Origin of the sequence: Streptomyces longwoodensis (assembly GCF_001514125.1) — a bacterium.
Classification (GTDB): Bacteria; Actinomycetota; Actinomycetes; order Streptomycetales; family Streptomycetaceae; genus Streptomyces; species Streptomyces longwoodensis.
Genome location: NZ_KQ948550.1, coordinates 722,447 through 835,010 on the forward strand (window position 1 = coordinate 722,447; position 112,564 = coordinate 835,010).

The window sequence follows — 112,564 nt, forward strand, 5'->3', positions numbered from 1 at the left end:
TGGCCCAGCAGGTAGCGGGTGAAGAGCCGCTCGTAGCGGGCCACCGACGCGATCTCCGCCTCGCGCAGGGTGGGGACCTCACGGGTGAGCTTGTAGCGGGCGACCGAGATGTCCGGCCGGGCCGCGTACATCCGCATGACCTCCTTGATGCCGCGGCACACCGTGTCCAGCGGGTGCTCGTGCGCGGGAGCGGCGTTGAGCACCGCCTCAGCGCGGATCAGGGTGTCGTCGTGGTCGGGGAAGATCGCCTCTTCCTTGGAGCGGAAGTGGCGGAAGAACGTGCGGCGGGCGACCCCGGCCGCGGCCGCGATCTCGTCGACGGTGGTCGCCTCGTACCCCTTGGTCGCGAACAACTCCATGGCCGCGGCCGCCAGTTCCCGGCGCATCTTGAGCCGCTGGGCGGCCGCGCGGCTGCCCGCGGCGCTCTCCGGGGCGTCGGGCGTGGCGGGGGTACGTGAGGACTTGGCGGGCTGGGACATGACCCGAACGTACTGCATGTCCGCAGCTCGGTGCGCCGGTCCGGCGGTTCCCCCGCCCGGCGGGGCCGGGACGGGGGCGGCCGGGCCCAGCAGGCCGCCCCAGTCCGTGTCCGCCGGGAACCGGCCGCGGGGGCGGTCAGCGCCGGGCATATTCGCGGAAGCCCCGGCCGGTCTTGCGGCCGAGGCAGCCCGCGGCCACCAGGTGCTCGAGCAGCGGGGCCGGGGCCAGCCCGGGGTCGCGGAACTCGCGGTGCAGCACCCGCTCGATGGCCAGCGAGACGTCGAGCCCGACCACGTCCAGCAGCTCGAACGGGCCCATCGGGTAGCCGCCGCCCAGCTTCATCGCCGCGTCGATGTCGTCGAGCGAGGCGTAGTGCTCCTGGACCATCTTGACCGCGTTGTTGAGGTAGGGGAACAGCAGCGCGTTCACGATGAACCCGGCCCGGTCGCCGCAGTCCACGGCGTGCTTGCGGATCGTCCCGCACACCTCGCGCACCGTCGCGTGGACGTCGTCGGCGGTCAGCACCGTGCGGACCACCTCGACCAGTTTCATGGCCGGCGCCGGGTTGAAGAAGTGCATGCCGATCACGTCCTGGGGACGCGAGGTGGCCCGGGCGCAGGCGACGACCGGCAGCGAGGAGGTGGTGGTGGCCAGGATCGCGCCCGGCTTGCACACCTTGTCCAGCGCCTCGAACAACTGCCGCTTCACGTCCAGGTCCTCGGCGACCGCCTCGACCGCGAGGTCCACGTCGGCGAAGGCGTCGTAGGAGCCCGCCGGGGTGATCCGGTCCAGGGTCTTCGCGGCCGTCTCGGCCGTCATCCGGCCCTTGTCGACGGAGCGCGCCAGGGACTTCCCGATGCGGGCCCGCGCCGCCTCGGCCTTCTCCTCGCTGCGGGCGGCCAGGACGACGTCGTAGCCCGCCTTGGCGAACACCTCCGCGATGCCGGAGGCCATGGTGCCCGAGCCCGCGACGCCGACCGAGCGCACCGGGCGGCCCGGCGCGGACGCGGCGCCCTCCTGCGGGGTCAGCGCGTCGGGCACGACGGTGGCGCTGCCCGGGGCCTCGTAGGTGTAGAAGCCGCGGCCCGCCTTGCGGCCGGTCAGGCCCGCCTCGCTGAGCTGCTTCAGGATCGGCGCGGGGGCGTGCAGCCGGTCGTGGGACTCGGCGTACATGGCGTCCAGGACCGTGCGGGCGGTGTCGACGCCGATCAGGTCCAGGAGGGCCAGCGGGCCCATCGGCAGGCCGCAGCCCAGCCGCATCGCGGCGTCGATGTCCTCGCGGGAGGCGTACTTGGACTCGTACATCGCGGCGGCCTGGTTGAGGTACCCGAACAGCAGCCCGTCCGCGACGAACCCGGGGCGGTCGCCCACCGCGACGGGCTCCTTGCCCAGTTCGAGGGCGAGGTCGGTGACCGCGGCGACGGCCTGCGGCGCGGTCAGCACGGAGGAGACGACCTCGACCAGTTTCATGGCCGGCGCCGGGTTGAAGAAGTGCAGGCCCAGCACCCGCTCCGGGCGGGCCGAGTCGGCGGCCAGCCGGGTCACGGACAGGGCGTTGGTGCCGGTCGCCAGGACGGCCGTGGGACGCACGATCGCGTCGAGCTCGCGGAAGACCTGCTGCTTGACCTCGTACGACTCCGGCGTCACCTCGATGACCAGGTCGGCTTCGGCCGCCGCCCGCAGGTCGGTGGAGGTGGTCACCCGGGCGAGAACGCCGGCGCGCTCCTGCTCGGTGAGCCGGCCGCGCTCGACGGCGCGGGCGGTGGAGGACTCCAGGGCGGCGACGGACCGCGCGGCCTGGGCCCCGCTGATGTCGATGCCGATCACCTGGCGGCCGGCCTTGGCCAGCACCTCGATGATGCCGGTGCCCATGGTGCCGAGGCCGACCACGGCGACGGTACCGAGCGGGGACAGGGACGAGTCGGACTGGGGAGTGGCCATCGCGGGACTCCAGGATGAGGGTGACGACTGGGAACGCCCCCCGGTGCGCCGAGGCGGCGCACCGGGTGCGTGAGGGATGCGGGTGTCTTCGGGCTGCGAGCGCACACGCCCGGTCCCTGCCGTCACCGCGGGCGCGCACACGCCCGGCCGATGCACGGAAGGGGATTCCGACCGGCCCTGTCCCGAGGCCTGGTCGTACTGCGGTACCTGAGGCACCGAACCGACTGCTGCTCCCGACGGCTGCGTCACCAGGCCGTCGTGAGGCGTTGCTGCGAGTGGGTGACTCGCTCGTCTGAGCTTAACCGGTGGGTAACGAGCGCGCCAGACCCCAGCCGGATCCGAGCCGGACCCAAGTGTGTGATCTGCCTCCTGTGCTCCGGCCGGGCCGCCTACGCTCGGCGTCATGGACGAAGAGTTGCGATCACTCACGGAGCGCTTACGGCAGGAGTCGGGCGGTACGGCGGACTTCGAGCGGCTCGCCGCCACCGACGACGCCGAGGTGCTGGCCGGGGTGCTCACCGCGCCGGCGCAGCCGCTGTGGGCCCGGGAACTGGCCGCGTTCCGCCTGGGGTCGGCCGGGGACCGGCGGGCCTTCGAGACCCTCGTCCTGCTGCTCAACCACCGCGACCCGCCGCGCTGCGCCTCCGCCGCCCACGCCCTGGCCCGCCTCGGCGACCCGCGCACCGCCCGCGCCGCGGCCGCGCTCGCCACCAACGAACTGCGCGTGGCCTACGCCCTGCACCCGGTGCGGCTGCTGGTCGACCTGCGGGCCCCGGAGGCCGTGCCCGCCCTGATCACCACCCTGCGCCGGCGCCTGCGCCCGCACGACCCCTACCGGCGGGTGGCCCTGGCCTGCGTGGAGGGGCTCGGCGCCCTGGCCGACACCCGGGCCCGCCCGGTCCTCACCGAGGCCCTCGCCCACCCGCCCCTCGCCGAGGCGGCCGTGCACGCGCTGGCGCGCATCCCGCGGCAGCGGTAGGCACACACCCTGCCAGGGTCCGGCCGGTCGCGTCAGGCGGCCACCACCGCCAGGGCCTCCACCTCCAGCAGGAACTCCGGCCGGACCAGGGCCGCGACCTGGACGGCCGAGGAGGCGGGCAGGCGCTCGTCGGGCACGTGCGCGGCGCGGGCCTCGCGCACGGCCGGCAGGTGGGCCACGTCCGTGACGAAGTAGGTGAGTTTGACGACGTCGTCGAACGTCGCACCGGCGGCGGCCAGGCAGCGGCGGAGGTTCTCGAAGACCTGCCGGGCCTGGGCCGCCGGGTCGCCCTCGCCGACGAGCGCGCCGTGCTCGTCCAGCGGGAGCTGCCCGGAGACCGCGACGAGCCGGCCCGTGGCCGTCACGACGTGGGCGTACTGGGCGGCGGGGGCGACCCCTTCGGGGGCGGGGATCCTCGTCGGTCGGCTCATGCCTCCCATGATGGATCACGCGCCCGACGGACGGCCCCCGCCCCCGGCGTCCGTCAGCCGCGGAAGCCCAGCAGCCCGTGCAGCGTGGAGCCGCGGGCCGTACCCGAGGCCGCTGCCTCGGTGCTCAGCGGCTGCGGATCGGGCAGCGCCGCACAGACCGCATCGGCCCCGCCCGAGCCGCGCGGCACCGTGCCGTCGGCGAGGTACCTGGCCAAGTGGTCGTCCAGGCAGGCGTTCCCGCTCAGGGTGATGCCGTGGTTGCCGCCGCCCTGCTCGACCACCAGGCTCGAGCCGCGCAGCATCCGGTGGACCAGCGCGCCGCCCTCGTACGGGGTGGCCGCGTCGTTCGTCGCCTGGAACAACAGCACCGGCGGCAGCTTGCGGTTGGTGACGTCGACCGGGCGCAGCGAGGAGACCGGCCAGAACGCGCAGGGCGCGTTGTACCAGGCGTTGTTCCAGGTCATGAACGGCGCCTTGCCGTACACCGCCCAGTTGTCCGCCCGCCAGCGCGACCAGGCGCGCGGCCAGACGGCGTCCCGGCACTGCACCGCGGAGTAGACGCTGTAGCCGTTGTCGCCGGAGGCGTCCACCGCCGCGAAGCTCCGGTAGGCCTCCAGCAGCGGCCCGGTGCTCCCGTCGTTGGCGTACGCCGCGAACGCCTCGGCGAGGTACGGCCAGTAGCCGTTGTAGTAGCCGCCCGGCAGGAACGTGTCCTCCAGTTCCGAGGCGCCCACGGTGCCGCCCGCCGGCTCCTTCGCCAGCGCCGTCCGCATCGCGTACCACCGGGACTCGATCCGCGCGGGGTCGGTGCCTAGGTGGTACGTGGCGTCGTGCCGCGCGATCCACGCCATCAGGGCGCGGTGGCGGTCGTCGAAGGCGCGGTCCTGGGCGAGGTTGTCCTCGTACCAGACGCCGCTGGGGTCGACGATCGAGTCCAGCACCAGGCGCCGCACCCGCTGCGGGTACAGCTTGGCGTACACGGCGCCCAGGTAGGTCCCGTAGGAGTAGCCGAAGTAGTTCAGCCGGCGCGCGCCCAGGGCCTGGCGGATCGCGTCCATGTCCCGTGCGGTGTCCGGGGTGTCGAGGTACGGCAGCACGCTCGCGTACTTGCTGCCGCAGGCCGCGGCGAAGGCCTTGGCGCGCCGTACGTTCGCCCGCTCGACGGGCGCGGTCAACGGGAGCGAGTCCGGGCGGACCGGGTCGAAGTGGCCGGGCCGGCAGTCCAGGGCGGGCGTGCTCCCGCCCACCCCGCGCGGGTCGAAGCCGATGACGTCGTACTGGGACGCCACCGCCTTCGGCAGCGCGGAGGCGACGAACCCGGCGAGGGACAGGCCGCTGCCGCCGGGCCCGCCGGGGTTGACCAGCAGGGGCCCCTGGTAGGTGGCGGAGGTGTGCGGCACCCGGGACAGCGCCAGGGTGATCTGCCGGCCCTTCGGACGCGCGTGGTCCAGCGGCACCTTCAGGGACGCGCACTGCAGGGTCGGGTAGTCGTCGGTGCCGCACTTCTTCCAGCTGAGCTGTGCCGCTCGGGCGGTCTGCGGCGGGTGCGACGGGCTGGCGTCGGCGGGCACGGCGGTGAGGGTCCCGGCCACGACGGCGGCGGCACCGCACAGCACGGCTGCGCGTTTTCTCATCCGGTCCTCCCAGGACGGAGGGTGAGCGGACCGCGCGGGTCACGGCCCTCGCCGCATCGTTCCGGACGGCGCCCGCGGACGAACCCGTTCCGCCGATTGTTGACCCGATCGGGCCGCCGGAAGCCCTCGAACGCACGGCCGATGACGGACCGTCACCGCGCCACCCCGGCGGGGCCGGGTCGCGTAGGCCGCGCCCGGCGGGGCATAGGCCGCGTACGGCGGGACAACGGGAACGGGAGCGTCCGGCCGTGATCGGAGGACTGGCATGGCGACACCGCTCAGCGCGGACCGGCTGGTGGCCGCGCTCAAGGCCGAGGGCTGCACCGTCCACGAGGTGGCCGGCTGGCGCACCAACAACCGCAACCGGAAGGGCGCCTGGGGCCCGGTCCAGGGCGTGATCGTCCACCACACGGTGACCGGTCCGGGCACCGACGTGGTGGGCATGATCTTCCGCGGGCGGTCGGACCTGCCCGGCCCGCTCGCCACCGGCTGCATCACCAAGAACGGCACGGTCCACCTGGTCGGCAACGGCCGCGCCAACCACGCCGGCGGCGGCGACCCGGCCGTGCTCAGGGCCGTCGCCGACGAGTCCTACGGCGCCCGGCCGCCCGCCCCGCACGAGCACGAGGGCAGCGCGGGCGCGGTCGACGGCAACTCCCGCTTCTACGGGTGGGAGTGCGAGAACCGGGGCGACGGCAGGGACCCGTGGCCCCCGGTGCAGTACACCGCGATGGTCAAGGCCACCGCGGCGATCTGCCGCGCGCACGGCTGGGGCGAGAAGTCCTGCATCGGCCACCTGGAGTGGTCCGACCAGAAGCCGGACCCGCGCGGCTTCTCGATGACGACGTTCCGCGCCGACCTGAAGGCGTGCCTGGCACAACCGGCGGGCCGCTGGCCCCACGTGGAGGAGGACGAAGTGCCCAAGAGCCTGTACGAGGCCAATGCCGTCGACGTCGACCTGCCCAGCGGCGAGTGGACCGCGCTCGCCTTCCGGACGGACGGCGTCCTGCACACCGGGCCGGTCGTCCACGACACCCTGGTCCACCTCTCCGTCGACGAGGCCACCGACCCGGGGACGAGGATCCAGGGCCGGTTCTACGTGACCGACCTGAACAACCGCAACGCCTCCGCCTACCTGGCCGTCGACCGGCGGGGCGGGGGAGGCCACCAGTTCGCGCACTCGGTGCCGGTCCCCGCCGGCAAGCGGCTGTGGTTCGAGGTGCGGCCCACCACCCCGGACGGCCGCCCGGTGCGGCTGCTGCACCGGGTGGTCTCCGGGCCCTACTGGACCGCGTGACGGCCCCGCACGGGGGGTCTCAGCCCTCCTGGTAGCCGAGCGCGCTGTCGGGCCGACAGTGCGGGCAGGCCCTCACCCCCTCGGCGAGGGCCCGCAACGCCTGCTCCCTGCTGATGCCCCGGCTGCGGCGGGCCGCGTTCCAGCAGTCACCGACGTGGACGTACGCCGCCGGTGCGTCCCGGTTCAGCCCCAGCTCCAGCACCCACTCCGGTGCGGACGGGCGGGCCTCGACGCCCCGCTGCTTCTCGGCCTCCCGGCGCTCCTCCAGCGCGATCCACCAGCGCGTGCGCTCGAGATCGCGCAGCTGCACGCGCTCCAGGAAGCGCAGCAGCGCGAGGCGCGAGGGACCGGGATCGTTCACACGTTCGATTTTAGGGCAGAGGGGGCCGGGTCGGCCCGGCGGGGCTCAGGGGAGGGGGAGCCGGGTCGGCCCGGCGGGGCTCAGGGGAGGGGGAGCCGGGTCGGCCCGGCGGGGCTCAGAGCAGGGTGAGCTGGGTCGGCCCGGAGGGCTCCGGCTGCTCGGCCGGCTCCGGTCGCGTGACGCGGCGGGGCATCCCCGCGCGCGTGGGGCCGATGCCGTACTCCCGGGCGAGGTCGTGGACCTGGCGGGTGATCCGGCGCTGGTACCAGGTCGGGGCGTAGGCGCCGTCCGCGTACAGACGCTCGTAGCGCCGCACCAGGTGCGGGTGGTGCTGCCCCAGCCACGCCATGAACCACTCGCGGGCCCCCGGGCGCAGGTGCAGCACCAGCGGGGTGACCGAGGTGGCCCCGGCGGCCGCGATCGTCCGCACGGTCGCGCGCAGCTGGGCCGGCTCGTCGCCGAGGAAGGGGATCACCGGCGCCATCAGGACACCGCAGCCCAGCCCGTGGTCCGCGAGGGTGCGCACCACCTCCAGGCGCCGCTCGGGCGCCGGGGTGCCGGGCTCCACGGTGCGCCACAGCTCGCGGTCGGTGAAGCCGACCGAGACGGAGACGCCCACGTCGGTGACGTCCGCGGCCTGGCGCAGCAGGTCGAGGTCGCGCAGGATCAGCGTGCCCTTGGTGAGGATGGAGAACGGGTTCGCCCGGTCGCGCAGGGCCGCCAGGATGCCCGGCATCAGCCGGTAGCGGCCCTCGGCGCGCTGGTAGCAGTCGACGTTGGTGCCCATCGCCACGTGGTCGCCGTGCCAGCGGGGCGAGGCCAGCTGGCGGCGCAGCACCTCGGCGGCGTTGACCTTGACCACGATCTGGGTGTCGAAGCCGATCCCGGTGTCGAGGTCCAGGTAGCTGTGCGTCTTGCGGGCGAAGCAGTACACGCACGCGTGCGTGCAGCCGCGGTAGGGGTTGACCGTCCACTCGAAGGGCATGCGCGAGGCGCCCGGCACCCGGTTCAGGATCGAGCGGGCCCGGATCTCGTGGAAGGTGATGCCGCGGAACTCCGGCGTGTCGAAGGTGCGGGTGGTGACCGCGTCCGCGCCGAACAGCGCGGCGTCGGCCCGGCCGTGACCGGACCCCCCGGAGTCCGCGGACCCCGCCGGCTCCCCGGGTGCCGCGTGCTCTTCGGGTTCCCCCGGGTTCACGGTGAGGTTTTCCCAGCGCATGACGCCTCCTCGGTAGCGCAGACCCCACAATAGAACATCTGTTCCCATGATCGTGCGAGTGCTGTCGCCGAGTGTTCTCAGCAGGTGCTCCGCGAGGGATCCCGCCGGCGCTTGCCGGACCCCGATTTGGGCGGCCGACGGCCGGGGTGGTTGGCTTGCCCCAGCCCCGAGAAACCAGGACCTGGAGGAACTCAATGGCGCAGGTCGAGGCCACGACGGAACGGGTCGTCGCGGCGGACCCGGAGACGGTGTTCGACGCGATCGCCGACTACAGCGGCACGCGCGGCAAGCTGCTGCCCGAGCAGTTCAGCGAGTACGAGGTGCGCGAGGGGGGCGACGGCGAGGGCACCCTGGTGCACTGGAAGCTCCAGGCCACCAGCAAGCGGGTGCGCGACTGCCTCCTGGAGGTCAGCGAGCCGACCGACGGCGAGCTCGTCGAGAAGGACCGCAACTCCTCGATGGTCACCACCTGGCGCGTCACGCCCGCGGGCGAGGGCCGCTCCCGGGTCGTGGTGACCACCACCTGGCAGGGCGCCGGCGGCATCGGCGGCTTCTTCGAGAGGACCTTCGCGCCCAAGGGGCTCGGCCGGATCTACGACGCGATCCTGGCCCGGCTCGCCACCGAGGTCGAGAAGCCGGCGTAACCGCCGCCCGCTCCTTGGGCGTTGGGATCCGCTGATCCCCGTCACCGGTTCGAGTGGTTCTCCTTTCGGACCGGTTCGACGCCGTAACTCGTCGTGCTTGCTCGGAGTTGGCGCTTCACGCGGCAATTGTGCGGCAGGTGCGACGAGGGGAGCGGCAGGTGCGCGGGAGCACGCTGGAGCGGGACGCGGGGGCCACCGGGACGGCTGAGCCGGCCCAGCCGGCCGGGGCGGCGGCCGCACCGGTCGGGGTGGCCGCGGTGGACCTCCCGCCCGACACGGCGCCCCCGGCGCCCGAACCCGGGACGCGCCGGGTGCGGTTGGTCTTCTTCGCGCTGATGCTCGCGCTGCTGCTGGCGGCGCTGGAGCAGATGATCGTCGCGACCGCCCTGCCCAGGATCGTCGGTGAACTCCACGGCCTGGACAAGATGTCCTGGGCGATCACCGCCTACCTGCTCACCGCCACCGTCGGCCTCCCGGTCTACGGCAAGCTCGGTGACCTCCTCGGCCGCAAGGGCGTCTTCCAGTTCGCCATCGTCGTGTTCGTCATCGGCTCCGGGCTCGCCGGCCGGGCGCAGACCATGGACCAGCTCATCGCGTTCCGCGCCGTCCAGGGCGTCGGCGCGGGCGGACTGATGATCGGCGTCCAGGCGATCATCGCGGACATCGTGCCGCCCCGGCAGCGCGGCCGCTTCATGGGCCTCATCGGGGCCGCGTTCGGCCTGGCCTCGGTGGCCGGCCCGCTGCTCGGCGGCTACTTCACCGACCACCTGTCCTGGCGCTGGTGCTTCTACGTCAACGTCCCCTTCGGGCTGGTGACGCTCGCCGTCGTCGCCACCGTGCTGAAGCTGCCCAAGCCGCGCACCCGGCCGCGGTTCGACGTCGTCGGCACCCTGCTGCTCGCCGCGGCCTCCACCTGCCTGGTCCTGCTGACCAGTTGGGGCGGCACCGAATACGCCTGGGACTCGCGGGTCATCCTCGGCCTCGGCGCCGGCGCGGTCCTCGCCACCGCGCTGTTCCTCGTCGCCGAGCGCTTCGCCGCCGAACCCCTCATGCCGCTGCGGCTGTTCCGCGACTCCGTCTTCACCCTCACCGGCCTGGTGGGCCTCGTCATCGGCGTCGCGCTGTTCGGCGCCGCGAGCTACCTGCCGACCTTCCTGCAGATGGTCGACGGCGCCACCGCCACCGAGTCCGGGCTGCTGATGCTGCCGATGATGGGCGGCATCGTCGTCGCCTCCATCGTCTCCGGGCAGCTGATCAGCCACACCGGCCGCTACCGGCCCTACCCGATCCTCGGCTCGGCGCTCGCCGCGACCGGCATGTGGCTGCTCTCGCGCCTGGAGGTCGACACCCCCCGGCTCCAGTACAGCCTGTCGATGGCCGTGCTCGGCGCCGGCATCGGCATGGTGATGCCCGTCCTGATCCTCGCCGTGCAGAACTCCGTGGGCCCCACCGACCTCGGCACCGCCACCAGCGCCAACAACTACTTCCGCCAGATCGGCGGCAGCGTGGGCGCCGCCGTCTTCGGCACCCTCTTCGCCGACCGGCTCGCCGACGCCCTCGCCGACCGGCTGCCCGCCCGCGCGGGGGCCGCGCTGCCCGACGCCGAGTCGATCACCCCGCAGCTCGTGCACACGCTGCCCCCGGCCCTGCGCGACGCCTACATCCACGCCTACGCCGACGCCATGCCGAGGATCTTCCTCTACCTGGTGCCGGTCCTCCTCCTCGGCCTGCTCCTCGCCTTCTTCCTCAAGGAGACCCCCCTGGTGAACACCGCCGCCGCGACCGCCCACACACCCCCCACCGGGACGGAGACCGAGCCCGTGACCACCCCGTACCCGCAGACCGTCCCCCACCCCGCGGGCGGCGGCAGCCCCGTCGCGTCCCGTGCGGCGCAGACGCCCGGCGTCGCCGTCTGCGGCACGGTCCAGCACTCCGACGGGACCGTGGTGCCCCGCGCGGCCCTCACCCTCATCGACGTCGCCGGACAGCAGGTCGGACGCGGCGCGAGCGGCGAGGACGGACGGTACGCGCTGGCCGCGCCCGGCTCCGGGTCGTACGTCCTGATCGCCGCCGCCGGCGGGCACCAGCCGCAGGCCGTCTCCGTCACCGTCGGCGAGCGCCCGGTCGAGCTGGACGTCGTCCTCGGCGGCGCCGGACGCCTCGCCGGCAGCGTGGTCACCGCCGACGGCACCCCGGTGCGCGACGCCACCGTCACCCTCACCAACGTCCACGGTGAGGTCGTCGCGAGCACCCGCAGCGCGCGCGAGGGCGGCTACGTCATCACCGAGCTGGTCGCCGGTGAGTACACTCTCGCGGCCAGCGCGCCCGCGTTCCGCCCGGCCGCGCTGCCGGTCAGCGTGCAGGCCTCCCGCGAGACCCGCCAGGACATCGAACTGGCCGGCGGCGCCGTGCTGCGCGGCACCGTCCGCGCGAGCGGCGGCCGGCCGGTCGAGGACGCGCGCGTGACGCTGCTGGACGCGGCGGGCAACGTGGTCGACACCCTCACCACGGGACCCGACGGCACGTTCCGCTTCGTCGACCTGTCGTCCGGCGAGTACACCGTGATCGCCGCCGGCTACCCGCCGGTCGCCACCGTGCTCCAGGTCGCCGGCGGCGGCCGCACGGAGCGTGACCTGCAACTGGGCCACGAGGACTGACGCCGGCGGGCGGCGGGAGCGCTCCCGCCGCCCGGCCCGGGAGGCGCCCGAACGGCACGGCCTACCCCGCCCGACCGCGGGCGAAACAATTCCGGGATTGACACACGCACGCCACACCCGCGCCGTACGGTGGGCCCAGCGGAACAGATCTTGCACAGCTCTGGGGAGAGAGGGCCTGGGCCATGGACCGTGGCACCGAGAGGGAAACACCTCCCCGCCGCGGAACGGACCCCGCGGGGCCGCGGGACGCGGGGCGCGTCCCGCTGGCCGTGGTCGTGGTGGACCGCGACGGCCTGGTGTCGCACTGGAGCAGCGGCGCCCGACGGCTGTTCGGCGTGCCCAAGGAGGAGGCCGTCGGACAGCCCGCGGTCGACCTGCTGCCCGTCTCCGGCGCGCTGCCCGACGTGGACGACGACCTGCCGTACGACGACTACGCCGCCCTCGACGGGCTCGGTCCCGGCCTCGGCAGCTCCCTCGACCACGGCCTGTCCTACCCGGCGGCCGGCCGCGCCCGGCTGAGCGTGCCCGCGCACGCCACCCGGGACCGGCCGGACCCCGGCGCCCGCGTCGACGTGCTGTGGTGGGCCTACCCGCTCGTCGGACCCGGCCGGGAACGGCTGCTGGTGCTCGCCGCCGACGCGGCCGGACTGCACGAGCAGGACGGCGGGGGCGGCGCCGACGGCCACGGCGGTCACGGCACGGGCGGCGCGGAAGGCCCCCGCGACCCCTTCGCGGTGGAGCGCATCGCGCCCGGCTTCGCCCTGCACACCGACTTCCCCGGCGCCGAGGACCTCGCCGGGCGGCTCCCCGAGATCCTGCCCAGCATGAGCGTGGGGGAGAGCGCCCGCATCGTCTCGCAGGTCCTCGAACTGGGGTACCCGATCCTGGAGTTCAGCCAGAACGCGCGCGTCCCGGTCACCCCGGACTGGGGCGTCTCGCGCCGGGTGGAGCGCCGGGCCCGCCGCGAGCGGGCGGCCCGGGCCGCCGCCGGGGGGCTGCCGATACCGGACGACCTCGCGGACGAGGCCGAGGACCTGGAGTACGCCGCCGTCCGCGAGCGCCTGGAGTTCCTCAACGAGGTCAGCGGCCGGATCGGCACCTCGCTCGACCTCGCCCGCACCATCGTCGAGGTCAGCAAGGCCGTCGTGCCCCGCTTCACCGACGTCGCCGGCACCTACCTGCGCGAACAGGTCGTCGCCGGCGAGGGGTTCGCGGAGGGCGTGCCCGACACGACCACCCTGTGGCACCGGGTGGCCCTGGAGCACACCGACGAACCCGGCCGCTGGGACGACGTGGTGCCCGTCGGCGAGGCGATGCCGTTCCCCGCGCACACCCCGTTCTTCCAGTGCATGACGACCGGCGAGCCCGTCCTGGTGCCGCGGATCAGCGAGCAGCTGGGCCACGCCATCGCCTCGCAGTTCGAGAAGCGCGACATCCGGCCCCTGATCACGGGCCGCTCGATGCTGGTGGTGCCGCTCAAGGCCCGCAACGTCGTCCTCGGCTTCATGATCCTGCTGCGCCACCCCGAGCGCGCCGAGTTCAACGACATGGACAAGGTCACCGGCGCCGAACTCGCCGCCCGCGCGGGCCTCGTCCTCGACAACGCGCGCATGTACACGTACCAGGAGAGCGTCGCCGAGACCCTCCAGGACAGCATGCTGCCGCACATCCCGCCGCACCGGACGGGCTGCGACATCGCCACCCGCTACCTGCCCGGCACGCTCCTCGGCCGGGTCGGCGGCGACTGGTTCGACTCGGTGAAGCTCCCCGGGGCGCGCACCGCCCTGGTCGTCGGCGACGTGATGGGCCACGGCCTCAACTCGGCGGCGATGATGGGCCAGTTGCGTACGGCCGTGCAGACCATGGCCGCCCTCGACCTGCCGCCCGCCCAGCTGCTGCGCAACCTGGACGACCTCGCCCAGCGCCTCGGCGACGGCTACCTCGCGACCTGCCTGTACGCCGTGTACGACCCGATCGCGAGCGTGCTGCACCTCGCCAACGCCGGACACATCCCGCCCGTGCTGGTGCGCGCCCGGGACGGCCGCAGCGAGCTGCTGGAGCTGCCCACCGGCGCCCCCGTCGGCGTCGGCGGGGTGCCCTTCGAGGCGGTCCGGGTGCCCGTCGAGCCCGGCGACCGGCTGGTGATGTGCACCGACGGGCTGGTGGAGATGCGCGGCGAGGACATCGGGGTGGGCCTGGCGACCCTGTGCGCGTCGGCCGCCCACCCGGCGGCCTCCATGGACGACGCCTGCGACACCATCATTCGCGCCCTCAACACCCGCGGCGGCCGCAAGGACGACGTGGCCCTGCTGATGGCCCGCCTCAACGGCATCGCCCCGCAGGACGTCGCCGAGTGGCGCTTCCCGCCCCGGCCCGCCGAGGTCGGCCGCGCCCGCGCGGTCGTGCGCGAGCAGCTGCACGACTGGGGACTGCCCCGGCTCGCGGACCCGGCGGAGCTGATGGTCAGCGAACTGGTCACCAACGCCGTCCGGCACACCCGGGCCCGCCCGGTCGAGGTCCGGCTGGTGCGCGGCGACACGCTGCTGTGCGAGGTGGACGACGACGACCACGAGCTGCCCACCCTGCGGAACGCCGGGCCCGAGGCGGAGGCCGGACGCGGACTGCGCGTGGTCAGCGCCCTGGCCCGCGAATGGGGCACCAGCCGCACCGCGGCCGGCAAGACGGTCTGGTTCGAGCTGACCCTGCCGCGCCGCTGAGGCCGCGGGCACTCATGGCGCCCGCCGGTCCGAACGGAGCGTGGAAGACGTGAAGTTGTGCGCCGGGCGCTTGTCCGCGCGCCCCCGGGGCGATAGACCGTACGGGGCCGTCAACCGCGACGGATCGGCCGTGCACCCTGGGGAGTCGGGCATGAGCGTGACCAGTCGGTACCGGGAGGCCTGGGAGGGCTTCTGGCGCGAGGCGCCCGGCGCGCCGGGGGAGGTGTTCTGGGACGCGGACCCGGCGCTCACCGCGGAACTCCACCTGCCCCTGCTGACACCCCATCTGCGTGACGCCGGGCTGCCGTTGGTCGACCTCGGCTGCGGCAACGGCACCCAGACCCGCTTCCTCGCAGGGCGTTTCCCGCACGTGGTCGGCGTCGACCTGGCCGCCGCCGCCCTGGACCACGCCCGCCGCGCCGACCCGGCCGGACGGGCGGCGTACCGGCAGCTGAACGCCGCCGACAAGGGCGAGACGGAGGCCCTGCACGCCGAACTCGGCGACGCCAACGTGTACCTGCGGGGCGTGCTGCACCAGTGCGACCCCGACGACCGGCAGCCCCTGGCCGACGGGATCGCCACGCTGGTGGGACGGCGCGGGCGCGCGCTCCTCGTCGAACTGTCCGAGGCCGCACGGCCCGTGCTCGGGGGACTGGCCCAGGGCCCGTCGGGCCCCCCGCCGAAACTGGCGCCCGTATTCCGCCACGGCATAGCGCCCGGCGAGGTCGCCGACGACGCGGTGCCGCGCCACCTGAGCGACGCGGGCTTGACCGTCCTCGCCTCGGGAAGGGCACCGCTCACCACGACCGAGACCGGCCCCGACGGCACCCCGGTCCGCCTGCCGTCCCTGTGGCTCGTCGCCGGACGCGAGGACTGAGCCGGGGGCGGGGCCGCGGGGCGCGGTCGCCGGCACCCGTCAGGCCCGTCACCTGCCCCCTTCGTGACGTGCCCCCGTCCCCCCGCGTAACGTGCGCAGCATGAAACTCCTCATCAGCGCCGACATGGAGGGCGCCACCGGCGTGACCTGGCCCGCCGACGTGTTGCCGGGGACACCCCAGTGGGAACGGTGCCGGGCGATGTTCACCTCCGACGTGAACGCCGCGGTGCTCGGCTTCTACGACGGCGGCGCCGACGAGGTGCTGATCAACGAGGCGCACTGGACGATGCGCAACCTGCTCCTGGAGCGCCTCGACGACCGGGCGCAGATGCTCACCGGCCGGCACAAGGCGCTGTCCATGGTGGAGGGCGTGCAGCACGGCGACGTGGACGGCATCGCGTTCATCGGCTACCACGCGGGCGCCGGCATGGAAGGCGTCCTCGCCCACACCTACCTCGCCAACCAGATCACCGGCGTGTGGCTGAACGACGTGCGCGCCAGCGAGGGCCTGCTCAACGCGCACGTCGTCGCCGAGTACGGCGTGCCCGTCGTGCTGGTCACCGGTGACGACCTGGCCTGCGAGGACGCCCTCGGCTACGCGCCCGAGGCGCTGAAGGTGGCCGTGAAGGACCACGTGTCGCGGTACGCGGCCGTGTGCCGGACCCCGGCCCGCACCGCCGCCGACATCCGGGCCGCGGCGAAGCAGGCCGTGGCGCTGGCGGGCCGCCGGGATCCGGTCCGCGGCGGACCGTATACAGTCGCCGTCGAGTTCGACGCCGAACACCTGGCGACGGCCGTCACGGTCGTCCCCGGCGTCGGCCGCACCGGCGAGCGCAAGGTCGCCTACACGCACGAAACGATGTACGAGGCGATCCGCACCTTCAAGGCGGTCACCACGATCGCCTCGGCCGCGGTGGAGGAGCAGTATGGCTGACGGGCAGGCGCTGGACGAGGTGGTGCGGTTCACCTCGGACCTGATCCGGATCGACACGACCAACCGGGGCGGCGGGGACTGCCGGGAGCGGCCGGCCGCCGAGTACGCGGCCGAACAGCTGGCGGGCGCCGGTCTCGAACCCGTCCTCCTGGAGAACACCCCGGGCCGCACCAACGTGGTGGCCCGCCTGGAGGGCAGCGACCCGTCCGCCGACGCGCTGCTGCTCCACGGCCACCTGGACGTGGTGCCCGCCGAGGCCGCCGACTGGCGCGTGCACCCCTTCTCCGGCGAGGTCCGCGACGGCGTCGTGTGGGGGCGCGGCGCGGTCGACATGAAGAACATGGACGCGATGATCCTGGCGGTCGTGCGCTCCTGGGCCCGGCAGGGCGTGCGGCCCCGGCGGGACGTCGTCATCGCCTTCACCGCCGACGAGGAGGCCAGCGCCGAGGACGGCTCCGGCTTCCTCGCCGACCGGCACCCCGGCCTGTTCGAGGGCTGCACCGAGGGCGTCAGCGAGTCCGGCGCGTTCACCTTCCACGACGGGTCCGGCCGGCAGATCTACCCGATCGCGGCGGGGGAGCGCGGCACCGGCTGGCTGAAGCTCACCGCGCGCGGCCGCGCCGGACACGGCTCCAAGGTGAACCGGGAGAACGCGGTCACCCGGCTCGCCGCGGCGATCACCCGGATCGGCGAGCACGAGTGGCCGCTGCGGCTCACCCCGACCGTGCGGGCCGCGCTCACCGAACTGGCCGCGTTGTACGGCATCGAGACCGACCTGAGCGATGTCGACGGCCTGCTGGAGAAGCTCGGCCCGGCCGCCGACCTGGTGGCGTCGACCGTGCGCAACAGCGCCAACCCGACGATGCTGTCCGCCGGTTACAAGGTGAACGTGGTCCCCGGCCAGGCGGTCGCCCACGTCGACGGACGCCACCTCGCGGGCCACGAGGAGGAGTTCCGCGCCACCCTCGACGAGCTGACCGGCCCGTACGTCGACTGGGAGTTCGACCACCGCGAGGTCGCCCTCCAGGCGCCGGTGGACTCGCCGACCTACGCCCGGATGGCCGAGGCGGTACGGGAGTTCGCGCCCGAGGGGCACGTGGTGCCGTACTGCATGTCCGGCGGCACCGACGCCAAGCAGTTCTCCCGGCTCGGCATCACCGGCTACGGGTTCACCCCGCTGAAGCTGCCGGAGGGCTACGACTACCAGGCCATGTTCCACGGGGTCGACGAGCGCGTTCCGGTCGACGCGCTGCACTTCGGCGTCCGCGTCCTCGACCGGTTCCTGCGGACGGCCTAGGCGAGTGGGGGAGAACGTGCGCATCCTGCCGTACGGCGCGTGGCCGTCGCCCGTCGACGCCGCGACCGCCGCCGCCCACGACGGGCGGCCCGAGTACGTGGGCTTCGTCGGCGACGAGGTGTGGTGGACCGCGCCCCGGCCCGCCGAGGGCGGCCGCCGCACCCTGGTGCGACGGCGCGCGGACGGCACCGAGGAGTCGGTGCTGGCCGCCCCGTGGAACGTGCGCAGCCGGGTCATGGAGTACGGCGGCCGCCCCTGGGACGGCACCGTGCGCGAGGGACGGCCCGTGGTGGTCTTCGCGCACTTCGCCGACCAGCGGCTGTACCGGTACGAGCCCGGCGGCGGCGAGCCCACGCCGCTCACCCCGCTCTCGCCGGTGGGCGGCGGACTGCGCTGGGCCGACCTGGTGGTGCGGCCCGAGCGGGACGAAGTGTGGTGCGTGCTGGAGGAGTTCACCGGCGACGGCCCCACCGACGTACGACGCGTCCTGGCCGCCGTACCGCTGGACGGGTCGGCCGCCGAGGACCGCTCGGCCGTCCGTGAACTGACCGGCGACGCCCACCGGTTCGTGACCGGGGCGCGGCTGTCGCCGGACGGGCGCCGGGCCGCGTGGCTCGCCTGGGACCACCCGCGGATGCCGTGGGACGGCACCGAGCTGCTGGTCGCCGACGTGCGCCCCGACGGCACCCTGGGCGCCCCGCGCACGGTGGCCGGCGGGCCCGAGGAGTCGCTGGCGCAGGTCGAGTGGGCGCCGGACGGCGGTCTGCTGTGGACCAGCGACCGCAGCGGCTGGTGGAACCTGTACCGCGACGGCCGTCCCCTGTGCCGGCGCGAGGAGGAGTTCGGCGGCGCCCTGTGGAAGCTCGGGGAGCGCTGGTTCGCCCCGCTGGAGAGCGGGCTGATCGCCGTCGTGCACGGCAGCGGCACCACCGCCCTCGGCGTGCTCGACCCCGAGACCGGCGACCTCGTGGACGCGGCCGGCCCGTGGACCGAGTTCGCCTCCACCCTCGCGGTGCACGGCGAGCGCATCGCCACCGTCGCGGCCAGCCCGCGCAGCGCCTACGAGGTCGTCGAGCTGGACACCCGCACCGGCCGGGCCCGGGTGATCGGCTCCGCCCACCGGGACGCGGTGGACCCCGCCCACTACCCCGAGCCGCAGATCCGCACCTTCGCCGGACCCGACGGCCGCGAGATCCACGCCCACGTCTACCCGCCGCACCACCCCGGCTGCGCCGCCCCCGACGCCGAGCGGCCGCCCTACGTGGTGTGGGCGCACGGCGGACCCACCGGCCGCTTCCCCCTCGTCCTCGACCTGGAGATCGCCTACTTCACCACCCGGGGCATCGGCGTCGTCGAGGTCGACTACGGCGGCTCCACCGGGTACGGGCGTGCCTACCGCGACCGGCTGCGCGAGCAGTGGGGCGTCGTCGACGTCGAGGACTGCGCCGCGGTCGCCCTCGCGCTCGCCGAGGAGGGCACCGCCGACCGCGACCGGCTCGCGATCCGCGGCGGCAGCGCGGGCGGCTGGACCACGGCCGTCTCCCTCACCACCACCGACGTCTACGCCTGCGGCACGATCATCTACCCCGTGCTGGACCTGACCGGCTGGGCGACCGGGGAGACCCACGACTTCGAGTCCCGCTACCTGGACAGCCTGGTCGGACCGCTCGACGAGGTGCCCGGACGCTACGCCGAGCGCTCGCCCGTCGAGCACGCCGACCGGATCGACGTGCCGTTCCTGCTGCTGCAGGGCCTGGACGACGTGATCTGCCCGCCCGCCCAGTGCGAGCGGCTGCTGGCCCGGCTGGAGGGCCGGGGCGTCCCGCACGCCTACCTCGCCTTCGAGGGCGAGGGCCACGGCTTCCGCCGGGCGGAGACCGTACGGCGGGCCCTGGAGGCCGAACTCTCGCTGTACGCGCAGGTGTTCGGCCTGCGGCCGCCCGGCGTGCCGACCCTGGAGCTCGCCCCGTGACGGACCGCGCGCCCCACCCGCAGGCCCCCCTGCGCCGCCCGCCCCGGCTCGCCCCCGGCGCCCGGGTGGCGGTCGTGGCGCCCAGCGGCCCGGTGCCCGAGGAGCGGCTGGAGGCCGGCCTCGACGTGCTGCGCGGCTGGGACCTCGACCCGGTGGCCGCGCCCCACGTCCTGGACCGGCACCCGCGCTTCCCGTACCTGGCGGGCACCGACGCCGACCGCGCGGCCGACCTCCAGCGCGCGTGGTGCGACCCGTCCGTGGCCGCCGTGATCTGCGCCCGGGGCGGCTACGGCGCCCAGCGCGTCGTCGACCTGCTCGACTGGGAGGCGATGCGGGCCGCCGGGCCCAAGGTGCTCGTCGGGTTCAGCGACGTCACCGCGCTGCACGAGGCGTTCGCGGCCCGGCTCGGCCTGGTCACCCTGCACGGGCCGATGGCGGCGGGCGTCGACTTCCTGAAGAATGCCCGCGCCCAGGACCACCTGCGGGCCACGCTCTTCGCCCCGGAGACCGCCCGCGTGATCGCCGGGACCTCCGGCGGCGGCGCCCTGGTCCCCGGCCGCGCCCGCGGCGTCCTCCTCGGTGGCTGCCTCAGCCTGCTCTCGGCCGACCTGGGCACCCCGTACGCCCGGCCGTCGGCGCGGGGCGGGCTGCTGTGCCTGGAGGACGTGGGGGAGCAGCCGTACCGGCTGGACCGGAGCCTGACCCAACTCCTGCGCGCCGGTTGGCTCGACGGGGTGCGCGGGGTGCTGCTCGGCTCCTGGGAGGAGTGCGGGCCCTACGAGCGGGTGCGCGACGTGCTGGCCGACCGGCTCGGCGGGCTCGGGGTGCCGGTCGCCGAGGAGTTCGGCTTCGGGCACGGGGCGGGCGCACTGACCGTGCCGTTCGGCGTCGGCGCGGAACTCGACGCGGACGCGGGCACCTTGACCCTGGACGAGCCGGCCCTGCTCTGAGACGCGGGCCCCTGGTGCGGCCCGTCACCGCCCGGGGGGGGACCCGGCCCGGCGTGCGGGCGGCGCCCGGCGGGCGCACCCTGGTTGCATGAGCACGAAGACCTCCGAGCGGCGCACCGGGGAGTCACGCACCCGTGCGCTGACCCCTGCCCGGATCGCCGTCCTGGTCCTCGCCGTCCTCGGCCTCGTCTTCATCTTCGAGAACACGGCCGACACCGAGATCAGGCTGCTGGTGCCCGTGGTGACCATGCCGCTGTGGGTGGCCCTGCTCGCCACCGGCCTCATCGGCGCGCTCTGCGGGTCCTACCTCACCCTCGCGAGGCGGCGCCGCTGACCGCGCCGTACCCTGGCCCGATGCCGCACACACCGTCCCGTTTCCTCGCCGAGGGCCCCCGGGTGGGCATACGCCACTTCACCTACCAGGACGCCGCCGAGTTCACCGCGCGGGCCCGGGAGAGCAAGGACCTGCACCACCCCTGGCTGTTCCCGCCCACCACGCCCCAGGCGTACGCCGCCTATGCCGCGCGGCTGATCGAGGACCCGTCCAAGGCAGGGTTCCTGGTGTGCACCCGGGACGACGGGGCCATCGCGGGCTTCGTCAACATCAACAACATCGTCGAGGGCGGCTTCCAGTGCGGCGCGCTCGGCTACGGCGCCTTCGCCCACGCCGCCGGGCGCGGTCTGATGCGCGAGGGGCTGGACCTGGTCGTCGGGCACGCCTTCGGACCGATGCGGCTGCACCGCCTGGAGATCAACGTGCAGCCGCTGAACACCGCCTCCGTCGCGCTCGCCCGGGCCGCGGGCTTCCGGCTGGAGGGCTTCTCCCCGAAGATGATCTACATCGACGGGGACTGGCGCGACCACGAACGCTGGGCGCTCACCGTCGAGATGCGGACTTCCGGTTGACCTTCATGGTGTCCAGGTCGGTCACGGTCGAACGCAGCGCCGTCCAGCCGTACCCCAGCGCCCGCAGCGCCGCCTCGGCGCGCTCCTCGGCGAGCGCGCCCGCCATCTCCTCGCCGTCGGCCGCGTCCGACACCACCACGTAGCGCATCGAGAAGTGCTTCAGCGGGCGCGGCTCGTAGGTCAGCGTCCCCTCCTCGGTGAACCGCATGCTCGCCAGCCCGTGCCGGTCCGCCTCCGCGAGCAGCCGGGCGCGGGCCTCCTCGGTCAGGCCGTCCCAGGTGCCCCGGACGATCACCCGGTAGGTGTGCTGCTCGGTCATCGTGTGCGCTCCTCGCTCGTGCCGTGACCGGCCCGACTCTACGGCGGCGGGGGCGCAGCGCCCACGGGATTTTCCCGCGCGGCCGGCCCTCGCGACGGTGCCCGGATCCGCCCCTTTGCGCAATCCTGACCTGCGGCGGCCCTGGTCAGCGCCGCCCGCGGAGGTTTCCATGGGGGGCGTGACGAGCATCCGACGTGCCGTAGTGACCCTGCCCGCCGCCGAGTTGGGACCCGACAACCCGCTGCCCCCGCTGAGCCCGCTCGACGAGGTCCACCACGTCGAGGACCGGGACCTCCACGACCTGCCGCGGGACATGGCCCGGCAGATCAGGTACGAGCCGTTGCGCAGCCTGCTGCCCGTGCGGGCGCGCGACGGCTACGGCAGACGGCGCGCACCGCGCGACCTGGACGCCCTGGTCCTGGAGAACGACCGCCTGGCCGTGACCGTCCTGCCGTCGCTCGGCGGCCGGATCGCGTCGCTGCTGCACAAGCCGACGGGCCGTGAACTCCTTTACCGCAACCCGGTGTTCCAGCCGGCCAACTTCGCCCTCAACGGCGCCTGGTACTCCGGTGGCGTCGAGTGGAACATCGGCGCCACCGGCCACACCACCCTGTCCTGCTCGCCCCTGCACGCCGCCCGCGTCCCGGCCCCCGACGGCGGTGAGATGCTGCGCCTGTGGGAGTGGGAGCGGCTGCGCGACCTGCCCTTCCAGGTCGACCTGTGGCTGCCGGACGGCTCCGACTTCCTGTACGTCGGCGTCCGTGTGCGCAACCCGCACGAGAGGCCCCGCCCGCTGTACTGGTGGTCCAACACCGCGGTGCCCGAGGAGTGCCGCGTCCTCGCCCCGGCCGACGCGGCGTACCACTTCGGGTACGAGCGCCGGCTGCGCCGGGTCCCCGTCCCCCTGCACGACGGCGCCGACCGCAGCCACCCGCTCGACAGCCGTCACGCCGCGGACTACTTCTACGACGTCCCGGCCGGCCGGCGCCGCTGGATCGCCGCGCTGGACGCCGACGGGCACGGTCTGGTGCAGACGTCGACCGACGCGCTGTGCGGGCGCAAGCTGTTCGTGTGGGGCACCGGACCGGGCGGCCGGCGCTGGCAGGAGTGGCTCACCGAGCCCGGCACCGGCGGCTACTGCGAGATCCAGGCCGGCCTCGCCCGCACCCAGCTGGAGCACGTCCGGCTGGACGCGGAGGGCGAGGTGTCCTGGCTGGAGGCGTACGGCCCGCTGGACGCCCCGCGCGACGGCGCCTGGCCCGACGTGGTCCGGGAGGCCGAGGCCCGCCTGGCCGCCGTGCTGCCCCGGGCCTCCGTCGACGCGGCGTACGCCGCCTGGCGGACCCGCGCCGACACCGACCCCGGCGAGGTGCTGGCCACCGGGTCCGGCTGGGGAGCCCTCGAAGTGCTGCGCACCGGCTGGAAGCTGCCCGGCACCCCCTTCCCCGAGGAGACGCTCGGCGAGGAGCAGCAACCGTGGCGGGAACTGCTGCGCACCGGGTCCTACCCCGAGCCCCGCCGGGTACGTCCTCCCGGCCCGAGCCTGGTCGCCCCGCACTGGCGGGACATGCTGGAGACCGCTCCCGCCACCCCGTCCGCCGAGTACCACCTCGGCGTCGCCCAGTGGCACGCCGGGGACCACGCCCAGGCCGTCCGCAGCTGGGAGCGGGGGCTCGAACTGGCCCCCTCCCTCTGGCCGTTGCTGCGCTGCCTGGCCGTCGCCGACCGGCTCGACGGGCACCGGGAGCGGGCCGCCGACCGGTATGCCGAGGCGTTCGACGACCTGTGCCGCGAACGCCGCGACGACGGCGAGGCCTGGACGGCGGCGAGCGCCGCGCTCGGCCGCGAGGCGATCGAGGCGCTGCTCGCCGCGGGCCGCCCCGCCGCCGCCCGCGCGGTGTGGGAGCGGCTGGGGCCCGACATCCGCGCCCGCGGCCGGTTCCGGCTGGCCGAGGCCGCGCTGCTGCTTGCCGAGGGGCGGCGGGAGGCGGCGCGGGCCGTGCTCGACGACGACCTGGAGCCCGCCGACCTGCGCGAGGGCGCCGACGACATCGACCGGCTGTGGGCCCGCGCCGGGGACGGCCCGCTGCCGGCCCGGCTCGACTTCCGGATGCGCCCGGAGGGGACGTGACGGGGTGAGCCGCCCGCCCGGTCCCCCCGGTCAGGCCTGCTTGCGGTCGACGTACTCGTAGACCGCGCCGTCCGGGTGGCGGGCGATGAGGTTGCGGCCCACCGGGGTCGGCACCGGACCCGCCACGATGTCCGCGCCGAGCCCGGTGAGGGTCTTGTGCGCCTCGTCGACGTCGGTGACCGCGATGGTCGCCGCGACCTTCCGCAGCACCTCCAGCTCGGCCTGCGGCCCGCTCATCAGCAGGAAGCAGCCCACCGCCGCCACCTCGACGCCACCGCGCGCGAAGCGCAGCGCCGGAGTGCCGGTGAGGCGTTCGTAGAAGGAGACCGCGGCCTCCAGGTCGTCGACGCAGACGCGCAGGGTCGCTCCCAGAATCTCCATGCGCCCGAGCCTAGTTGGGGCATCGCCCGCGTGTCCCGGCCCCCGCCCGGCCGGCCCGCCGGGGCGTTACGGGCCGGTGACCGCGGGTACTCGCTGCGTATGGACCGCATCGATCACCTGGAGCATCTGGACAGACACCTGGTCGACGAGCTCGCCCAGGTGGCGCGGGAGACCATCCGCGAGGAGCTGCGCGAGCAGACCCGGCGGCAGCGCCGCACCGCCCTGCTGTACGCGGCGTCCGGCGCGGTCGCCCTCTACGCCGGTGCCGCCGTCGCGCTCGCCGTCGGGCTGGCCCTGGACATCGGCCTGCCGGACTGGGCGGCCGCCCTGATCACCGCGGTGATCCTCGGTGCCGTCGCCTTCTTCCTGCGCAACGTCGCCCGGCCCGCCGGGTCCCACCCGACCGCCGAGCACGGGCTCGACCCCGCGGGCCACGGCGGCCCGGTCGCCGGCGGCACTCCCTCGGCCACGCCCCCCGCGGCGCCGCCCATGCCGCCGGTCGCCCCGAGCAACGCGGCCGGCGCGACCGGTTTCCCCGCGGCCGGCGGACCGGCCGTGCCCGGCACCACGCCCGCCGCACCCGGCCGGGACGACGTCGACCCCGAGGGCCCGCACCACCGGGCCTGAGGCACCGTGCAAGGACCCCGAAGGACATCACCGATACTCCTGGCGGACGGCGTGGGCGCCGTGCTGACCGCGGGCCTGCGCCGTGGCGGACGCCCGCGGTGACACGATTCCCCGCACGCCCGGCTCACGGCAGCCGGGGGAGCACCTTCGTGCGGTAGAAGTCGAAGAAGCCCTGCTGGTCGGGGCCGATCTGGTTGACGTAGATCCGGTCGAACCCGGCGTCCGCGAACTCGGTCAGCGCCGCCACGTGCTGGTCCACGTCGTCCCCGCAGACGGTGCCGTCGGCTACCATCTGCTCGGTCACCAGCGGCTCCAGCTGCTCGAAGTGGCTCGGGGTGGGCAGGATCTGGCCCATCTCGCCGGGCAGGAACTGGTTCGGCCAGAGCTCGTGCACCGTGCGGACCGCCGCGTCGCGGTCGGTGCCGTAGCAGACCTTCATGCCGCCGCTCACCGGCTTGCTGCCGCCGCCGCCCTTGCGGTACTGCTCCACCATCGACGCGTCGGGCATCATCGTGATGTAGCCGTCGCCGACGCGCGCCGCGAGGGAGGTGGCCTTCGGGCCGAAGCCGGAGACGTCGATCGGGACCGGCTCGTCCGGCACCGTGTACAGCCGGGCGTTCTCCACCGTGTAGTGCTTGCCGTAGTGGGTGACCTCCTCGCCGGTGAACAGCCGGCGCATCACCTGGACCGCCTCCTCCAGCATCTCCAGGCGCACGGTCGCGGGCGGCCAGGCGTCGCCGAGGATGTGTTCGTTGAGCGCCTCGCCGCTGCCGACCCCGAGCCGGAACCGGCCCCGGGTCATCACGGCGCTGGTCGCCGCGGCCTGCGCCACCACCGCCGGGTGCATCCGCACCGTCGGACAGGTCACCGCCGTCTCGACCGGCAGCGACACCGCCTGCGACAGCGCCCCGATCACCGACCACACGAACGGGCTCTGGCCCTGCGCGTCGTTCCACGGGTGGTAGTGGTCGGAGATCCACAGCGCCTGGAACCCGGCCTGCTCGGCCATCCGCGCCTGCTCCACCAGCTCCGCGGGGCCGAACTCCTCGCAGGACAGGAAGTAGCCGTACTCGGGCATGGGGGGTACCTCCGCGGGGTGTGGGGGTGATCGGGCCGGTCGCCGCCCGGGTACCCGGGGCCCGGCGCGGAAACCGGCGTGCCCCGCCGCGCCTCCCGGCCCGGGTTTGGCCCCGGCGCCCAGGGGGACGCGGAACCCCTGGACCGTCGCACGGCCGAGGAGCACCACGACCGCCACACCGCCGGAGGCCCACCCGTGAGTCGACCCCGCATCGTGATCGTCGGCGCCGGCTTCGCCGGTTACCGCGCGGCCCGCACCCTGAGCCGTGCGGCGCGGGGCCGCGCCGACATCACCGTGCTGAACCCGACCGACTACTTCCTCTACCTGCCCCTCCTGCCCCAGGTGGCCGCCGGCATCCTCGAGCCCCGCCGGGTGACCGTCTCCCTCAGTGGCTCCCTGCGCGACGTCCGCCTCGTCCTCGGCGAGGCCGACCACGTCGACCTCGCCGCGCGCAGCGTGCACTACACCGATCCCGAGGGCGGGACCGGCACCCTCGCCTACGACCGGCTCGTGCTGGCCGCCGGCAGCGTCAACAAGCTGCTGCCCATCCCGGGGGTGGCCGAACACGCCCACGGGTTCCGCGGTCTGCCCGAGGCCCTGTACCTGCGCGACCACGTCACCCGCCAGATCGAGCTCGCGGCCTCCGGCGACGACCCCGCGACCTGCGCCGCCCGCTGCACCTTCGTGGTGGTGGGCGCCGGCTACACCGGTACCGAGGTCGCCGCCCAGGGGCAGCTGCTGACCGACGCGCTGGTGCGCAAGCACCCCCCGCGCCGGGGTGTCCGCCCCCGCTGGATGCTGCTGGACCTGGCCGGGCGCGTGCTGCCCGAGCTGGACCGGCGGCTGTCGGACACCGCGGACCGCGTGCTGCGCGGGCGGGGCGTCGAGGTGCGCACGGGGACCTCCGTGAAGGAGGCCACCCGTGACGGGGTGCTGCTGACCGACGGGGAGTTCGTCGGCACCCGCACCCTGGTGTGGTGCGTGGGCGTACGGCCCGACCCGCTCGCCGAGTCGCTGGGTCTGCCCATGGAGCGCGGCCGGCTGCTCGTCGAGCCCACGCTGCGGGTCCCGGGCCGGCCCGAGGTGTTCGCCTGCGGCGACGCCGCCGCGGTCCCCGACCTCGACGAGCCCGGCCAGTACACGCCGATGACCGCCCAGCACGCCTGGCGGCAGGGCAGGGTCGCCGGGCAGAACGTGGCCGCCTCGCTGACCGGAGGCGAGCTGCGGTCCTACCGGCACAGGGACCTGGGGTTCGTGGTGGACCTCGGCGGTGTCCAGGCCGCCGCCAACCCGCTCGGCGTGCCGCTGTCCGGCCCGCTGGCCGGCGCGGTCACCCGTGGCTACCACCTGGCGGCCATGCCCGGGAACCGGGTCCGCGTCGCCGCCGACTGGCTGCTGGACGCCGTACTGCCGCGCCAGGGCGTGCAGTTGGGCCTCGTCCGGTCCTGGTCCGTGCCCCTGGACACGGCATCCCCGGAGCAGCTGCGGATGCCGGACGAACCCGTCAGGAACCGGCCGGGTGGCGACCCCGCCCACCAGCACCCCGGCACCGCGCCGGGCGCGCACCCCGCCCCCGGCCCGGTCGAACGTCCCGACATCCCCGCCGAAGGAGATCAGTAGATCCATGGACAGCGCCGAACTCGCCGATCTCGGGCAGCAGTTGCGCGTCGACGGCATCCGGGCCTCGGCCGCCGCGGGCTCCGGGCACCCGACCTCCTCGATGTCCGCCGCCGACCTGATGGCGGTCCTGCTCGCGCACCACCTCCACTACGACTTCGACCGCCCCGCCCACCCCGCCAACGACCGCTTCGTGCTGTCCAAGGGACACGCCTCGCCGCTGCTGTACGCGGCCTACAAGGCGGCCGGCGCCATCGACGACGACGAACTGCTGACCTTCCGCACGCTGGGCAGCCGCCTGGAGGGCCACTCCACCCCGCGGCGGCTGCCGTGGGTCGAGACGGCCACCGGCTCCCTCGGCCAGGGCCTTCCCGTCGGGGTCGGCATCGCGCTGTCCGGGAAGCGGCTGGAGAGCTCCGCCTACCGGGTGTGGGTGCTGTGCGGCGACAGCGAGCTGGCCGAGGGGTCGGTCTGGGAGGCCGCCGAGCACGCGTCGTACGAGAACCTCGACAACCTCACCGCGATCGTGGACGTCAATCGGCTCGGGCAGCGCGGTCCGACCCGGCACGGCCACGACCTCGACGCCTACGCCCGGCGCTTCCGGGCCTTCGGGTGGCACACCATCGAGATCGACGGGCACGACGTCGACGCGATCGACCGCGCCTACGGGGAGGCCCGCTCCACCCTCGGCCAGCCCAGCGTGATCCTCGCCCGCACCCTCAAGGGCAAGGGCGTCGCCGACGTCGAGGACCGCGAGGGCCTGCACGGCAAGCCGCTGGAGAACGCCGACGACGCGATCGAGGAGCTGGGCGGCGTGCGCGACCTGCGCGTGCAGGTCCACACCCCGGACGTCGACCGGGTGCTGCACTCCGTCCCGGGCGGCCCGCTCGACCTGCCGCGCTGGGAGCAGGGCGAGAAGGCCGCCACGCGGGACGCGTTCGGCAAGGCGCTGGCCGCGCTCGGCACCGCCCGCGGCGACGTGGTCGCCCTCGACGGCGAGGTCGGCGACTCCACCCGGACCGAGCTCTTCGCCAAGGAGCACCCCGAGCGCTACGTCGAGTGCTACATCGCCGAGCAGCAGCTGGTCGCGGCCGCCGTCGGGCTTGCCGCGCGGGGCTGGGTGCCGTACGCCGCCACCTTCGCCGCGTTCCTCACCCGCGCCCACGACGTCATCCGCATGGCGGCCGTCAGCGGCTCCGGGATCAACCTCGTCGGCTCCCACGCGGGCGTGGCGATCGGCCGGGACGGGCCCTCCCAGATGGGCCTGGAGGACCTGGCGATGATGCGGTCCGTGCACGGCTCGACCGTGCTGTACCCGTGCGACGCCCACCAGACCGCCCGGCTCGTCGCCACCATGGCCGGTCTCGACGGCGTCCGCTACCTGCGCACCTCGCGGGGCGAGGGACCGGTGATCTACGGCCCGGACGAGGAGTTCCCGGTCGGCGGCAGCAAGGTGCTGCGCTCCAGGGGCCGGGACGACCGGCTGACGATCGTCACGGCCGGCGTGACCGTGCCCGAGGCGCTGGCCGCCGCCGACGCCCTGGACGCGCAGGGCATCCCGGTGCGCGTGATCGACCTGTACTCGGTCAAGCCCGTCGACCGCGACACCCTGCGCCGGGCCGCCGAGGAAACGGGCTGCTTGCTGACGGTGGAGGACCACCGTCCCGAGGGCGGTCTCGGCGACGCCGTGCTCGACGCCTTCGTCGACGGCCGCCCGGTGCCCCGCCTGGTGCGCCTCGCGGTCACCACCATGCCGGGCTCCGCGTCCCCGCAGGAGCAGCTGCACGTCGCGGGCATCGACGCCGAGTCGATCGCCGCCGCCGTCCGGCTGCTGGTGGAACAGGCGATCACGCCGTGAGCGGCGATGCCGAGCTGACGGTGCGCGCGGGCCGGCGCAGCGTCCAGGTGCGGCGGGCGGACAAGGTGCTGTTCCCCGCCGAGGGCTCCGCCCCCGCGTACACCAAGGGCGACCTGGCCGCGTACTACCGCTCCGTCGCCGCGTTCATGGTGCCGCACCTGCGCGGCCGTCCCCTGATGCTGGAGCGCCACCCGGACGGGGTGGGCGGCCCCCGGTTCATGCAGAAGAACACCCCCGAGCACTATCCCGACTGGATCACCCGGGCCGAGGTCGCCAAGGAGGACGGCACCGTCCGCCACACCGTCTGCGACGACGCCGCCACCTTGGTGTACCTCGCCGACCAGGCGTGCCTCACCGTGCACCGGTGGCTCTCGCGGACCGGTGACCTCGACCGGCCCGACCTGATGGTGTTCGACCTCGACCCAGGCGAGGACGACTTCAGGACGGTGTGCCGGGCCGCCCGGTGGGTGGGGGAGCTGCTGGACGAGCTGCGGCTGCCCTCCGGGCTGATGACCACCGGCTCGCGCGGGCTGCACGTCGTGGTCCCGCTCAACGGCCGCCACGACTTCGACGAGGTGCGCTCCTTCGCCCGGGACGCCGCCGAGCTGCTCGCCGCCGAGCACCCGGACGACCTCACCACGGCCGCCCGCAAGAAGGACCGCGGCACCCGCCTCTACCTGGACGTGCAGCGCAACGGCTACGCCCAGACCGCGGTCGCCCCGTTCACCGTGCGGGCCCTCCCCGGCGCGCCCGTGGCGGTCCCCGTCGGGTGGGACCAGCTGGACGATCCGGAGCTGGGCCCGCGCCGCTGGACCATCGCGGACGCGGCCGAGCAGGGCCGGAAGAATCCCTGGTCAGGGCTGCTGGGCCGGGGCCGGGCGCTGGGACCCGCCCGGCGTCGCCTCGATGCACTACGTGGCTGATACATGTTGTTGTGGAGGTTTGGCCAAGACATGCGCGGCCACACGGAGTTCGAGGTGGCCATGTCGAACACAAACAACACATCACAGCCGCAGGAAGCACGAGATGAACACCCCGATCACGAGCACAGTGCGGCGGACAGCCGGATGACCCCGCTGGAGGTCCTGCGCCAGGCGCGCGCCCAGCTGGCGGAGCTCACCGGAATGGTCGCCGAGAACGTGTCGTCCTTCGAGCAGACGGAGGACGGCTGGCAACTGGAGATCGAGGTCCTCGAGCTGTCGCGCGTGCCCGACACCATGAGCCTGATGGCGAGCTACGAAGTCCAACTCGACCCCGAGGGACAGCTCACCGGCTACCGGCGCGTGCGGCGCTACGAGCGGGGGCGCTCCGACGCCCACCGGCGGGGCTGACAGCACCGGCGCCCAGCAGGCGCGCCGGCACACCCCGTGACCAGACGACACGCAACGACACGAGACAAGGAGGCACGGTCGGCATGTCCGTTGTCCCGGCACAGCAGACCGGCGGCGGAGGCGGCAGCAGCGGCCTCTACGACGTACTGGAACTCGTCCTGGACCGAGGACTCGTCATCGACGCGTTCGTGAGGGTCTCCCTGGTCGGCATCGAGATCCTGAAGATCGACGTACGCGTCGTCGTCGCCAGCGTCGACACCTACCTGCGCTTCGCCGAGGCGTGCAACCGGCTCGACCTGGAGGCCGGGCCGCGCAAGAGCCCGGGCCTGCCGGAGATCGTCGGCGAGGTGACCGAATCCGGCGCCCGCGGCAAGTCCAAGGGCGCCCTGTCGGGTGCGGCGCAGACCGTGTCCGACGCCTTCAAGCAGGCCCGCGACGATGGCTCCGAGGAGGAGCAGCCCGCGCGGCGTCCGCGCAAGACCGCGACCGCGCGGCGCAAGAGGACAGAGGAGCAGGAGTGAGCCGCAAGGAGGAGCAGGAGTGAGCACGTACGTCTACGGGATCACCGCGCGCTCGCACACCGCGGTACCCGACGGCACCACGGGTGTCGGGGAACCGCCCGAGCCCATCCGGATCCTGACGGAGGGCGAGCTCGCGGCGATCGTCAGCGACTCCCCGGAGGGGCTGCGGCCCAAGCGCAGGGACCTGCTCGCCCACCAGAACGTCCTCGCCCAGGCGGAGGCGTCCGGGTGCGTGCTGCCGATGCGCTTCGGCAGCGTCGCCCCCGACGACGCGTCCGTGACCGGGGTGCTGGCCGAGCGGGCCGAGCACTACCTGGAGCGGCTGCGCGCCCTGGACGGCAAGGTCGAGTACAACATTAAGGCGACCCACGTCGAAGAGGCCGTCCTGCACCACGTGATGGCCACCAACGCCGAGGTGAGGTCCCTCGCCGAGGCCAACCGCAAGGCCGGTGGCGGCAGCTACGAGCAGAAGATCCAGCTCGGCGAGATGGTCGCCTCCGCCGTCAAGGCACAGGAGGCCGAGGACGCGGCGGCGGTCCAGCAGGCGCTGGAACCGGTCGCGGCGGCGGTCGCCACGGGCCCCGAGTCCACCGGCTGGCTGGCCAACGTGTCCTTCCTCGTCGCGCGGGACTCCGCCCAGGAGTTCCTGGCCGCCGTGGAGGCGCTGCGCAGCAGCCACCCCCACCTGGAGGTGCGGGCCAACGGTCCGCTGCCGCCGTACAGCTTCGTCGAGCCCGGCCCCGCCGAGCCCGCCGAGCAGGCCGGTCAGCCCGAGGCCGCGGCCCAGGAGTGAGACACCGCAATCCGTGACGAGCAGCGAGAGGGGCGAGACAGGTGGGACTCATCAGCGAGGTGTTGATGCTGCCGTTCGCCCCGGTGCGCGGCAGCGCATGGGTGATGGAACAGGTGCTCCGTGAGGCGGAGCGGATCTACTACGACCCCTCCGCCATCCGGGCCGAGCTGGCCCGTCTGGAGGAGCGACTGGAGGCTGGGGAGATCACCGAGGAGGAGTTCGACAGCCAGGAGGACGAACTCCTCGACCGGCTCGAGGCGGCCATGCGCCGGGGCACGCAAACGGACGACGGGACGGCACGATGAACCGAACTGGACTGGGCCTCGCAGTAGGGGCCGGCTACATGCTGGGACGGACGAAGAAACTGAAGCTGGCCATCGCGGTGGGCAGCATCGTGGCGGGCAAGAAGCTCAAGCTCAGCCCGAAGGCCATCGGGGACCTGCTGTCCCAGCAGCTGAAGGACAACCCGCAGTTCAAGGAGCTCGGCGACACGCTGCGCCAGGACCTGCGCGGAGCCGGCAAGGCGGCTTCCGGCGCGATGCTGGAGCGGCAGCTGTCCGGCCTCGCCGACCGGCTGCACGGCCGTACGGTCCAGATGCGTGAGGAGATGGCCGGCGGCGGGCGGTCCGACGACGAGGACGAGGCCGAGGACCGGGACGACCGCGAGGACGACGACCTCGAGCCCGAGGACGCCGAGGACGAGGGCCGCTCCGAGGACGAGGACCACGAGGAGGACGACTCCGAGGACGAGGCGGACGAGGAGGACGAGGAGGACGACGAGGACGGGGACGACCGGGCCGAGGCGTCGCGCAAGCCGCCGGCGAAGAAGGCCCCCGCCAAGAAGGCGCCCGCGAAGAAGGCCGCCAAGAAGGCTCCGGTGAAGCGGGCCGCCACACAGAAGACGGCGACCAAGAAGACGCCGGCCCGTAAGACCGCCGCCAAGACGGCGTCCCGCGGCCGGTCGGCTGGAGGTGGCGACCGATGACCGAGACCCTGGGATCAGCGACCGACTCGGCGAAGTCGGCGAGCAAGTCCGCGACGGACTCCGAGCAGTCCGCCAATCCGCTGAGCGCGGTGGCGCACAGCGACGCCGCCGAGCGCCTGAAGGAAGAGGCGCAGGCGTACCTCACCGCGAAGGCCGAACGCCTGCTGACGGGGGTGGGCCGCAAGCTCGGCGAGACCACGGGCAAGCTGAACGACATCGCCGAGGGCAACAGCCCGGGCTTCGCCAAGCTGGCCCTCGACGGCGGCCGCAAGATCGCCGAGGGCAAGGGCCCGCTGCGCACCGCCCTGGAACTCGGCGGCTCCCGCGTCAAGGACAAGGTCACCGGCGCCTTCAAGAGCCTCGGCGGCAAGGGCAAGGGCAAGGGTGGGGCCGGCAACAAGCCCACCGTGATCATGGAGTACATCGACGTCGGGGTGCCCCTGCGCACGGCGTACGACCAGTGGACGCGCTACCAGGACTTCGGCACCTTCGCCAAGGGCGTCAAGAGCGCGAACCGCGCCGACGACACCCACTCCGACTGGCAGGCGAAGATCTGGTGGTCCAGCCGCAGCTGGAAGGCGACCACGACCGAGCAGATCCCCGACCAGAAGATCGCCTGGACGTCCGAGGGCGCCAAGGGCTCCACCAAGGGCGTCGTCACCTTCCACTCCCTCGGTGACAACCTGACCCGGGTGCTGCTCGTGATCGAGTACTACCCCTCGGGCTTCTTCGAGAAGACGGGCAACATCTGGCGCGCCCAGGGCCGCCGCGCCCGTCTCGACCTCAAGCACTTCGCGCGCTTCGTCACCCTCAAGGGCGAGGCCCAGGAGGGCTGGCGCGGCGAGATCCGCGACGGCGAAGTGGTCCGCAGCCACGACGACGTCGTGGCGGAGGAGGAAGAGGAGAACGAGGAGAACGAGGAGAACGGGGAGGACGAAGAGGCCGAGGCGAACGGCGAGCAGGACGAGGACGCCGAGTACGCCGAGGACGGCGAGGACGGCGAGGACGAGGACGCCGAGGCGGAGTACGACGAGGACGCCGAGGGCTCCGAGGAGGGCGCCGAGGACGGCGAGGAGGACGCCGAGGCCGAGTACGACGAGGAGGCCGAGGGCGAGGAGGAGCCCGAGGACGACGCCGAGTACGCCGAGGACGACACCGCGGCCGAGGACGACGCCGAGTACGACGAGGAACCCGAGGGCGAGGAAGAGGCCGAGGGCGAGTACGAGGCCGAGGAGGAGCCGGAGGAGGAGCCCGCCAAGGAGGGGAGTCGGCGATGACGACGGCCTCCCGACTGCCCGATCCGTACGGATCGGGCGGCGGCGCCAACCTCGCGGACATCCTCGAGCGCGTCCTCGACAAGGGGATCGTGATCGCGGGTGACATCCGGATCAACCTGCTCGACATCGAACTGCTCACCATCAAGCTCCGCCTGATCGTCGCCTCGGTGGACAAGGCCAAGGAGATGGGGATCGACTGGTGGGAGTCCGACCCGTCGTTGTCCTCCGGTGCCCGCCGCGACGAGCTCGCCCGTGAGAACGCCGAACTGCGGGAGCGGCTGGCCCGGCTCGAACAGCTGGAGCCGGGCCGCGCCCGCGAGGAGGAGGCCCCATGACCGGACTGCGTTACGTCTACGCGGTCTGCCGCCCCTTCGACGCGCCGCTCCAGGTCCAGCTCACGGGCGTGGGCGGCGCTCCGGTCAAGATGCTGGCGCACCACGGCCTGGTCGCCGTGGTCAGCCCGGTGCCGGAGGGCGACTTCGCGGAGGCGCCGCTGCGCGAGCACCTGGAGGACCTGGACTGGCTCGGCGCCACCGCCCGGGCCCACCAGCAGGTCGTCGACGCGCTCACCGCGGTCACCACTCCGCTGCCGCTGCGGCTCGCCACGGTGTTCCGCGACGACAGCGGGGTGCGCGTCATGATCGAGTCCGGCGAGGAGGCGTTCCGGCGCACCCTCGACCGGCTCGACGGCCGCGTGGAGTGGGGCGTGAAGGTCTACGTCGAGGGCGGCGAGGAACAGCCCGAGGCGGCCGCGCTCGCGGCGAAACCGGCCTCCGGCCGGGACTACCTGCGCCAGCGGCGCAACCGGGCCCAGGAGCGCGAGGACAAGTGGCGGGCGGCGGAGCGGTTCGCCACCCGGCTGCACGGCACGCTGGCCGCGCACGCCGAGGAGTCCCGCCTGCACGCCCCGCAGAACTCCCCGCTCACCCGGGGCAGCGGGCACAACGTGCTCAACGCGGCCTACCTCGTGCCGCGCGCCCACTCCGAGGAGTTCGTGGAGCTCGTCGACCACACGAAGGACGAGGAACCGGGGATGCGCGTGGAACTCACCGGCCCGTGGGCGGCGTACTCCTTCGTCGACCCGGAGGGAACCGGTGCGGGCGACGCCGGCGGCCGGGAGGACACATCAGGGGAGGTCGTGTGACCGTCGTCGAACGCCGTGAGATCGCGCTGGTGGACCTGCTGGACCGGCTGCTGGCCGGCGGTGTGGTCATCACGGGTGACATCACCCTGCGCATCGCCGACGTGGACCTGGTCCGCATCGACCTCAACGCGCTCATCAGCTCCGTCAACGAGAACGTGCCCTCACCCTGGGGAGACTTGCCGTGACACCGCCGCGCAGGCGCATGGACCTGGAACCGGACACCGTCGAGCGCGACCTGGTCAAGCTCGTGCTGACCGTGGTCGAGCTGCTCCGCCAGCTCATGGAGCGGCAGGCCGTGCGCCGCTTCGACCAGGGCGACCTCAGCGAGGAGCAGGAGGAGCGCATCGGGCTGACCCTGATGCTGCTCGACGACCGGATGGCCGAGCTGCGGGACCGGTACGGGCTGCGGCCCGAGGACCTGAACCTGGACCTCGGGCCGCTCGGGCCGCTGCTGCCCCGGGAGTGACCCCGCCGGAACCGGCCCCCGGTTCCGGCGGAACGCGTCCCCGGCTCAACGGATCACATCACCACCTGTACCAACGCCCCCTGCCTCCTCCGGCCGCGGACCCGCGGAAGAGGAATCCCAGCAGCCAGACGACCAGGACCGCCAGCGCGATCCACCAGAGCACCTTCACCGCGAACCCGGCGCCGAAGAGGATCAGCACCAGCAGCAGTACCAGCAGGATGGGAACCATGATGAACCTCCTGCTGTCCGTATGACCCGAAACGCGTAAATCATCCGACTTTCAGGCATCCTTCCTGCACAGGACCTCCCCGTGCAGCACCGCGAACCAGGCGTCCTCGCGCCGCCCCCACTCACGCCAGGCCTCCGCGATCGCCGCCAGCTCGTCCCGTGTGGCGTGGCCGCCCCCGGTGGCCCGATCGGCGTAGGCCGAGGCCACGGTGCGGTCCGCCCACAGGCCGCTCCACCACTGCCGGTCCTCGGGCGTGCTGAAGGTCCAGGTCGCCGACGTGGCGGTGACGTCGGTGAATCCGGCGGCGAGCGCCCACGACTTCAGCCGGCGCCCGGCGTCGGGCTCGCCGCCGTTGGCCCGGGCCACCCGCCGGTACAGCTCCAGCCAGTCGTCCAGCCCGGCCGACTCCGGGTACCAGGTCATCGCCGCGTAGTCGGAGTCCCGTACGGCGACGAGGCCGCCGGGCCTGGTCACCCGGCGCATCTCGCGCAGCGCTTGCACCGGGTCGCCCACGTGCTGGAGCACCTGGTGGGCGTGCACCACGCAGAAGGTGTCGTCGGGGTAGTCCAGGGCGTGGACGTCCGCGACGGCGAAGTCGACGTTGTCCAGTCCCCGCTCCGCGGCCGTCGCCCGGGCCCGGTCCAGGACGCCCGCCGCGTGGTCGACGCCGGTGACGTGCCCGTCGGGGACCAGGGCGGCCAGGTCGGCGGTGATGGTGCCGGGGCCGCAGCCGACGTCCAGGACCTTCATGTGGGGCTTGAGCGAACCGATGAGGTAGGCCGCGGAGTTGGCGGCGGTGCGCCAGGTGTGCGACCGCAGCACCGACTCGTGGTGGCCGTGCGTGTAGACGGCGGTCTCCTGCGCCTTCGGCATGACTGAACCCCTTCGCGTCGTACCGGCCCCCGGACGCCGTGGACGTCCGGGACGATGGCCCTCACGGTACGCCGGTGGCCGCATGGTGAGACCATATGTTTCGCGATACGGACTGACGGGTCATCAGTCCGCGTCCGTGCGCAGCGGGTAGAGGGTCGGCCACCAGGGGAGCCCGATGCGGATCCGTTCCGATGTCCTCTGGGTACCCTGAGGTAGCCGTTCCCCCGTGCGGACGGCATCCGAGCCGACCGGAGGGTCCTCCCGCATGCGCCTGTTGCTCGTCCGCCACGGTCAGACCCCCACCAACGTGGACTACCTGCTGGACACGGGCGTCCCGGGCCCCGGCCTGACGGACCTGGGCCGGCGGCAGGCGGCCGCGCTGCCCCAGGCCCTGGCCGGCGAGGACATAGCGGCGCTCTACGCCTCCACCCTCGTCCGCACCCAGCTCACCGCCGCCCCGCTGGCCGCCGCCCGCGGCCTGGAGGTCCTGGTCCGCGACGGCCTGCGCGAGGTGTCCGCGGGCGACATGGAGATGCTGCCCGGCCTGAGCGAGGCCGGCGAGCGTTACATGCGCACGGTGTTCGCCTGGGCCGACGGCGACACGGACCTGCGCATGCCCGGCGGCGAGACCGGTACCGAGTTCCTCGCCCGCTACGACGCCGTGGTGGCCGAGGCCGCCGCGAGCGGGGCCGGGACGGTCGCGATGGTCAGCCACGGCGCCGCCATCCGCGCCTGGGCCGCCGCCCGCGCCCACAACGTCGACGTGCCCTTCGCCGCCGCCCACCGCCTGGAGAACACCGGCGTCGTCGTCCTGGAGGGCACCCCGGCCGACGGCTGGAAGGCCCTGACCTGGGCGGGCGCCACGGTCGTCCCCGCGGGCGAGGGCGGCCCGACGGGACGGGCCCTGGACGGGACGGCCTGAGCCGCCGCCCCGCATAAGGGTTTGCCCGGCCGCCCGCCGCGCCCGCAGAATCCTCCCCATGGGACATCTGGAAGCCGCGCACCTCGAGTACTACCTCCCCGACGGGAGGGCGTTGCTCGGCGACGTGTCCTTCCGGGTGGGCGAAGGGGCCGTCGTGGCGCTCGTCGGACCCAACGGCGCCGGCAAGACGACGCTGCTGCGGCTGATCTCCGGCGAGCTCAAGCCGCACGGCGGCACCGTCACCGTCAGCGGCGGCCTCGGCGTGATGCGCCAGTTCGTGGGCTCCGTCCGCGACGAGACCACCGTGCGCGACCTGCTGGTGTCCGTCGCCCCGCCCCGCGTCCGCGAGGCGGCGAAGGCCGTCGACGAGGCCGAGCACGCCGTGATGACGGTCGACGACGAGGCCGCCCAGATGCGCTACGCCCAGGCCCTCGCCGACTGGGCGGAGGCCCGCGGCTACGAGGCCGAGACCCTGTGGGACATGTGCACCACGGCCGCCCTGGGCGTCCCCTACGAGCAGGCCCAGTGGCGGCTGGTGCGCACCCTGTCCGGCGGTGAGCAGAAGCGGCTGGTGCTGGAGGCGCTGCTGCGCGGCACCGACGAGGTCCTGCTGCTCGACGAGCCCGACAACTACCTCGACGTGCCCGGCAAGCGCTGGCTGGAGGAGCGGCTGAAGGAGACCCGCAAGACGGTCCTGTTCGTCTCCCACGACCGCGAACTCCTCGCCCGCGCCGCCGAGAAGATCGTCTCCGTGGAGCCGGGCCCGGCCGGCGCCGACGCCTGGGTGCACGGCGGGGGCTTCGCCACCTACCACGAGGCCCGGCGCGAGCGCTTCGCCCGCTTCGAGGAGCTGCGCCGCCGCTGGGACGAGAAGCACGCCCAGCTGAAGAAGCTGGTGCTGAGCCTGCGCCAGGCCGCGAGCATCAGCCACGAGCTGGCCTCCCGCTACCAGGCCGCCCAGACCCGGCTGCGCAAGTTCGAGGAGGCCGGCCCGCCGCCCGAGCCGCCCCGCGAGCAGGACATCACCATGCGCCTGAAGGGCGGCCGCACCGGCGTCCGGGCCGTCACCTGCGAGCAGCTCGAGCTCACCGGCCTGATGAAACCCTTCGACCTGGAGGTCTTCTACGGCGAGCGGGTCGCCGTGCTGGGCTCCAACGGCTCCGGCAAGTCCCACTTCCTGCGGCTGCTCGCCGGTGAGGACGTGGCCCACACGGGCCGGTGGAAGCTCGGCGCGCGGGTCGTGCCGGGTCACTTCGCGCAGACCCACGCACACCCGGAGCTCAGCGGCCGCAGCCTGCTCGACATCCTGTGGAAGGACCACTCCCAGGACCGGGGCGCGGCGATGTCCCGGCTGCGCCGCTACGAGCTGACCCAGCAGGCCGAGCAGGGCTTCGACCGCCTCTCCGGCGGACAGCAGGCCCGCTTCCAGATCCTGCTGCTGGAGCTCCAGGGCGTCACGGCCCTGCTGCTCGACGAGCCCACCGACAACCTCGACCTGGAGTCGGCCGAGGCGCTCCAGGAGGGCCTGGAGGCGTTCGAGGGTACGGTCCTCGCGGTCACCCACGACCGCTGGTTCGCCCGCTCCTTCGACCGCTTCCTGGTCTTCGGCAGCGACGGCCGGGTCCGCGAGACGCCCGAGCCGGTGTGGGACGAGCGGCGGGTGGAGCGGGCGCGGTAGGGGAGCGGCGGGCGGGGGTCAGCGGGCCGCGCGCGGAGGCCCGGGGGCCGGAGTCTTCGTACAGTGGGTGCAGGAAGCCGAGACATCCCACGTCCCCCCGGGGCTTCCGTCCGCGGGTGGCAGTGAGCCCGACGGGTACCCGGACCGCATGGACGAACACGACGAGCGGGGCACCACGATGACCGGAGTCGACCCGGACCGGCTGGACGACCAGCAGCTCATGAAGGAGCTGGAGACGATCCACCGCACCCGTCACGACACCCTGCTGTACGGCTCGAACGACGCGCTGCGGGCCCACAACGAGCGCATGGCCGTCCTGGAGGGCGAGTACCTGCGGCGCAACCCGCGCCGCTCCGTGGCCCCCGGCCGCACCCGCGAGGGCGCCCGCGAGCGCACCGCGGAGGCCGCGTCCGGCACGCCGGTGGGCAAGTGGGGCCCGGGCGGCGCGGGCGGCGGCACGGGCGGGCGCTGAGCGCCGCCTCCGCACGAGGCCGCACATCACGCACAACGCAACGCTCACGGCGCACAATGCAACGCTCACGGCCCCCCGAGCCCCGCGTGGGGGCCGGAGGGCCGTGCGGTGGGTCCGCCTGCCGTCGCCTCAGCCGGCCTCGGCCGCGAACACCTCGAGGTAGGTCTCGCAGAAGGCCTTGAGGTCGTCCGGCTTGCGGCTGGTGACCAGCTTGTTGGTGCCGTGGTCGCAGACCTTCACCTGCTCGTCGACCCAGGTGGCGCCCGCGTTGCGCAGGTCGGTCTGCAGGCTGGGCCAGGACGTGAGGACCCGGCCGCGCACGACGTCGGCCTCGACGAGCGTCCACGGGGCGTGGCAGATCGCGGCGACCGGCCGGCCCGCCTCGAAGAAGCCCCGCACGAACGCCACGGCCTTCTCGTCGGTGCGCAGGAAGTCGGGGTTGGCGACGCCGCCGGGCAGGACGAGCCCGTCGAAGGCGTCCACGGCCGCCTCGCCGACCACTTCGTCCACGGGGAAGGTGTCGGCCTTGTCCAGGTGGTTGAACGCCTGGATCTCGCCCGCCTCGGTCGACACGAGCACGGGCTCGTGGCCGGCGTCCTTCGCGGCCTGCCAGGGCTCGGTCAGCTCGACCTGCTCGACTCCCTCGGGTGCGGTGAGAAACGCAATGCGCATGTTCAGTCCTTTGCACGCTCGGTCGGTTCGTACCTGCGGTGGGTCTCGGGGTTCATTCGGCCCGGTTCATCCGCGCTCGCCCACGAGCGCCTCGGCCAGGTCCTGGGCGCCCTGCCAGGTCTTCTTCGGCGGCAGCTCCGCCACCGCCTCGATCAGGGCGTCGGGAGCGTGGTGCCGGCGCAGGGCGCTGACCACGCTCTTGGTGGGGGCCGGGAAGTCGCCGCGGTGCAGGGTCCGGGCCAGTTCCAACCGGACCGTCTCGAGCGACGCGGCCTCGGGAGCCAGCCCGCCGCCCCACACCTGCGGGTCGTCGTCGGCGCCCGGCTCGGGGTCGTGCCACTCCTCGGAACGGGTGGGGTGCCCCGACCGCAGCAGGCCCTGCAGTTCGTGCTTCATCTCGTCGTCCCGGTGGACGCTCAGCCGGTCACTGCCTCGCTGCATGTCTCCCTCCAGAGCTTCGGGAATCCCCCGCGTACCCGAGCAGCGGCGGCCGACACCGGCTCATCCCGAACGAAGCACGCCACGCCCCCGGGTTTGCCCGGCGACCGCCCGGGGACCCGAACCGCACCCCCCACATGGACTGCCCGCTGGGGAAGGACACGCCATGGCGCTGCTCGCCGCGCTCGTCCCGCTCGTGATGCTCGCCGTCGTACTGGCCCTGAGCCACTACGAGGACGCCCTGCTACCGACACCGGACACCGAGGAAGGCCCGAACCAACGGACCTGACGACCGGCGGCCTTTGCGTAGACGGCTGTTGTAAGTTCCTGCCATGAAGCAGGGTAAAGACGTCGAGAACCCCGAGTCGCGTTTCTTCACGGTGCTGTTGGCGGCGGCGAAACTGCCGGGGGTGCGGGTCCAGCGGGAGGCGTACCTGCGCAGCGCGCTGGCCCGCCACTGCTCCGAGGACGAGATCCGGCGAGCGGTGGAGACGACTCCCGCTGCGGCGGGCATCACCGTCGAGGTCCTGGACAAGGTCGCCAACGACTCCATCCGCTACGAGACCGCCAAGGTCAGCGCCCTCTCCGCCGCCGCCGGCATACCCGGCATCCTCGCCCTCCCGGCCACGGTGCCCGCCGACCTGGCGCAGTACGTCGGACACATGCTGCGCATCGCGCAGAAGCTGGCCTATCTCTACAGCTGGCCCGAGCTGTTCTCCGGCGAGGGCGAGGACGTGGACGACGCGACCAAAGGGGTCCTCACGCTGTTCTTCGCCGTGATGTTCGGCGTCCAGTCGGCGAACGCCGCTGTGGGCAAGGTCGCGGGGATGATGGCGGAACAGGTCGCCAAGAAGCTTCCGCAGAAGGCGCTCACCCACGGGATCGTCTACCCCCTCGTGAAGAAGGTCGCGGGCTACCTCGGGGTCAGGATGACGACGCAGTCCTTCGCGACGACCGTCTCGAAGGCCATCCCGCTCCTGGGGGCCGCCGTCTCGGGCGGACTCACCTTCGCGACCTACCTCCCGATGGCCAAGAGGCTCAAGAAGCACCTCGCCGGCCTGCCCCTGGCCGATCCGTCGAGCCGGGTGGGGGAGGAGGACGTCGTGGACGGTGAGGTCGTGGAGGACCACGAGGTCCTCGTCGCGCCGCACGCTGAACCGCTGGGCGTGGATCCGGCGGCCCGGGGATGACGGGAGCCGGGCGCCTGTCGTCGCCCGGCTCCGCGCTGATCCGCCGTTCCGCTGGGGCTACTTGTCGTGGCCCGGCAGGAATTCCTGGATCTTCGCCTTGATGCCCTGCTTCACCACGTGGGCGGTTTCCGGGTCGCCCTTGAGGATCGCCTCGGCCGTCGACTCCATCTGGTCCCAGGACGCGTGCGGGGGGATCGGGGGGACCGACGGGTCGGTGAGGAACTCCAGGACCACCGGGCCGTTCGCCGCCAGGGCCGAGCGCCAGCCCGCCTCGACGTCCTCCGGCTTCTCGACGCGGATGCCCGTCAGGCCGAGCGTGCGCGCGAACTCGGCGTAGCGCACGTCGGGGAGTTCCTGCGAGGGCAGGAACGACGGGGCGCCGCCCATCGCGCGCAGTTCCCACGTCACCTGGTTGAGGTCGCGGTTGTTCCAGACGGCCACGACGAGCCGCGGATCCGCCCAGCGGTCGGCGTACTTCGCCGCCGTGATCATCTCCGCGAGCCCGTTCATCTGCATCGCCCCGTCGCCGACCAACGCGATCACCGGCCGGTCCGGGTGCGCGAACTTCGCGCCGATCGCGTACGGCACCCCGCAGCCCATCGTCGCCAGCGTCCCGGACAGCGAACCGCGCATCCCGGGCTTGAACGTCAGGTGCCGGGCGTACCAGTTGGCCACCGAACCCGAGTCCGACGTGACGATCGCGTCCGCCGGCAGCAGCGGGTCCAGGGCCCGGGCCACGTACTCCGGGTTGATCGGGTCGGCCGACACGTTCGCCCGCCGGTCCATCACGTCGCGCCAGCGGCTGACGTTGTCGCACACCGTCTCGTACCACTCGCGCCCGCGCTCCTCGGCCCGGATCTTCGGGATCAGCCGGCGCAGCGTCTCCTTGGCGTCGCCGACGAGGTTCACCTCGTACGGGTACCGCATCCCGACCATGTGCGGGTCGATGTCGATCTGCACGCCCCGCGCCTTGCCGAACTCCGGCAGGAACTGCGAGTACGGGAACGACGACCCGATCGTCAGCAGGGTGTCGCAGTCGCGCATCAACTCGTACGACGGGCGCGTGCCCAGCAGCCCGATCGACCCGGTGACGTACGGCAGTTCGTCGCTCAGCACGTCCTTGCCGAGCAGCGCCTTGGCCACCCCCGCGCCCAGCATGCCGGCGAGCGTCTCGACCTCCTCGCGGGCCCCGGCCGCGCCCTGCCCGACCAGGATCGCCACCTTGTCACCGGAGTTGAGCACCTCCGCCGCCCGCTCCACCGACTCCTGCGACGGCACCGCCGTGTACTCCTCGGTGCCCAGGCTGGAGGGCACCATCTTGAACGCGTGCGTGGGCGGCGAGTAGTCCAGCTCCTGCACGTCGCCCGGGACGATGATCGCCGTCGGGCAACGGCGCGCGTACGCCGTGCGGATCGCCCGGTCCAGCACGTTCGGCAACTGCTCCGGGACGGTCACCGTCTCCACGAACTCCGAGGCCACGTCCTTGAACAGGCTGTGCAGGTCGACCTCCTGCTGGTACGACCCGCCCATCGCCGTGCGGTGCGTCTGCCCCACGATGGCCAGCACCGGCACGTGGTCCAGCTTCGCGTCGTACAGGCCGTTCAGGAGGTGGATGGCACCGGGGCCCGAGGTGGCCACGCACACACCGAGCCGGCCGCTGAACTTCGCGTAGCCGACGGCCTGGAACGCGGCCATCTCCTCGTGCCGGGCCTGCACGAAGCGCGGCTGGTCCTCCGCCCGGCCCCACGCGGCGAGCAGACCGTTGATGCCGTCGCCGGGGTAGCCGAAGACCTGGTCCACCCCCCACTCGCGCAGCCGCTGGAGGATGTGGTCGGCGACCTTCGTGCTCATGTGTGGCCTCCCGGTGGTGGAGAACGTACGTCTGGGGGTACGGCTGCAGGGCGTGGTGGGGCGCGCGACCCGCCCGCCCTTCACGTGTCACCCGCAGCCCCCCGCGAAAACCTGCGCCGGCGTTTGGGCACCGGCACCAGGGGGACGCGGAAGTCAGTGCTTCGGACCGGAGGCACGTCTGCTTCGGACCGGAGGCACGTCCGTGGAGACCGCTCGCGCGGCCCGACGGCCACCTCCGCAGCCGGCCGCTCCCGCTCCCCACGGTGACCGCCGACCCGGAGCACGCTCGAGGGAGGGGCGACGCACCATGCGCGACCGAACGAGCCCGAGGCACCACCCCCACCACGACGCCTCCGACACGGCGGACCGGTTCCGCAGGCTGGCGGCACTGCCGCCCGGACCCGCACGCGAAGCCCTGCGCTCCGAACTCGTCGAGGCCTGGCTGCCCATGGCCGACCGGATCGCCGGGTGCTTCCGCGACCGCCGCCCTCGGCCTCGTCAAGGCCGTCGACCGCTACGACCCCGACCGCGGCCACGCCTTCGAGAGCTGCGCCGTGCCCACCGTGACCGGCGAACCAGAGCCGGATCGCCGAGCAGCTGGGCATCTCGCAGATGCACGTATCCCGCCTGATCAGCCGCTGCTGCGGCCGCCTGCGCGACGAGATCCTGCGGGACGAGATCTTGGGGGACGACGTACTGCCGGAGGGCGTGCCCCGGAGCGAGGGTGTGCCGGGAGACGTGCTGCTGGAGAGGGCGGGGCGCGACCGGGCCGTGCGGGGCACCGCTTAGCGCCGTACGGCGTACCGGCGGGCGGCCGGCCGTCACCCGGACGGGCGGCCCGGTGCCGCCAATGGGGGGCCGTCGCGCGCGTGGCTCCACGCGCCGGGCTGTGATGGGCCCTGGGGCACCACTCCCCGTCCCGCAGCCGTCGGCCGAAGGAGCCGTCCCATGGTGCGCACCGCACATGTCCTGTCCGTCGCCGCGCTGACCGGCGCCGTGCTCGTCACCGGTCCCGCCGCGCGGGCGGATCCGGCGGCGGAGGTCGGCCCGGCGAGCGTCGACCCGGGCGGCACCGTGACCGTCTCCGTCACCTGCGACCCGCTGGGCGCGCCGGCCCCGGCGACCCTGGACGCCACGTCGGACGCGTTCGCCGACGGCACCGCGCACCTGAGCAAGGTGACCGGGAGCGACGACGAGCTGTCCGGGCCCGCCTACCGCGGCACCGCGCGCGTCGCGGCCCCGGCGGAGGACCTCGACGACACCGGGGAGACGGACGACGAGAACGACGTGAACGACGTGAGCGACGCGGACGATCCGTGGAACACCGGTGCCGGTGGCGCCGCCGACGACCCCGGGGGCACCGACGCGGACGCCGCCTGGACCGTCGACGGCACCTGCCCGGCACCGCCCGGCGGGCAGCCGAGCCACTGGAGCGCCCCCCTGCACTTCACCGGCTCCGGCACGGGCGCCGCCACCCCGGTCGCTCCGACCGCCCCGCACCCCGTCCCCACCCCCTGCGACCGTCCGACCGACCCCCGGAAGCCGGGGACGGGCAAGGAACCAGGAGCGGCGGCCAAGGACCCGGGAGCCGCGGCCAAGGACCCCCGGGACACCGCAACGGACCCCACGGACCCCACGGAGCCCCTCGAGCCGGTCACGCCGGTCGCGCCGGTTGTCCCCGACGCCCCCGACGCACCCGCAACCCGCTGGGACAGCCCCTGCGGCGACGCCCCCGTCCAGCACGGCGTACGCGCCGGACAGGGCGGCACGTTCACCGACTCCGTGCCCGCCCTGGCCGCCGGAGGCCTGCTGATCGCGGGTGCCGTGGGCGCCGCCGCCCACCGGCTGCGGCGGCGCGGCGGCACCGGCCGGACGTGATCACGTCCGGGGCCATGGACAGCGGCCGTGCGGGGTACTCACAGTGCGGGGGCACGACGCGCCCCGCAGGAGACACCGGACACCACGGACCCCGTGCGCCACGGTCGGCGGCGGTACACGGGAGCACCACGGACGGACTGCGCGGAGGACCCGATGCGGCGGACGGAAGCGGAAGGGCACGGCCCCGTCCGCTATGGGCCGCCACTGCCCGCCGACGGTCTCCCGGTGCTCCCCGAACTCGCCGACGTGCTCGCCCGCGCCGCGCACCGCGCCGACGCGGAGCCGGTCGGCGGGGGACCGGCCCTGCTGGAGGCCGCCCGCGGCTACGGGGAACGGCGCGGTCTGCCCGCCGGCGCCGACCGGATCGTCGCGGGGCCCGGCGCCCCGGCCCTGCTGCTCGCGCTGACCGCCGTGCTCGGCGGCGACGTGCTGGTGCCGCGTCCGTGCGCCGCCTGGTGGACGCCGTACGCGCGTGCGCTGGGCCGGCCCGTCTTCCACGTGGCCACGCCCGCCGAGTGCGGCGGCGTGCCCGACCCGTACGCCCTGCTGGAGACCGTGCGCCGGGTGCGCGACGAGGGCGGCGACCCGCGGCTGCTGGTGCTGTCGGTCGCCGACGACCCCACCGCCACCGTCGCCCCGCCCGAAGTGCTGCACGAGGCCGTCGAGGCCGCGGCCGGCGCGGGACTGCACCTGGTGAGCGACGAGACCTGGCGCGACACCCTGCACGACGTCCACGACACCGTGCCGGTCAGCCCCGCCGAGATGCTGCCCGAGCACGTCACCGTGGTCACCGACCTGGCCGGCGCGCTGCTGCCGCCCGGCTGGCCCGCCGCCGTCGCCCGCTTCCCCGCGGGCCCCGCCGGTGACGGCCTCCACGCGCGCGTGCTGGACGTCCTCACCGCGCTCGGCGCGCGCGTCGCGGCCCCCGTGGCTGCGGCCGCCGCCTACGCGCTGGGCGAGCCCGAGCCCGTCACCGCGCGCGTGGCCACCGCCGTCCGCCTGCACGCGCGCGTGGCCGAGGCCGTGCACGCCGCCGTCGTCGGCGCGGGCGCGCTGTCCCTCCCACCGCGGGCCGGCCGCCACCTGTACGTCGACCTCGCGCCGCTGCGTTCCACGCTGTCCGCGCGGGGAGTCGGCGACGCCCAGGACCTGGAGGACTTCCTCGGCGCCCGGCTCGGCATGCCCGCGCCGGGCGGCCACCGCTTCGGGGACGACCTCGGCGCGCTGCGCGTACGGCTGTCCACCGGCCCGCTGCTGGGCACCACGGACACCGAGCGCACGGAATGCCTCACGTCCCCAGCACCGTTGGAACTGCCACACGTGCACCGCGCGTTGATCCACCTGAGGTCGGTCTTCGACGATCTCCGCGACGACGCTCAGCGATGGGAGCCCTCTCGATGACGCAGCAGTCCGGGACGACCACCACCCCTTTGACGGCGGCGACGGTCACCCCCACGCCGGCCACGTCACCATCCGCCCCCGCGCCGACATCCGCCCCCGACACCGAAGTCCCCCCGGACGCCCCTCTGGACACCGGCCTCGACCCCCTGGATCCCCTGGACCCCGTCAAAGTCCTGGACACGCCCGGCACCGACGCTCCAGCCCCCACCCCAACCCCAGCTCCCGCCCCCGCCGAGCCGCTCGCGCAGCCCTTCCCGCCGCTCGCCGAGCCCCGCCCACTGGGCGAGCGACGGGTGTGGCCGCGCACCTTCCACGACCGGCTGACCGCCCCGCTGCCCGGCCTCAAGGCCATCGCCCGGTTCGCCCGCGAGGGTGCCGTGCGCCCCGGCAAGGACGGCCTGGCCGACATCCCCCGGCTGCCGTACGAGCCCGCGCCGCTGCCCCGCGTCGACGCCCGCACGGTCGCCGTCACCTGGGCCGGGCACGCCAGTTGGGTGGTGCGCGTCGGCGGCCTGACCGTGCTGACCGACCCCGTGTGGTCCCGCCGCATCCTCGGCACGCCCGCGCGCATCACGCCCGTCGGTGTGCCCTGGGAGTCGCTGCCGCCCGTCGACGCGGTCGTCATCAGCCACAACCACTACGACCACCTGGACGCCCCCACGCTGCGCCGACTCCCGCGCGACACCCCGGTGTTCGTGCCCGCCGGGCTCGGCGGCTGGTTCCGGCGCCGCCGGTTCACCCGCGTCACCGAGCTGGACTGGTGGGAGGCGGCCGAACTCTCCGGTGTCCGCTTCGACTTCGTGCCGGCCCACCACTGGTCCAAGCGCAGCCTCACCGACACCTGCCGCAGCCTGTGGGGCGGCTGGGTGCTCACCGCACCGGAGGGGCAGCGCGTGTACTTCGCGGGCGACACGGGCTACGGCCACTGGTTCTCCCGCATCGGCCGCCGCTACCCCGGCATCGACCTGGCGCTGCTGCCCATCGGCGCCTACGACCCCCGCTGGTGGCTCAGCGACGTCCACTGCGACCCCGAGGAGGCGGTCCGCGCGGCCCAGGACCTCGGCGCCCGCCGGATGGCCCCGATGCACTGGGGGACGTTCGTCCTGTCGGCGGAGCCGGTGCTGGAGCCCCTGACCCGGGTGCGCACGGCCTGGGAGCAGGCGGGCCTGGCCCGCGAGGACCTGTGGGACCTGCCGGTGGGAGGCTCCCGCGTGCTGGAGTGACCCGCGCCCGCCCCCGCGCCGGCGCGCATCCGCGCCCCCGCGCCGCACTACCGCGCAGCCCGCCGCCGCACGACCGCGCAGCCCGCCCCTTCGCTACCGCGACGCCCCCCGCATCCGTCGGACGACCCCGGGCACCGCGCTGACCAGCACGGTCAGCGCGATCGCCGCCACCACGCCCTCCCACGGCTCGGGGAACAGCGAACCCCCCAGGATCCCGATCACCTGGTACGTCACCGCCCACGCCAGGCACGCGGGCAGGTTCCCCCGCGCGAACCGCCGCAGCGGCCACTTCGCCATCAGACAGGCCAGCATCACGGGTATGCGCCCGGCGGGCACCAGCCGGGACAGCACCAGCACCGCCACCCCGTGCCCGGCCAGCTTCTCCTGCGCCTGTTCCAGCCGGTCCTCGGGCGCGCGGGAACGTATCGCCTCCAGTCAGCGCGAGCCGTTCTTCGACTTCATCCCGCGCCGCCCCAGCCAGTACAGCGTCGCGTCCCCGAGGAACGCCGCGAGCGACGCCGTCACGAACACCAGCGCCAGCGAGAACGGCGCCGTCTGGTGGAACGCCACCACCGCCGCGGAACTGACCAGCGCGCCCGTCGGCACGATCGGCACCAGCGCCCCGAACAGCACCAGCAGGAACAACGACGGGTAGCCGAGCGCCTGCTGCGTGGACTGGGTCGGCAGGGTCGTCGTGGCGGTGACGGCCAGCCAGTTCACCGGGCGACCTCCAGGCGCACGCTCTCCCCGTGGCCGAGCCGGTGCACGTCGACCTGCGGCGCCAGCGCGGCCGCGTGCCGGACGAAGTCGTCGCCGGGCGCGTGGAACTCGTGGGGGCGCACCCCGTCCATGCCGATCGGCCAGTACGTGCCGTAGTGCACCGGCACGGCGCTGCGCGGCGCCAGCCCGGCGAGGGCCTGGGCCGCGCGTTCGGCGTCGAGGTGGCCCTCGCCCAGGTGCGGGCCCCAGCCGCCCACCGGCAGCAGCGCCACGTCGACCGGCCCCACCTCCTCGGCCATGGTGTCGAACAGGCCGGTGTCCCCGGCGAAGTAGGTGCGGGCCTCGCCCTCCAGGACGTAGCCGAGCGCGGGGGAGCGGTGCGGTCCGAAGGGCAGCCGGCGCCCGTCGTGCCGGGCGGACACGACGCGGACCCGCAGGTCGCCGACGGACGTCTCGTCACCCGGGACCACTTCGTCCAGGTCGAGGTGCGTGAGGCGCCGGAGCCCGGGGACGGCGCGCGGCGCGCCCCGGGGCACCAGCACGCGCGTGCCGGGGGCGAGGCGCGCGAGCGAGGGCACGTGGAGGTGGTCGGCGTGCAGGTGGGAGACGAGCGTCAGGTCCGCCCGCCAGGCGACGGGCGGGGGGAGCGCGCCCCGGCGGCGGCGCAGGTGGGCGAGGCGGCGGGCGAACAAGGGATCGAAGAGCACACGTATGTTCGAGTCCTCCACCGTGGAGGTGGCGTGCCCCCACCAGGTGATCTCCACCGGCACCTCTTTGCCTCCTTCGCGCGACTCCCCGAAGCCTACGGGCAGGAGTAGGGTCGCTGGCGAAACCCGGAGGTGAGGGGGACGCCATGGGACCGGTCCGCGTCACGGCGATCGCGAGTCTGACGCCGTTGCAGGAGCTGGACGCCGATCCCTTCCTGGTGGACTCCCGCACCCAGCACGCGATGTGCGCGCGGTGGGCGCAGGAGCGGGGGTACGTCGTCGCGCGCGAGCTGGTGGTGTGCGCGCTGCGGCCGGACCACTGCGTGCTCTGGGACGGCGTGCGGCCCGGCGTCGACCTGTTCGTCGCGCCCAGCCGACGGGTGCTGGAGAGCGCGCTGTCGTCGGTGGACGACTTCACGGCCGAGTGCTCCCGGCGGGGCGTGCGGGTGGAGACCGTGGGCGGCGCGGAACCGGCGTACGACGCGCAGATGAAGGCCCGCGTGCACCGCAGGCTGTCCATGCCGACGGCCGGCTACGACGGCCGCTGACGGCGGCCCGGTGTCGTAGCGGCCCCGGCCCCCCGAGGGCCGCGGTACCCCTCCGCCGGTCAGGACGCCCACCGAGCTCGCCGCGACGCCGTACGACCCCGGCCCCCGTGCGATCCCGGCCGTACGACCCCAGCCCCCGGAGGGCCCCGGTGCCCGTCGGCCGGTGTGACAGTCTGGGGGATGGTGAACAGGGCCCCTCGACAGGCGGGCCGGGGACGTGCGAGGTGGGCAGGGCGTGCTTGGAGGGCGGTGGCGGCGGGCCGTGTCCCAGATCGGGCGGAGCGCCGCGGTGTGGGGCGTCTCGACGGTCACGATGCTCGCGCTGGCCGGCATCCTGCCGGACTTCCGGCTGCAGTCCCCCGACGGCGACAGCGCCACCACCATAGCCGTGACGGCCGCCGTCGCCGCCGGTGTCTTCGGTGTGCTGTCGGCGGTCGTCTGGCCGCTGCTCGTCCGGCTCCTGCTGCTGGTCCCGGCCCTCGTGCTGGGCCTGCTGGTGTTCTTCCTCAACGGCTCCCTCCTGCTGGTCGCCCTGCGCCTGAACCCCTCCGGGCAGAGCGAGGCGGCACCGGAGACCGCCGTGATCGTCGCCGCCGTCATGTCCGCCGTCGCCTCCGCGACCGGCGGTGCGCTGGTCGTGCGCGACGACGACGCCTACCGGCGCCGGCTGTACCGCCTCGCCGACCGCCGCCGGGGCACCACGCCGGCCTGTCCGCCCACCCACGGCACCCTGTTCCTCCAGCTCGACGGCGTCGGCCACGACGTGCTGCTCACGGCCGTCGGCAAGGGCCTGATGCCCACGATCGCCCGCTGGCTGGGCCACCCCGACGGGCCCGTGCGCCGGCAGCCCGCCGCCACGCACCGGCTCACGCCCTGGCGCACCGACTGGTCCAGCCAGACCGGCGCCAGCCAGCTCGGCATCCTGCACGGCTCCAACCACGACGTCCCCGCCTTCCGCTGGTACGAGAAGGACCGCGGCGAGGTGATGGTCTGCAACCGCCCGACCAGCGCCGCCGAACTCCAGCGCCGCGCCACGGCGCACACGGGCGACGGCGGACTGCTGACCGCCGACGGCGCCAGCCGCGGCAACCTCTTCGGCGGCGGCGCCGACGAGCAGGCCCTCGTGCTGTCCATAGCGATCGGCCGCCGCGGCCGCGACACCCGCTCCCGGGCCGGCTACTTCGCCTACTTCTCCGACCCGGCCAACGCGGTGCGCACCGCGCTGTCCTTCGTCGCCGAGGTCGGCCGGGAGATCGTCCAGTCCACCCGGGCCCGCCTGGAGAAGCGCCGTCCGCGTGTGTCCCGGGCCGGCCTGTACCCGTTCGTGCGGGCCTTCGCGACCGTCGTCGAGCGGGACGTCGTGGTGGCCGCCGTCATGGGCGACATGCTGGCCGGCCGCACCGCCGTCTACGCCGACCTGGTCGCCTACGACGAGGTCGCCCACCACTCCGGACCGCTCAGCCGGGACGCCGAGAAGGTCCTCGCCCGCCTCGACCGCTCGCTCGCCCTCGTCGAGAAGGTCGCCGAGCACGCCCCCCGGCCCTACCGCGTCGTCGTCCTGTCCGACCACGGGCAGAGCCCCGGCGAGACCTTCCGCTCCCGCTACGGCCTGACCCTCGCCGACCTGGTGCGGGCCGGCTGCGGACTGCCCGTGCCGCGCCGGGCCGAGCGCACCCGCAGCGGCACCGAGGCCCGCGCCGCCGTCCGTGCCGCCCTGCGCCGGTGGCCCGTCAAGGAGCGCGAGGAGCGCCACCGGCCCACCCGCCGCTCCGAGCCCGTCGTCCTGGCCTCCGGCAACCTCGGCCTGGTGTCCTTCCCGGACGTGCCGCACCGCATGAGCGAGGAGGAGATCGACGCCCGTCACCCCGCCCTGCTCACCACCCTTGCCCACCACCCCGGCATCGGCTTCCTGCTCGTGCGCAGCGAGGAGCACGGCGGGCTGGTGCTCGGCGCGCACGGCGCGCGGATCCCGGTGGACGAACTGAAGGACGGACAGGGGCCCCTCGCGTCGTTCGGGGCGGGCGCCGCCGACGCGGTGCGCCGCACGCACTCCTTCCCGCACACCGCCGACATCATGATCAACTCCTTCCACGACCCGGCCGACGGCGAGGTCCTGGCGTTCGAGGAGCAGATCGGCTCCCACGGCGGCCTCGGCGGCGCCCAGGCCCGCCCCTTCCTGCTCTCCCCGCTGGCCCTGTCCGCGCCGGTGGCCGACGGGGAGGACCTGGCCGGGGCCGAGCAGGTGCACCACGTGCTGCGCCGCTGGCTGCGCGAGTCGAACGGGCCGGAGGTGCCGGTGGAGGCGGCGGAGACGGAACGGGAGGAACACGCGGCCTGACCCGGGCTCCGCCCGCACCCTTCCGCAGGGACACGCTCCGGGTGCGGCGGGAGCACGCCTACCTGGTCCCGCAGGGCCGCCTGTTGCCCTTCACCCCGCGGGGGCCGGTGTTCCGGGTCCGGTGAGGCGGACGGCGCGGCCACCGGGCCGTTGGCCCGCTGTTCGCCGTACCGGGGCCCGGATGTGATCGGATGGGGTACGGGTCCCCGACGACGGGACCCGGAGATCGACCGACGACCGACGATCCAGGGAAAGAAGGAAGAATCGTGGCTACCACGCGCTCCGCACACACCGTCTGGGAAGGCGACCTGCTCGAGGGCAACGGCGTCGTCACCTTCGACTCCTCCGGCGCCATCGGCGAGCAGCCGGTCACCTGGGCCTCCCGCGCCCAGGACGCGGACGGGAAGACCAGCCCCGAGGAGCTGATCGCGGCCGCCCACTCCAGCTGCTTCTCCATGGCCTTCTCCAACATGCTCGCCAAGGCCGGCACCCCGCCCACCCGGCTGGTCACCTCCGCCGACGTGACGTTCCAGCCGGGCGAGGGCATCACCGGCATCCACCTCACCGTCGAGGGCACGGTCCCCGGCATCGACGGCGACACCTTCGCCTCCGTCGCCGAGGAGGCCAAGACGGGCTGCCCGGTCAGCCAGGCCCTGAAGGCCGTGCCGATCACCCTGTCGGCGAAGCTGGCCTGAACCGCGCCGCGGCGGGCCGTCCCCCGGGGCGGCCCGCCGCGGGGGACGGCCTAGCGCGGCGTCGCGCTGCCGGACCGATCGGGCCGCGGGGCGTGCTGCCCGGCGAACGGCCCCTCCGCGAAGACCCGTTCGGCGAAGCGCTCGCCGATGCGGCGGTGGGTCTCGGCGTCCGGGTGCAGGTCGTCCGGCAGCGGCAGCTCGGCGGCGTCGGCCTCGCCGTACAGCTCGAGCCCGTCGAGGTAGTGCAGGTGCGGGTCCTCGGCCGACCGCTCCGCCACGATCCGGGACAGCTCCTCCCGTACGACGGTCAGCGTCAGCTTCCCGGCGGCGCGCTCGGCCGGGTCCCCGGTGGCCCGGAACCGCAGGCGCCCCTCGGCCAGCGCGGAGAAGTCGTACGCGGTGGGGCCCGGGGTGTCCTCGTGGATCGGGCACAGCAACGGCGAGACCACCAGCAGCGGGGTGTCCGGGTGACCGTCGCGCAGGGTGTCGAGGAAGCCGTGCACGGCGGGGCCGAAGGCGCGCAGCCGCATCAGGTCGGTGTTGACCACGTTGATGCCGAGCTTGACGCTGATCAGGTCGGCCGGGGTGTCGCGCATCGCCCGTGCGGTGAACGGGTCCAGCAGGGCACTGCCGGCGAGCCCCAGGTTGATCAGCTCCACGCCGCCGAGCCGGGCGGCCAGCGCGGGCCAGGTGGTGCTGGGGCTCGCCGCGTCGGAGCCGTGGCTGATGGAGCTGCCGTGGTGCAGCCACACCGGGCGCCCGTCGGCGGGCGCGGGCTCGACGGGGGCGTCGGTGCGCAGCGCGAGCAGCCGGGTCATCTCGTTGTGCGGCAGCCAGAGTTCCACCGTCTTGTCCTCGGCGGGCAGGCCCGTGAAGCGGGCGGTGCCGACGGGGCCGCGGCGGTACGCGGTGGCGCCGCTGGTCAGGTCCACGGTCAGGGTGTCGCCGCCGGCCACCGTGGCCCGCCCGGCGGGCCGGCCGTCGACCAGCAGGTCGTAGACGCCGTCGGGGCGGGCCGGCGCGCCGTCATAGGCGCGCTTGACGGGCAGGGTGTCCAGCTCCACCGCGGTGGCCCGGGTGCGGAACACCAGCCGTACGCCGGAGGGCTGTTCCTCGGCCAGGCCGAGCTGGGGGTCCGCGGCCTGCGCACGGGCCCGGGCGGGCAGCCGGTGGGGCAGCAGACCGTCCTCGGTGTGCTCCAGGTCGAGGGCGCCGCGCAGCAGGTCGGCGGTGAGGGGAGTGGTGATCCAGTCGGTGGGCATGTCGATTCGATCCGTTGACGAGGGGGCTCACGGGGGAAGGCCCTCGGGTGAGTGGGGCGTGGGGTGGGCTAGGGGGCGGTGGGCGCGGGCCAGTTACGCAGCAGCGCGTCGAGCGCGTCCAGGACGCGGGTCCAGGACTGCTGGCTGTCGGGTGCGCTGTGGCTGAAGCCGCCGGCCAGTTCCAGGCTGACGTAGCCGTGGAAGACGCTGCCCAGCAGCCGGACCGCGTGGGTCTGGTCCGGCTCGGTCAGGGCGTAGCCGCGCAGCAGCGCGCGGGTCATCTGGGCGTGCCGCACGCCCGCGCTCGCGGCGGCGGTCTCCGGGTCGAGCCGCAGCTGGGCCGCCGCGTACCGGCCGGGGTGCTCCCGGGCGTAGTCCCGGTAGACGTTGGCCAGCGCGGTCAGGGCGTCCTTGCCGGCCCGCCCGGCGAGCGCGTCGGCGGCGCGGTCGGCGAGTTCCTCCAGGGCGAGCAGGGCGATCCGGGTGCGCAGGTCCTGGGAGCTGCGCACGTGCGCGTACAGGCTCGCCGCCTTGACGTCGAACCGCCGCGCGAGCGCGGACACGGTGACCTGGTCGAAGCCGACCTCGTCCGCGAGCTCCGCGCCCGCCCGGGCGAGCCGCTCCGGGGTGAGTCCGACGCGCGCCATGGGGTTCCTCTCCCGCTACCTGCCTGCTTGCCTATAGGTAGTGTGCATCTTCCTACAGGCTATAGGCAAATATTTGAGAGGCGTAGGCCACGGGGATGCTGTCAGTGTGGTCCCTCGGTGCATGCGGTCGGCAGGGTGGCGCACACCGCGGCCAGGACGGACGCGTACGGTGTGCCGGCCTCGGTCAGCCGGGTGCGGAGCCGGTGCACCCCGTCGCGGTACTCGGTCAGCAGGCCCGTGTCGCCGGTGCGGGCGGTGAACTCCAGCACCGCGGGCAGGTAGTCCGGCACTTCCCCGCCGCTGCACTCCAAGCCGTACGCCCGGTAGGCCTCCGCGCAGCGCACCCGCGACGTCCCGCGCCGCTGGGTGTCGCCGTCCTGCCACCGGCTCAGGTACAGGCCGTACCGGTTCCCGGCGTCGAAGACCTCCGTGTAGTGCGCAGCCAGCTCCCGCAGCGGGGTCACGGCCGCGTGGTCGGTGAACTGGCGCAGCTGGGGCGCCGCTTCGCGCACCAGGGGGAGCCGTGCGTGCAGGTCGTCGTCCGGGTAGGTCAGACACAGCGCGGCGGCCTGGTACAGCACCTGGTCCGAGGGCATCACGGCTCCTTGCTGTCGGCGGGCACCCGCGCCCCCTCACTCACCCCCCTGCCCAGCCAACCTAGGGGCGGGCGCGGGAGCACACCCGTTCACAGCACCCGTACGGGTACCCGGCAGGGACGCGTCAGGGCTTGCGCGCCACGCCCGCGTACACGGGCACGATGCCCTCCGCCTGGATCGCGACGTCCACCGGCTCCGGGCGCCAGCCCGACACCGGGATCACCCCCGGGCCGAGCAGTTCCAGACCCGCGAAGAACCGGGAGAACTCGCTCAGGGAGCGCGGGTGGAACGGGGTCCCGGACCGGCGGAAGCTGTCCGCGGCCTTCTCGATGGCCTCCGGGCTCAGATCGGGGGTGACCTGGGAAAGGATCAGGTAGCTGCCGGGGGCGAGCGCGTCCACGTAGCGGGCGAGCAGCCCGTACACGTCGTCCCCCTCCGGGTCGTCCCCCAGGTAGTGGGTCAGGGCCACCAGGGACAGCGCGACCGGACGGTCCAGGTCCAGCGCGTCGGCGGCCCGCGACAGCAGCGTGTCGACGTCCCGGACGTCGGCGTGCACGTACTGGGTGGACCCCTCCGGGGTGCCCCGCAGCAGGGCCTCGGCGTGGCGCAGCACGATCGGGTCGTTGTCCGCGTACACGACCGTCGCCTCGGGCGTCACGGACTGGGCCACCTGGTGCAGGTTCGGCTCGGTGGGGATGCCCGTGCCGATGTCGAGGAACTGGCGGATCCCGGCCTCAGCGACGGTGCGCACCGCGCGCTGCATGAAGCGCCGGTTGGCGCGCGCCCCGCGCAGCACCGTGCCGTCGACGGCGAGGATGCGGCGGGCCAGCTCCTCGTCCACGGGGTAGTTGTCCTTGCCGCCGAGCCACCAGTCGTACACCCGGGCCGGGTGCGGTCGGCTGGTGTCGACGGCCGGCTGCGCGGCGTCGGTTCCGGACATGTGCGGTTCACTCCCTGGGGTCGGCCGGACCGGCCCGGTCGGCTGGTCCGGCGGGGTCGGCCGGCGTCGGGTGGTTGCCGGGGCGGTGTCAGAAGTTCGCGCGGACCTTGCGCAGCACGTCCTTGGTGCGCTGCGCCGACGCGGCGTGGGTGGTCATGTGGTCGAGGACCTCCAGGTGCGCGGAGACCTCCTTGCGCGAGTCCAGGTACAGCGCGCCCGTCAGGTACTCGGTCACCACCATGTCGGGCAGTTCGGGCTCGGCGAAGCGGAACAGGGAGAACGGCGCGGACGTCCCCGGATGCGGTCCGTCGTCGAACTCGGCGATCTGCAGCGTGATCCGGTCCCGCTCGGTGAACTCCAGCAGCCGGTCCAGCTGGTCGCGCATCACCGTGGGGTCGATGCTCACCGGGCGGCGCAGCACCGTCTCGTCCATCACCACCCACAGGTGCGGCGGGGAGGGCCCGTCCAGCAGCCGCTGGCGCTCCATGCGCAGCGTCACGTGCCGTTCGATGGCCTCGGGGGAGGTCTGCCCGATCGTCCCCGCCTCCAGGACGGCCCGCGCGTACGCCGGGGTCTGCAGCAGCCCGGGCACGAAGTGCGGCTCGTAGGAGCGGATCAGCCGGGCCGCGCCCTCCAGGCTCACGTACAGGCTGAACCAGTCCGGCAGCACGTCGTGGAAGCGCTGCCACCAGCCCGGCCGGTTGGCCTCCTCGACGAGCTCCACGAAGGTGGCGACCTCGTCCTCGGACACGCCGTACGTCTCCAGCAGCACCTGCACGTACGGGACCTTCAGCGCGACGTCGGCCGTCTCCATGCGGCGCACCGTCGCGGGCGCCACGCGCAGCGCCGCCGCCGCTTCCTCGCGGCCCAGGCCGGCCGCCTCGCGCAACTCCTGGAGTCGCCTGCCCAGGACCACCTGACCCACGGTGGGTGCGGGCCGCCGTTCACTCACGCCACGTCTCCCCTACGTGTCGAGACACGCGAGCAGTGTGTCATGTTCCCCTGGCAGTCTCACAGGGCCGCAGGACGGCCGCCGGAACGCGTCGTTCTCTGACATGACGTCAGATCCCGAGCGAGTGCAGGTACTTCACCGTGGCCGGGTCGGCCGGCAGGAACGTCTCGATGGCCAGCTCGGCGACGGTGACGTCCATGGGTGTGTTGAACGTGGAGATCGACGACACGAACGACAGCGTCCGGCCGCCGTGCTCGATCACCATCGGCAGCGCGAAGTACGCGACCGGCTCGTCCGGTTCCTCGCCCGGCCGGGGCTCCGGCACCGGGTAGGCCGCCACCTCCTCGTACAGCGCCCGCAGTTCGGGGGAGCGGTGCAGCGCGATCTGCCGCTCCATCTGGTGCAGCAGGTGCCCGCGCCAGGCCCGCAGGTTGCGGATGCGCGGCGCGAGGCCCTCGGGGTGCAGCGTCAGGCGCATCGCGTTGAGCGGGGGCCGCAGCAGGGACTCGGGCACGCCCTCCAGCAGCAGGGTGATGCCCCGGTTGGCGGCCTGCACGTCGTACAGCCGGTCGACGACCAGCGCCGGGTACGGCTCGTAGCCCCGGATCAGCCGCTCCATGCCCTCGCGCAGCGCGTCCAGCGCCGGGTCGTCCAGGGGGGTCTGCGGGTAGTGCGGGGCGTAACCCGCCGCCAGCAGCAGGGCGTTGCGCTCGCGGACCGGCACGTCCAGGTGCTCGGCCAGCCGCAGCACCATCTCCTCGCTGGGCCGGGAGCGGCCGGTCTCCACGAAGCTGATGTGCCGGGCCGACGAGTCCGCCCGCAGCGCCAACTCCAGCTGGCTGAGCCGCCGCCGCTCCCGCCAGGCCCGCAGCAGCGGGCCCACGCCCTGCTCGGCCGGGGCCGGCCCGGGCGGGGCGGCGAGCGCGGGGACACGGGCGGCGGAGCGGGCGGAGCCGGGGGCCGGGGTGCCGGGGGCGGTCGAGCCGGTCGCGACGGTGGTCATGGGGACGACGGTAGTCCGTGGCCCGCGCCGGTGCGGCCCGCCGCACCTGCGCAGCTCCCCTCGACTCCGCCCGACTGGGCTCCCGGAACGACCAGGTCCGTGGCGTCCCGCCTGTGGCACGCTGGGACGGTACGCGACACCCGGGAAGGGAGCCTGTCCATGGCCGTCGAACCGCTGTCCGAGAAGGAGACCGAGGACCGGCTCGCCGAGCTGCCCGGCTGGTCCGTCGACGGCGGCCGGCTCACCCGCACGTACCGCCTCGGCTCCCACTTCGCCGCCACGGCCCTGGTCGTCCACGTCGCGCAGGTGCAGGACGCACTCGACCACCACTCCGACCTGACCCTCGGCTACGACACCGTGACCCTCGCCGTGCACACCCACAGCGCCGGGGGCGCCCTGACGGAACGGGACTTCGAGCTGGCCCGCCGGGTCGCCGCCCTGGCCCCCGGCCACGGCGCGGAGTGACCCGGCGGACCGGCGCCGGACGGGGGGAGAGCCAGAGTGCTCGACTACGACGAGGAGGCCGCGGCCTACGACGGCCTGCGCGGCGGTGAGCCCCGGGCCGAGGCGGCCGCCGCGGCGGTATTGGACCTGGTGCCGCACGACGCGCGCCGCCTGCTGGACCTCGCCTGCGGCACCGGCATCGTCACCCGCAGGCTCGCGGCCGCCCGGCCCGGCACCCGGGTCACCGGCGTCGACCTCTCGCCCGCGATGGCGCGCAGGGCCGCCGCCCGGCTGCCGGACGCGGTCGTGGTCGCCGACAGCCGCCGGCTGCCCTTCCCGGACGGCACGTTCGACGCGGTCAGCAGCGTCTGGCTGCTGCACCTGTTCGACGACGGCCACGACGTGCGGCGCGTGGTCGCCGAGTGCGCCCGCGTGCTGCGCCCCGGCGGCGTCTGGGTCACCACCGTCGACAAGGGCGCCGCGCACAACGTGGGGAGCGACATCGATGTCGTCCTGGCCGACCGGCCGGCCCGGGAGGCGACCGACGCGGCCGCGCTCGTCGAGGCGTACGGCGCGGAGAGCGGCCTGCGCCCGGCGGGGCGGGCCCGATTCACCGGCCGGGGCCAGGGCCGCAGCCCCCGGCGGGCCCTCGCCGACCTGCGGCGCGGCTGGTTCGTGACGCTGCCGCCCGGCCACCCCCTGGCCGACGGCTTCGCCGCGCGCCTCGCGGCCCTGCCCGACCAGGACCGGCCCCGGCCGGACCCGGTTTTCACGGTCCGGGCGTTCCGGAAGCCGGCCGCGGGGTCCGCCGGGGTCGTGGGGTCCGAGGAGCCCGCGGGCCCGACCGGGCCGGCTACCGGGTGAACTCCATGATCCAGTTGGTCACCCAGGTCGTGCCCCCGTCCAGCGAGAACGCCTGCTCCCAGCGGGCCGTGGTGGGGGAGGTGCCCGACCACACGTACCGGACGCGCACGTCCTCGCCGTCGTGGACGTCCGCGCCGTGGAACTCGCCTCGTCCGTCCTCGAACCGTCCCGTGACGGGCGGGTAGAGCAGGCCGGTGCCGCTGGACGCCCAGTACAGCGACCACTGCCGGGCCGCCGGGTCGAACAGCCGCAGGGTCGCGCCCCGCCGGCCGAGGTGCGGCATGTCGATCTCGTCGATGTTCGCCGCCCCGTCGAACAGCGGCCGGCACCGGGTCGTGCCCTGGAACTCCTCCCAGGCGCTGTCCGGGTCGAGGAAGTCGGTGCGGCGGCGGTTGCGGACCCGCCAGTCGCCGTGGAGGAAGTCGAAGTCGTGCGGGCCGCTCACGCGCGGTCTCCCGTCGTGCCCTCGGGCAGGCTGTCGACGAGGTAGGCGTCCAGGTCGGGGGTGTCGGGGGCGAGCAGATGACGCACCCAGGCGTCGCGCTCGTGCTGGATCGGCGGCAGCTCCCACACGCAGCCGATCCAGGGGCGCTCCACGGGAACGAAGTGGGTGGGGTCGCGGTCGGGGCAGCCGAGCACCGGCTGGCCGGCCGCCGCACCCCGGAAGTGCAGGACGTTGTCCCAGACCCAGCTGTAGACGTTCAGGTAGGCGCCGTCGTCGCCCCCGCGGTGCAGCACGACGAACGTCGCCGGCGGGGTGCCGTCCGGCTCCGGGAGGAGGGTCGGCAGGACGGCGTGGGCGGCGTCCTGCACCTCGGGTGCGATCCCCGACGGATCGGCGGTGACGTGGTAGCGCTTGATGTGCCGCCCGGCCACCTCGATCGGCGGTGGCACGGTCAGCAGTTTCTCCGTGAAGGCCATGACCGCGACGCTAGGGCGCCTTCCCTGACATCCTGTGTCAGTGAAGTCCAGTCGGCTCGTCTCGATCCTCCTGCTGCTCCAGACCCGGGGCCGAATGACCGCCGCCCAGCTCGCCGAGGAGCTGGAGGTCTCGGTGCGCACCGTGTACCGGGACGTCGAGGCGCTGGGCGCCGCCGGGGTCCCGCTGTACGGCGACGCGGGCCACGCCGGCGGCTACCGGCTGCTCGACGGCTACCGCACCCGGCTGACCGGACTGACCGCCGACGAGGCCGAGGCGCTGTTCCTGTCCGGCGCGCCCGGCCCCGCCGCCCAGCTGGGCCTCGGCCCGGTCCTGGCCGCGGCGCAGCTCAAGGTGCGCGCCGCGCTGCCGTCCGCGCTGCGCGTCCACGCCGACCGGATCAGCGGCCGCTTCCACCTGGACGCGCCCGGCTGGTACACCGACGCCGACCCGATCCCCCACCTGCCCGCCGTCGCCGACGCCGTCTGGAACGGCCGCGTCCTGCACGTCACCTACCGGCGCTGGCGCGAGCCCACTGACGTGCGGCGGCGGTGGGAGCCGTACGGGCTGGTGCTCAAGGCGGGCCGCTGGTACGTCGTGGCCGGACCGGGACCGCGCACCTACCGCGTCGACCAGATCCTCGAACTCGCCGTCGGCGACGAGGAGTTCGCCCGGCCCGAGGCCTTCGACCTGGCCGCCTGGTGGGCGGGGTACCAACGGGACTTCCACGACCGGCTGTACCGGTCCCGCGCCCGGGTCAGGATCGCCCCCGGGGTCCGGCTGACCGGCCCCGCGGACGCCGCGGTCCGCGCCCACGGGCGGACGGACGCCGACGGCTGGACCGTCGCCGAGGTGCCCGTCGAGTCGCTGGACCACGCCCACGGCGAGTTCCTGCGCCTGGGCGCGGACGTCGAGGTCCTCGACCCGCCGGAACTGCGCGAGCGGATCGCCCGCACGGCGACGGAACTGGCCCGCCGCTACGGCGAGCCGTAGGAGCGCCGAAGGGCGCGGGCCACAGTGGCACGCGCCCTCCCCCCGTCGGGGCGTCCCGGTGGTCAGCCGGTCGTGCAGGTGCGGCCGCCCAGCGTGAACGCCGTCGGTCTCGTGTTGGTCCCCGACCAGCTGCCCGTGAAGCCGAAGCCGACCGACGCGCCGGCCGCCACGTCGGCGTTCCAGCCGACGTTCTTCACGGTCACCGCCGCACCCGTCTGGGTGTGCTCGGCGTTCCACGCCTGGGAGACCTTCTGGCCGTCCGCGAAGGTCCAGCCCAGCGACCAGCCGGACCAGGCACCCGTCCCGGAGTTGGTCAGCTGCACGTCGGCCTGGAAGCCGCCCGACCACTGGTTGGTGACCTTGTACGTCACCGTGCAGGCACCCGTCGGGGTGGGCGTCGGGTCCGTGCCGCCGCCCCCGTCGGAGCCGCCCCCGGTGTCGGAGGTGTCGCCGTAGACGATGCCGCGGCCGTTGGTCGCGACGTACACCCGGCCGTAGACCCGCGGGTCGCCGGTGATGGCCCCGCCGGTCCAGCCCCACTGGTGGGCGTCGTCGTTGACGCGGGTCCAGCTCGCGCCCTTGTCGGTCGAGCGGAAGATGCCCCGCACCCCGCCGATCTTCGCGCTGGTGAACAGGGTCTGGTACGAGGCGCCCGGTGCCGCCTTGCCGAAGCCGATCGTGTCGGCCTGCTCGACCCCGGACTGCCGGGTGAAGGTGGCGCCGGAGTCCGTGGAGTGCCACAGCCCGTACGCCCCGTCGCTCGCGCCGCCCGCCAGCCAGACGTCGCCCTTGATGCCGGGCAGCGCCTTGAAGCGGACGCTGTCACCGCTCGGCAGCCCGGTCGCCGCGGACGCGGTGAACGTCGCGCCGCCGTCGGAACTGACATAGAACTTGCCGGACTTGAAGCCGTAGAAGGTCTTCGGGTCGGCGCGGTCCGACTCCACTACCGCGCCCGCCGGGATGCCGCTCGACGCCGACCAGGACGAGCCGAAGCCCGTCGTGTACTGCACGCCGGTGCCCTGCGGGCTCCACACGAACCGGCTCCCGTCGGCCGCCGCGGCCACCGTGCCGCCGCCGCTCACGCCCGACGGGTCGGTGCCGGCGAACCAGTGGGCGCCGTTGTCCGAGGAGAACGCCACGTGCGGGCCCGCGTCCTGGTCGCCGACCCGGACCACCGTGTTCGGGTCCTTCTCGGCGTAGTCCAGGCTGGTGGTCGTGGTGAAGTTCGGCGAGGTGTACATCATCGCGGGGACCTTGGCCAGGTCCGTGTGCCGGAACCCGCCGACGTCACCGAGCGCGCTGAGCAGCGGGGCGCCCGACGGGGGCGAGGCGAGGTCGTTGACCGCGGTCTCCTCCAGGCCCTGCACCATGGGCCGGACGGTGAACTTGGCCCCGCTGTCCCACTTCGTGAGGTCCTCGGTGCCGTAGATCGTCGCGCCCGTGCCGTACATCATGCGGTCGGAGTTGAACGGGTCGATCTCCAACGACTCGGTCATCCAGCCGAGTTTGGGTGTCTGCTCGGGCGGGGACGGGTTGGCACCCCAGGTGAGCCAGGGCACCGAGGAGACGTCCATGGTGTAGCGGTTGTCGCGGGCGGGGTAGGAGGAGTAGTCCCACGCCTTCGTCCAGGTGCCGCCGCTGTTCGTCGAGCGGAAGATCTGGGTGTCCGGCCACCAGGAGCTGTACGCGGTCGCCATCACCGTGCCCGGGTGCTGCCGGTCCACCGTCAGCCCGCTGAAGCCGTAGGAGGTGTCGGCCTCGGCCACCGGGCTGATGTCGGTCCAGGTGCCGGTCGCCGTCGCGTACCGGTACAGCCGGCCCTTGCCGCCGTCGTAGGGGCCGCCCTTGTCGCTGTAGGCGACGTACAGGTAGCCGTTGACGGCGTCCAGCACGCCCTTGTGCGCCAGGTGTCCCGTCGGCTGCCCGGCAAGGCGCTGCCAGGTGGCGCCCGCGTCCGTCGAGCGGTAGACCGCGTTGCCCTGGTCGGCGACCCCGACGTAGATCGTCTTCGTGGCGGTGCCGGCGGTGCCGGTCGACTCGTCGAAGGTGACCCAGACGATGCCCTGGTTGTCCGAGGCGTAGCCGCTGGTGTCGCTCGGATCCTGCACGTACGTACCGACGTTGGGGAAGTTCGTCACCTGCGACCAGGTGACGCCCGCGTCCGTCGACCGCCACAGGCCCTTGCCGCTCGGCGCGCCCAGGTACAGCACGCTGTCCTTGTGCGGGTCGACGGCGAGGCGCTCGCCCATGCCCCGGCCCGGCATGTTGCCGCCCAGCTTGAACGGCAGGTCGGTCTTCCGCCAGCTCGCGCCCCGGTCGGCGGAGCGCAGTACCGCCCCGTTGGTGGGGTCCCAGCCGTTGGTGTACGTGCCGACCGCCGCGAACACCTTGTCGGGGTCGACGGGGTCCGAGGCGAGGCTCACCACGCCCGTGTGGCCCCACTCGGTCCAGCCGACCGAGTCCAGCAGCGGGGTCCAGGTCCTGCTCGACTCCTGCCACCGGTAGGCGCCGCCGATGTCGGTGCGGGCGTAGGCGAGGTTCTTCTCCTTGCGGTTGAACACGATGCCGGGGACGAAACCGCCGCCGTCGATACGGGCGTTGCGCCAGGTGTACGACTCGGCGGCGAGCGGCGCCGGCGCCGCGGGGGCGTCGGCGGTGGCGAGTGCGGGCGGGGTGCCCGCGAGCAGGCCGGCGGCGAGCGCCAGCACGGCCGTGAGGATGCGGGTTCTTCGCACGGTGGGGTCCTTCTTCGTGAACCGGGGGGGAGGGAAGGGTGCGCGCATGCGGAAGAGGGAGGAACTGGGGGAGAGGGGGTCGGCCCGGGGCCGGGCGTGACGACCGGGCGGTCCCCACAGCGGGAGGGGACCGCCCGGCGCCCCACGCGGAGCGGGAGCGGGGCCTACTCGAGGAGCTCCGCGTACGAGCCCATGGCGAGGGCGATGTCCGCCTGGGCCCAGAACCGGTGGTACGTGAACACGGGCGCGGCACCGCCCGCGAGGTAACTCTCGATCTTCGACCAGGCCGGGTCGTTCTTGTAGAAGGACCGCAGCGAGGCGAAGGTCGAGGAGGAGCTGATCGCGTCACCGTTGGGCATGGTGCCCGTCCAGCCGCTCGGGACGTACACGGCGTCGTCGAAGCGGTTGTAGTCGGTGCGCGTCTCCGGGACCGCGATGCCGAGGGCGTCCTGGTTGTTCTTCCACATGCCGTCCAGGAGCGCCTTCGCCGTGGTCTTCGCCTCCGTGTCACCGGACTTGGCGGCGTAGTACGTCAGCGTCTTGGCGTACGCGGCGGCCACGCCGACGTCGTTGGTGTAGTCCGCGACGGTGACGTGCAGCGAGCTGTTGGCACCGGGGGTGGTGGCGTTCCAGGTGTCGGGCTGGCCCGACCACTCGAGCGTGGAGGGGATCAGGAAGCTGCCGTCCGGGTTGACCGTGGTCTTGGACAGCGCCCAGTCGACCCACTTGTCGAGGACCGACTTCGCCAGGGCGTTCCCGGTCTGCTGGTAGTACTCGGCCACCCGCTCCATCGACCACGCCTGGAAGCCGAACCACTGGTTGGACGGCGGGTCGTGGTAGACGGGCGCCGGGTCGTAGTACATGCCGTAGAAGGTCGACGTGCCCGCCGGAGGCGTGGCGTACCGGCCCGCCCAGCTGTTGGTGGCGCCGCCCGCGATGCCGCCCTCGTTGGACTGCAGCCAGCGGTAGAACTCCAGCTGGCGCTGGAGCGACTTGGCCCAGTCCGCCTGGCCCGTCGACGACTTGGGCTTGAGATCGGCGTTGTTGCTGAGGGCGTAGGCGGCCAGCGGGTTCTGGTAGCCGCCGTGGGTGTGGCTGGAGCCGATGCGCCAGGCCCAGCCGGCGCTGGTGTCGGTGGCACCGCCCCAGGCGTAGTACCAGGAGAGCAGGTAGTGCGAGGCGTCCTTGCCGGTGCCGGCCGGGCAGGCGGTCGGACCGACGCAGTTGCCGATCTTCTTGAAGTACTTGTCGTACATCGCGTACCGCAGGTAGTCGCCCATCTTCGCGGCCTTGGCGACCGTCGCGGAGACGTCGGACCCCTTGCCCTGCTGCTTGGCCCACAGGTCGGCCCAGTACGCGGCCTGCACCGCCCGCGCGTCGGCGTCCGGCGCGTTGGTGAACTTCCACTGCTTGGCGTAGGAGGAGTCACCGGTGAACAGGTCCAGGTAGCCGTTCTTGCCGCCGTACTTGAAGGCGTCACAGGTCGGCTGCGGCACCGTCTCCCACACCGACTCCTGCACGCCGCGCTGGAAGGTGTTGATGTACGACGGACCGGTGGCAGTCGGACCGGCCTCGCACTTGCCCGGCTCGTTGCCGTAGCCGTAGACGTTGTCGACGTCCTGCAGCCAGTGCATGCCGTAGACGTCGTCCGTGCCGTAGGCGCTCTTCAGCTCGGCGGCGATCGGGTCGGGACCCACCGACACCCCGCTGTCCAGCTTGGCCGGGTACTCGTTCGGCGTGTCCAGCTCCGGCGCGTAGGTGGCCGGCTTGGACGCGTTGTAGAAGGAGTTGGTCGGCTGGTCGGCGTGCGTCGGGATCATGTACTTCTCCATGATCCCCCAGGCGCCGTTGAACTTGGACCAGTCGCCCGTGACCTTGCCGTACATGGCCTGCAGCCACAGCAGGTAGCTGTACGCCTCCGACGTGGTCTCGTGGCCCTGGTCCGGCGCCTCGACGATCAGCGTCTCCACCGAGTGGTACGGGATGCCCTCGGGGGAGAAGTAGCCGTTCGCCGGGTTGGTGATCTTGCCGTAGAGGTCCAGGAAGCGGGCGTCGTAGGTCTTGGTCGCCGCGATCTGGGTGACCGTGACCGTCGCCTTCGCCAGGCCCGGGGCCGTCGACTCGAAGGTGGCCGCGCCGGTGCCGGAGGCGTCGGCGGCGATGGTCACCTTCTGGGCGGTGTTCCAGTTCGACGGGGTGAAGGTCAGGCTCGCCCCGCCGCTCACCGACAGGCCGGTGTTGCCGCCGGTGCGCGCCGTGGTGACCGTCACGTTCGCCGACGGCTGCGTGGAGAGCTTCACGTCATAGGTCGCCGACTTGTCCTGCTGGACAGCGAGTTGGTTGGTCGACGCCACCACGGAGGGGCCCGCGGCGACCGTGACGCCGACCGGTGTGGACTCCGCCGACGCGCCCAGGCTGTCGTACGCCTTCGCCAGCAGCGAATGACTGCCCACGGTCAACCCAGAGGCCGACAGGGTGTACGGCGCGCTGGTGTCGGTGCCCAGCAGCGTGGTGTTGTCGTAGAACTCCACCTTGCTGACGGTCGCGTTGTCCGCGGCCGCGGCGGTCGCCGCGAGCGGCACCGCGTCGCCCTGCGTGTAGACCGCGCCCGCGGTGGGGCTGGTCAGCACGGTGACCGGCGGCTGGTGCGCGCCGTTGCAGGGGGTGCCGTTGACCGAGAACGAGGCCGGGGCCGTGTTGGTGCCGCTGTAGGTGAACTGCGCACCGGTGCTGACCGCCGCGCCGGCGGCGATCGTGCCGTTGTACGAGGCGTTCTTCACCGTGATGCCGGTGCCGGACTGCGACCAGCTGCCGTTCCAGCCGTTGGAGAGCTTCTGGTTGCCGGTGTACGCGTAGGTCAGGGTCCAGCCGTTGATGGCGTCGGTGCCCCGGTTGGTGAGGGTGAGGTCCGCGGTGAAGCCGGACCCCCAGTCGTTGGTCTTGTAGTCCACGCTGCACTGGAGTGCCGCCGCCGAAGCGGGCGTGGACGCGGTGCTGAGCATGGCCAGGGGGAGCGCGAGGGCCGCCACTGCGGCGGTCCACAGGCGCCGCGTCCCGCGGCGTCTGCGTGGGGGATGCATGTGCTGGTTCCTCCTTGCGGCTCGGGAGAAGGGGGGAGGAGCGACAAGCCTTGAACCAGTGGGAGCGCTCCCATAGTGGGGATGGGGGTACGAGCGGTCAAGGTGTGCGAAGGATCGAAATGATTCGACGCCGGAAGTCGAAGCAATGTCAGTTGCTCTCTTGTTCTTTGCCGAGGCTTGCCGCTAGCTTCATGGACACCAGTGGGAGCGGTTCCATCAGTCGACGCGTCCGTCACGGCGCGCTGATCTGCAAGGAGTCGCTCATGCGACACCCCCCGCGTTCAGTACTTTTAGCCGTGGCCGGCTCGGTCGCCCTCATCGCGGGCGCCACCTGGCCGGTCGTCACGGCCCAGGGAGCAGCACCCCTCTGCACGGTGGAGTACTCCGTCACCGGACAGTGGGACGCCGGCTTCCAGGGCGCCGTACGGATCACCAACAACTCCACTGCGCTGAGCAGTTGGACACTGACCTTCGACTTCGCGAGCGGACAGAAGGTCACCCAGGGCTGGAACGCCACGTGGTCCCAGTCCGGGACGACCGTCACCGCGGTCAACGAGAGCTACAACGGCGCGCTCGGCACCGGTGCGAGCGTCAGCGCCGGGTTCCTGGCGTCGAGGTCCGGCACCAACGCCGTACCGACGGCGTTCAAGCTCAACGGCACCACCTGCAACGTGGACAGCGGCAGCACGCCCACCCCGACGGCCACCGCCACGCCCACCCCCACCCCGACCGGTCCGCCGGACGGCGGGGGCGCACCGCCCGCGCTGCACGTCGCGGGCAACCGGCTGGTGGACGCCGGCGGCACCGCACACCGGCTGCTCGGCGTGAACCGCTCCGGCGGCGAGTTCATGTGCGTGCAGGGCCGCGGCATCTGGGACGGACCCGTCGACGACGCCGCGATCGGGGCGATCGCCGGCTGGAAGGCCGACACGGTCCGCATCCCGCTGAACGAGGAGTGCTGGCTCGGCCTGTCCAATATCAAGCCCGAGTACGGCGGCGCGCACTACGTGGACGCCGTCAAGGACCTGGTGGCGCGCGTCGAGGCGCACGGCATGACGCCGGTCCTCGAACTGCACTGGACCCAGGGCCAGTACACGGGCAACTCGGCCGGCTGCACCGACGTGCACGCCACCTGCCAGAAGCCCATGCCCGACCAGCAGTACGCACCGGCCTTCTGGTCGTCGGTGGCCGGCACCTTCAAGAACGACCCGGCCGTCGTGTTCGACCTGTTCAACGAGCCCTACCCGGACCGGGCGACCGCCACGACCACCCAGGCGTGGCAGTGCTGGCGCGACGGCGGCACCTGCCCCGGCATCGGCTACGAGGTCGCCGGCATGCAGGACCTCGTCGACGCCGTACGGGCGGCCGGCGCGCGCAACGTGATCCTGGCCGGCGGGCTCGCGTACTCCAACGACCTGAGCCAGTGGCTGACCCACCGCCCCACCGACCCCACCGGCAATCTGGCCGCCGCCTACCACGTCTACAACTTCAACTCCTGTGCGAGCGAGAGCTGCTGGAACTCCACCCTCGCCCCGGTCGCGGCCCAGGTGCCGCTGGTCGCCGGGGAGATCGGGGAGAACACCTGCTCGCACGGATTCGTCGACCAGGTCATGAAGTGGTTCGACGACCACGGACTGTCGTACCTGGGCTGGACCTGGAACACCTGGGACTGCTCCTCGGGCCCGTCCCTGATCAGCGGTTACGACGGGACACCCACCGCGTACGGCACCGGGCTGCGCGATCACCTGCGCGCCCTGAACGGATGACCCCACCACCCGCACCGGAAGAAGGAAACCCGCACTCATGAGCCGTAGCAGAACAGCGATTCTCGCTGCCCTGGCGCTGGTCGCCGGGGCCTCGGGGACGGCGCTCGCCGTCGTCCCCGGAAGCTCGGGCATCGCCGCGATCCCCTGCACCGTGGACTACAAGGTGCAGAACCAGTGGGACTCCGGTTTCACGACCAATGTGACCATCACCAACAACTCGGCCGCCAAGACGAGCTGGTCGCTGAAGTGGTCGTACGCCGGGAACCAGCGAGTCACCAACGGCTGGAACGCGAAGGTCACCCAGTCCGGCACGGCCGTCACCGCCGCCAACGAGAGCTACAACGGCGCGCTGGCGACGGGCGGTTCGGTCAGCTTCGGGTTCCAGGGCTCCTACAGCGGCAGCAACGCGCTGCCCACGGCGTTCACCCTGGACGGGGTCGCCTGCAACGTCGACAACGGCTCCGGCACCCCGACCGACCCGGGCACGCCCACCGACCCCGGCACCCCCACCGACCCGGGCACCCCGACCGACCCCGGCACCCCGTCCGGCAAGGTCGACAACCCCTTCGTGGGCGCCAAGGGCTACGTGAACCCCGAGTGGTCGGCCCACGCCGCCGCCGAGCCGGGCGGCAGCAAGGTCGCCAACCAGTCCACCGCGGTCTGGCTGGACCGGATCGCCGCCATCAACGGCGTCAACGGTGGCATGGGCCTGCGCGCCCACCTCGACGAGGCCGTGAAGCAGAAGGGCTCCGGCCAGCTCGTCATCCAGCTGGTCATCTACGACCTGCCCGGACGTGACTGCGCGGCCCTCGCCTCCAACGGCGAGCTCGGCCCGACCGAGATCGACAAGTACAAGTCGCAGTACATCGACCCGATCGCGTCGATCCTGTCCGACTCCAAGTACGCGGGCCTGCGCATCGCCACCGTCATCGAGCCGGACTCCCTGCCCAACCTGGTCACCAACGCCGGCGGCACCGCGGGCAGCACCGACGCCTGCGCCACCATGAAGGCCAACGGCAACTACGAGAAGGGCGTGAGCTACGCCCTCGACAAGCTGGGCGCCATCTCCAACGTCTACAACTACATCGACGCCGGCCACCACGCCTGGCTGGGCTGGGACAGCAACTTCGACCCGACCGTCCAGGAGTTCTACAAGGTCGCGACCACCAACGGCGCGAGCGTGAACGACGTCACCGGCTTCATCGTCAACACGGCCAACTACGGTGCCACCACGGAGCCGTACGTCAAGATCACCGACTCGGTGAACGGGCAGACCGTGCGCCAGTCCAAGTGGATCGACTGGAACTGGTACGTGGACGAGCAGTCCTTCGCGCAGGCGCTGCGCACCAAGCTCGTCTCGGTCGGCTTCAACTCCGGCCTGGGCATGCTGGTCGACACCTCCCGCAACGGCTGGGGCGGCTCGGCGCGGCCCACCGCCGCCGGTCCGACGACCTCGGTCGACGCCTACGTCGACGGCGGCCGCATCGACCGGCGCATCCACGCCGGCAACTGGTGCAACCAGAGCGGCGCGGGTCTCGGTGAGCGGCCGAGGTCGGCTCCGGCCACCGGCATCGACGCCTACGTCTGGGTGAAGCCCCCGGGGGAGTCGGACGGTGCCAGCTCGGCCATCGCGAACGACGAGGGCAAGGGCTTCGACCGGATGTGCGACCCGACGTACGGCGGCAACGCCCGCAACGGCAACAACCCCAGCGGGGCGCTGCCGAACTCGCCGCTGGCCGGCAAGTGGTTCTCCGCCCAGTTCCAGCAGCTGCTGCAGAACGCCTACCCGGCCGTGTCCTGACCCGGGGGACCGGCCGGCCCGCCGTGCGCGGTCCGGCCGGTCCGCCGGACGCGCCGGTCCGGACCACCGGGCCGGCGCGCCCGGCGCACTGAACCCGCGATCCGCCGGGGTGTCACCCGACGCCCCGCCACGAGCCCCGGCGGATCGCGCCTTCCGTGTTCCCGTGTTCCGTGTTCCTCCGCAGTCCCGTTTTTGCCGTCGCGGCAACAGCGGTGGCCCCCGCCCGGTGCGTCGGCGCACTCTGTCGGCACACCGGAGGAGAGGCTGACCACCATGGCGCAGGAACACAACGATCAGCAGGCAGGGCACCACGGCCACGGCCACGGCCACGCGCACGGCCACGGTCATGGCCACGGCACGGACATCGACTGGGCCGAGATGGCGCACCACCTGGAGTCCCAGGCCGAGCTCTTCACCCCCCTGTACGAGCGGGCGCTGGCCTGGCTGGGCAAGGAGGTGACCGAGCCGGGGCTGATCGTGGACGTGGGCAGCGGTCCCGGTGTGGTGTCGTGCCTGTTCGCCGAGATGTTCCCCGGCGCCCGGGTGGTCGCGGCCGACGGCTCCGAGCCCCTGCTCCAGCGGGCCCGCGAGCGGGCCGAGCGGCTGGGGTACGGCGACCGCTTCGGCACCCTGCCCGGAGAACTCCCCGAAGCCCTGAAGGAGCTGGACTACCCCGCCGACCTGATGTGGGCCGGCCGCAGCCTGCACCACCTGGGCGACCAGCGGGCCGCCCTCGCCGCCTTCGCCGAACGCCTCGCGCCCGGCGGCACCCTGGCGATCATGGAGGGCGGTCTGCCGCCCCGCTTCCTGCCCCGTGACCTCGGCTTCGGCCGCCCCGGCATCGAGGCGCGCCTGGACGCACTGGAGACCGAGTGGTTCGCGCGGATGCGGGCCGAACTGCCGGACACCGTCGCCGAGACCGAGGACTGGGCCGCGCTGCTCACCTCCGCCGGACTGAGGCACCCCCGCAGCCGCAGCTTCCTCCTCGACCTGCCGGCCCCCGCCCCGGACCGGGCCCGCGCCTACGTCGCCGCCTCCCTGGGCCGGCTGCGCGACACCCTCGGCGAGGACATGGACGCCGAGGACCGCGCGACCCTCGACCGGCTGCTCGACCCGGAGGACGAGGCGAGCGTGCACCGGCGCCGGGACGTCTTCGTCCTGGCGGCCCACACCGTGCACACGGCGGTCCGCCCCCAGTAGGGGCGCACCCGCCCGTGCCTCCGCGCCTCCGCCCTTGACTTCGAGAGCGCTCGAAGTGATGGACTCCCGGTCGTCCGATGCGACGCACGGGGGAGACCGCCATGAGCAACAGCAACAGCAACAGCAACAGCAACAGCAACAGCAGCGACGGTCCGGTCGCACTGATCACCGGCGGCGGCAGCGGCATCGGCGCCGCCGTCGCCCGGCAGCTCCTCGGGGCGGGGTACCGGGTCACCGTCACCGGGCGCGGGGAGGCACGCCTGCGGGCCTTCGCGGCGGAGCTCGGCGACCCCAAGGAGCTGCTGACCGTCGTCGGCAGCGCGTCCGACCACGACCACGTGAAGGCGGCGGTCGACCGCACGCTCGACGCGTACGGCCGGCTGGACACCGTCGTCGCCAACGCCGGCACCGCCACCCACGACTCCGTCGCCACGGGTGACCCGGCCGGCTGGCGGGACATGGTGCTCACCAACGTCCTCGGGCCCGCGCTGCTGATCCGCGCCTCGGTGGAGGCGCTGAAGGAGACGCGGGGGCGCATCGTGCTGGTCGGCAGCGTGGCCGGCTTCGTGCACACCCCGGGCAACCTCTACGGCGCGACCAAGTGGGCCGTCACCGGGCTCGCCGAGAACACGCGGCGCGAGGTCACCGAGTTCGGCGTCGGCGTCACGCTGATCGCGCCCGGCCGGGTCGAGACGCCGTTCTGGGACGGCTACGGGAGCCTCCCGCCGGGCCACCTGCTGACGGCGGACCAGATCGCCGACTCGGTGGTCTGGGCGATCCGTCAGCCGGAGGGCGTCGACGTCAACACCGTGGTCGTCCGGCCCCTCGGGCAGCCGAACTGACGCGTGCCCCGGGGTGGTGCAAGCGGCGACGGGGCGCGGCCACCGCGGCCGCGCCCCGTCTGCGGATGGTCCCCGTGGGCCTCAGACGACGTCGAACGTCGCCGGGTCCGGACCCAGCCGCCGGTCCTCGTTCAGCGCGCTGATCGCCGCGAGGTCCTCGTCGTCCAGGGAGAAGCCGAACACGTCGATGTTCTCCTCGATCCGCGACGGCGTCACGGACTTCGGGATGACGACGTTGCCGAGCTGGAGGTGCCAGCGCAGCACGACCTGCGCGGGGGTGCGCCCGTGCTTGCGCGCGACGGCGACGATCGCCGGGACCTCGAGCAGGCCCTTGCCCTGGCCCAGCGGCGACCAGGCCTCCGTGGCGATGCCCCGCTCGGCGTGGAAGGCGCGGGCCGCCTCCTGCTGGAGGTGCGGGTGCAGCTCGATCTGGTTGACCGCCGGCACCACCGAGGTCTCGCCGATCAGCTGCTCCAGGTGCTCGGGGAGGAAGTTCGACACGCCGATGGCCCGTGCGCGGCCGTCGGCCTGGAGCTTCTCGAACGCCTTGTAGCTGTCCACGAAGGTCCCGCGGCGGGGCAGGGGCCAGTGGATGAGGTACAGGTCGACGTAGTCGAGGCCCAGCTTCTCCAGCGAGGTGTCGAAGGCGCGCAGCGTCGCGTCGTACCCCTGGTCGCCGTTCCAGAGCTTGGTGGTGACGAAGACGTCCTCGCGCGCCAGGCCGGACGCGGCGATGGCCCGGCCGGTGCCCTCCTCGTTGCCGTAGATCGCCGCTGTGTCGATGCTGCGGTACCCGGCCTCGAGCGCGGTCGCGACCGCCCGCTCCGCCTCGTCGTCCGCCACCTGCCAGACTCCGAAGCCCAGCTGGGGCATCTCGACGCCGTTGTTGAGGGTGATCGTGGGGACCTTGCTGCTCACGAGCTCTTGATCCTTCGGTTGTCCGTCGGGTTGTCCGTCCATGGTGAACGATCACAGGGCCGTGTGCATTCCTGACCCGACGGTCCTTTGCCGGCGAAGCCTGCGGGCTCAGGTCCGGTACAGCGCCTCGACCTCGTGGGCGTAGGCGTTCTCGATGGCCTTGCGCTTCAGCTTCAGCGACGGGGTCAGCAGGCCGTGCTCCTCGGTGAAGGGCTGCGCGAGGATGCGGAAGGTGCGGATCGACTCCGCCTGCGACACCAGCGTGTTGGCGGCGACGACCGCCCGGCGGATCTCGGTCTCCAGGTCGGCGTCGCGCACCAGCTCGGCCGGTTCCAGCCGGGGCTTGTTGCGCAGGGTGAGCCAGTGCTCGACGGCCTCCTGGTCGAGGGTGACCAGCGCGGCGACGAACGGGCGGTCGTTGCCGACGACGATGCACTGGTGGACCAGCGGGTGGTCGCGGACCCGTTCCTCCAGCGCCCCCGGCGAGACGCTCTTGCCGCCGGAGGTCACCAGGATCTCCTTCTTGCGGCCGGTGATGGTCAGGTAGCCGTCCTCGTCGAGCGCGCCGAGGTCGCCGGTGGCGAGCCAGCCGTCGTGCAGGGCCTCGTCGGTGGCCTTGGGGTTGTTCAGGTAGCCCTGGAAGAGGTTGTCACCGCGCAGCCACACCTCGCCGTCGTCCGCGATGTGCACGGTCAGGCCGGGGATGGGCTGTCCGACGGTGCCGTAGCGGGTGCGGCCGGGCGGGTTGGCGGTCGCCGCGGCCGTGGACTCCGTCAGCCCGTACCCCTCGTAGACCTGCACGCCGGCGCCCGCGAAGAACAGGCCGAGCCGGCGGTCCATCGCGGAGCCGCCCGACATCGCGTGCCGGACGCGGCCGCCCATCGCCGCGCGCACCTTGGAGTAGACGACCTTGTCGAAGAACTGGTGCTGCATCCGCAGCCCCGCCGACGGCCCCGGTCCGGTGCCCCACGCCTTCGCCTCCAGCGCCTCGGCGTGGGCGACGGCGACCTCGACGGCCTTCTCGAAGGGTCCCGCCCTGCCCTCCCGCTCGGCCTTGCGGCGCGCGGCGTTGAACACCTTCTCGAAGATGTACGGCACGGCCAGGAAGAACGTCGGCCGGAACGCGGCCAGGTCGGGCAGCAGGGCCGCCGCGTTGAGCTGCGGCTGGTGGCCGAAGCGCACCCGGCCGCGGATCGCGGCGACCTCCACCATCCGCCCGAACACGTGGGCCAGGGGCAGGAACAGCAGGGTCGCCGCCTCGTCGCCCTTCTTCGAGTGGAACACCGGCTCCCAGCGCTCGATGACCGTGTCCGCCTCGTAGATGAAGTTGCCGTGGGTCAGGACGCAGCCCTTGGGGCGGCCGGTCGTGCCCGAGGTGTAGATGACGGTGGCGACCGTGTCGGGCGTGACCGCCTCGCGGTGCCGGTGCACCACGTCGTCGTCGAGGTGGGCGCCCGCGTCGTACAGCTCCTGCACGGCGCCGGCGTCCAGCTGCCACAGCCGGCGCAGCGCCGGCAGCCGGTCGATGACCGTGGCGATGGTCATGGCGTGGTCCTCGTGCTCCACGACCGCGGCGGTGACCTCCGCGTCGTACAGCATCCAGAAGCACTGTTCCGCCGACGACGTCGGGTAGACGGGCACCACCTGGGCGCCGATGGTCCACAGCGCGAAGTCGAACAGCGTCCACTCGTAGCGGGTGCGGGCCATGATGGCGACCCGGTCGCCGAACCGGACGCCGTCGGCCAGGAGGCCCTTGGCCAGCGAGAGCACCTCGTCGCGGAACTCGGCGGCGGTCACGTCCCGCCAGCGGCCCGCCTCGTCCTTGCGGCCGAGCGCCACCCGGGCCGGGTCGTCCAGGGCGTGCTGGAAGACGACGTCGGCCAGACCGCCCACCGGCGGCGGCGACGCCAACGGCGGACTGGTGAACTCGCGCAAACCCGCTCCCCGCTCCCTAGGCGCACAGCGCCGTGAAAGCTACCCCACGGGCGGACCGGGCGGGAGGGGGTGCAAAGGCGAGCGATGCTCTCGTCCGTGCTGGTCAGGGGAGGAAAATGGGCGCACATGCGGAAGGGTCGGACACAAAACTGACGGATGAGTAAGGTTCGGTGCCGTAATCTCCACCGAATCTGCCCGCGCCCCGCACCCCGCTCCGGCACCGGTGCGGACCGGGGCACGACGGGCACCCGTCCCCTCCCGCACCGGCGCCGTACGGCTCACCGGCGCGAGGTGGCCACCCCCTCCTCCAGCGTCCCGGCGCCCGGTTCCGTCACACCGGCCGGGCGGGCCCCCGGGGTCCTGACCAGGGCCAGGACCAGCACCCCGGCCACGACGCCCACGCAGCCCGCCGTCACCAGCGCCGTGTCGAGGCCCGCGGCGAACACCGACCGCAGCGTGTGCTCGGGGACCGAGCCGCGCAGCGCGTCCGCCCCGCCGCCCGCCAGGGCGTGCGCCGCCGCGCCGGGCAGGTCGTCCCGCATCCGCGAGGTCAGCACCGTCCCGAAGACGGCCACCCCGAAGGCGTACCCGAGCTGCCGGAACGTGTTCACCGCGCCGCCCGCCATCCCGGCCCGCTCCTGCGGCACGGCCGCCAGCGCCGCCCCCGCGATCGCCGGGGACACCAGCCCGGTACCGACGCCGACCAGGACCAGCCCCGGCGCCAGCGCCCGCCAGTCGGAGCCCGCGCCGAGGACGGCCTGGCAGAACGACCCGGTGCCGATCAGCAGCAGCCCGCCGCCGATGGTCAGCCGCGCGGGCGCCCCGTGCAGCAGCCGCCCGCCCAGGATCGCCACCACCACCGACGCGCCGGTCAGCGGCAGCAGGGTCAGCCCGCCGCGCACCGGCGTCATCCCGAGCAGCGTCTGCATCCAGATCGACAGGTACGGGATCACCCCGAACGCCACGCCGTTGAAGGCGAGCCCGCCCAGCAGCACGCCCACGAACGCGGGCCGGCGCAGCAGCGACAGGTCCAGCAGGGGGTGCGCGACCCGCCGCTCCACCAGGACGAAGCAGACCAGCGCCAGCGCCGCCCCGGCGAACCAGCCCAGCGTCGCACCGGAGGTCCAGCCGTCCTCACCGGCGCGCACCACGGCGTACGTCGTGCCGCCCGCGCACGCCGCGAACGTCGCCGTGCCCGCCCAGTCCACCCGCACCCCGCGCGGCCCCTTCGACTCCGGCACCAGCCGCAGCGTCAGCCAGACGCCCAGCACGCTCACCGGCAGGTTCACGAAGAAGATCCACCGCCAGCCCGGCCCCGCGGTGAGCAGCCCGCCGAGCACCGGCCCGACGGCCGCCGCCGCGCCGCTGACCGCGCCGAACACCCCGAGCGCCACCGACCGCCGGCGCCCCTGGTACACCGAGCCGAGCAGTGGCAGCGTGGTGGCGAACATCGCCGCCGCGCCCACCCCCTGCACCGCCCGCGCCGCCACCAGCTGGCCCGGCCCCTGGGTCAGCCCGCACAGCAGCGACGCCACCGCGAACAGCACCAGCCCCACCACGTACACCCGCCGCCGGCCCAGGATGTCGGCCGCCGCCCCGGCGCCGAGCAGCACCGCGGCCAGCGTCAGCGCGTACCCGTCGATCACCCACTGCAGATCGCTCAGCGAGGCGTGCAGCGCCCTCGCCATGTCCGGCAGCGCGACGATCGCGATCGTCACGTCCAGCAACAACATGAACGTCCCCACGCACACCGCCACCAGCGGTCCCCAGCCACGCATCGTCCCCACTCCTCGTCCCCTCACGGACCGGTCCGGCCGGCCCCGCGTTCGGTTGTCCGTCCCCGTACGATGGCCGGGGCGTGGCCGAACCCGGCCGCCACCGGTCCGGAAGTGACGGAATCCGACGGGAGGGAGCCCCATGCAGCAGGAATCCTCCACCGCGCCCTCGCAGTACGACGCGCTGGACGTGGCCGTGCTGTCCGCGCTGGAGGTCGACGGCCGGGCCTCGTTCAGCCGGATCGGCGCGGTGCTCGGCGTCTCCGAGCAGACCGTCGCCCGCCGCTACCGCCGCCTGTGCGCCGAGGGCGGTCTGCGGATCGTCGCGGTGCGCGACGCCGAGCTGCTCGGACACGACCAGTGGATGCTGCGGGTGCGCTGCGCGCCCGACAGCGCGCCGGTGATCGCCGACGCCCTCGCCAAGCGGCCCGACACCCACTGGATCGCCCTGGCCTCGGGCGGCACCGAGGTCGTCTGCGGCACCCGCTCGCACCGTGCCGGCGACCGCGACGACCTGCTGCTCGGCAAGCTCCCGCGCACGCCCAGCGTGGTCGAGATCCGCGCCCACCAGCTGCTGCACCGCTTCTTCGGCGGCCCGACGGGCTGGCTGCGCAAGGTCCGCGCCCTCACCGACGACCAGGTCGCGGCCCTGCTGCCCGAGGCGGAGCCCCACCCGGGCCCGGCCCGCATCGACCCCGAGGACGAGCCCCTGGTCGCCGCGCTGGAGGCCGACGGCCGCGCCACCTACCCCGAGCTGCGGCGCGCCACGGGCCGCTCCGAGTCCGCCGTCCGGCGCCGCCTGGCCACCCTGATCGCCTCCGGCGCGCTCTACCTCGACGTGGAGTACGACCCCGGCCACCTCGGCCACCCCTTCGGCTCGGCCCTGTGGATCACGGCCGCGCCCGCCGCCCTGCACACTGTGGGCGAGGCCCTGGCCGACCACGACGAGATCGCCTACTGCACCGCCACGGCGGGCCCCTCCAACCTGATGGCCACCACCGTCACCCGCGACAGCGCCCATCTCTACCGCTACCTCAGCGGGCCCCTGGGCCGGCTGGAGGGCGTCCAGCACGTGGAGGCGACGCCGTTCCTGCACCGGGTCAAGCAACTGACGTACCGTCAGGCACGGCGCCCCGGGACCGCCGCGGCCGCGAAACGCTAGGGGGTGTCACGCCGGCCCCACGCCGTCCGGCACCGCGCGGCGTCCACCGGGCCCGGCTCACCCGCGGCGCAGTCGCTCGCCGCCCGCGAGGATCGCCGCGGCCAGGGCGTGCGCCGGGCCCTGGGCCGCCGTACGGCGGTGGCCGTGGACGAGGACGAAGTCCACCTGGCCCAGCTCGGGCAGCCCGGCCCGGTCGGGGACGCGCACCAGGCCGGGCGGGATCAGCCCGCGTGAGTGGGCCATCACGCCCAGCCCCGCCCGGGCCGCCGCGATCAGCCCGTTGAGGCTGCCGCTGGTGCACACGATCCGCCACGCCCGGCCCTGCCGCTCCAGCGCCTCCAGGGCGCGGGCCCGGGTGATGCCCGGCGGCGGGTAGACGATCAGCGGCACGGGCCGGTCGGGGTCCGGGCGCCAGCGCTCCCCGGCGATCCACACCAGCTGGTCGTGGCGGACCAGCTCCCCGCGCGGGTCCTCGGGGCGCCGCTTGGCGAGCACCAGGTCCAGCTTCCCGGCGGACAGTTGCTCGTGGAGCGTGCCGGACAGCTCCACGGTCAGCTCCAGGTCGACCTCGGGGTGCTCGTACCGGAAGCCCTCCAGGATCTCCGGGAGCCGGGTCAGCACGAAGTCCTCCGAGGCGCCGAAGCGCAGCCGCCCGCGGACGCGCGTGCCGGTGAAGAACGCCGTGGCCTGCTCGTGCACCTCCAGGATGCGACGCGCGAAGCCCAGCATGGCCTCGCCGTCCTCGGTCAGCTCCACGGAGTGGGTGTCGCGGGCGAACAGCGTCCGCCCGGTGGCGTCCTCCAGCCGCCGCACGTGCTGGCTCACCGTCGACTGGCGCAGCCCGAGCCGGCGCGCGGCCCGGGTGAAACTGAGCGTCTGGGCCACCGCGAGGAAGGTCCGCAGCTGAGAGGGGTCGTACATGGGGACACCGTAGACCCGTCCATCGCGACTCGTGATGACAGTCAGTGCGGTATGACGGTTTCCCGATCACGCGGTGACCAAGGACGATGGAGGGGTGCCGAGGGGGACCCGCGACCTGCGGTTCCTCCTGGAGCTGAGGCACGCCCGTCGACGAAAGAGCACGTGGAGCACCGTGAGACGCCTGCGCCGGCCGAGCCGGCTGCCGATCGACCCCTACATCGTGCTGCTGCTCGGCACGGTGGGCCTCGCGGCGCTGTTCCCGGCGCGCGGCGCGGCCGCCGACGTCTTCTCCGGTGCCTCCACGGCCGCGATCGCCCTGCTGTTCTTCCTCTACGGCGCCCGGCTGTCCACCCGCGAGGCCCTGGACGGACTGCGCCACTGGCGGCTGCACGTCACCGTCCTCGCGTGCACGTTCCTGATCTTCCCGGTGCTGGGCCTGGCCGCCCGCGGACTGGTGCCCGTCCTCCTGACCCACCCGCTGTACCAGGGCCTGCTGTTCCTCACGCTCGTGCCGTCGACCGTGCAGTCGTCGATCGCGTTCACCTCGATCGCCCGCGGCAACGTGCCCGCGGCGATCTGCGCGGGCTCGTTCTCCTCCCTGGTCGGCATCGTCGTGACCCCGCTGCTCGCCGCGGTGCTGCTGGGCAGCAGCGGGGGCGGCTTCTCCGCCGACTCGCTGGTGGGGATCGTGCTGCAGCTGCTGGTGCCGTTCCTGGCCGGACAGGTGCTGCGGCGCTGGATCGGCGGCTTCGTCACCCGGCACAAGAAGGTCCTCGGCTACGTCGACCGGGGCTCGATCCTGCTCGTCGTCTACACGGCGTTCAGCGAGGGCGTGGCGCAGGGCATCTGGCACCAGGTGAGCCCCCTCCGGCTGGGCGGACTGCTCGTCGTGGAGGCGGTGCTGCTCGCGGTGATGCTCCTGCTGACCTGGTACGGCGCGAAGGCGCTGCGCTTCGGCCGCGAGGACCGCATCACCATCCAGTTCGCCGGGTCGAAGAAGTCCCTCGCCGCCGGACTGCCCATGGCCGGCGTCCTGTTCGGCGCGCACGCCTCGCTGGCGGTGCTGCCGCTGATGCTGTTCCACCAGATGCAGCTCATGGTCTGCGCGGTCATCACCCGCCGCCGCGCACGGGACCCCCTGCCCGAGCAGGGCCCGGGGGGCTCGTCGGCGGACCCGTCGCCGGTCGACGCGGGTCCGCGCTCACGCTGACCCCGGCGGAACGTCACCCGTCCCGGTGGCCGACCCGTCACGGCACCAGCACCACCTTGCCCCGGTTGGCCCGCGCCTCGATCACCGCGTGCGCCCGCTGCGCCGCCTCCAGCGGGAACGCCCCGTGCACCGACGGCGTCACCGCCTTCTCCGCGAACAGCCGCCACAGGCTGAGCCGCCACTGCTCGTACAGCTCCGGCTGCTCGCGCGCGATCCGCGCCATCTGGAAGCCGATCACGGACTTCGCGCCGACGAGCAGGTCGTACGCCGACACGCTCCCGCCGCCCGAGCTGTACGCCACGAGCCGCCCGCCCGGGGCGAGGGCGGCGACCGCGCGGCCGAGCAGGTCGCCGCCGACCGCGTCCAGCACGCAGTCGACCGGCGCTCCCCAGTCGTCGTCGCCGTACCGGACGACGTCGTCCGCGCCGAGCGAGCGCACGAAGTCCGCCTTCGCCGGGTCCGACACCGCCCCGACCACCCGCGACGCCCCGTGCGCGCGGGCCAGTTGCACGGCGAGGTGTCCGACGCCGCTCGCGGCCGCGGTGACCAGGACCGACCCGCCGGGCTCCGGACGCGCCGCGGTCAGCGCCCCGAGGGCCACCAGCCCGCTGCGCACCAGGGCCACCGCCTCCACCGCCGAGGCCCCCTCGGGCACGGGCGAGGCCATCGCCTCGTCGAGGAGCGCGGCCTCGGCGTACCCGTGCCCGAAGCACAGTCCCGTCACCCGGTCGCCCGCAGCGAACCGGCTCACTCCTGCGCCGACCGCGACGACCTCGCCGGCGATCTCACCGCCCAGCGGGATCGGCTCCGCCGCCTCGGTGACCTTGCGGACCACGGGGAGCGTCACGCCCACGGCGGCGGTCCTGACCAGGAGCTCGCCCGGGCCGGGCGCGGGCACGGGGACGTCCTCCAGGAACAGGGGGCCACCGGCGCAGTCGTACCGGACACGACGCATCGCACCTCCACGGACCGGTCCGCGGCTCTCTCCGCAGATCGTTGGGAGTTCCAACGGTATGCGGTCGGTCGTGGGGAAGTCCAACGACTTTTCGCTAGGCTGGCCACCATGGCCGACGCACCCCTCCCCGCCATCCGCTCCCTGCCCAGCTGGCTGCTCGGCCGGGCCGCCGCCCGCGGGCGCGCCCTGGTCGCCGAGGCGCTCGCCGCCGAGGGCATGAAGATGTGGCACCACGTGGTCCTTTCCGCGGTGCACGACCTGGCCCCCGTCGCCCAGGCGGACCTGGGGCGCGGCGTCGGGCTCGACCCCAAGGACCTGGTCGGCGTGCTGAACGACCTCCAGGCCGCCGGCCTGGTCGTGCGCGCCCCCGATCCGCGCGACCGGCGCAAGAACGCCGTCTCGCCGACGCCCGCGGGCACGCGCCTGCTGCGCCGCTGCGAACGGCTCGCCCGGGACGCCAACGACGAGCTGCTCGCCCCGCTGACCGCCGCCGAACGCGAGCTGTTCACCGCCCTGTTGATCCGGATCTCCGGTACGGACGGCTGACGGGGGATAACGTTCCGTCATGAGCCGACCCGACGCGCCCGACGCCCTCGACCCCGCCCGCACCGCCCTGGTCCTCGTCGACCTGATGGACCGGATCGTCGCGCTGCCCCTGGAGCCCCACAAGGGCACCGACGTGCTCGCCACGGCCGAGACGCTGGCCGACGCGTTCCGTTCGGCCGGCGCCCTCGTCGTGCTGGTCCGGGTCGAGCGCCCCGGCGTCGCCGAACAGCCGCCCGGCAGCGGGCTCGTGGCGGGCCTGTCGCGCCCCGGGGACGTGGAGGTCGTCAAGCGCACCGTCGGCGCCTTCCAGGGCACCGGGCTCGACGACGTGCTGCGCGGACGGGGGGTCACCACCGTGGTGTTCGGCGGGATCGCCACCAACCTCGGAGTGGAGTCCACCGCCCGCGCCGCCGCCGACCTCGGCTACGACCTGCTGTTCGTCGAGGACGCGATGACCGCGCTGACCGGGGCCGAGCACGAGGCGTCGGTACGGCTCGACTTCCCGCGGCTCGGGACGGTGGTCCGGGCGGCAGAGGTGTCGTTCGCGCGGCGCTGACGGGGGCGCCGCCCGGGGGAACGCGCGAGCCTGACAGGGGCGCCGCCCGGGGGAACGGGGACGCCCCCGCACCGCGCGGCCCGTCACACCAGCAGGCCGCCGCCGTCCACCACCACGACCGAGCCGGTGCTGTAGCCGCCCCGCATGAGGTACAGGTACGCCTCGGCGACGTCCGCGGGCTCGCCGACCCGGCCGACGGGCAGGGAGCCGGCGGAGGACCGGAACAGGCCCTCCCGGTCCGCCTCGGCCAGGTCGCGCCACAGGTCGGTGCGGACCACGCCCGGCGACACCACGTTCACCCGCAGCGGCGCCAGCTCCAGCGCGAGGGCGCGGGTGAGCGACTCCATCGCCCCGCACAGGCTCGCCGCGACCGTGGTCCCCGGCAGCGGCCGGCGGGCCGCCGTGCCGGTGGTCAGCACCACCGAGCCGCCCGGCCGGATCGACCCGGCGCCCAGCCGCACGGCCGAGTACGCGCCCCACAGCCGGGTGTCCAGGAACCGCCGGGCCCGGTCCAGGTCCTGCTCGGCGAGGCCCTCCATCAGCAGGGACTCGCCCGCCGTGTAGACGAGGTGGTCGAAGGCGCCGACCTCGGCGAAGAACGCCCGGACCGCCTCCTCGTCCGTGGCGTCCAGGACGTGGCCCCGGGCGCCGTCCGGCAGCCGCTCCAGCGCGTCCGCCACGCTCTCCTGCCGTCGTGAGGCGACGACGACCTCGGCGCCCTCGGCCGCGGCGGCCTCCGCGACGGCCCGTCCGATGCCGGATGTGCCGCCGATCACGACGATCCGCTGTCCACGCAGGCTCATGCCCACTCCCTCCAGGGTTGTTCGCTGACGTCGTCCAGCCTCCTGCCGCCTCCACCGCACCGTCCAAGACCTCTTTCGCCTGCGGCGATACCCTGGAGGTATCGCCGCAGCCGCGGGCCCGGAAGGGGAGCCATGGATCTCGACCTGCGCAAGGTCCGCTACTTCGTCACGGTGGCCGAACTGCTCCACTTCGGGCGCGCGGCCGAACGCCTCCACATCGCGCAGCCCGTGCTGAGCCGGCAGATCCGCGCCCTGGAGAAGGAAGTGGGAGCCGACCTCTTCGTCCGCGACAGCAGGGGCGTGGCGTTGACCGACGCCGGACGGCAACTCCTGGAGGACGGGCGCCGATTGCTCGACGCCGCCGAGGGGGCGCGGCGGCGGGTCCGGCGGGCGGCGCTCGGCCCGCGCCGGCTCGTGGTGGGCTTCCGGGCCGGTGTGGTCGTCACCCCGGTGCTGCGGGACTTCGGGGCCGCGCACCCGGACGTCGAGACCCACGCCCGCCGGGTCGAGTGGGACGACCAGGAGGACCTGCTGCGCGACGGCGGCGTCGACGTCGCCTTCCTGCGCCGGCCCGTGCGCGACGAGGGCCTCACGCTGCTGCCGCTGCACCGTGAGGCGCGGGTGGCGATGCTGCCCGCCGACCACCGCCTCGCCGGCAAGCAGGAGCTGGCCCTGGCCGACCTCGACGGCGAGACCTGGCTGCGCTACCACGACCCGCGCCCCGGTGACGTGCCGATCCGCACCATCGAGGAGAAGTTCGAGCGGGTGGCCGGCGGCGCCGGCATCACCCTGGTGCCGCGCTCGGTGGCCGAGCAGTACGCCCGCCCCGACATCACCTACGTGCCCGTCCCGGACGCCGAGCCCGACGAGGTGCTGCTCGCCTGGGACCCGAGCCGGGCCACGCCGCTGGTCGCCGCGTTCGTGGAGATCGCGACGCGCGCGAGCACCGGCGCGCCGGCCGGGCGTCCGGGGGACCGGGTCAGCCCTGCGCGGCCGCCGTCCGCAGGGTGACGCGCTCCTCGCCCGCGTACACGTTCATCGAGGCGCCGCGCAGGAAGCCCACCAGGGTCAGGCCCGTCTCCGCGGCCAGGTCCACCGCGAGCGAGGACGGCGCCGACACGGCCGCCAGCACCGGGATGCCGGCCATGACCGCCTTCTGGGCCAGCTCGAAGGAGGCCCGGCCCGACACCAGCAGGACCGCCCGGGACAACGGCAGGCCGCCGCTCTGCAGGGCGCGGCCGACGAGCTTGTCGACCGCGTTGTGCCGGCCCACGTCCTCGCGGACGTCGAGCAGCTCCCCCTCCTCGCTGAACAGGGCCGCCGCGTGCAGCCCTCCGGTCCGGTCGAAGACCCGCTGGGCCGCACGCAGCCGGTCCGGGAGGCTCGCGAGCAGCTCGGGCGCGACGCGCACCGGGGGAGTGTCGGCGATGGGCCAGCGGGCGGTCGTGCGCACGGCGTCCAGGCTCGCCTTGCCGCACAGACCGCAGGACGACGTCGTGTACACGTTGCGTTCGAGGGTGATGTCGGGCGGCGTCACGTGCGGGGCGGTCCGTACGTCGACGACGTTGTAGGTGTTGGAGCCGTCGGCGGTCGCCCCCGCGCAGTAGACGATGTTCTGCAGGTCGTCCGCGGTCGCCAGCACCCCCTCGCTGACCAGGAACCCGGCGGCCAGGGCGAAGTCGTCACCGGGCGTGCGCATCGTGATCGCGAGCGGCTTGCCGTTGAGCCGTATCTCCAGTGGCTCCTCGGCGACGAGGGTGTCCGGTCGGGCGGAGACCGCCCCGTCCCGGATGCGGATCACCTTGCGACGTTCCGTGACGCGTCCCATGTCCTGATCAGCCCCGGTTTCTCTCAGTGACCTCGACGGTCCCATTGTCCTGCACCGGGGGCGCCGGGTGGCGGCCGCCCGCGCGGTGGCGCGGACGGCGGTGGTCCCGCCCGGCGTGTCCGTCCCGGGTACCCGCCGCGCGCCCGTCGGACTCCTGCGGGTGTGCGACACCGCGCGCCCGTCGTACTCCTGCGGGTGTGCCACGACTGTTCGGGCGTTTGAGGGTCTGCGGGAAGCCGACAATCCGGGCCACTGTTTCCTGTCGCATCACCTGCCTCTGTACCCGCGAGTCACTCACCAGACTGGTGGATCCGCGACCCACGGCAACGAGGGGGACCACCCGATGAACGGCTCGCGCATCACCGCGGTCGGCCACTACCAGCCCGCCAAGGTGCTGACCAACGAGGACCTGGCGGCCCTGGTCGACACCAGCGACGAGTGGATCAGGAGCCGGGTGGGCATCCGCACCCGCCACATCGCCGGACCCGACGAGCCGGTCGACGAACTCGCCGCGCACGCCGCCGCCAAGGCGCTGGCCGCTGCCGGGACCGCGCCGGAGGACATCGACCTGGTGCTGGTGGCGACCTCGACGGCCGTCGACCGGTCGCCCAACATGGCGGCCCGGGTCGCCGCCCGCCTCGGCATCCCCCGCCCCGCGGCGATGGACGTCAACGTGGTGTGCGCCGGCTTCACCCACGCCCTCGCCACCGCCGACCACACCCTGCGCGCCGGCGCCGCCCGCCGGGCGCTGGTCATCGGCGCGGACAAGATGTCCGAGGTGGCCGACTGGACCGACCGCAGCACCTGTGTCCTGGTGGGCGACGGCGCGGGGGCCGCCGTCGTCGAGGCCTGCCCGCCCGGTACCGGACCCGGCATCGGGCCCGTGCTGTGGGGGTCGGTGCCGGAGATGGGGCACGCCGTGCGCATCGAGGGCCAGCCGGCGCGGTTCGCGCAGGAGGGGCAGAGCGTCTACCGGTGGGCCACCACCCACCTCCCGCCGCTCGCCCGCCAGACCTGTGAGCGGGCCGGCCTGGCGCCCGAGGACCTCGCCGCGGTGGTGCTGCACCAGGCCAACCTGCGCATCATCGAACCGCTCGCGGAGAAGCTCGGCGCCGTCAACGCCGTGGTCGCGCGCGACGTCACCGCGTCCGGCAACACGTCCGCCGCCAGCATCCCCCTGGCCCTGTCCAAGCTGGTGGAGCAGGGCGCGGTCTCGGGCGGCGACCCGGTGCTGCTGTTCGGCTTCGGCGGCAACCTGTCGTACGCCGGGCAGGTCGTACGGTGTCCGTGACGGCGTGAGACGTCCGGGTGGGCCGCCCGGGTGAGCCGTCCTGGCCGGCGCGGCGCCCTCCCGGTCCCTCAGGGTGTGATCGTCGGCTCCTCGCGGGGGCCGGTGCTGACCAGCTGGGCCCAGGCGCTCATCTCGCCCTGCTCGATCCGGGTCACCGCCGCGGCCAGCGCCCGCTCGCGGGTGGCCTCGTCGTCGTAGGGCGCGGCGCCGGTGCGGTACAGCCTGCGCTCCGCCTCCACCGCCTCGCGGGCCTGGCTGAACCGGAGGTAGTCGTCCTGCCAGTGGAAGACCGAGCGGAGGCCGGTCAGGACCACCACGACCCCGCCGAGCAGCGCCGGCACCCGCGCCTCGCCCGGCGCGAGCACGGCGGACACGGGGATCGCGGCGGAGACCAGCAGCTGGAGGATCTCGGTGATCCGGTAGTAGCGGCGGGCCTTCATCGCGGCCCGCCGGTACCAGGCGTAGGAGCGGTTCGCGAGGTCCAGGGCGTAGTCGGGGCCCGGCCCCGTGGCACCCGTCGCCGTCTGCGGTGTCGTCATGAGCTCCCCCCGGTCGCCGCGGCACGCGAGACCTCAGGGTAGGCCAAGTCACCCGCCGACCGGCCGACTTGGCGCACCGGCCGGATCACGTCCCGCCGCCCCGCTCTTTGTCCTGCGAGTGGAAGAAGTCTGCGGCAATCCGTGCACAGCTTCTTCCCAGCTGTGGCAGCCGCTGCTACGTTCCCTTCGAAAGCCCGACAGCGGTGGCCGGATCCAGGCGGGGAGGGGCACGTGAGACGCATGACGGCACGACCGGCGAACGCGCACCAGGCCCGCCTGCTGAAGCTGTTGCGGGACGGCGGCCCCAACTCCCGTGCTCAGCTCGGCGACCAGGTCGACCTCTCGCGGTCCAAGCTGGCCGTGGAGGTGGACCGCCTGCTGGAGACGGGCCTGGTCGTGGCCGACGGACTCGCCGCCTCGCGCGGCGGCCGCCGCTCCCACAACGTCCGCCTCAACCCGCAACTCCGCTTCCTCGGCGTCGACATCGGCGCGACCTCGGTCGACGTCGCCGTCACCAACGCCGAGCTGGAGATCCTCGGTCACCTCAACCAGCCCCTGGACGTGCGCGAGGGACCGGTCGCGGTCTTCGAGCAGGTCCTGTCCATGGCCGCCAAGCTGCGGGCGACCGGGCTGGCCGAAGGGTTCGACGGCGCCGGCATCGGCGTGCCCGGACCCGTCCGCTTCCCCGAGGGCGTCCCCGTCGCCCCGCCGATCATGCCCGGCTGGGACGGCTTCCCCGTGCGGGAGGCGCTCAGCCAGGAGCTCGGCTGCCCGGTCATGGTCGACAACGACGTGAACCTCATGGCGATGGGGGAGCAGCACGCCGGGGTCGCCCGGAGCGTCGCCGACTTCCTGTGCGTCAAGATCGGCACCGGTATCGGCTGCGGGATCGTCGTGGGCGGCCACGTCTACCGCGGCACCACCGGCAGCGCGGGCGACATCGGGCACATCCAGGCCGTCCCCGACGGGCGTCCGTGCGCCTGCGGCAACCGGGGCTGCCTGGAAGCCCACTTCAGCGGCGCGGCCCTGGCCCGCGACGCGGTGGAGGCGGCCCAGCAGGGCCTGTCGCCGGAGCTCGCGGTACGGCTGGAGGCGCACGGCGCGCTCACCGCCGTCGACGTCGCCGCCGCGGCCGCCGCGGGCGACGCCACCTGCCTCGACCTGATCCGCGAGGGCGGCACCCGCACGGGCCAGGTCATCGCCGCGCTCGTCTCCTTCTTCAACCCCGGCCTGGTGGTGATCGGCGGCGGGGTGACCGGCCTCGGCCACACCCTGCTCGCCGCGATCCGCACCCAGGTCTACCGCCAGTCGCTGCCGCTGGCGACCGGCAACCTGCCCATCGTCCTCGGGGAGTTGGGTCCCACCGCCGGTGTGATCGGCGCGGCCCGGCTGATCAGCGACCACCTGTTCTCACCCGCGTGACCCGCTAACCGGCGCCACCGGCACCACGCACGGCGCACACCCCGGCCCGCCCCGCTCGGCACGACCCTGCTCACCACCACGCGCGCAGCACGACCCTGCTCAGCACTGCCACGCCCAGCTCAGCACAGCCACGCAGCTCAGCCCTGCCCTGCCCTGCTCAGCCCAGTCAGTCCCACCCCCGCCCCGGACCCACCACCCCCGCCCGCCCCCGCCCGACGTCACCCGGCCGCTCCCGCGCCACCGCCGTCGGGAGGGCGAGCACACCCTGAACCGGCCCGTACGCCCGCCGAGGGGAACCCACATGGCACCCGAACCACCGCTGCTCAGCATGTCCGGCATCACCAAGTCCTTCCCCGGCGTCCGGGCCCTGGACGGCGTCGACCTCGACGTCCAGGCCGGAGAGGTGCACTGCCTGCTCGGCCAGAACGGCGCCGGCAAGTCCACCCTCATCAAGGTGCTGGCCGGCGCCCACCAGCCGGACGACGGCGTCATCCGCTGGCGCGGCGAACCGGTCACCCTGCGCTCCCCGATCGCCGCGATGCGCCTCGGCATCGCCACCATCTACCAGGAACTCGACCTGGTGGAACACCTGTCGGTGGCCGAGAACGTCCACCTGGGCCACGAGCCGACGACCACCGGGTTCGTCGTCCGCGGCCGGGCCGCCAAGGAGGCCACCGGCCGGCTGCTGCGGCGGCTCGGTCACCCGGAGATCGATCCCGGGCGCCTGGTGGGGGAGTTGTCGGCGGCCCAGCAGCAGATCGTGTCCATGGCGCGGGCGTTGTCGCACGACGTGCGGCTCATCGTGATGGACGAGCCGTCCGCCGCGCTCGACCCCGACGAGGTCGACAACCTGTTCCGCATCGTCGGCGACCTGACCGCGGACGGCGTGGCCGTCGTGTACATCTCGCACCGGCTGGAGGAGATCCGCCGCATCGGCGACCGGGTGACCGTGCTGAAGGACGGGCGCGCTGTGGCGGGCGGCCTGCCCGCGAAGTCGACGCCGACCCGCGAGGTCGTGGCCCTGATGACGGGCCGCACCGTCGAGTACGTCTTCCCCGAGCGGCCCGCCCCGCCGCCCGGCGACCGCGGTACCCCCGTCCTCCAGGTGCGCGGCCTGGCCCGGGACGGCGAGTTCGAGCCGCTGGACCTCGAGGTGCGCGCCGGGGAGATCGTCGGGCTCGCCGGACTGGTCGGGTCGGGGCGCTCCGAGATCCTGGAGACGGTGTACGGCGCGCGCAGGCCCACCGCCGGTCAGGTGCTCGTCGACGGGCGGCCGCTGCGCCCCGGCAGCGTACGGGCCGCCGTCCGCGCCGGACTCGGCCTCGCCCCGGAGGAACGCAAGGCCCAGGCGCTGTTGATGCTGGAGTCCGTCACCCGCAACGTCTCGGTCTCCTCCCTTTCCCGCTTCGCGCGGGCCGGCTGGATCGACCGCGGCGCCGAGCGGGCGGCCGCCCGCGCCGCCACCCGTGAGCTGTCGCTGCGGCCCGACGACCCGGCCGTGCCCGTGCGCACGCTGTCCGGCGGCAACCAGCAGAAGGCCGTCCTGGCCCGCTGGCTGCTGCGCGGCTGCCGGGTGCTGCTGCTCGACGAACCCACCCGCGGCGTCGACGTCGGCGCCCGCGCCGAACTGTACGCGGTCGTCCGCCGACTGGCCGACGAGGGACTGGCCGTCCTGCTGGTCTCCAGCGAGGTCCCCGAGGTCCTCGGCCTCGCCGACCGCGTACTCGTGCTCCGCGAGGGACGCGTGGTGCACACCGCGCCCGCCCCCGCCCTCGACGAACACCGCGTCCTCGACCTCGTCATGGAAGGAAGCCCGGCGTCATGACCCAGCACGCCTCCCCGCCGCGGGACAGCGCCGACACCCTCGCCCCGGCCGGCCGCACCCCCGCCTGGCGCGGCCTGTGGGCCCGCGCCGACGTCCGCACCCTCTCCCTGCTCGGCGTGCTCGCCGCCCTGGTCGTCATCGGCGGGGTCACCAAGCCCGACGAGTTCCTCGACACCCGCAACCTCCAACTGGTGCTCACCCAGGCGTCGGTGATCGGCGTGGTCACCGTCGGGATGACGTTCGTCATCACCTCCGGCGGCATCGACCTGTCCGTCGGCGCGATCGTCGCCCTGGCCTCCGTGTGGGCCACCACCGTCGCCACCCAGGAGTACGGCTTCGGCGGCATCCTGTTCACCGCGGTCCTCGTCGGCCTCGGCTGCGGCCTCGTCAACGGCCTGCTGATCGCGTACGGCGGGATGGTGCCGTTCATCGCGACCCTCGCCATGCTGGCCTCGGCGCGCGGACTGGCCCTGCAGATCACCGACGGCCGCACCCAGATCGTCACCGTCGACGGCGTCCTCTCCCTCGGCGAGCGCGACTCCTACGTCCTCGGCGTCCCCCCGCTCGTGCTGGTCTTCGCGCTCGTGACGATCCTCGGCTGGCTGGTGCTCAACCGGACCACCTTCGGCAGGCGCACCGTCGCGGTCGGCGGCAACGCGGAGGCGGCCCGGCTGGCCGGCATCGACGTCCGCCGCCAGCGCCTGTACCTCTACCTGCTGTCCGGACTGTGCTGCGGCATCGCCGCCTTCCTGCTGATCGTCCTGTCCGGGTCGGGCCAGAACACCAACGGCAACCTCTACGAGCTCGACGCCATCGCCGCCGCGATCATCGGCGGCACCCTGCTCAGCGGGGGACGCGGCACCATCACCGGCTCCGTGCTCGGTGTCCTGATCTTCACCACGATCACCAACATCTTCGCCCTGAACAACCTGCAGAGCGACGTCCAGCAGATCGCCAAGGGCGCGATCATCGTCGCCGCCGTGCTGGTCCAGCGCCGTACCGCGAGCACGACCTGAGGAAAGGGTTCACCGCCATGTCGCACCTCACCAGTCGCAGAGGACTGCTCTTCGGGACCGCCGCCGTCTCGGCCGGCGCCCTCCTGGCCGGCTGCACCAGCAACGACACCGAGGACGAGTCGTCGGCCGCCGGCGACACCCGGCCGGCCGCGGACGACAAACCCGGCAAGCACGTCACCATCGGCTTCGCCGGCCCTCAGGCCGACCACGGCTGGCTCAACGCCATCAACGACAACGCCCAGAAGCGGGCCAAGAAGTACGCCGACGTGAGCCTGGAGCTCACCGAGGGCTCCAACGACACCGCCCAGCAGATCGGCCAGATCGAGACCCTGATCAACAAGAAGGTCGACGTCCTGGTCGTGCTGCCCGCCGACGGCAAGGCCCTCACCCAGGTCGGCCTGAAGGCGATGCGCGCCGGCATCCCGGTCGTGAACCTGGACCGGATCTTCAACACCCCGCAGGCGTACCGGTGCTGGATCGGCGGCGACAACTACGGCATGGGCCTCAGCGCCGGCCACTACATCGGCGAGAAGCTCAAGGGGAAGTCCGGCGCCCGCGTCATCGAGCTCGCCGGGCTGGACAACCTGGAGCTCACCAAGCAGCGCACCCAGGGCTTCGACGACGCCCTGAAGAACTACCCCAACGTCCGCAAGGTGGCCCGCCAGGCGGCCGAGTTCACCGTCGAGTCCGGCCAGGCCAAGATGGCGCAACTCCTCCAGGCCCAGCCGAAGTTCGACGCCCTGTGGAACCACGACGACGACCAGGGCGTGGGCGCGCTGCGCGCCATCGAACAGGCCGGCCGGGACGACTTCCTCATGGTCGGCGGCGCCGGCGCCCTGTCCGCCTTCCAGGCCATCAAGCAGGACAACGGCGTGCTCAAGGCGACCGTGCTGTACCCGCCGACCATGGCCGCCTCGGCGATCGACCTCGCCCGCGCGCTCGGCCAGGGCAAGGGCGTCGGCGGGCTCGCCGAGTTCGAGATCCCCTCGTCGATCACCCTCTACTCGGCCGTCGTCGACAAGGACAACGTCGACCAGTACATGCCCACCGGCTTCCGCTGAGGCGCCCGGCCCCGCACCCCCCACCGCGCCACCACGAAGAGGAGGAGCACCGCATGGAACAGCCGCAGCAGCCAGCGGAACCGGAGGCGGACACCGCACCGTCCCCCAGCGCGGCGGCGGGCACCGCACCGGCGGACCCGCCCGGGCGCAGCACGCCGTCACCGGCCCCGGACGGCCGGCCCCCGCTGCGCGTCGGCATGGTCGGGTACGCGTTCATGGGTGCCGCGCACTCCCAGGGCTGGCGCACCGCGGGCCGGGTCTTCGACCTGCCCCGCCGGCCGGTGCTGTCGGTGGTCTGCGGACGGGACGGGGCCGCCGTGCGCGCCGCGGCCGACCGGCACGGCTGGGCGGACACCGAGACCGACTGGCGGGCGCTGATCGCCCGGGACGACGTCGACCTCGTCGACATCTGCACCCCCGGCGACAGCCACGCCGAGATCGCTCTCGCCGCGCTCGCCGCCGGCAAGCACGTGCTCTGCGAGAAGCCCCTCGCCAACACCGTCGCCGAGGCCGAGGCGATGACCCGGGCCGCCGAAGAGGCGTACGGACGCGGGCAGATCGCGATGGTCGGCTTCAACTACCGCCGGGTGCCCGCCACGGCGCTGGCCCGGCGGATGGTCGCCGCCGGCCGGCTCGGCACCCTGCGGCACGTGCGGGTGACCTACCTCCAGGACTGGCTCGTGGACCCGGAGTTCCCGCTGACCTGGCGGCTGCGCAGGGAGCTGGCCGGCTCCGGCTCGCTCGGCGACCTCGGCGCGCACATCGTCGACCTCGCCCAGCACCTGGCCGGCGAGCGGCTGGCCGGGGTGTCCGCCCTGACCGAGACGTTCGTACGGGAACGCCCGCTGCCCGGTGGGTCCGGCGGGTCCGGCGGTGGCCTGAGCGCCGTCCCGGCGGGCGGCACCGGCACGGTCACCGTGGACGACGCCGCCCTGTTCACCGGCCGTTTCGCCTCCGGCGCCCTCGCCTCCTTCGAGGCCACCCGCTACGCCACCGGGCGCAAGAATGCCCTGCGCCTCGAACTCAACGGCGAGCGCGGCTCCCTCGCCTTCGACCTGGAGCGGCTGAACGAGCTGTGGTTCCACGACGGCACCGACCCGGGCGCCGAGGCGGGCTTCCGCCGCATCCTCGTCACCGAACCCGACCATCCCTACCTCGACGCCTGGTGGCCGCCGGGCCACGGCCTCGGCTACGAGCACACCTTCGTCCACCAGGCCCGCGACCTCGTCCACGCCGTCGCCGGGGGCCGCCGCCCCGACCCCTCGTTCGCCGACGGCCTCCAGGTGCAGCGCGTGCTGGCCGCCGTGGAGGAGAGCGCCGAGAAGAACTCCGTCTACACCCCGATCGCGGACTGAGGAGGCACACCCATGCCGCGCCCGTTCACCCTGTTCACCGGACAGTGGGCCGACCTGCCGCTGGAGGAGGTCTGCCGGCTGGCCCGCGACTTCGGCTACGACGGCCTCGAACTCGCCTGCTGGGGCGACCACTTCGAGGTCGACAAGGCCCTCGCCGACCCCGGGTACGTCGCCTCCCGCCACCAGCTGCTCGACAAGTACGGCCTGAAGTGCTGGGCCGTGTCCAACCACCTGGTCGGCCAGGCCGTCTGCGACGCCCTCATCGACGAGCGGCACCGGGCGATCCTGCCCGCCGACGTGTGGGGCGACGGCGACCCCGAGGGGGTGCGGCGGCGCGCCGCCGACCGGATGCGCGACACCGCCCGCGCCGCGGCCGCCCTCGGCGTCGACACCGTCGTCGGCTTCACCGGCTCCGCCATCTGGCACCTGGTCGCCATGTTCCCGCCCGCCCCCGAGTCGATGGTCGACCGCGGCTACGAGGACTTCGCCGAGCGCTGGAACCCGATCCTCGACGTGTTCGACGCGGAGGGCGTGCGCTTCGCCCACGAGGTCCACCCGAGCGAGATCGCCTACGACTACTGGACGACCGTCCGCGCCCTGGACGCCGTCGACCGCCGGCCGGCCTTCGGACTGAACTTCGACCCCTCCCACTTCGTGTGGCAGGACCTCGACCCGGTCGGCTTCCTGTGGGACTTCCGCGACCGGATCTACCACGTCGACTGCAAGGAGGCCCGCACGCGCCTGGACGGGCGCAACGGCCGCCTCGGCTCCCACCTGCCGTGGGGCGACCCGCGCCGCGGCTGGGACTTCGTCTCCGCCGGACACGGCGACGTGCCCTGGGAGGACGTCTTCCGGATGCTGCGCTCCATCGACTACCGCGGACCGGTCTCCGTGGAGTGGGAGGACGCCGGCATGGACCGCCTCCAGGGCGCCCCCGAGGCACTCAGGCACCTCAAGGCGTACGACTTCGAGCCGCCGTCCACTTCGTTCGACGCGGCCTTCTCCACCTGACCGCACTCCGCAGCCCCCAGGTCCGACCTGCCCCCACGGCACCACACCGGTCGGTACGGCACCACACCGCTCGGCACCTCCTCCGGGATGACGGCGCATCCCGGCGATCGACGACGCGGACGACGGCGGCGTGGGGATCGACGACGCCACCGACACCGACCCGGCCCTCGTCGGGGCCCGCTGACCGGCGGCGGGCGGGAGACGCCGGACTCCCGCCCGCCGTCACCCTCCGTCGCTCCAGCCGGACTCCACCGCTCCGCGACCCGTTGTCGCTCCGCACCACCCGCGCCCCACCCGCGCACCAGCCGGCGCGGAAAGCATCGCGTCGTTCCCCACCCCATCTCGGTGTCCGCGTACGACAAGGAGGCTGCCCATGTCCGCGCCCCCCGCCCGTTCCCCGCGCGTCGGCGTCTGGCTGATCGGAGCCCGCGGCTCCGTCGCCACCACCGTGGTCGCGGGCTGCGCCGCACTGACCGCGGGCCTGCACCCGCCGACGGGCCTGGTCACCGAGGGCCCGGAGTTCGCCGACAGCGGCCTGCCCGCGCTGTCGTCCCTCGTCTTCGGCGGCCACGACACCACCGACTGCCCCCTGCCCAAGCGCGCCGAGCAGCTCGCCGCCGGCGGGGTGCTGCCGCACCGGCTGCCCGTGGCCGTCGCCGCCGAACTCGCCGCCGCCGACCGGGAGATCACCACCGGCGGGCCGCTGCCCGGTGACACCCGCACCGCCGAGGAACTGATCGCCGCCTTCACCGAGGACCTGCGCGGCTTCGTCCGGCGCAACGACCTGACCCGCGCGGTCGTGGTGAACGTCGCCTCCACCGAGCCGGTCGCGACCGGCGACGACCTGCCGCCCAGCTCCCTCTACGCGGCGGCCGCCCTGCGCGCCGGCTGCCCCTACGTCAACTTCACCCCCTCGACCGGCCTGCACCACCCCGCCCTCGCCGAACAGGCCGCGGCCGGCGGACTGCCGTACGCCGGGCGGGACGGCAAGACCGGGCAGACCCTGCTGCGGGCCGCGCTCGGGCCGATGTTCGCCCAGCGGGCGCTCGCGGTGCGCGCCTGGTCCGGCACCAACCTGCTCGGCGGCGGCGACGGCGCCGCGCTCGCCGACCCGGCGGCGGCCGCCGCCAAGAACGCGGGCAAGGAGCGCGTCCTCGCCGACACCCTCGGCACCGTCCCCGAGGGCGAGGTCCACATCGACGACGTGCCGGCCCTCGGTGACTGGAAGACCGCATGGGACCACATCGCCTTCGACGGGTTCCTCGGCACCCGCATGGTCCTGCAGACCACCTGGCAGGGCTGCGACTCGGCCCTCGCGGCGCCCCTGGTCCTCGACCTGGCCCGGCTGGTGGCCCGCGCGCACGAGACCGGCCGGTCGGGCCCGCTGGGCGAGCTGGCGTTCTTCTTCAAGGACCCGGTCGGCACGGCACCGGCCGCGCTCGCCGCCCAGTACGCCGAACTGGTCGAGTTTGCCCGGCAGTTGGGTGGGGCCCGATGAGCCGGTCGCGCGCTTGGGCGGAACTGCTGCGGCTGCCCGCCCTGTTCACCGTTCCCGGCGACGCGCTCGCCGGGGCCGCTGCCCTGGGCACCCGCCCCACCGGGCGCACCCTGCTGGGCATCGCCTCCTCGCTGTGCCTGTACGAGGCCGGCATGGCCCTCAACGACTGGGCCGACCGGGAGGAGGACGCCGCCGAGCGCCCCCACCGCCCGCTGCCGTCCGGGCGGATCCGCCCCGCCGCCGCGCTGGGCGCCGCCGGTGCCCTCACCGCGGCCGGACTGGTCCTCGCCGCCCGCGCGGGCCGGCCGGCGCTCACGGTCGCGGTGCCGCTGGCGGCCACCGTCTGGTCGTACGACCTGGTCCTCAAGCGCACACCGGCCGGCCCGGCCGCGATGGCTGCCGCCCGCGGGCTGGACCTGCTGCTCGGCGCGGCCGCCACCGCGGGACAGGTCCGCCCGGCCCTGCCCTCGGCGGCCCTGCTCGGCGCCCACACCCTCGCGGTCACCACCGTGTCCCGCCAGGAGACCGGCGGCGGTACCCCGCTCGCCCCGCTGACCGCCCTCGCCACCACGGGCGCGCTGACCTGGCGCCTGCACCGCCGCGCCGCGGACCGGCCGCAGGCCCCGGCCCTCGCCGAGCCGCTGCCGCTGGCCCTCGCCGCCGGGTACGCCCTGACCACCGCCCGCCCCTACCTGCACGCCGCCCTCAACCCCTCGGCGCCGCTCACCCAGCGCGCCGTGGGCGCCGGCATCCGCGCGACCATCCCCCTGCAGGCCGCCCTCACCGCCCGCTCCGGCGCCCCCGCCGCGGCCCTGTGCACGGCGGCCCTGGCCCCGCTCGCCCGCGTCTTCGCGAGGCGGGTGAGCGTCACATGACCGCCCCGGCCGGCTCCCCGGCCCTGCGCTTCGGGTACGGCACCAACGGCCTCGCCGACCTGCGGCTCGACGACGCGCTGGGCCTGCTCGCCGACCTCGGCTACGACGGCGTCGGCCTGACCCTCGACCACATGCACCTCGACCCGCTCGCCCCCGACCTGGCCGCCCGCACCCGGCGCCTCGCGCACCGGCTGGCCGCGCTGGGTCTGGAGGTGACCGTGGAGACCGGGGCCCGCTACGTCCTGGACCCGCGCCGCAAGCACGGCCCGACGCTCCTGGACGCCGCGCCCGAGGACCGCCGGCGCCGGACCGACCTGCTGCTGCGGGCGGTCCGGGTGGCCGCCGACCTCGGGGCGCACGCGGTGCACTGCTTCAGCGGGGTCGTCCCGCCCGGGACGGGCCGCGACGTGGCGTGGGACCGCCTCACCGCCTCCCTGACCCCCGTGCTGGACGCCGCCGCCACCGCGGGCGTGCCCCTCGCCGTCGAGCCCGAGCCCGGCCATCTCCTCGCCACCCTCGCCGACTTCCACCACCTGCGCGGCCTGCTCGGCGACCCCGCCCCGCTCGGCCTCACCCTCGACATCGGCCACTGCCAGTGCCTCGAACCGCTCCCGCCCGCCGACTGCGTGCGCGCCGCCGCGCCCTGGCTCAAGCACGCGCAGATCGAGGACATGCGCCGCGGCGTCCACGACCACCTGCCGTTCGGCGAGGGCGAGATCGACTTCCCGCCCGTGCTCGCGGCCCTCGCCGACATCGGCTACCGGGGCCTGACCGTCGTCGAGCTGCCCCGCCACTCGCACGCCGGACCGCACCACGCCGAGCGGTCCCTGCCGTTCCTGCGCCGAGCGGCGGCCACCACCCCCGCGCCCCGCTCCGCCACCCCAGAAGGGAGCACCGTATGACCCCCCTGCGCTCCGCCGGCGCGCCACCCGCCTCCCTGGACGCGCTGCGCGCCGACCTGGACGCCGGACTCGCCGAGGACGCCCGCGCCTGGTTCACCCGCGCCCTGCGGGAGGCCGCGGCGCACCCCGGCACCCACGGGCCGATCTCCGTGTGGGAACTGCGCCTCGCCGAGGCCGGGCGCCGCTGCGGCAGCCGCCACGCCGACGCCGTACGGGTCCTGCTGCTGCACGCGGCCCGCGCCGACGCCGCCGCCCTCACCCGCGTCTACTACCAGGGCACCGCCGACGAACGCCGGGCCGTCCTGCACGCCCTGCCGCACCTGGTGCCGGGCCCCGACGCCCTGCCCCTGGTCGAGGACGCCCTGCGCACCAACGACACCCGGCTGGTCGCCGCCGCCGTCGGCCCCTACGCCGCTCGCCACCTCGACGCCCACGCCTGGCGGCACGCGGTCCTGAAGTGCCTGTTCACCGGCGTCCCGGTCGACGCGGTGGCCCGCCTCGCCGACCGCGCCCGGGGCGACGGCGAACTCGCCCGGATGCTCACCGACTACGCCGCCGAACGCACCGCCGCCGGCCGGGCCGTCCCCGAGGACCTGCGGCACGTACTCGCCCTGACCGGCGCCGCCCCGGCCCCCTCGTCGGCCCCCTCGTCGGCCCCTTCCCCGGCCGCGGACCACGGCGGCACGGACCACCCCCACGGCAAGGAGTCCTGATGCGCATCTTCGACCCGCACATCCACATGACGTCGCGGACCACCGACGACTACGAGGCGATGCACGCCGCCGGGGTGCGCGCCGTGGTCGAGCCGGCGTTCTGGCTCGGCCAGCCCCGCACCTCACCCGCCTCCTTCCTCGACTACTTCGACGCGCTGCTCGGCTGGGAGCCCTTCCGCGCCGCCCAGTACGGCATCGCCCACCACTGCACCCTCGCCCTCAACCCGAAGGAGGCCAACGACCCGCGCTGCACGCCCGTCCTCGACGAACTGCCCCGCTACCTCGTCAAGGACCGCGTGGTGGCCGTCGGCGAGATCGGCTACGACGCCATGACCCCGGCCGAGGACAAGGCGTTCGCCGTCCAGCTCCAGCTCGCCGCCGAGCACGGACTGCCCGCCCTGGTGCACACCCCGCACCGCGACAAGCTCACCGGCCTGCGCCGCACCCTCGACGTGGTCCGCGAGTCCGCCCTGCCCCTGGACCGCGTCCTGGTCGACCACCTCAACGAGACGACCGTGAAGGAGGCCAAGGACAGCGGGTGCTGGCTCGGCTTCTCGGTGTACCCCGACACCAAGATGGACGAGCGGCGCATGGTCGCCATCCTGCGCGCGTACGGACCCGAGCGGGTCCTGGTCAACTCCGCCGCCGACTGGGGCCGCAGCGACCCCCTCAAGACCCGCAAGGTCGCCGACCTGATGCTCACCGAGGGCTTCACCGAGGACGACGTCGACCAGGTCCTGTGGCGCAACCCCGTCGCCTTCTACGGCCTCAGCGGCCGCCTCGACCTGGAGGTCACCGCACCCGACGCCACCCACGAGGGCAACTCGGTCCTGCGCGGCGGGGAGTGAGCGATGCGCTTCCGCCACCCCGACGGAACGACCGTCCACCTGGCCTACTGCACCAACGTCCACCCGGCCGAGACGCTCGACGGCGTCCTCGCCCAACTCCGTGAGCACTGCGAACCGGTGCGCCGCCGGCTCGGCCGCGACCGCCTCGGCATCGGCCTGTGGCTCGCCCGCGACGCCGCCCGCGCCCTCGACACCGACCCGGCCGCGCTGCGCACCCTGCGCACCGAGCTGGACCGGCGCGGTCTGGAGGTCGTCACCCTCAACGGCTTCCCCTACGAGGGGTTCGGCGCCGACGAGGTCAAGTACCGCGTCTACCGGCCCGACTGGGCCGACGCCGAGCGCCTGGAGTACACCACCGCGCTCGCCCGGATCCTCGCCGGACTGCTCCCCGACGACGTCACCGAGGGCAGCGTCTCCACCCTGCCCCTGGGCTGGCGGACCGCCTGGACCGACGACCGCGCCGCGGCCGGGCACCGCGCCCTGGTGACGCTCGCCGAGCGCCTCGACGCGCTCGCGGAGCTGACCGGCCGCTCCGTGCGCGTCGGCCTGGAACCGGAGCCCGGCTGCGTCGTGGAGACCACCGGCGACGCCCTCGCCCCGCTCACCGCCGTCGGCCACCCCCGCATCGGCGTCTGCGTCGACACCTGCCACCTCGCGACCTCCTTCGAGGACCCCGCCGACGCCCTGGACGCCCTCGCCGACGCCCGCGTCCCGGTCGTCAAGTCCCAGCTGTCGGCCGCCCTGCACGCCGACCGGCCCGACCGGCCCGAGGTGCGGACCGCCCTGGCCGCCTTCGCGGAGCCCCGCTTCCTGCACCAGACCCGCACGGTCGACGCCGGGCGGCTGCGCGGCACCGACGACCTCGGCGAGGCCCTCGACGGCGACGCCCTGCCCACCGCCGCCCCGTGGCGCGCCCACTTCCACGTCCCGCTGCACGCCGCACCCGCCGCTCCGCTCACCGCCACCCACGACGTCCTGCGCGACGCCCTGGCCCGCCTCGTCGGCGGACCCCACCCGCGCACCCGCCACCTCGAGGTCGAGACCTACACCTGGCAGGCCCTCCCGCCGGCCCAGCGCCCCCGCAACCGGGCCCAGCTCACCGACGGCATCGCCGCCGAACTCGTCCTCGCGCGTGACCTCTTGACCGACCTCGGCCTGAAGGAGCTGCCATGACCACCCCCACCCCGCTCCTCGTCCTGGACGTGGTCGGCCTCACCCCGCGCCTGCTCGCCCACATGCCGAACCTGCGCGCGCTCGGCGCCGCCGGCTCCCGCGCCCCCCTCGGCACCGTGCTGCCCGCCGTCACCTGCGCCGCCCAGTCCACCTTCCTGACCGGCGCCCAGCCCTCCGAACACGGCATCGTCGGCAACGGCTGGTACTTCCGCGAACTCGGCGACGTCCTGCTCTGGCGCCAGCACAACGGCCTGGTCGCCGGCGACAAGCTCTGGGACGCCGCCCGCCGCGCCCACCCCGGCTACACGGTCGCCAACATCTGCTGGTGGTACGCCATGGGCGCCGACACCGACCTCACGGTCACCCCGCGCCCCGTCTACTACGCCGACGGCCGCAAGGAACCCGACTGCTACACCCGCCCGCCCGAGCTGCACGACGAACTCACCGAGAAGTTCGGCACGTTCCCGCTCTTCCAGTTCTGGGGCCCCGGCGCGGGGATCGCCTCCAGCCGCTGGATCATCGACGTCACCCGGCACATCCAGCGCACCCGCCGGCCCGACCTGACGCTCTGCTACCTCCCGCACCTCGACTACGACCTCCAGCGCCACGGCCCCGGCGGCCCGCGCTCGGCCCGGGCCGCCGCCGAACTGGACACCGCCCTCGCCCCGTTGCTGGCGGACGCCCGCGCCGAGGGGCGCACCGTCGTCGCACTGTCCGAGTACGGCATCACCGACGTCAGCCGCCCCGTCGACATCAACCGCGCCCTGCGCCGCGCCGGGCTGCTGGAGGTGCACACCCAGGACGGCATGGAGTACCTGGACCCGATGACCTCCCGGGCCTTCGCCGTCGCCGACCACCAGATCGCCCACGTCTACGTCCGCCGCCCCGAGGACCTGCCCGCCACCCGCGCCGCCCTGGAAGGCCTGCCCGGCCTCGCCGAACTCCTCGACGACGAGGGCAAGAAGACCCACCACCTGGACCACCCCCGCTCCGGCGAACTGGTCGCCGTCGCCGAGCCCGACGCCTGGTTCACGTACTACTACTGGCTCGACGACGCCCGCGCGCCCGACTTCGCCCAGCTGGTGGAGATCCACCGCAAGCCCGGCTACGACCCGGTCGAGCTGTTCATGGACCCGCAGGACCCCTACGTGAAGGTCAAGGCGGCCACCGCGCTGGCCCGCAAGAAACTCGGCCTGCGCTACCGGATGGCCGTCGTGCCCCTCGACCCCTCACCGATCCGGGGCAGCCACGGCCGCCTCCCCACGAACGACGACGACGGCCCGCTCCTGCTGTGCTCCACCCCCCACGCCGTCGGCGACCGCGTGGCGGCCACCGACGTGAAGTCGCTCCTGCTCCGCCTCGCCGGCCTCGGCGGGGATCCCTCCACGGAAAGGCACTCGTGAACGACACACACGACACACCTCCCACCCCCGACGACCGGCTGCGCCGCAGCCTCGGCATCGGCCGCCGCCGCTTCCTGAGCACCTGCACCGCCGCCGCGGCCGGCGCGATCGCCGCCCCCGTCCTCGGCGCGGGCCCGGTGGCGGCCGCCCCGCGCCCCGACGCCGCACCCGGCAAGGGCCACGCCCTGGTCCCCGCCGACAAGCGCGGCATCATCCTCTACACCGTCCGCGACGCCATCGGCCGCGACCCGGGCTCCACCACGCTGCCGTCCGGCTTCCGCGCCGTCTTCGAGCAGCTCGCCCGCTTCGGCTACCGGCAGGTGGAGTTCGCCGGCTACGGCCAGCACGCGAACGCCCCCGGCGGCGCGAACCTGGAGTCCGTCGCCGGGGCCCGGCTGCTGCGCCGCTGGCTCGACGACTCCGGGCTGCGCGCCCAGGGCAACCACGGCTTCATCCCCGGCAGCTGGCCGCTGACCAGCGCCGACCTCGACACCTTCCACCAGCACCTGGAGATCGCCAACATCCTCGGCATGCCCCACGTGGGCACCGGCGGCGACCCCACGAGCAGCAACCACAAGGACGACTGGGATGTCGCCGCCGACAAGTGGCACGCCCTCGGCGAGATCGCCCGCCGCGCCGGCCTCAAGCTCTACACCCACAACCACGACGCGGCGTACGGCTTCCTCCTGGACGGCGGCCCGCTGGACGACCAGGGCCGCCCCACCCGCAGCTCCGGCACCCGCAAGCTGGAGTACTTCCTGTCCGTCACCGACCCCCGCCTGGTCTGGCTGGAGATGGACGTCTTCTGGGCGCACGTCGCCCAGTACAAGTTCCGCACCTACACGGCCCACGACGGCTCCACCCGCACGCGCGTCTTCGACCCCGCGGGACTGGTCCAGCGCCACGACCGGCGCTACCCGCTGTTCCACGCCAAGGACGGCGTCGTCGACGCCACCAACGGCATGGGCTACGACATGGTGCCGTTCGGCACGGGTGACATCGACTACACGACGTTCTTCTCCCGCGTCGGCCACCCCGCCCACCACCACCCGATGGTCGAGCAGGACAACGCCCCGAGCGCCACGGACCCGGCCCAGTCCCTGCGGCACGCGGCCACCGGCTACCGCAACCTGGCCGCCCTGCGCCGCCGGTGACGACGGCGACACGGACGGTGACCCGGGTGCGAGGAGCACCCCACACGCCTCCTGCCTGCGAATACTCGGGTGAGACCCACTCCGAAAGCTTGGTATTGTGGTGTGTGTCGCCGCGGGGTCCGCTCCGCGCGGTACACACCTGGTCCGGGTGGCGGAATGGCAGACGCGCTAGCTTGAGGTGCTAGTGCCCTTTATCGGGCGTGGGGGTTCAAGTCCCCCCTCGGACACCAGCGAGAGACCCCTGTGCGCAGGGGTCTCTTTCGTTGTGCCGGCGCTGCGGGCACACCGCTCTTGATCTTGCCCCGCCTCCTCGATGACCGGGACTTTTCCGGGTATGTGTGCGGCGCAGGCAACCGAGGGGGCCCGTACTGCTGTCTGAGGAAGGTGAGACGTCCGGGTGGTCCGGACGTATGTCACCAGGGATCCCTCCGGGAGCCCGGGGCGGTGGACAGGGGAGACGGGTCGTTCGGCGGGGACCGGGCCGCAGGGGCCGGGCAGGTGCAGGGGCGACACGGCCGAGGCGGAGGGCGAGCGCGGGTGGGTGGATCGGGCAGGCGGAGGTCGGGCGCGTCCGGGACCGGACAGGGCGGGGCCGGCCGCAGCGGCGGCGGGCGCGGGCGTGGCGGGCAGAGCGGCGCCGGACGGGCCGCCGGCGGGCCGTCCGACGGTCGGCGCGGCCGGGCGGCCGGGCGCGGGTCCGCGGCGGGACGGGCCGCGGGCGCACGGGCCGCCGGTGGTACGCGGCTCACCCGGCGTGGCCGGATCGTCGTCTGGGGCGCCGGGGTCAGCGCGCTCGTGCTGCTCGGCGTGGGCGGCGTCGGCGCGTGGATCTACGAGGACCTCAACAACAACATCACCTCCGCCGACGTCGACGACAAGCTCGGCGGCGACCGTCCGGAGAACCTCAGCCCGGGGTCGAAGAACATCCTGGTCGTCGGGTCCGACAGCCGTGAGGGCGCCAACGCCAAGTACGGCAAGGACCTCACCACCATGCAGTCGGACACGCTGATGGTGCTGCACGTGCCGGCCAACCGGAAGTGGGCCACGGTCGTGTCCTTCCCGCGCGACTCCTGGGTCCGCATCCCTGCCTGCGCCAAGGGCGACGGCAGCACCTCCGACCCCCACCACTTCAAGATCAACGAGGCGTTCGCGCTCGGCGGCAGCACCGGCGAGGTCGCCTCGGCCGCCGCCTGCACCATCAAGACCGTCGAGGCCAACACGGGTCTGCGCATCGACCACTTCATGTCGGTGGACTTCCAGGGCTTCAAGGGGATGGTCGACTCCCTGGGCGGCATCGAGGTCTGCCCGAAGCAGGCCATCCACGACGAGAAGGCGAAGCTCGACCTGGACGCGGGCTGCCAGACGGTCGCGGGGGAGAAGGCGCTCGGCTACGTCCGCGCGCGCTACGGCGTGGGCGACGGCTCCGACATCGGGCGCATCGGCCGCCAGCAGGAGTTCATGGACGCCCTCGCGAAGAAGGCCAAGTCCAAGCTCACCAGCCCCAACGCCCTCTACGGCTTCCTGCAGTCGGCGACCAAGTCGCTGACCACCGACCCCGACCTGGCGGGCATCCAGCCGCTGTACGGCCTGGCCGACGAGCTCAAGGGCGTCCCCAGCGACCGGCTGGCCTTCCTCACCGTGCCCAACTACCCGCGCGAGGCGGACGTCCCGACCGACAAGGCCAATGTCGTCTGGCAGTACCCGCAGGCCAGCGACCTGTTCACCTCGCTGGCCCGGGACAGGGAAGTCAGCAAGGCGCAGTTGACGGCGCGGACGAAGAACCTGGTGTACGCCTCCGCGGTGCGCGTCCAGGTCCTCAACGCCACCGGGGTGCAGGGGCGGGCCGCCGCCGTCGCGGAGAAGCTGCGGGCGGCCGGGTTCAGCGTGGTCGGCACGGGCAACGCGCCCCGCACGTCGGCCACCACGACGGTGTCGTACCCCGCCGGGCAGGAGCGGCAGGCCGCCGTGCTGGCCGGCTGGCTGCCCAAGGCGGGCTCCAGGCAGGACGCCTCCGCGCAGGCCGGCTGCGTCACCCTGGTCGTCGGGCAGGACCTGAAGGCCGACACCCTGAAATGACGCAGCCGGGCCTTTTCAGGACATGGGGATGCGTGCCCGAACAATGCCCCCATGCGACGGAATCCCGTTTATCGGTTGCGTTGTCGGTGTGTCAGCCCGACCTCAGCTGACTGACCGTCAATGTTCATCCCCGCACGGGTCTTGACGGTCGGTGAGCGGTTCGTGCGGTGATACGATCACGCTCGTTTGTAGAGCGGGCGGATGGGTGCACGACGACATCCCCGACTCCTGGGGACGGTCCGGGCGGTGACCCCGGTGCGGGCGGTCCGCCGGTCCACCCGCGTTGACGGAAATTCAGCAACTGGCCGTCAGTCGCCTGAAGAGAGTCTTATGACGCATTACATACCGGACCCGGTGGCCGGGATTCTCCTCGTCGCCGTCATCGCCGCCATTGCGCTCGTGGTACGCCAGCGCAAGGCGGCACGCGCCTTAAGGCAGGAGATCGCCGGCCTCCGTTCCCACTACTCCGAGCTGGAGAACCAGTACACCCAGTCGGTGCAGGCGGCGCAGGAGCGCGCCGACGACGCGACCAAGACCGTACTGAAGTCGGCCATGCGGACCCTGCAGGGCCTCGCCGCCGAACAGCAGTTGATCGTGTCGCGGCTGCAGACCAAGTACGGCGAGTCGGTCATCCTCCAGGACCTCCTGGAGATCGACCACACCAACTCCCAGTTCGGCCGCCGCGCCCAGTCCATCGCCGTGCTCTGCGACGGCTGGCTCGGCCGGCAGCGCGAGGTGGCCTCGGTCTACGACGTAGTGCGCAGCGCGCAGGGCAGGATCCGCCACTACCGGCGGGTGGAGATCCTCTCCCAGGTCGACTTCGGCATCACCAGCCGCGCGGTGGAGCCCGTGGCGCTGGCCCTCGCCGAGCTGCTCGACAACGCCACCAGCTACTCCAGCCCCGACACGGTCGTGGAGATCAACATCCGCACCGTGCCCAAGGGCATCTGCATCGTCGTCGACGACGCCGGTGTCGGCATGAACGACGAGGAGCGCGTCCGCGCCGAGAAGCTGCTGTCCACCGAGCGCGTCTCCGGCGTCGCCGGCCTCGGCAACCCGCCGCAGTTCGGGTTCGCGGTGATCGGCGTGCTCGCCGAGCGCTTCGGCTTCGAGGTCTCCGTCGACTCCACGTCCCCGTACGGCGGTGTGCGCGCGGTGCTGCTGCTGCCCCACGACCTGCTCACCAGCGCGCCCGAACAGCGGGAGCCCGCCCCGGTCCTGCCCGCGGTCGCCACCACGGCGGGCCTCGGCGGTCCCGAGCCGGCCCTGGGCGGCACCACCACCGCGGACGGCCTGCCCAAGCGGCGCCGCAAGCGCCCCATGGCGGTCGTGCCGAGCACGCCCTCGGCCGCGCCCGCCCCGCCCCCCGCCGCCCCGGCCGGTACCTCCCGGCGCAGCGGCGCGGAGTCGGCGGCGATCATGGGTGCCTTCCAGCGGGGTACGCAGTCGGGCCGGGCCACTCCGGCGGAGACCGACATGACGAGCAGCACCCGTGGTGCGAGCAGTGAAGGGCATGAGATCTCGTGAACGATCTGTCATGGATGCTGGACAGCGCCCTGGAGATTCCCGGGGCCCTGCACGCGGTGCTGATCTCCGCGGACGGCCTGCTGATGGCCCGCACCAAGGATTTCGACAAGGACAACGCCGACCGGGTGGCCGCCGCGATGAGCGGGGTGCAGTCGCTCAGCCGCTCCCTGGGGTTCTTCTGCGAGGGCGTCAACCAGCAGTGGCGGCAGACGCTCGTGGAGTTCGACGGCGGCTGGGTGTTCCTGATCTCGGCCGGTGAGGGCGCCTACCTCGGCGTGTCCGCCTCCCCGGACGTCGACATGGCGGACATCACCTTCCGCATGCAGCAGCTCGTCGGCCAGCTCGGCAAGGCGCTCACCACGCCGCCGCGCGAGAACCTCGGCGCGCGCTCATGACCGGATACGACGAACTGGAGCCGCAGACGCCCGAATTAGTGCGTCCGTACGTCATCACCAAGGGGCGCGGGCTGCCCGCCGAGGACCAGCTGTCGCTGATCACCCTGGTCACGGCGACGGCCGACCACCGGCAACGGCCGACCCGTCTGTCACCGGAGGAGCAGAAACTGCTGGACCTGTGCGCGGCCGGCTACCTCTCGGTCGCCGAGATCGCGGGCCACACCCAGCTGCCGCTCGGCGTGGTGAAGATCCTCCTCGCGGCCCTCACCGAGGGCGGCTACCTCATCACCCGTCCGCCCGTGCAGCGGGCCCCCCTCGCCGACCGGGACATCCTGGAGGAGGTGCTGAATGGTCTCAGGGCCAAGTTTGGATGAGGCGGCGTACGTCCGCGGCGGCGCCACCCAGACCGCCGTCAAGATCCTCGTGGTGGGCCACTTCGCGGTCGGCAAGACCACGTTCATCGGGGCGATCTCCGAGATCGAGCCGCTGTCCACCGAGGAGACGATGACCCGGGCCGCCGAGTCCGTCGACGACCTCAAGGGCGTCCAGGGCAAGACCACCACCACGGTCGCCATGGACTTCGGCCGGCTCACCATCAGCGACCGCGTCGTGCTCTACCTGTTCGGCACGCCCGGCCAGCAGCGCTTCGTGCAGATGTGGGAGGACATGGCCCGCGGCGCGCTCGGCGCGCTGGTGCTCGTCGACCCCGAGCGGCTGGCCGACTCCTTCGCCGTGATCGACCTGATCGAGCAGTACGGCCTCGACTACGCCATCGCCGTCAACCGGTTCGACGGCAGCACGCCCCGCGACGAGTCCGCCCTGCGCGAGGCCCTGGACCTCCTCGACGACACCCCCGTCGTCACCTGCGACGCGCGCGACGAGCGGTCCTCCGCCGAGGCACTCATCACCCTCGTCCGCCACCTGCAGGACCGCGCCCACTAGGAGCCACCCCCTTGGACGACCACTCCACCCCCGTGCCCCCGCCGGGGTGCCCGGCGCACCACTCCGGTGCCCGAGTGCCCCTGTACGGGGCCGAGTTCGCCGCGGACCCCCAGGCGTACTACGCCTACCTGCGCCACTACGGCCCCACCGCGCCCGTCGAGCTCGCCCCCGGTGTCGAGGCCACCCTCGTCACCGACTACGCGACCGCGCTGCAGTTGCTGCAGGACTCCGCCTCGTTCCGCAAGGACGCCCGCCGCTGGCGCGCCCTGGGCGAGGGCAAGGTCCCGCCGGACAGCCCGGTCGCGCCCGTGCTGGCGTACCGCCCGAACGCCATGTTCAGCGACGGCGCCGAACACCTGAGGCTGCGTCAGGCAATCACCGACAGCATGGCCAAGGTGGACCCCCGCAAGGTCAGCCAGGCCACCGCGCGCGTCTCCGACTTCCTCATCTCCCAGTTCGGCGGCCGGGGTTCGGCCGACCTGCTGGGCGACTACGCCAAGCAGCTCCCGCTGTTCGTCTTCAACGAGCTCTTCGGCGTCCCCGCCGACATCGGCGACCGCGTGGTGTTCGGCATCGCCGGCATGTTCGACGGCGTCAACGCCGAGAAGGCGATGGGCGTGCTGTTCACGGCCGTCGGTGAACTGGTCGCGCTCAAGCGGAGCCGGCCCGGCGACGACGTCACCACCTGGCTGATGCAGCACCCGGCGCAGCTCACCGACGAGGAGATGGTCCACCAGCTGGCGCTGCTGATGGTGGGCGGCAACGAGCCGCTGCGCAACCTCATCGGCAACACCCTGTACCGGCTGCTCACCCACGACGCGTACGCCCACCAGGGCGGGCTGATCGACGAGGCGATCGACGACACGCTGTGGGAGAACCCGCCCATGTCCAACCTGGCCCCGCACTACCCGGTGGCCGACATGGAGTTCGGCGGGACCCGGCTGCAGGCCGGCGACCTGCTGCTGGTCAGCTTCGCCGCCGCCAACACCGGTCCGGCGCTGACCGCCGCCCGGCAGGCCGGCAGCAACCGGGCGCACCTGGCGTGGAGCGCGGGCCCGCACGCCTGCCCCTCCAAGGAGCCCGCCCGGCAGATCACCGTCACCGCGATCGAGAACCTGCTGAACAAGCTGCCCGACGTGGAGCTCGCGGTGCCCGCGGACAGCCTGACCTGGCGGCCCGGTCCGTTCAACCGCGGACTGGCCACCCTGCCCGCCCGGTTCACCCCGGTCGATGTCGCGCGCCGCTCCTCGGCCGCGGCCCCGGACGACACCTCCGCGCGCCAGGAAACGGTCGCCGTGACGGACCGCAAGCCCGAACGCGGTGGTATGTGGAGCCAGTTCCTCAACTGGCTGACTAGGTGATTCACGCAACATCCACCAACTCATCACCGTCGCATGACGATTCAACCTCTTGGGTAGTGAGCAACGCGGTCATCCGTGTTGCTCACGAGTCGAAGGAGGTGTCGTGGACCCCATGTCCACCGATGCCGTTCACCTACCCCGGCCCCTCGTCGTGCTCCCCCCGATACCCGCCCACGACGGCGGGTATCTTCTTGTCCGGCCGACCGGCCGGCGGTCGGAGGCGTGGTGAGAGCCGGCGGCGACGGCACACCCACGCTCCCCGAGGCAGCCTCGCTCGGCGGCCACACCGCCCGGCAGCTCCTGCGGCTGTGCGAGGTCGCGGGCCTCGACGGGAGCGACGCCGCCGCCTACGCACGTGTCCTGCTGGAGGCCCTGGGCCCGGCGGCCGAGCGGCCGCTGGACCTGCCGCCGCCCCACCTTTCCTTCCTCTCCGACGACCACACCCCGGTCGAGTTCTCGCTGTCCTTCGTGCCGGACGCCGCCCCGACCCTGCGGGTGCTGCTGGAGCCGGGGTGCGGCGCAGGCACCCTGGCCCGCAGCGGCCGCACGGGGCTGCGGTTCCTGCGGGAGACGGCGCGTCGCTGGGCCTTCCCGACCGACCGGCTCGACGAGCTGGAGGACCTGTTCTTCCCGGCCGAACCCGAGGGACCCCTGGCCCTGTGGTGCGCGCTCGAGCTGCGGCCCGGCGGCGTGCCCCGGGTGAAGGCGTACCTCAACCCGGCGGCCCGCGGCGCCGACCGCGCCGCCGACACCGTACGGGAGGCGCTCGTCCGGCTCGGTCACGGCCGGGCGTTCGCCGCGCTGCCCGAGGGCGACCGGCACCTGTTCGTCGCCCTCGACCTCGGGGACTGGGACGCGCCGCGGGTGAAGGTCTACCTGGCCCACCAGGACCTTTCGGCCCCCGAGGCGGGTGCACTGTGCCGGACCGCCGGGGGACCGCCGGCCGAGGAGACAGAAACGTTCTTCCGCATCGCGTCCGGACTCGGCCCCAGGGACGATGCGGACACCGGACCGGGCAGACGGCCCACCCGCCGGCCCGTCCAGTCCTGCCACGCCTTCACCGAGACGGCGACCGGACGGCCCAGCGGCTTCACCCTGCACGTGCCGGTCCGGGATTACGCCGCCCACGACGGCGAGGCCCTGGCCCGCGCCTCGGCCCTGCTGCACCGCCACGGCATCGACGACGGGGTCCTGCACGAGGCCACCCGGGCCCTGACCGCCCGCCGCCCGGAGGACGGCGTGGGCCTCGTCGCCTACCTGTCCGCCGCCCACCAGGACGGACACCCGCCGCGGGTGACGACGTACCTCTCCTGCGAGGCGTACCACGTCCGTCCCCCGGCCCCTCTGCGGGCGGGGCGATCCGTGGCCGCCCGGGTCACCCACCAGGTGCTGTCTCCTCGGTCGGCGGCGGGGTCCGCAGGATGATTCTCCCGCGACGCCCGCCCTGCGACGCCCGCCGGGCGGGCAGGGCGCCGCCGCGGACGTGAGCACCACCAGCCCGGCGTACCGCGAACCGGCCTACCGAGTGTCGAGCGCCTTGTCGAGGGTGAGGGTCGCGTCGATCAACGCCAGATGCGTGCAGGCCTGCGGGAATTTGCCCAGTTGGCGGCCGGTCGGGTCGATCTCCTCCGAGAACAGGCCCAGGTGGTTCGCGTACCCCATCATCTTCTCGAACACCAGCCGTGCCTTCTCCGTCCGCCCACGATCCCCGACAACGCGAACTGGAAGGCCCACAGAACGGTCACGACGAGACACGCCCGAGCCGCAGCGGGAGACCGCCGGAGCCCCGGCCGCTGTCTCACACCTCCCGCAACTCCTGCAGGTACGGTGCGAAGTTGACCTGTATCGACGCGCCTTCGCGGCTG

108 protein-coding genes, 1 tRNA gene and 1 pseudogene (2 of these 110 cut by a window edge) are annotated in these 112,564 nt (G+C 73.8%); 74 read left to right on the top strand and 36 right to left on the bottom strand.

What is annotated here, in order from left to right; translation table 11 throughout:
- Positions 1-479 carry the 5' portion of a TetR family transcriptional regulator gene (locus AQJ30_RS07995; protein WP_067231017.1) on the bottom strand. 331 nt of this gene lie to the left of the window's left edge, so only the first 479 of its 810 coding nucleotides appear in the window; its start codon is at positions 477-479; its stop codon lies off the left edge, out of view.
- Positions 480-615: 136 nt separating this feature from the next.
- The gene (locus AQJ30_RS08000; RefSeq protein WP_067230374.1) at positions 616-2,421 is read right to left on the bottom strand and encodes a 3-hydroxyacyl-CoA dehydrogenase family protein; all 1,806 of its coding nucleotides are present in this window, start codon (positions 2,419-2,421) and stop codon (positions 616-618) included.
- 403 nt (positions 2,422-2,824) lie between these two features.
- Between AQJ30_RS08000 and AQJ30_RS08005 the strand changes: the two genes are divergently transcribed.
- Complete coding sequence (locus AQJ30_RS08005) at positions 2,825-3,400, top strand: adenylosuccinate lyase (RefSeq protein WP_067230375.1); 576 nt, start codon at positions 2,825-2,827, stop codon at positions 3,398-3,400.
- A 32-nt stretch (positions 3,401-3,432) separates the two neighbouring features.
- On the opposite strand, the gene AQJ30_RS08010 is transcribed toward AQJ30_RS08005, so the two are convergent.
- Together AQJ30_RS08010 and AQJ30_RS08015 are read right to left on the bottom strand one after the other, a co-directional pair.
- A complete protein-coding gene (locus AQJ30_RS08010; RefSeq protein WP_067230378.1) occupies positions 3,433-3,831 on the bottom strand; it encodes a RidA family protein in 399 nt (132 codons plus the stop codon).
- A gap of 53 nt (positions 3,832-3,884) precedes the next feature.
- On the bottom strand, positions 3,885-5,465 hold the full coding sequence (locus AQJ30_RS08015; protein ID WP_067230381.1) for an alpha/beta hydrolase: 1,581 nt from the start codon (positions 5,463-5,465) through the stop codon (positions 3,885-3,887).
- A 265-nt stretch (positions 5,466-5,730) separates the two neighbouring features.
- Here AQJ30_RS08015 and AQJ30_RS38930 point away from each other — a divergent pair, with 265 nt between their 5' ends.
- Complete coding sequence (locus tag AQJ30_RS38930) at positions 5,731-6,762, top strand: peptidoglycan recognition protein family protein (protein WP_079083913.1); 1,032 nt, start codon at positions 5,731-5,733, stop codon at positions 6,760-6,762.
- Between the two features lie 19 nt (positions 6,763-6,781).
- Here AQJ30_RS38930 and AQJ30_RS08025 read toward each other — a convergent pair whose 3' ends face one another.
- Both AQJ30_RS08025 and AQJ30_RS08030 read right to left on the bottom strand, forming a co-directional pair.
- On the bottom strand, positions 6,782-7,123 hold the full coding sequence (locus AQJ30_RS08025) for a DUF6233 domain-containing protein (protein ID WP_067230383.1): 342 nt from the start codon (positions 7,121-7,123) through the stop codon (positions 6,782-6,784).
- Positions 7,124-7,238: 115 nt separating this feature from the next.
- Positions 7,239-8,342, bottom strand: coding sequence for an Rv2578c family radical SAM protein (locus AQJ30_RS08030; RefSeq protein WP_211278941.1), 1,104 nt, complete (start codon positions 8,340-8,342; stop codon positions 7,239-7,241).
- A 194-nt stretch (positions 8,343-8,536) separates the two neighbouring features.
- Between AQJ30_RS08030 and AQJ30_RS08035 the strand changes: the two genes are divergently transcribed.
- The 10 genes from AQJ30_RS08035 (at position 8,537) to AQJ30_RS08080 (ending at position 21,296) form a co-directional block, all read left to right on the top strand.
- Positions 8,537-8,986, top strand: coding sequence for an SRPBCC family protein (locus AQJ30_RS08035; protein ID WP_067230385.1), 450 nt, complete (start codon positions 8,537-8,539; stop codon positions 8,984-8,986).
- A 248-nt stretch (positions 8,987-9,234) separates the two neighbouring features.
- On the top strand, positions 9,235-11,643 hold the full coding sequence (locus AQJ30_RS08040) for an MFS transporter (protein ID WP_067231022.1): 2,409 nt from the start codon (positions 9,235-9,237) through the stop codon (positions 11,641-11,643).
- 182 nt (positions 11,644-11,825) lie between these two features.
- Entirely contained in the window at positions 11,826-14,360 is a 2,535-nt protein-coding gene (locus AQJ30_RS08045) for a SpoIIE family protein phosphatase (RefSeq protein WP_067230388.1), read from the top strand.
- A 151-nt stretch (positions 14,361-14,511) separates the two neighbouring features.
- Complete coding sequence (locus AQJ30_RS08050) at positions 14,512-15,237, top strand: class I SAM-dependent methyltransferase (protein ID WP_067230389.1); 726 nt, start codon at positions 14,512-14,514, stop codon at positions 15,235-15,237.
- 100 nt (positions 15,238-15,337) lie between these two features.
- On the top strand, positions 15,338-16,171 hold the full coding sequence (locus AQJ30_RS08055) for a M55 family metallopeptidase (protein WP_067230392.1): 834 nt from the start codon (positions 15,338-15,340) through the stop codon (positions 16,169-16,171).
- Positions 16,164-17,468, top strand: coding sequence for a M20/M25/M40 family metallo-hydrolase (locus AQJ30_RS08060; protein ID WP_067230395.1), 1,305 nt, complete (start codon positions 16,164-16,166; stop codon positions 17,466-17,468). The genes AQJ30_RS08055 and AQJ30_RS08060 overlap by 8 nt, the downstream gene beginning before the upstream one ends.
- Positions 17,469-17,484: 16 nt before the next feature.
- Entirely contained in the window at positions 17,485-19,440 is a 1,956-nt protein-coding gene (locus AQJ30_RS08065) for a dipeptidyl-peptidase 5 (RefSeq protein ID WP_245726846.1), read from the top strand.
- Positions 19,437-20,390 (top strand): S66 peptidase family protein, encoded by a 954-nt coding sequence (locus AQJ30_RS08070; protein ID WP_067230399.1) that lies wholly within the window; start codon positions 19,437-19,439, stop codon positions 20,388-20,390. Before AQJ30_RS08065 ends, AQJ30_RS08070 begins: the two co-directional genes overlap by 4 nt.
- Before the next feature lie 88 nt (positions 20,391-20,478).
- Positions 20,479-20,724, top strand: coding sequence for a LapA family protein (locus tag AQJ30_RS08075; protein WP_067230402.1), 246 nt, complete (start codon positions 20,479-20,481; stop codon positions 20,722-20,724).
- Between the two features lie 20 nt (positions 20,725-20,744).
- Positions 20,745-21,296 (top strand): GNAT family N-acetyltransferase, encoded by a 552-nt coding sequence (locus AQJ30_RS08080; RefSeq protein WP_067230404.1) that lies wholly within the window; start codon positions 20,745-20,747, stop codon positions 21,294-21,296.
- On the opposite strand, the gene AQJ30_RS08085 is transcribed toward AQJ30_RS08080, so the two are convergent.
- On the bottom strand, positions 21,268-21,615 hold the full coding sequence (locus AQJ30_RS08085) for a DUF6204 family protein (RefSeq protein WP_067230406.1): 348 nt from the start codon (positions 21,613-21,615) through the stop codon (positions 21,268-21,270). The genes AQJ30_RS08080 and AQJ30_RS08085 overlap by 29 nt on opposite strands.
- 169 nt (positions 21,616-21,784) lie before the next feature.
- Between AQJ30_RS08085 and AQJ30_RS08090 the strand changes: the two genes are divergently transcribed.
- Positions 21,785-23,746 (top strand): DUF5107 domain-containing protein, encoded by a 1,962-nt coding sequence (locus tag AQJ30_RS08090; RefSeq protein WP_067230409.1) that lies wholly within the window; start codon positions 21,785-21,787, stop codon positions 23,744-23,746.
- Between the two features lie 30 nt (positions 23,747-23,776).
- Here AQJ30_RS08090 and AQJ30_RS08095 read toward each other — a convergent pair whose 3' ends face one another.
- Entirely contained in the window at positions 23,777-24,127 is a 351-nt protein-coding gene (locus AQJ30_RS08095) for a VOC family protein (RefSeq protein ID WP_067230412.1), read from the bottom strand.
- 99 nt (positions 24,128-24,226) lie between these two features.
- Between AQJ30_RS08095 and AQJ30_RS08100 the strand changes: the two genes are divergently transcribed.
- Positions 24,227-24,754, top strand: coding sequence for a phage holin family protein (locus AQJ30_RS08100; protein ID WP_067230414.1), 528 nt, complete (start codon positions 24,227-24,229; stop codon positions 24,752-24,754).
- A gap of 124 nt (positions 24,755-24,878) precedes the next feature.
- On the opposite strand, the gene AQJ30_RS08105 is transcribed toward AQJ30_RS08100, so the two are convergent.
- A complete protein-coding gene (locus tag AQJ30_RS08105; RefSeq protein WP_067230417.1) occupies positions 24,879-25,832 on the bottom strand; it encodes an LLM class F420-dependent oxidoreductase in 954 nt (317 codons plus the stop codon).
- 195 nt (positions 25,833-26,027) lie between these two features.
- Between AQJ30_RS08105 and AQJ30_RS08110 the strand changes: the two genes are divergently transcribed.
- From AQJ30_RS08110 to AQJ30_RS08170, 13 genes are all read left to right on the top strand, one after another.
- Positions 26,028-27,452, top strand: coding sequence for an NAD(P)/FAD-dependent oxidoreductase (locus AQJ30_RS08110; RefSeq protein WP_067230420.1), 1,425 nt, complete (start codon positions 26,028-26,030; stop codon positions 27,450-27,452).
- Between the two features lie 4 nt (positions 27,453-27,456).
- Positions 27,457-29,307, top strand: a complete 1,851-nt coding sequence (locus AQJ30_RS08115; protein ID WP_067230421.1) for a transketolase — start codon at positions 27,457-27,459, stop codon at positions 29,305-29,307.
- Positions 29,304-30,230 (top strand): non-homologous end-joining DNA ligase, encoded by a 927-nt coding sequence (ligD, locus tag AQJ30_RS08120; protein WP_211278942.1) that lies wholly within the window; start codon positions 29,304-29,306, stop codon positions 30,228-30,230. The genes AQJ30_RS08115 and ligD overlap by 4 nt, the downstream gene beginning before the upstream one ends.
- A gap of 60 nt (positions 30,231-30,290) precedes the next feature.
- Positions 30,291-30,638, top strand: coding sequence for a gas vesicle protein GvpO (locus AQJ30_RS08125; RefSeq protein ID WP_079083947.1), 348 nt, complete (start codon positions 30,291-30,293; stop codon positions 30,636-30,638).
- Positions 30,639-30,721: 83 nt separating this feature from the next.
- Positions 30,722-31,159: a gas vesicle structural protein GvpA gene (locus tag AQJ30_RS08130; RefSeq protein ID WP_067230424.1), complete on the top strand. Its 438-nt coding sequence runs from the start codon at positions 30,722-30,724 to the stop codon at positions 31,157-31,159.
- Between the two features lie 19 nt (positions 31,160-31,178).
- Complete coding sequence (locus AQJ30_RS08135; RefSeq protein ID WP_067230425.1) at positions 31,179-31,952, top strand: GvpL/GvpF family gas vesicle protein; 774 nt, start codon at positions 31,179-31,181, stop codon at positions 31,950-31,952.
- Positions 31,953-31,993: 41 nt separating this feature from the next.
- Positions 31,994-32,257, top strand: coding sequence for a gas vesicle protein GvpG (locus AQJ30_RS08140; RefSeq protein ID WP_067230428.1), 264 nt, complete (start codon positions 31,994-31,996; stop codon positions 32,255-32,257).
- Positions 32,254-32,937 carry a DNA primase gene (locus AQJ30_RS38390; protein ID WP_067230430.1) on the top strand — a complete coding sequence of 228 codons (684 nt, stop codon included), beginning with the start codon at positions 32,254-32,256 and terminating at the stop codon, positions 32,935-32,937. Before AQJ30_RS08140 ends, AQJ30_RS38390 begins: the two co-directional genes overlap by 4 nt.
- Positions 32,934-34,214 (top strand): SRPBCC family protein, encoded by a 1,281-nt coding sequence (locus tag AQJ30_RS08150; RefSeq protein ID WP_067230432.1) that lies wholly within the window; start codon positions 32,934-32,936, stop codon positions 34,212-34,214. The genes AQJ30_RS38390 and AQJ30_RS08150 overlap by 4 nt, the downstream gene beginning before the upstream one ends.
- The gene (locus tag AQJ30_RS08155; RefSeq protein WP_067230435.1) at positions 34,211-34,549 is read left to right on the top strand and encodes a gas vesicle protein; all 339 of its coding nucleotides are present in this window, start codon (positions 34,211-34,213) and stop codon (positions 34,547-34,549) included. The genes AQJ30_RS08150 and AQJ30_RS08155 overlap by 4 nt, the downstream gene beginning before the upstream one ends.
- Positions 34,546-35,358, top strand: a complete 813-nt coding sequence (locus AQJ30_RS08160) for a GvpL/GvpF family gas vesicle protein (protein ID WP_067230438.1) — start codon at positions 34,546-34,548, stop codon at positions 35,356-35,358. Before AQJ30_RS08155 ends, AQJ30_RS08160 begins: the two co-directional genes overlap by 4 nt.
- Entirely contained in the window at positions 35,355-35,543 is a 189-nt protein-coding gene (locus AQJ30_RS08165) for a gas vesicle protein (protein WP_067230439.1), read from the top strand. The genes AQJ30_RS08160 and AQJ30_RS08165 overlap by 4 nt, the downstream gene beginning before the upstream one ends.
- A gap of 17 nt (positions 35,544-35,560) precedes the next feature.
- Positions 35,561-35,824 (top strand): gas vesicle protein K, encoded by a 264-nt coding sequence (locus tag AQJ30_RS08170; RefSeq protein ID WP_067230442.1) that lies wholly within the window; start codon positions 35,561-35,563, stop codon positions 35,822-35,824.
- 58 nt (positions 35,825-35,882) lie between these two features.
- Here the strand turns inward: AQJ30_RS08170 and AQJ30_RS08175 are convergent, their stop codons facing one another.
- Together AQJ30_RS08175 and AQJ30_RS08180 are read right to left on the bottom strand one after the other, a co-directional pair.
- Positions 35,883-36,053: a hydrophobic protein gene (locus AQJ30_RS08175; protein WP_067230444.1), complete on the bottom strand. Its 171-nt coding sequence runs from the start codon at positions 36,051-36,053 to the stop codon at positions 35,883-35,885.
- Between the two features lie 51 nt (positions 36,054-36,104).
- Entirely contained in the window at positions 36,105-36,926 is an 822-nt protein-coding gene (locus AQJ30_RS08180) for a class I SAM-dependent methyltransferase (protein ID WP_067230447.1), read from the bottom strand.
- A gap of 265 nt (positions 36,927-37,191) precedes the next feature.
- On the opposite strand from AQJ30_RS08180, the gene AQJ30_RS08185 reads away from it, so the two are divergent.
- The 3 genes from AQJ30_RS08185 (at position 37,192) to AQJ30_RS08195 (ending at position 39,998) form a co-directional block, all read left to right on the top strand.
- Positions 37,192-37,848 (top strand): histidine phosphatase family protein, encoded by a 657-nt coding sequence (locus AQJ30_RS08185; protein WP_067230450.1) that lies wholly within the window; start codon positions 37,192-37,194, stop codon positions 37,846-37,848.
- Positions 37,849-37,906: 58 nt separating this feature from the next.
- On the top strand, positions 37,907-39,526 hold the full coding sequence (locus AQJ30_RS08190) for an ABC-F family ATP-binding cassette domain-containing protein (RefSeq protein ID WP_067230453.1): 1,620 nt from the start codon (positions 37,907-37,909) through the stop codon (positions 39,524-39,526).
- Positions 39,527-39,674: 148 nt separating this feature from the next.
- Positions 39,675-39,998, top strand: coding sequence for a DUF6158 family protein (locus tag AQJ30_RS08195; protein ID WP_067230456.1), 324 nt, complete (start codon positions 39,675-39,677; stop codon positions 39,996-39,998).
- A 129-nt stretch (positions 39,999-40,127) separates the two neighbouring features.
- Here AQJ30_RS08195 and AQJ30_RS08200 read toward each other — a convergent pair whose 3' ends face one another.
- Together AQJ30_RS08200 and AQJ30_RS08205 are read right to left on the bottom strand one after the other, a co-directional pair.
- A complete protein-coding gene (locus AQJ30_RS08200; RefSeq protein ID WP_067230459.1) occupies positions 40,128-40,670 on the bottom strand; it encodes a type 1 glutamine amidotransferase domain-containing protein in 543 nt (180 codons plus the stop codon).
- Positions 40,671-40,736: 66 nt separating this feature from the next.
- Positions 40,737-41,111, bottom strand: a complete 375-nt coding sequence (locus AQJ30_RS08205; protein ID WP_067230461.1) for a DUF2795 domain-containing protein — start codon at positions 41,109-41,111, stop codon at positions 40,737-40,739.
- 163 nt (positions 41,112-41,274) lie between these two features.
- Between AQJ30_RS08205 and AQJ30_RS39760 the strand changes: the two genes are divergently transcribed.
- Positions 41,275-41,397, top strand: a complete 123-nt coding sequence (locus AQJ30_RS39760; RefSeq protein ID WP_281200923.1) for a hypothetical protein — start codon at positions 41,275-41,277, stop codon at positions 41,395-41,397.
- A 43-nt stretch (positions 41,398-41,440) separates the two neighbouring features.
- Positions 41,441-42,298: a hypothetical protein gene (locus AQJ30_RS08210; RefSeq protein ID WP_067230463.1), complete on the top strand. Its 858-nt coding sequence runs from the start codon at positions 41,441-41,443 to the stop codon at positions 42,296-42,298.
- Positions 42,299-42,355: 57 nt separating this feature from the next.
- Here AQJ30_RS08210 and AQJ30_RS08215 read toward each other — a convergent pair whose 3' ends face one another.
- Complete coding sequence (locus AQJ30_RS08215) at positions 42,356-44,149, bottom strand: thiamine pyrophosphate-requiring protein (protein ID WP_067230465.1); 1,794 nt, start codon at positions 44,147-44,149, stop codon at positions 42,356-42,358.
- A gap of 603 nt (positions 44,150-44,752) precedes the next feature.
- Here AQJ30_RS08215 and AQJ30_RS39765 point away from each other — a divergent pair.
- The 4 genes from AQJ30_RS39765 to AQJ30_RS08230 all read left to right on the top strand — a co-directional run bounded on the left by AQJ30_RS39765 (position 44,753) and on the right by AQJ30_RS08230 (position 48,651).
- Positions 44,753-44,938, top strand: a complete 186-nt coding sequence (locus AQJ30_RS39765; protein WP_342671622.1) for a hypothetical protein — start codon at positions 44,753-44,755, stop codon at positions 44,936-44,938.
- A gap of 159 nt (positions 44,939-45,097) precedes the next feature.
- Positions 45,098-46,027 (top strand): hypothetical protein, encoded by a 930-nt coding sequence (locus AQJ30_RS08220; RefSeq protein ID WP_067230467.1) that lies wholly within the window; start codon positions 45,098-45,100, stop codon positions 46,025-46,027.
- Positions 46,028-46,180: 153 nt separating this feature from the next.
- Positions 46,181-47,428 carry an aminotransferase class I/II-fold pyridoxal phosphate-dependent enzyme gene (locus tag AQJ30_RS08225; RefSeq protein WP_067230469.1) on the top strand — a complete coding sequence of 416 codons (1,248 nt, stop codon included), beginning with the start codon at positions 46,181-46,183 and terminating at the stop codon, positions 47,426-47,428.
- The gene (locus tag AQJ30_RS08230) at positions 47,425-48,651 is read left to right on the top strand and encodes an MBL fold metallo-hydrolase (protein ID WP_245726847.1); all 1,227 of its coding nucleotides are present in this window, start codon (positions 47,425-47,427) and stop codon (positions 48,649-48,651) included. The genes AQJ30_RS08225 and AQJ30_RS08230 overlap by 4 nt, the downstream gene beginning before the upstream one ends.
- Before the next feature lie 93 nt (positions 48,652-48,744).
- On the opposite strand, the pseudogene AQJ30_RS08235 reads toward AQJ30_RS08230, so the two are convergent.
- A pseudogene (locus tag AQJ30_RS08235) lies at positions 48,745-49,371 on the bottom strand (DedA family protein).
- Positions 49,368-50,141: an MBL fold metallo-hydrolase gene (locus AQJ30_RS08240; RefSeq protein WP_067230474.1), complete on the bottom strand. Its 774-nt coding sequence runs from the start codon at positions 50,139-50,141 to the stop codon at positions 49,368-49,370. Before AQJ30_RS08240 ends, AQJ30_RS08235 begins: the two are co-directional and overlap by 4 nt.
- An 83-nt stretch (positions 50,142-50,224) precedes the next feature.
- Here AQJ30_RS08240 and AQJ30_RS08245 point away from each other — a divergent pair, with 83 nt between their 5' ends.
- The 3 genes from AQJ30_RS08245 to AQJ30_RS08255 all read left to right on the top strand — a co-directional run bounded on the left by AQJ30_RS08245 (position 50,225) and on the right by AQJ30_RS08255 (position 53,659).
- Positions 50,225-50,626 (top strand): hypothetical protein, encoded by a 402-nt coding sequence (locus tag AQJ30_RS08245; RefSeq protein ID WP_067230477.1) that lies wholly within the window; start codon positions 50,225-50,227, stop codon positions 50,624-50,626.
- A 262-nt stretch (positions 50,627-50,888) separates the two neighbouring features.
- Positions 50,889-52,964 (top strand): phage holin family protein, encoded by a 2,076-nt coding sequence (locus tag AQJ30_RS08250; protein ID WP_425424130.1) that lies wholly within the window; start codon positions 50,889-50,891, stop codon positions 52,962-52,964.
- A 266-nt stretch (positions 52,965-53,230) separates the two neighbouring features.
- The gene (locus AQJ30_RS08255) at positions 53,231-53,659 is read left to right on the top strand and encodes an OsmC family protein (protein ID WP_067230482.1); all 429 of its coding nucleotides are present in this window, start codon (positions 53,231-53,233) and stop codon (positions 53,657-53,659) included.
- Positions 53,660-53,709: 50 nt separating this feature from the next.
- Here the strand turns inward: AQJ30_RS08255 and AQJ30_RS08260 are convergent, their stop codons facing one another.
- The 6 genes from AQJ30_RS08260 to AQJ30_RS08285 form a co-directional block, all read right to left on the bottom strand.
- Positions 53,710-54,921 (bottom strand): GDSL-type esterase/lipase family protein, encoded by a 1,212-nt coding sequence (locus AQJ30_RS08260; RefSeq protein ID WP_067230485.1) that lies wholly within the window; start codon positions 54,919-54,921, stop codon positions 53,710-53,712.
- A gap of 68 nt (positions 54,922-54,989) precedes the next feature.
- Positions 54,990-55,568 (bottom strand): TetR/AcrR family transcriptional regulator, encoded by a 579-nt coding sequence (locus AQJ30_RS08265; RefSeq protein ID WP_067230486.1) that lies wholly within the window; start codon positions 55,566-55,568, stop codon positions 54,990-54,992.
- Positions 55,569-55,669: 101 nt separating this feature from the next.
- Positions 55,670-56,164, bottom strand: coding sequence for a nitrate reductase molybdenum cofactor assembly chaperone (gene narJ / locus AQJ30_RS08270; RefSeq protein WP_067230489.1), 495 nt, complete (start codon positions 56,162-56,164; stop codon positions 55,670-55,672).
- Positions 56,165-56,288: 124 nt separating this feature from the next.
- Positions 56,289-57,104, bottom strand: a complete 816-nt coding sequence (locus AQJ30_RS08275) for an SAM-dependent methyltransferase (protein WP_067230491.1) — start codon at positions 57,102-57,104, stop codon at positions 56,289-56,291.
- An 88-nt stretch (positions 57,105-57,192) separates the two neighbouring features.
- Positions 57,193-58,056, bottom strand: coding sequence for a helix-turn-helix domain-containing protein (locus AQJ30_RS08280; protein ID WP_067230493.1), 864 nt, complete (start codon positions 58,054-58,056; stop codon positions 57,193-57,195).
- 109 nt (positions 58,057-58,165) lie between these two features.
- Positions 58,166-59,059, bottom strand: a complete 894-nt coding sequence (locus AQJ30_RS08285) for a helix-turn-helix domain-containing protein (protein ID WP_079083915.1) — start codon at positions 59,057-59,059, stop codon at positions 58,166-58,168.
- 159 nt (positions 59,060-59,218) lie between these two features.
- On the opposite strand from AQJ30_RS08285, the gene AQJ30_RS08290 reads away from it, so the two are divergent.
- Complete coding sequence (locus tag AQJ30_RS08290) at positions 59,219-59,524, top strand: 4a-hydroxytetrahydrobiopterin dehydratase (RefSeq protein WP_067230495.1); 306 nt, start codon at positions 59,219-59,221, stop codon at positions 59,522-59,524.
- 36 nt (positions 59,525-59,560) lie between these two features.
- Complete coding sequence (locus tag AQJ30_RS08295; RefSeq protein ID WP_067230497.1) at positions 59,561-60,367, top strand: class I SAM-dependent methyltransferase; 807 nt, start codon at positions 59,561-59,563, stop codon at positions 60,365-60,367.
- Here AQJ30_RS08295 and AQJ30_RS08300 read toward each other — a convergent pair.
- Positions 60,357-60,812, bottom strand: coding sequence for a hypothetical protein (locus tag AQJ30_RS08300; protein ID WP_067230499.1), 456 nt, complete (start codon positions 60,810-60,812; stop codon positions 60,357-60,359). The two genes, AQJ30_RS08295 and AQJ30_RS08300, sit on opposite strands and share 11 nt — an antisense overlap.
- On the bottom strand, positions 60,809-61,288 hold the full coding sequence (locus AQJ30_RS08305; RefSeq protein ID WP_067230501.1) for a hypothetical protein: 480 nt from the start codon (positions 61,286-61,288) through the stop codon (positions 60,809-60,811). The genes AQJ30_RS08300 and AQJ30_RS08305 overlap by 4 nt, the downstream gene beginning before the upstream one ends.
- A 40-nt stretch (positions 61,289-61,328) precedes the next feature.
- On the opposite strand from AQJ30_RS08305, the gene AQJ30_RS08310 reads away from it, so the two are divergent.
- The gene (locus AQJ30_RS08310; protein WP_067230504.1) at positions 61,329-62,279 is read left to right on the top strand and encodes a helix-turn-helix transcriptional regulator; all 951 of its coding nucleotides are present in this window, start codon (positions 61,329-61,331) and stop codon (positions 62,277-62,279) included.
- A 62-nt stretch (positions 62,280-62,341) separates the two neighbouring features.
- Here the strand turns inward: AQJ30_RS08310 and AQJ30_RS08315 are convergent, their stop codons facing one another.
- Entirely contained in the window at positions 62,342-65,014 is a 2,673-nt protein-coding gene (locus tag AQJ30_RS08315; protein ID WP_067230506.1) for a cellulose binding domain-containing protein, read from the bottom strand.
- 164 nt (positions 65,015-65,178) lie between these two features.
- The gene (locus AQJ30_RS08320) at positions 65,179-68,094 is read right to left on the bottom strand and encodes a glycoside hydrolase family 48 protein (RefSeq protein WP_067230508.1); all 2,916 of its coding nucleotides are present in this window, start codon (positions 68,092-68,094) and stop codon (positions 65,179-65,181) included.
- A gap of 263 nt (positions 68,095-68,357) precedes the next feature.
- Between AQJ30_RS08320 and AQJ30_RS08325 the strand changes: the two genes are divergently transcribed.
- The 4 genes from AQJ30_RS08325 to AQJ30_RS08340 all read left to right on the top strand — a co-directional run bounded on the left by AQJ30_RS08325 (position 68,358) and on the right by AQJ30_RS08340 (position 73,703).
- Complete coding sequence (locus AQJ30_RS08325; RefSeq protein ID WP_079083916.1) at positions 68,358-69,860, top strand: cellulose binding domain-containing protein; 1,503 nt, start codon at positions 68,358-68,360, stop codon at positions 69,858-69,860.
- A 37-nt stretch (positions 69,861-69,897) separates the two neighbouring features.
- Positions 69,898-71,661, top strand: coding sequence for a glycoside hydrolase family 6 protein (locus AQJ30_RS08330; protein ID WP_067230510.1), 1,764 nt, complete (start codon positions 69,898-69,900; stop codon positions 71,659-71,661).
- A gap of 273 nt (positions 71,662-71,934) precedes the next feature.
- Positions 71,935-72,861, top strand: a complete 927-nt coding sequence (locus AQJ30_RS08335; RefSeq protein ID WP_067230512.1) for a class I SAM-dependent methyltransferase — start codon at positions 71,935-71,937, stop codon at positions 72,859-72,861.
- 101 nt (positions 72,862-72,962) lie between these two features.
- The gene (locus AQJ30_RS08340) at positions 72,963-73,703 is read left to right on the top strand and encodes an SDR family oxidoreductase (protein ID WP_067230514.1); all 741 of its coding nucleotides are present in this window, start codon (positions 72,963-72,965) and stop codon (positions 73,701-73,703) included.
- Between the two features lie 81 nt (positions 73,704-73,784).
- On the opposite strand, the gene AQJ30_RS08345 is transcribed toward AQJ30_RS08340, so the two are convergent.
- The 3 genes from AQJ30_RS08345 to AQJ30_RS08355 form a co-directional block, all read right to left on the bottom strand.
- Positions 73,785-74,621: an aldo/keto reductase gene (locus AQJ30_RS08345; RefSeq protein ID WP_067230516.1), complete on the bottom strand. Its 837-nt coding sequence runs from the start codon at positions 74,619-74,621 to the stop codon at positions 73,785-73,787.
- Positions 74,622-74,729: 108 nt separating this feature from the next.
- Positions 74,730-76,556, bottom strand: coding sequence for an AMP-dependent synthetase/ligase (locus tag AQJ30_RS08350; protein WP_067230519.1), 1,827 nt, complete (start codon positions 76,554-76,556; stop codon positions 74,730-74,732).
- 278 nt (positions 76,557-76,834) lie between these two features.
- Complete coding sequence (locus tag AQJ30_RS08355; protein WP_067230522.1) at positions 76,835-78,334, bottom strand: MFS transporter; 1,500 nt, start codon at positions 78,332-78,334, stop codon at positions 76,835-76,837.
- Positions 78,335-78,473: 139 nt separating this feature from the next.
- Between AQJ30_RS08355 and AQJ30_RS08360 the strand changes: the two genes are divergently transcribed.
- On the top strand, positions 78,474-79,493 hold the full coding sequence (locus tag AQJ30_RS08360) for an Lrp/AsnC family transcriptional regulator (RefSeq protein WP_067230525.1): 1,020 nt from the start codon (positions 78,474-78,476) through the stop codon (positions 79,491-79,493).
- A 57-nt stretch (positions 79,494-79,550) separates the two neighbouring features.
- Here AQJ30_RS08360 and AQJ30_RS08365 read toward each other — a convergent pair whose 3' ends face one another.
- Entirely contained in the window at positions 79,551-80,414 is an 864-nt protein-coding gene (locus tag AQJ30_RS08365; RefSeq protein ID WP_067230527.1) for a LysR substrate-binding domain-containing protein, read from the bottom strand.
- Positions 80,415-80,586: 172 nt separating this feature from the next.
- Here AQJ30_RS08365 and AQJ30_RS08370 point away from each other — a divergent pair, with 172 nt between their 5' ends.
- Entirely contained in the window at positions 80,587-81,624 is a 1,038-nt protein-coding gene (locus AQJ30_RS08370) for a bile acid:sodium symporter family protein (RefSeq protein ID WP_067230529.1), read from the top strand.
- Positions 81,625-81,661: 37 nt separating this feature from the next.
- Here AQJ30_RS08370 and AQJ30_RS08375 read toward each other — a convergent pair whose 3' ends face one another.
- Entirely contained in the window at positions 81,662-82,579 is a 918-nt protein-coding gene (locus AQJ30_RS08375) for a quinone oxidoreductase family protein (RefSeq protein WP_067230531.1), read from the bottom strand.
- Between the two features lie 108 nt (positions 82,580-82,687).
- On the opposite strand from AQJ30_RS08375, the gene AQJ30_RS08380 reads away from it, so the two are divergent.
- Both AQJ30_RS08380 and AQJ30_RS08385 read left to right on the top strand, forming a co-directional pair.
- Positions 82,688-83,125 carry a MarR family winged helix-turn-helix transcriptional regulator gene (locus AQJ30_RS08380; RefSeq protein WP_067230534.1) on the top strand — a complete coding sequence of 146 codons (438 nt, stop codon included), beginning with the start codon at positions 82,688-82,690 and terminating at the stop codon, positions 83,123-83,125.
- 19 nt (positions 83,126-83,144) lie between these two features.
- Entirely contained in the window at positions 83,145-83,681 is a 537-nt protein-coding gene (locus tag AQJ30_RS08385) for an isochorismatase family protein (protein WP_067230535.1), read from the top strand.
- An 83-nt stretch (positions 83,682-83,764) separates the two neighbouring features.
- On the opposite strand, the gene AQJ30_RS08390 is transcribed toward AQJ30_RS08385, so the two are convergent.
- The gene (locus tag AQJ30_RS08390; RefSeq protein ID WP_067230538.1) at positions 83,765-84,484 is read right to left on the bottom strand and encodes an SDR family oxidoreductase; all 720 of its coding nucleotides are present in this window, start codon (positions 84,482-84,484) and stop codon (positions 83,765-83,767) included.
- A gap of 132 nt (positions 84,485-84,616) precedes the next feature.
- On the opposite strand from AQJ30_RS08390, the gene AQJ30_RS08395 reads away from it, so the two are divergent.
- Positions 84,617-85,495 (top strand): LysR family transcriptional regulator, encoded by an 879-nt coding sequence (locus AQJ30_RS08395; RefSeq protein WP_079083917.1) that lies wholly within the window; start codon positions 84,617-84,619, stop codon positions 85,493-85,495.
- Here the strand turns inward: AQJ30_RS08395 and fdhD are convergent.
- Entirely contained in the window at positions 85,464-86,312 is an 849-nt protein-coding gene (gene fdhD, locus AQJ30_RS08400) for a formate dehydrogenase accessory sulfurtransferase FdhD (protein WP_067230540.1), read from the bottom strand. The genes AQJ30_RS08395 and fdhD overlap by 32 nt on opposite strands.
- 343 nt (positions 86,313-86,655) lie before the next feature.
- Between fdhD and AQJ30_RS08405 the strand changes: the two genes are divergently transcribed.
- Positions 86,656-87,603, top strand: coding sequence for a beta-ketoacyl-ACP synthase III (locus AQJ30_RS08405; protein ID WP_067230543.1), 948 nt, complete (start codon positions 86,656-86,658; stop codon positions 87,601-87,603).
- 68 nt (positions 87,604-87,671) lie between these two features.
- Here AQJ30_RS08405 and AQJ30_RS08410 read toward each other — a convergent pair whose 3' ends face one another.
- On the bottom strand, positions 87,672-88,142 hold the full coding sequence (locus AQJ30_RS08410; RefSeq protein ID WP_067230546.1) for a DUF4231 domain-containing protein: 471 nt from the start codon (positions 88,140-88,142) through the stop codon (positions 87,672-87,674).
- Between the two features lie 240 nt (positions 88,143-88,382).
- On the opposite strand from AQJ30_RS08410, the gene AQJ30_RS08415 reads away from it, so the two are divergent.
- From AQJ30_RS08415 to AQJ30_RS08520, 22 genes are all read left to right on the top strand, one after another.
- On the top strand, positions 88,383-89,564 hold the full coding sequence (locus AQJ30_RS08415; protein ID WP_067230548.1) for an ROK family transcriptional regulator: 1,182 nt from the start codon (positions 88,383-88,385) through the stop codon (positions 89,562-89,564).
- 301 nt (positions 89,565-89,865) lie between these two features.
- Positions 89,866-91,389 carry a sugar ABC transporter ATP-binding protein gene (locus AQJ30_RS08420; RefSeq protein ID WP_067230551.1) on the top strand — a complete coding sequence of 508 codons (1,524 nt, stop codon included), beginning with the start codon at positions 89,866-89,868 and terminating at the stop codon, positions 91,387-91,389.
- Positions 91,386-92,405 carry an ABC transporter permease gene (locus AQJ30_RS08425; protein ID WP_067230553.1) on the top strand — a complete coding sequence of 340 codons (1,020 nt, stop codon included), beginning with the start codon at positions 91,386-91,388 and terminating at the stop codon, positions 92,403-92,405. The genes AQJ30_RS08420 and AQJ30_RS08425 overlap by 4 nt, the downstream gene beginning before the upstream one ends.
- Positions 92,406-92,422: 17 nt before the next feature.
- Positions 92,423-93,466 (top strand): substrate-binding domain-containing protein, encoded by a 1,044-nt coding sequence (locus AQJ30_RS08430; RefSeq protein ID WP_067230556.1) that lies wholly within the window; start codon positions 92,423-92,425, stop codon positions 93,464-93,466.
- A gap of 53 nt (positions 93,467-93,519) precedes the next feature.
- Positions 93,520-94,821, top strand: coding sequence for a Gfo/Idh/MocA family protein (locus tag AQJ30_RS08435; protein ID WP_067230558.1), 1,302 nt, complete (start codon positions 93,520-93,522; stop codon positions 94,819-94,821).
- 12 nt (positions 94,822-94,833) lie between these two features.
- Entirely contained in the window at positions 94,834-95,832 is a 999-nt protein-coding gene (locus tag AQJ30_RS08440) for a sugar phosphate isomerase/epimerase family protein (RefSeq protein WP_067230561.1), read from the top strand.
- A gap of 373 nt (positions 95,833-96,205) precedes the next feature.
- Entirely contained in the window at positions 96,206-97,330 is a 1,125-nt protein-coding gene (locus tag AQJ30_RS08445; protein ID WP_067230563.1) for an inositol-3-phosphate synthase, read from the top strand.
- On the top strand, positions 97,327-98,205 hold the full coding sequence (locus AQJ30_RS08450) for an SCO3242 family prenyltransferase (protein ID WP_067230566.1): 879 nt from the start codon (positions 97,327-97,329) through the stop codon (positions 98,203-98,205). Before AQJ30_RS08445 ends, AQJ30_RS08450 begins: the two co-directional genes overlap by 4 nt.
- Positions 98,202-99,107, top strand: a complete 906-nt coding sequence (locus AQJ30_RS08455) for a sugar phosphate isomerase/epimerase family protein (protein WP_067230569.1) — start codon at positions 98,202-98,204, stop codon at positions 99,105-99,107. Before AQJ30_RS08450 ends, AQJ30_RS08455 begins: the two co-directional genes overlap by 4 nt.
- Entirely contained in the window at positions 99,104-99,820 is a 717-nt protein-coding gene (locus AQJ30_RS08460; protein WP_067230571.1) for an EboA domain-containing protein, read from the top strand. The genes AQJ30_RS08455 and AQJ30_RS08460 overlap by 4 nt, the downstream gene beginning before the upstream one ends.
- Positions 99,820-100,668, top strand: coding sequence for a TatD family hydrolase (locus AQJ30_RS08465; RefSeq protein WP_067230574.1), 849 nt, complete (start codon positions 99,820-99,822; stop codon positions 100,666-100,668). The genes AQJ30_RS08460 and AQJ30_RS08465 overlap by 1 nt, the downstream gene beginning before the upstream one ends.
- Positions 100,669-100,671: 3 nt before the next feature.
- The gene (gene eboE / locus AQJ30_RS08470) at positions 100,672-101,841 is read left to right on the top strand and encodes a metabolite traffic protein EboE (RefSeq protein ID WP_067230576.1); all 1,170 of its coding nucleotides are present in this window, start codon (positions 100,672-100,674) and stop codon (positions 101,839-101,841) included.
- The gene (locus AQJ30_RS08475; protein WP_067230579.1) at positions 101,838-103,244 is read left to right on the top strand and encodes an alkaline phosphatase family protein; all 1,407 of its coding nucleotides are present in this window, start codon (positions 101,838-101,840) and stop codon (positions 103,242-103,244) included. The genes eboE and AQJ30_RS08475 overlap by 4 nt, the downstream gene beginning before the upstream one ends.
- Positions 103,241-104,398, top strand: coding sequence for a sugar phosphate isomerase/epimerase family protein (locus tag AQJ30_RS08480; protein WP_067230582.1), 1,158 nt, complete (start codon positions 103,241-103,243; stop codon positions 104,396-104,398). The genes AQJ30_RS08475 and AQJ30_RS08480 overlap by 4 nt, the downstream gene beginning before the upstream one ends.
- 142 nt (positions 104,399-104,540) lie before the next feature.
- A tRNA-Leu gene (locus AQJ30_RS08485) sits at positions 104,541-104,628 on the top strand.
- Positions 104,629-105,193: 565 nt separating this feature from the next.
- Positions 105,194-106,474: an LCP family protein gene (locus AQJ30_RS08490; protein WP_245726848.1), complete on the top strand. Its 1,281-nt coding sequence runs from the start codon at positions 105,194-105,196 to the stop codon at positions 106,472-106,474.
- A 330-nt stretch (positions 106,475-106,804) separates the two neighbouring features.
- Positions 106,805-108,001 carry an ATP-binding protein gene (locus tag AQJ30_RS08495; RefSeq protein WP_067230583.1) on the top strand — a complete coding sequence of 399 codons (1,197 nt, stop codon included), beginning with the start codon at positions 106,805-106,807 and terminating at the stop codon, positions 107,999-108,001.
- Between the two features lie 14 nt (positions 108,002-108,015).
- A complete protein-coding gene (locus AQJ30_RS08500; protein ID WP_067230586.1) occupies positions 108,016-108,396 on the top strand; it encodes a roadblock/LC7 domain-containing protein in 381 nt (126 codons plus the stop codon).
- Entirely contained in the window at positions 108,393-108,770 is a 378-nt protein-coding gene (locus AQJ30_RS08505; RefSeq protein WP_067230589.1) for a DUF742 domain-containing protein, read from the top strand. Before AQJ30_RS08500 ends, AQJ30_RS08505 begins: the two co-directional genes overlap by 4 nt.
- Positions 108,745-109,338, top strand: coding sequence for a GTP-binding protein (locus AQJ30_RS08510; RefSeq protein ID WP_067230591.1), 594 nt, complete (start codon positions 108,745-108,747; stop codon positions 109,336-109,338). Before AQJ30_RS08505 ends, AQJ30_RS08510 begins: the two co-directional genes overlap by 26 nt.
- Before the next feature lie 11 nt (positions 109,339-109,349).
- Positions 109,350-110,699: a cytochrome P450 gene (locus tag AQJ30_RS08515; RefSeq protein ID WP_067230594.1), complete on the top strand. Its 1,350-nt coding sequence runs from the start codon at positions 109,350-109,352 to the stop codon at positions 110,697-110,699.
- A gap of 222 nt (positions 110,700-110,921) precedes the next feature.
- Positions 110,922-112,124, top strand: coding sequence for a tryptophan dimethylallyltransferase family protein (locus tag AQJ30_RS08520; RefSeq protein WP_245726849.1), 1,203 nt, complete (start codon positions 110,922-110,924; stop codon positions 112,122-112,124).
- A 93-nt stretch (positions 112,125-112,217) separates the two neighbouring features.
- On the opposite strand, the gene AQJ30_RS36720 is transcribed toward AQJ30_RS08520, so the two are convergent.
- Both AQJ30_RS36720 and AQJ30_RS08525 read right to left on the bottom strand, forming a co-directional pair.
- The gene (locus tag AQJ30_RS36720; RefSeq protein ID WP_425424131.1) at positions 112,218-112,376 is read right to left on the bottom strand and encodes a glycoside hydrolase family 15 protein; all 159 of its coding nucleotides are present in this window, start codon (positions 112,374-112,376) and stop codon (positions 112,218-112,220) included.
- A gap of 121 nt (positions 112,377-112,497) precedes the next feature.
- A protein-coding gene (locus AQJ30_RS08525) for a flavin-containing monooxygenase (protein ID WP_067230598.1) crosses the window boundary here: on the bottom strand, positions 112,498-112,564 show its final stretch. The gene runs 1,220 nt beyond the window's last position; the window shows 67 of its 1,287 coding nt (coding positions 1,221-1,287); the start codon falls outside the window, past its right edge; it ends in the stop codon at positions 112,498-112,500.

Bases quoted from the DNA above. Each gene is read 5' to 3' on its own strand.
- AQJ30_RS08000 (WP_067230374.1), bottom strand. From the start codon at position 2,421: ATGGCCACTCCCCAGTCCGACTCGTCCCTGTCCCCGCTCGGTACCGTC.
- AQJ30_RS08005 (WP_067230375.1), top strand. From the start codon at position 2,825: ATGGACGAAGAGTTGCGATCACTCACGGAGCGCTTACGGCAGGAGTCG.
- AQJ30_RS08010 (WP_067230378.1), bottom strand. From the start codon at position 3,831: ATGAGCCGACCGACGAGGATCCCCGCCCCCGAAGGGGTCGCCCCCGCC.
- AQJ30_RS08015 (WP_067230381.1), bottom strand. From the start codon at position 5,465: ATGAGAAAACGCGCAGCCGTGCTGTGCGGTGCCGCCGCCGTCGTGGCC.
- AQJ30_RS38930 (WP_079083913.1), top strand. From the start codon at position 5,731: ATGGCGACACCGCTCAGCGCGGACCGGCTGGTGGCCGCGCTCAAGGCC.
- AQJ30_RS08030 (WP_211278941.1), bottom strand. From the start codon at position 8,342: ATGCGCTGGGAAAACCTCACCGTGAACCCGGGGGAACCCGAAGAGCAC.
- AQJ30_RS08035 (WP_067230385.1), top strand. From the start codon at position 8,537: ATGGCGCAGGTCGAGGCCACGACGGAACGGGTCGTCGCGGCGGACCCG.
- AQJ30_RS08045 (WP_067230388.1), top strand. From the start codon at position 11,826: ATGGACCGTGGCACCGAGAGGGAAACACCTCCCCGCCGCGGAACGGAC.
- AQJ30_RS08050 (WP_067230389.1), top strand. From the start codon at position 14,512: ATGAGCGTGACCAGTCGGTACCGGGAGGCCTGGGAGGGCTTCTGGCGC.
- AQJ30_RS08055 (WP_067230392.1), top strand. From the start codon at position 15,338: ATGAAACTCCTCATCAGCGCCGACATGGAGGGCGCCACCGGCGTGACC.
- AQJ30_RS08060 (WP_067230395.1), top strand. From the start codon at position 16,164: ATGGCTGACGGGCAGGCGCTGGACGAGGTGGTGCGGTTCACCTCGGAC.
- AQJ30_RS08075 (WP_067230402.1), top strand. From the start codon at position 20,479: ATGAGCACGAAGACCTCCGAGCGGCGCACCGGGGAGTCACGCACCCGT.
- AQJ30_RS08080 (WP_067230404.1), top strand. From the start codon at position 20,745: ATGCCGCACACACCGTCCCGTTTCCTCGCCGAGGGCCCCCGGGTGGGC.
- AQJ30_RS08085 (WP_067230406.1), bottom strand. From the start codon at position 21,615: ATGACCGAGCAGCACACCTACCGGGTGATCGTCCGGGGCACCTGGGAC.
- AQJ30_RS08090 (WP_067230409.1), top strand. From the start codon at position 21,785: ATGGGGGGCGTGACGAGCATCCGACGTGCCGTAGTGACCCTGCCCGCC.
- AQJ30_RS08095 (WP_067230412.1), bottom strand. From the start codon at position 24,127: ATGGAGATTCTGGGAGCGACCCTGCGCGTCTGCGTCGACGACCTGGAG.
- AQJ30_RS08100 (WP_067230414.1), top strand. From the start codon at position 24,227: ATGGACCGCATCGATCACCTGGAGCATCTGGACAGACACCTGGTCGAC.
- AQJ30_RS08105 (WP_067230417.1), bottom strand. From the start codon at position 25,832: ATGCCCGAGTACGGCTACTTCCTGTCCTGCGAGGAGTTCGGCCCCGCG.
- AQJ30_RS08115 (WP_067230421.1), top strand. From the start codon at position 27,457: ATGGACAGCGCCGAACTCGCCGATCTCGGGCAGCAGTTGCGCGTCGAC.
- AQJ30_RS08125 (WP_079083947.1), top strand. From the start codon at position 30,291: ATGTCGAACACAAACAACACATCACAGCCGCAGGAAGCACGAGATGAA.
- AQJ30_RS08130 (WP_067230424.1), top strand. From the start codon at position 30,722: ATGTCCGTTGTCCCGGCACAGCAGACCGGCGGCGGAGGCGGCAGCAGC.
- AQJ30_RS38390 (WP_067230430.1), top strand. From the start codon at position 32,254: ATGAACCGAACTGGACTGGGCCTCGCAGTAGGGGCCGGCTACATGCTG.
- AQJ30_RS08150 (WP_067230432.1), top strand. From the start codon at position 32,934: ATGACCGAGACCCTGGGATCAGCGACCGACTCGGCGAAGTCGGCGAGC.
- AQJ30_RS08155 (WP_067230435.1), top strand. From the start codon at position 34,211: ATGACGACGGCCTCCCGACTGCCCGATCCGTACGGATCGGGCGGCGGC.
- AQJ30_RS08160 (WP_067230438.1), top strand. From the start codon at position 34,546: ATGACCGGACTGCGTTACGTCTACGCGGTCTGCCGCCCCTTCGACGCG.
- AQJ30_RS08170 (WP_067230442.1), top strand. From the start codon at position 35,561: ATGGACCTGGAACCGGACACCGTCGAGCGCGACCTGGTCAAGCTCGTG.
- AQJ30_RS08175 (WP_067230444.1), bottom strand. From the start codon at position 36,053: ATGGTTCCCATCCTGCTGGTACTGCTGCTGGTGCTGATCCTCTTCGGC.
- AQJ30_RS08180 (WP_067230447.1), bottom strand. From the start codon at position 36,926: ATGCCGAAGGCGCAGGAGACCGCCGTCTACACGCACGGCCACCACGAG.
- AQJ30_RS08185 (WP_067230450.1), top strand. From the start codon at position 37,192: ATGCGCCTGTTGCTCGTCCGCCACGGTCAGACCCCCACCAACGTGGAC.
- AQJ30_RS08190 (WP_067230453.1), top strand. From the start codon at position 37,907: ATGGGACATCTGGAAGCCGCGCACCTCGAGTACTACCTCCCCGACGGG.
- AQJ30_RS08195 (WP_067230456.1), top strand. From the start codon at position 39,675: ATGGACGAACACGACGAGCGGGGCACCACGATGACCGGAGTCGACCCG.
- AQJ30_RS08200 (WP_067230459.1), bottom strand. From the start codon at position 40,670: ATGCGCATTGCGTTTCTCACCGCACCCGAGGGAGTCGAGCAGGTCGAG.
- AQJ30_RS08205 (WP_067230461.1), bottom strand. From the start codon at position 41,111: ATGCAGCGAGGCAGTGACCGGCTGAGCGTCCACCGGGACGACGAGATG.
- AQJ30_RS39760 (WP_281200923.1), top strand. From the start codon at position 41,275: ATGGCGCTGCTCGCCGCGCTCGTCCCGCTCGTGATGCTCGCCGTCGTA.
- AQJ30_RS08210 (WP_067230463.1), top strand. From the start codon at position 41,441: ATGAAGCAGGGTAAAGACGTCGAGAACCCCGAGTCGCGTTTCTTCACG.
- AQJ30_RS08215 (WP_067230465.1), bottom strand. From the start codon at position 44,149: ATGAGCACGAAGGTCGCCGACCACATCCTCCAGCGGCTGCGCGAGTGG.
- AQJ30_RS08220 (WP_067230467.1), top strand. From the start codon at position 45,098: ATGGTGCGCACCGCACATGTCCTGTCCGTCGCCGCGCTGACCGGCGCC.
- AQJ30_RS08225 (WP_067230469.1), top strand. From the start codon at position 46,181: ATGCGGCGGACGGAAGCGGAAGGGCACGGCCCCGTCCGCTATGGGCCG.
- AQJ30_RS08230 (WP_245726847.1), top strand. From the start codon at position 47,425: ATGACGCAGCAGTCCGGGACGACCACCACCCCTTTGACGGCGGCGACG.
- AQJ30_RS08245 (WP_067230477.1), top strand. From the start codon at position 50,225: ATGGGACCGGTCCGCGTCACGGCGATCGCGAGTCTGACGCCGTTGCAG.
- AQJ30_RS08260 (WP_067230485.1), bottom strand. From the start codon at position 54,921: ATGCCCACCGACTGGATCACCACTCCCCTCACCGCCGACCTGCTGCGC.
- AQJ30_RS08265 (WP_067230486.1), bottom strand. From the start codon at position 55,568: ATGGCGCGCGTCGGACTCACCCCGGAGCGGCTCGCCCGGGCGGGCGCG.
- narJ (WP_067230489.1), bottom strand. From the start codon at position 56,164: ATGCCCTCGGACCAGGTGCTGTACCAGGCCGCCGCGCTGTGTCTGACC.
- AQJ30_RS08275 (WP_067230491.1), bottom strand. From the start codon at position 57,104: ATGTCCGGAACCGACGCCGCGCAGCCGGCCGTCGACACCAGCCGACCG.
- AQJ30_RS08285 (WP_079083915.1), bottom strand. From the start codon at position 59,059: ATGACCACCGTCGCGACCGGCTCGACCGCCCCCGGCACCCCGGCCCCC.
- AQJ30_RS08290 (WP_067230495.1), top strand. From the start codon at position 59,219: ATGGCCGTCGAACCGCTGTCCGAGAAGGAGACCGAGGACCGGCTCGCC.
- AQJ30_RS08305 (WP_067230501.1), bottom strand. From the start codon at position 61,288: ATGGCCTTCACGGAGAAACTGCTGACCGTGCCACCGCCGATCGAGGTG.
- AQJ30_RS08320 (WP_067230508.1), bottom strand. From the start codon at position 68,094: ATGCATCCCCCACGCAGACGCCGCGGGACGCGGCGCCTGTGGACCGCC.
- AQJ30_RS08325 (WP_079083916.1), top strand. From the start codon at position 68,358: ATGCGACACCCCCCGCGTTCAGTACTTTTAGCCGTGGCCGGCTCGGTC.
- AQJ30_RS08330 (WP_067230510.1), top strand. From the start codon at position 69,898: ATGAGCCGTAGCAGAACAGCGATTCTCGCTGCCCTGGCGCTGGTCGCC.
- AQJ30_RS08335 (WP_067230512.1), top strand. From the start codon at position 71,935: ATGGCGCAGGAACACAACGATCAGCAGGCAGGGCACCACGGCCACGGC.
- AQJ30_RS08340 (WP_067230514.1), top strand. From the start codon at position 72,963: ATGAGCAACAGCAACAGCAACAGCAACAGCAACAGCAACAGCAGCGAC.
- AQJ30_RS08355 (WP_067230522.1), bottom strand. From the start codon at position 78,334: ATGCGTGGCTGGGGACCGCTGGTGGCGGTGTGCGTGGGGACGTTCATG.
- AQJ30_RS08360 (WP_067230525.1), top strand. From the start codon at position 78,474: ATGCAGCAGGAATCCTCCACCGCGCCCTCGCAGTACGACGCGCTGGAC.
- AQJ30_RS08365 (WP_067230527.1), bottom strand. From the start codon at position 80,414: ATGTACGACCCCTCTCAGCTGCGGACCTTCCTCGCGGTGGCCCAGACG.
- AQJ30_RS08375 (WP_067230531.1), bottom strand. From the start codon at position 82,579: ATGCGTCGTGTCCGGTACGACTGCGCCGGTGGCCCCCTGTTCCTGGAG.
- AQJ30_RS08380 (WP_067230534.1), top strand. From the start codon at position 82,688: ATGGCCGACGCACCCCTCCCCGCCATCCGCTCCCTGCCCAGCTGGCTG.
- AQJ30_RS08385 (WP_067230535.1), top strand. From the start codon at position 83,145: ATGAGCCGACCCGACGCGCCCGACGCCCTCGACCCCGCCCGCACCGCC.
- AQJ30_RS08390 (WP_067230538.1), bottom strand. From the start codon at position 84,484: ATGAGCCTGCGTGGACAGCGGATCGTCGTGATCGGCGGCACATCCGGC.
- AQJ30_RS08395 (WP_079083917.1), top strand. From the start codon at position 84,617: ATGGATCTCGACCTGCGCAAGGTCCGCTACTTCGTCACGGTGGCCGAA.
- fdhD (WP_067230540.1), bottom strand. From the start codon at position 86,312: ATGGGACGCGTCACGGAACGTCGCAAGGTGATCCGCATCCGGGACGGG.
- AQJ30_RS08405 (WP_067230543.1), top strand. From the start codon at position 86,656: ATGAACGGCTCGCGCATCACCGCGGTCGGCCACTACCAGCCCGCCAAG.
- AQJ30_RS08410 (WP_067230546.1), bottom strand. From the start codon at position 88,142: ATGACGACACCGCAGACGGCGACGGGTGCCACGGGGCCGGGCCCCGAC.
- AQJ30_RS08415 (WP_067230548.1), top strand. From the start codon at position 88,383: ATGACGGCACGACCGGCGAACGCGCACCAGGCCCGCCTGCTGAAGCTG.
- AQJ30_RS08420 (WP_067230551.1), top strand. From the start codon at position 89,866: ATGGCACCCGAACCACCGCTGCTCAGCATGTCCGGCATCACCAAGTCC.
- AQJ30_RS08425 (WP_067230553.1), top strand. From the start codon at position 91,386: ATGACCCAGCACGCCTCCCCGCCGCGGGACAGCGCCGACACCCTCGCC.
- AQJ30_RS08430 (WP_067230556.1), top strand. From the start codon at position 92,423: ATGTCGCACCTCACCAGTCGCAGAGGACTGCTCTTCGGGACCGCCGCC.
- AQJ30_RS08435 (WP_067230558.1), top strand. From the start codon at position 93,520: ATGGAACAGCCGCAGCAGCCAGCGGAACCGGAGGCGGACACCGCACCG.
- AQJ30_RS08440 (WP_067230561.1), top strand. From the start codon at position 94,834: ATGCCGCGCCCGTTCACCCTGTTCACCGGACAGTGGGCCGACCTGCCG.
- AQJ30_RS08445 (WP_067230563.1), top strand. From the start codon at position 96,206: ATGTCCGCGCCCCCCGCCCGTTCCCCGCGCGTCGGCGTCTGGCTGATC.
- AQJ30_RS08450 (WP_067230566.1), top strand. From the start codon at position 97,327: ATGAGCCGGTCGCGCGCTTGGGCGGAACTGCTGCGGCTGCCCGCCCTG.
- AQJ30_RS08455 (WP_067230569.1), top strand. From the start codon at position 98,202: ATGACCGCCCCGGCCGGCTCCCCGGCCCTGCGCTTCGGGTACGGCACC.
- AQJ30_RS08460 (WP_067230571.1), top strand. From the start codon at position 99,104: ATGACCCCCCTGCGCTCCGCCGGCGCGCCACCCGCCTCCCTGGACGCG.
- AQJ30_RS08465 (WP_067230574.1), top strand. From the start codon at position 99,820: ATGCGCATCTTCGACCCGCACATCCACATGACGTCGCGGACCACCGAC.
- eboE (WP_067230576.1), top strand. From the start codon at position 100,672: ATGCGCTTCCGCCACCCCGACGGAACGACCGTCCACCTGGCCTACTGC.
- AQJ30_RS08475 (WP_067230579.1), top strand. From the start codon at position 101,838: ATGACCACCCCCACCCCGCTCCTCGTCCTGGACGTGGTCGGCCTCACC.
- AQJ30_RS08495 (WP_067230583.1), top strand. From the start codon at position 106,805: ATGACGCATTACATACCGGACCCGGTGGCCGGGATTCTCCTCGTCGCC.
- AQJ30_RS08500 (WP_067230586.1), top strand. From the start codon at position 108,016: ATGCTGGACAGCGCCCTGGAGATTCCCGGGGCCCTGCACGCGGTGCTG.
- AQJ30_RS08505 (WP_067230589.1), top strand. From the start codon at position 108,393: ATGACCGGATACGACGAACTGGAGCCGCAGACGCCCGAATTAGTGCGT.
- AQJ30_RS08510 (WP_067230591.1), top strand. From the start codon at position 108,745: ATGGTCTCAGGGCCAAGTTTGGATGAGGCGGCGTACGTCCGCGGCGGC.